The sequence below is a fragment of the Paenibacillus sp. TC-CSREp1 genome, from assembly GCF_050171015.1.
GTDB classification, from domain to species: domain Bacteria; phylum Bacillota; class Bacilli; order Paenibacillales; family Paenibacillaceae; genus Paenibacillus; species Paenibacillus silvae.
The window spans coordinates 1-115,343 of record NZ_JBNOKM010000001.1 but is presented as its reverse complement, the minus strand read 5'-3'; the positions used below and the strand labels follow the sequence as shown (position 1 = coordinate 115,343).

General features: G+C 46.5%; 109 protein-coding genes and 1 pseudogene (1 of these 110 running past the window's edge). 86 read left to right on the top strand and 24 right to left on the bottom strand.

All coding sequences use genetic code 11. The annotated features are described in order from the left end of the window. Nucleotides 1-135 carry the start of a DUF4879 domain-containing protein gene (locus ACQSGY_RS00550; RefSeq protein ID WP_427050281.1) on the bottom strand. Its footprint begins 423 nt before the window's first position, so 135 of the gene's 558 nt are visible here — the first part of the coding sequence; its start codon is at nucleotides 133-135; the stop codon falls past the left edge of the window. A 608-nt stretch (nucleotides 136-743) separates the two neighbouring features. Continuing rightward, complete coding sequence (locus ACQSGY_RS00545) at nucleotides 744-1,502, bottom strand: SDR family NAD(P)-dependent oxidoreductase (RefSeq protein WP_248064125.1); 759 nt, start codon at nucleotides 1,500-1,502, stop codon at nucleotides 744-746. A 214-nt stretch (nucleotides 1,503-1,716) separates the two neighbouring features. Between ACQSGY_RS00545 and ACQSGY_RS00540 the strand changes: the two genes are divergently transcribed. The 5 genes from ACQSGY_RS00540 to ACQSGY_RS00520 all read left to right on the top strand — a co-directional run bounded on the left by ACQSGY_RS00540 (nucleotide 1,717) and on the right by ACQSGY_RS00520 (nucleotide 7,426). Further along, nucleotides 1,717-2,604: an AraC family transcriptional regulator N-terminal domain-containing protein gene (locus tag ACQSGY_RS00540; RefSeq protein ID WP_427050280.1), complete on the top strand. Its 888-nt coding sequence runs from the start codon at nucleotides 1,717-1,719 to the stop codon at nucleotides 2,602-2,604. 190 nt (nucleotides 2,605-2,794) lie between these two features. Beyond that, entirely contained in the window at nucleotides 2,795-4,126 is a 1,332-nt protein-coding gene (locus tag ACQSGY_RS00535; protein ID WP_427050279.1) for a WXG100 family type VII secretion target, read from the top strand. Nucleotides 4,127-4,148: 22 nt separating this feature from the next. Continuing rightward, entirely contained in the window at nucleotides 4,149-4,523 is a 375-nt protein-coding gene (gene cdiI, locus ACQSGY_RS00530) for a ribonuclease toxin immunity protein CdiI (protein ID WP_427050278.1), read from the top strand. Between the two features lie 329 nt (nucleotides 4,524-4,852). Further along, nucleotides 4,853-5,317 carry a hypothetical protein gene (locus ACQSGY_RS00525; protein WP_427050277.1) on the top strand — a complete coding sequence of 155 codons (465 nt, stop codon included), beginning with the start codon at nucleotides 4,853-4,855 and terminating at the stop codon, nucleotides 5,315-5,317. Between the two features lie 198 nt (nucleotides 5,318-5,515). After that, nucleotides 5,516-7,426, top strand: a complete 1,911-nt coding sequence (locus ACQSGY_RS00520; RefSeq protein ID WP_427050276.1) for a hypothetical protein — start codon at nucleotides 5,516-5,518, stop codon at nucleotides 7,424-7,426. A gap of 201 nt (nucleotides 7,427-7,627) precedes the next feature. Here ACQSGY_RS00520 and ACQSGY_RS00515 read toward each other — a convergent pair whose 3' ends face one another. Together ACQSGY_RS00515 and ACQSGY_RS00510 are read right to left on the bottom strand one after the other, a co-directional pair. Further along, nucleotides 7,628-8,398, bottom strand: a complete 771-nt coding sequence (locus tag ACQSGY_RS00515; protein WP_427050275.1) for a hypothetical protein — start codon at nucleotides 8,396-8,398, stop codon at nucleotides 7,628-7,630. Between the two features lie 110 nt (nucleotides 8,399-8,508). Then, nucleotides 8,509-8,727 (bottom strand): helix-turn-helix domain-containing protein, encoded by a 219-nt coding sequence (locus tag ACQSGY_RS00510; RefSeq protein WP_427050274.1) that lies wholly within the window; start codon nucleotides 8,725-8,727, stop codon nucleotides 8,509-8,511. Nucleotides 8,728-8,839: 112 nt separating this feature from the next. On the opposite strand from ACQSGY_RS00510, the gene ACQSGY_RS00505 reads away from it, so the two are divergent. Beyond that, nucleotides 8,840-9,109: a DUF6809 family protein gene (locus ACQSGY_RS00505; protein WP_427050273.1), complete on the top strand. Its 270-nt coding sequence runs from the start codon at nucleotides 8,840-8,842 to the stop codon at nucleotides 9,107-9,109. Between the two features lie 139 nt (nucleotides 9,110-9,248). On the opposite strand, the gene ACQSGY_RS00500 is transcribed toward ACQSGY_RS00505, so the two are convergent. Next, entirely contained in the window at nucleotides 9,249-10,619 is a 1,371-nt protein-coding gene (locus tag ACQSGY_RS00500) for a right-handed parallel beta-helix repeat-containing protein (protein ID WP_427050272.1), read from the bottom strand. 594 nt (nucleotides 10,620-11,213) lie between these two features. Beyond that, a complete protein-coding gene (locus ACQSGY_RS00495; protein WP_427050271.1) occupies nucleotides 11,214-12,806 on the bottom strand; it encodes a catalase in 1,593 nt (530 codons plus the stop codon). 219 nt (nucleotides 12,807-13,025) lie between these two features. Here ACQSGY_RS00495 and ACQSGY_RS00490 point away from each other — a divergent pair, with 219 nt between their 5' ends. Continuing rightward, on the top strand, nucleotides 13,026-14,990 hold the full coding sequence (locus ACQSGY_RS00490) for an ATP-dependent DNA helicase (protein WP_427050270.1): 1,965 nt from the start codon (nucleotides 13,026-13,028) through the stop codon (nucleotides 14,988-14,990). Nucleotides 14,991-15,359: 369 nt separating this feature from the next. On the opposite strand, the gene cysK is transcribed toward ACQSGY_RS00490, so the two are convergent. From cysK to ACQSGY_RS00470, 4 genes are all read right to left on the bottom strand, one after another. After that, complete coding sequence (gene cysK, locus ACQSGY_RS00485) at nucleotides 15,360-16,328, bottom strand: cysteine synthase A (RefSeq protein WP_427050269.1); 969 nt, start codon at nucleotides 16,326-16,328, stop codon at nucleotides 15,360-15,362. A gap of 222 nt (nucleotides 16,329-16,550) precedes the next feature. Next, complete coding sequence (locus ACQSGY_RS00480; RefSeq protein ID WP_248064128.1) at nucleotides 16,551-16,934, bottom strand: hypothetical protein; 384 nt, start codon at nucleotides 16,932-16,934, stop codon at nucleotides 16,551-16,553. A gap of 655 nt (nucleotides 16,935-17,589) precedes the next feature. Further along, entirely contained in the window at nucleotides 17,590-17,823 is a 234-nt protein-coding gene (locus tag ACQSGY_RS00475) for a hypothetical protein (protein WP_111271582.1), read from the bottom strand. Beyond that, nucleotides 17,820-18,857, bottom strand: a complete 1,038-nt coding sequence (locus ACQSGY_RS00470) for a nucleotide-binding protein (protein ID WP_289371243.1) — start codon at nucleotides 18,855-18,857, stop codon at nucleotides 17,820-17,822. Before ACQSGY_RS00470 ends, ACQSGY_RS00475 begins: the two co-directional genes overlap by 4 nt. A 910-nt stretch (nucleotides 18,858-19,767) precedes the next feature. On the opposite strand from ACQSGY_RS00470, the gene ACQSGY_RS00465 reads away from it, so the two are divergent. Next, nucleotides 19,768-20,496 (top strand): YitT family protein, encoded by a 729-nt coding sequence (locus ACQSGY_RS00465; RefSeq protein WP_427050268.1) that lies wholly within the window; start codon nucleotides 19,768-19,770, stop codon nucleotides 20,494-20,496. Between the two features lie 220 nt (nucleotides 20,497-20,716). Here ACQSGY_RS00465 and ACQSGY_RS00460 read toward each other — a convergent pair whose 3' ends face one another. Continuing rightward, nucleotides 20,717-21,205 carry a DUF2188 domain-containing protein gene (locus ACQSGY_RS00460; protein ID WP_145403954.1) on the bottom strand — a complete coding sequence of 163 codons (489 nt, stop codon included), beginning with the start codon at nucleotides 21,203-21,205 and terminating at the stop codon, nucleotides 20,717-20,719. 853 nt (nucleotides 21,206-22,058) lie between these two features. Between ACQSGY_RS00460 and ACQSGY_RS00455 the strand changes: the two genes are divergently transcribed. Then, nucleotides 22,059-22,859 carry a lipid II flippase Amj family protein gene (locus tag ACQSGY_RS00455; protein WP_427050267.1) on the top strand — a complete coding sequence of 267 codons (801 nt, stop codon included), beginning with the start codon at nucleotides 22,059-22,061 and terminating at the stop codon, nucleotides 22,857-22,859. Between the two features lie 89 nt (nucleotides 22,860-22,948). Here the strand turns inward: ACQSGY_RS00455 and msrA are convergent, their stop codons facing one another. Continuing rightward, nucleotides 22,949-23,953 (bottom strand): peptide-methionine (S)-S-oxide reductase MsrA, encoded by a 1,005-nt coding sequence (gene msrA, locus ACQSGY_RS00450; RefSeq protein ID WP_427050266.1) that lies wholly within the window; start codon nucleotides 23,951-23,953, stop codon nucleotides 22,949-22,951. A 205-nt stretch (nucleotides 23,954-24,158) separates the two neighbouring features. After that, complete coding sequence (locus ACQSGY_RS00445) at nucleotides 24,159-24,770, bottom strand: TVP38/TMEM64 family protein (protein ID WP_427050265.1); 612 nt, start codon at nucleotides 24,768-24,770, stop codon at nucleotides 24,159-24,161. Nucleotides 24,771-25,015: 245 nt separating this feature from the next. Between ACQSGY_RS00445 and ACQSGY_RS00440 the strand changes: the two genes are divergently transcribed. Both ACQSGY_RS00440 and ACQSGY_RS00435 read left to right on the top strand, forming a co-directional pair. Next, the gene (locus ACQSGY_RS00440) at nucleotides 25,016-25,954 is read left to right on the top strand and encodes a Gfo/Idh/MocA family protein (RefSeq protein ID WP_427050264.1); all 939 of its coding nucleotides are present in this window, start codon (nucleotides 25,016-25,018) and stop codon (nucleotides 25,952-25,954) included. Between the two features lie 88 nt (nucleotides 25,955-26,042). After that, complete coding sequence (locus ACQSGY_RS00435) at nucleotides 26,043-26,357, top strand: hypothetical protein (RefSeq protein ID WP_111271574.1); 315 nt, start codon at nucleotides 26,043-26,045, stop codon at nucleotides 26,355-26,357. A 23-nt stretch (nucleotides 26,358-26,380) separates the two neighbouring features. Here the strand turns inward: ACQSGY_RS00435 and ACQSGY_RS00430 are convergent, their stop codons facing one another. After that, complete coding sequence (locus ACQSGY_RS00430) at nucleotides 26,381-27,199, bottom strand: AraC family transcriptional regulator (protein ID WP_427050263.1); 819 nt, start codon at nucleotides 27,197-27,199, stop codon at nucleotides 26,381-26,383. Between the two features lie 195 nt (nucleotides 27,200-27,394). Between ACQSGY_RS00430 and ACQSGY_RS00425 the strand changes: the two genes are divergently transcribed. The 6 genes from ACQSGY_RS00425 to ACQSGY_RS00400 all read left to right on the top strand — a co-directional run bounded on the left by ACQSGY_RS00425 (nucleotide 27,395) and on the right by ACQSGY_RS00400 (nucleotide 32,820). After that, nucleotides 27,395-28,501, top strand: coding sequence for a Gfo/Idh/MocA family protein (locus tag ACQSGY_RS00425; protein ID WP_427050262.1), 1,107 nt, complete (start codon nucleotides 27,395-27,397; stop codon nucleotides 28,499-28,501). 141 nt (nucleotides 28,502-28,642) lie between these two features. Then, complete coding sequence (locus tag ACQSGY_RS00420; RefSeq protein ID WP_111271571.1) at nucleotides 28,643-29,611, top strand: sugar phosphate isomerase/epimerase family protein; 969 nt, start codon at nucleotides 28,643-28,645, stop codon at nucleotides 29,609-29,611. A 24-nt stretch (nucleotides 29,612-29,635) separates the two neighbouring features. Next, nucleotides 29,636-30,364 carry a ThuA domain-containing protein gene (locus tag ACQSGY_RS00415; protein WP_111271570.1) on the top strand — a complete coding sequence of 243 codons (729 nt, stop codon included), beginning with the start codon at nucleotides 29,636-29,638 and terminating at the stop codon, nucleotides 30,362-30,364. A gap of 324 nt (nucleotides 30,365-30,688) precedes the next feature. Further along, nucleotides 30,689-30,985, top strand: a complete 297-nt coding sequence (locus tag ACQSGY_RS00410; RefSeq protein ID WP_373288427.1) for a winged helix-turn-helix transcriptional regulator — start codon at nucleotides 30,689-30,691, stop codon at nucleotides 30,983-30,985. A 189-nt stretch (nucleotides 30,986-31,174) separates the two neighbouring features. Further along, complete coding sequence (locus ACQSGY_RS00405; protein WP_427050261.1) at nucleotides 31,175-31,906, top strand: hypothetical protein; 732 nt, start codon at nucleotides 31,175-31,177, stop codon at nucleotides 31,904-31,906. A 197-nt stretch (nucleotides 31,907-32,103) separates the two neighbouring features. Then, the gene (locus tag ACQSGY_RS00400; RefSeq protein ID WP_427050260.1) at nucleotides 32,104-32,820 is read left to right on the top strand and encodes a hypothetical protein; all 717 of its coding nucleotides are present in this window, start codon (nucleotides 32,104-32,106) and stop codon (nucleotides 32,818-32,820) included. 143 nt (nucleotides 32,821-32,963) lie between these two features. On the opposite strand, the pseudogene ACQSGY_RS00395 reads toward ACQSGY_RS00400, so the two are convergent. Beyond that, nucleotides 32,964-33,679 (bottom strand): annotated as a pseudogene (locus ACQSGY_RS00395) (Crp/Fnr family transcriptional regulator). 440 nt (nucleotides 33,680-34,119) lie between these two features. Here ACQSGY_RS00395 and adhE point away from each other — a divergent pair. The 11 genes from adhE (at nucleotide 34,120) to ACQSGY_RS00340 (ending at nucleotide 50,527) form a co-directional block, all read left to right on the top strand. Continuing rightward, nucleotides 34,120-36,732 (top strand): bifunctional acetaldehyde-CoA/alcohol dehydrogenase, encoded by a 2,613-nt coding sequence (gene adhE / locus ACQSGY_RS00390; protein ID WP_216514878.1) that lies wholly within the window; start codon nucleotides 34,120-34,122, stop codon nucleotides 36,730-36,732. A gap of 812 nt (nucleotides 36,733-37,544) precedes the next feature. Beyond that, a complete protein-coding gene (pflB, locus tag ACQSGY_RS00385; RefSeq protein WP_427050259.1) occupies nucleotides 37,545-39,803 on the top strand; it encodes a formate C-acetyltransferase in 2,259 nt (752 codons plus the stop codon). 79 nt (nucleotides 39,804-39,882) lie between these two features. Then, nucleotides 39,883-40,650: a pyruvate formate-lyase-activating protein gene (gene pflA / locus ACQSGY_RS00380; RefSeq protein WP_427050258.1), complete on the top strand. Its 768-nt coding sequence runs from the start codon at nucleotides 39,883-39,885 to the stop codon at nucleotides 40,648-40,650. 263 nt (nucleotides 40,651-40,913) lie between these two features. Next, nucleotides 40,914-43,217 carry a stalk domain-containing protein gene (locus ACQSGY_RS00375; protein WP_427050257.1) on the top strand — a complete coding sequence of 768 codons (2,304 nt, stop codon included), beginning with the start codon at nucleotides 40,914-40,916 and terminating at the stop codon, nucleotides 43,215-43,217. A gap of 339 nt (nucleotides 43,218-43,556) precedes the next feature. Next, on the top strand, nucleotides 43,557-44,027 hold the full coding sequence (locus ACQSGY_RS00370; RefSeq protein ID WP_427050256.1) for a Fur family transcriptional regulator: 471 nt from the start codon (nucleotides 43,557-43,559) through the stop codon (nucleotides 44,025-44,027). A 2-nt stretch (nucleotides 44,028-44,029) separates the two neighbouring features. Beyond that, the gene (yidD, locus tag ACQSGY_RS00365) at nucleotides 44,030-44,284 is read left to right on the top strand and encodes a membrane protein insertion efficiency factor YidD (protein WP_111269677.1); all 255 of its coding nucleotides are present in this window, start codon (nucleotides 44,030-44,032) and stop codon (nucleotides 44,282-44,284) included. A gap of 375 nt (nucleotides 44,285-44,659) precedes the next feature. After that, nucleotides 44,660-46,726, top strand: a complete 2,067-nt coding sequence (gene metG, locus ACQSGY_RS00360) for a methionine--tRNA ligase (protein ID WP_427050255.1) — start codon at nucleotides 44,660-44,662, stop codon at nucleotides 46,724-46,726. Nucleotides 46,727-46,981: 255 nt separating this feature from the next. Beyond that, nucleotides 46,982-48,043: a metal ABC transporter solute-binding protein, Zn/Mn family gene (locus ACQSGY_RS00355; protein WP_427050254.1), complete on the top strand. Its 1,062-nt coding sequence runs from the start codon at nucleotides 46,982-46,984 to the stop codon at nucleotides 48,041-48,043. 111 nt (nucleotides 48,044-48,154) lie between these two features. After that, complete coding sequence (locus ACQSGY_RS00350; RefSeq protein WP_111269688.1) at nucleotides 48,155-48,913, top strand: metal ABC transporter ATP-binding protein; 759 nt, start codon at nucleotides 48,155-48,157, stop codon at nucleotides 48,911-48,913. A gap of 49 nt (nucleotides 48,914-48,962) precedes the next feature. Continuing rightward, a complete protein-coding gene (locus tag ACQSGY_RS00345; RefSeq protein WP_111269674.1) occupies nucleotides 48,963-49,766 on the top strand; it encodes a metal ABC transporter permease in 804 nt (267 codons plus the stop codon). 47 nt (nucleotides 49,767-49,813) lie between these two features. Further along, nucleotides 49,814-50,527 (top strand): cytochrome c biogenesis CcdA family protein, encoded by a 714-nt coding sequence (locus ACQSGY_RS00340; RefSeq protein WP_111269673.1) that lies wholly within the window; start codon nucleotides 49,814-49,816, stop codon nucleotides 50,525-50,527. A gap of 120 nt (nucleotides 50,528-50,647) precedes the next feature. Here ACQSGY_RS00340 and splB read toward each other — a convergent pair whose 3' ends face one another. Beyond that, nucleotides 50,648-51,718 carry a spore photoproduct lyase gene (gene splB / locus ACQSGY_RS00335; RefSeq protein WP_427050253.1) on the bottom strand — a complete coding sequence of 357 codons (1,071 nt, stop codon included), beginning with the start codon at nucleotides 51,716-51,718 and terminating at the stop codon, nucleotides 50,648-50,650. 185 nt (nucleotides 51,719-51,903) lie between these two features. Here splB and mntR point away from each other — a divergent pair, with 185 nt between their 5' ends. The 3 genes from mntR to ACQSGY_RS00320 all read left to right on the top strand — a co-directional run bounded on the left by mntR (nucleotide 51,904) and on the right by ACQSGY_RS00320 (nucleotide 55,257). Beyond that, nucleotides 51,904-52,332 (top strand): transcriptional regulator MntR, encoded by a 429-nt coding sequence (gene mntR / locus ACQSGY_RS00330; protein ID WP_110895316.1) that lies wholly within the window; start codon nucleotides 51,904-51,906, stop codon nucleotides 52,330-52,332. Between the two features lie 200 nt (nucleotides 52,333-52,532). Next, nucleotides 52,533-54,146, top strand: coding sequence for a family 10 glycosylhydrolase (locus tag ACQSGY_RS00325; RefSeq protein WP_427050252.1), 1,614 nt, complete (start codon nucleotides 52,533-52,535; stop codon nucleotides 54,144-54,146). A 109-nt stretch (nucleotides 54,147-54,255) separates the two neighbouring features. After that, nucleotides 54,256-55,257 (top strand): patatin-like phospholipase family protein, encoded by a 1,002-nt coding sequence (locus tag ACQSGY_RS00320; protein WP_427050251.1) that lies wholly within the window; start codon nucleotides 54,256-54,258, stop codon nucleotides 55,255-55,257. Nucleotides 55,258-55,384: 127 nt separating this feature from the next. Here ACQSGY_RS00320 and ACQSGY_RS00315 read toward each other — a convergent pair whose 3' ends face one another. Continuing rightward, entirely contained in the window at nucleotides 55,385-55,720 is a 336-nt protein-coding gene (locus ACQSGY_RS00315) for a hypothetical protein (protein ID WP_145403936.1), read from the bottom strand. 5 nt (nucleotides 55,721-55,725) lie between these two features. Continuing rightward, complete coding sequence (locus tag ACQSGY_RS00310) at nucleotides 55,726-56,718, bottom strand: DUF1385 domain-containing protein (RefSeq protein ID WP_111269668.1); 993 nt, start codon at nucleotides 56,716-56,718, stop codon at nucleotides 55,726-55,728. Nucleotides 56,719-57,036: 318 nt separating this feature from the next. On the opposite strand from ACQSGY_RS00310, the gene ACQSGY_RS00305 reads away from it, so the two are divergent. The 36 genes from ACQSGY_RS00305 to ACQSGY_RS00130 all read left to right on the top strand — a co-directional run bounded on the left by ACQSGY_RS00305 (nucleotide 57,037) and on the right by ACQSGY_RS00130 (nucleotide 91,881). Further along, a complete protein-coding gene (locus ACQSGY_RS00305) occupies nucleotides 57,037-57,543 on the top strand; it encodes a YqhR family membrane protein (RefSeq protein WP_427050550.1) in 507 nt (168 codons plus the stop codon). A 77-nt stretch (nucleotides 57,544-57,620) separates the two neighbouring features. Further along, nucleotides 57,621-58,064, top strand: a complete 444-nt coding sequence (aroQ, locus tag ACQSGY_RS00300; RefSeq protein WP_111269667.1) for a type II 3-dehydroquinate dehydratase — start codon at nucleotides 57,621-57,623, stop codon at nucleotides 58,062-58,064. A 39-nt stretch (nucleotides 58,065-58,103) separates the two neighbouring features. Further along, nucleotides 58,104-59,177 carry a M24 family metallopeptidase gene (locus tag ACQSGY_RS00295; RefSeq protein ID WP_427050250.1) on the top strand — a complete coding sequence of 358 codons (1,074 nt, stop codon included), beginning with the start codon at nucleotides 58,104-58,106 and terminating at the stop codon, nucleotides 59,175-59,177. A gap of 69 nt (nucleotides 59,178-59,246) precedes the next feature. Then, complete coding sequence (efp, locus tag ACQSGY_RS00290; protein WP_145403934.1) at nucleotides 59,247-59,804, top strand: elongation factor P; 558 nt, start codon at nucleotides 59,247-59,249, stop codon at nucleotides 59,802-59,804. Between the two features lie 193 nt (nucleotides 59,805-59,997). After that, the gene (locus ACQSGY_RS00285) at nucleotides 59,998-61,251 is read left to right on the top strand and encodes an aspartate kinase (RefSeq protein WP_427050249.1); all 1,254 of its coding nucleotides are present in this window, start codon (nucleotides 59,998-60,000) and stop codon (nucleotides 61,249-61,251) included. A gap of 266 nt (nucleotides 61,252-61,517) precedes the next feature. Then, on the top strand, nucleotides 61,518-62,567 hold the full coding sequence (locus ACQSGY_RS00280; protein WP_427050248.1) for a LacI family DNA-binding transcriptional regulator: 1,050 nt from the start codon (nucleotides 61,518-61,520) through the stop codon (nucleotides 62,565-62,567). A 252-nt stretch (nucleotides 62,568-62,819) separates the two neighbouring features. After that, nucleotides 62,820-63,737: a carbohydrate ABC transporter permease gene (locus ACQSGY_RS00275; RefSeq protein WP_427050247.1), complete on the top strand. Its 918-nt coding sequence runs from the start codon at nucleotides 62,820-62,822 to the stop codon at nucleotides 63,735-63,737. After that, nucleotides 63,734-64,567, top strand: a complete 834-nt coding sequence (locus ACQSGY_RS00270; protein ID WP_427050246.1) for a carbohydrate ABC transporter permease — start codon at nucleotides 63,734-63,736, stop codon at nucleotides 64,565-64,567. The genes ACQSGY_RS00275 and ACQSGY_RS00270 overlap by 4 nt, the downstream gene beginning before the upstream one ends. 49 nt (nucleotides 64,568-64,616) lie before the next feature. Further along, on the top strand, nucleotides 64,617-65,906 hold the full coding sequence (locus tag ACQSGY_RS00265; RefSeq protein ID WP_427050245.1) for an ABC transporter substrate-binding protein: 1,290 nt from the start codon (nucleotides 64,617-64,619) through the stop codon (nucleotides 65,904-65,906). Between the two features lie 45 nt (nucleotides 65,907-65,951). Next, nucleotides 65,952-68,486, top strand: coding sequence for a beta-mannosidase (locus ACQSGY_RS00260; protein WP_427050244.1), 2,535 nt, complete (start codon nucleotides 65,952-65,954; stop codon nucleotides 68,484-68,486). A gap of 238 nt (nucleotides 68,487-68,724) precedes the next feature. Beyond that, nucleotides 68,725-69,729, top strand: a complete 1,005-nt coding sequence (gene spoIIIAA, locus ACQSGY_RS00255; RefSeq protein WP_427050243.1) for a stage III sporulation protein AA — start codon at nucleotides 68,725-68,727, stop codon at nucleotides 69,727-69,729. Further along, nucleotides 69,722-70,240, top strand: coding sequence for a stage III sporulation protein SpoIIIAB (gene spoIIIAB / locus ACQSGY_RS00250; RefSeq protein ID WP_145403928.1), 519 nt, complete (start codon nucleotides 69,722-69,724; stop codon nucleotides 70,238-70,240). Before spoIIIAA ends, spoIIIAB begins: the two co-directional genes overlap by 8 nt. Nucleotides 70,241-70,269: 29 nt before the next feature. Beyond that, nucleotides 70,270-70,473, top strand: coding sequence for a stage III sporulation protein AC (gene spoIIIAC / locus ACQSGY_RS00245; RefSeq protein WP_017687585.1), 204 nt, complete (start codon nucleotides 70,270-70,272; stop codon nucleotides 70,471-70,473). A 31-nt stretch (nucleotides 70,474-70,504) separates the two neighbouring features. Further along, nucleotides 70,505-70,894, top strand: coding sequence for a stage III sporulation protein AD (gene spoIIIAD, locus ACQSGY_RS00240; RefSeq protein ID WP_145403927.1), 390 nt, complete (start codon nucleotides 70,505-70,507; stop codon nucleotides 70,892-70,894). A gap of 56 nt (nucleotides 70,895-70,950) precedes the next feature. Further along, a complete protein-coding gene (gene spoIIIAE, locus ACQSGY_RS00235) occupies nucleotides 70,951-72,105 on the top strand; it encodes a stage III sporulation protein AE (protein WP_373288426.1) in 1,155 nt (384 codons plus the stop codon). A 32-nt stretch (nucleotides 72,106-72,137) separates the two neighbouring features. After that, entirely contained in the window at nucleotides 72,138-72,935 is a 798-nt protein-coding gene (spoIIIAF, locus tag ACQSGY_RS00230; RefSeq protein ID WP_427050242.1) for a stage III sporulation protein AF, read from the top strand. A gap of 24 nt (nucleotides 72,936-72,959) precedes the next feature. After that, nucleotides 72,960-73,598, top strand: a complete 639-nt coding sequence (gene spoIIIAG, locus ACQSGY_RS00225) for a stage III sporulation protein AG (RefSeq protein WP_184187894.1) — start codon at nucleotides 72,960-72,962, stop codon at nucleotides 73,596-73,598. Between the two features lie 75 nt (nucleotides 73,599-73,673). Next, a complete protein-coding gene (locus ACQSGY_RS00220; RefSeq protein ID WP_427050241.1) occupies nucleotides 73,674-74,504 on the top strand; it encodes a SpoIIIAH-like family protein in 831 nt (276 codons plus the stop codon). 137 nt (nucleotides 74,505-74,641) lie between these two features. Then, complete coding sequence (gene accB, locus ACQSGY_RS00215; RefSeq protein WP_216514855.1) at nucleotides 74,642-75,112, top strand: acetyl-CoA carboxylase biotin carboxyl carrier protein; 471 nt, start codon at nucleotides 74,642-74,644, stop codon at nucleotides 75,110-75,112. A gap of 56 nt (nucleotides 75,113-75,168) precedes the next feature. Next, the gene (gene accC, locus ACQSGY_RS00210; RefSeq protein ID WP_111269652.1) at nucleotides 75,169-76,512 is read left to right on the top strand and encodes an acetyl-CoA carboxylase biotin carboxylase subunit; all 1,344 of its coding nucleotides are present in this window, start codon (nucleotides 75,169-75,171) and stop codon (nucleotides 76,510-76,512) included. Between the two features lie 215 nt (nucleotides 76,513-76,727). Continuing rightward, nucleotides 76,728-77,138 (top strand): Asp23/Gls24 family envelope stress response protein, encoded by a 411-nt coding sequence (locus ACQSGY_RS00205; protein WP_145403922.1) that lies wholly within the window; start codon nucleotides 76,728-76,730, stop codon nucleotides 77,136-77,138. A 146-nt stretch (nucleotides 77,139-77,284) separates the two neighbouring features. Next, on the top strand, nucleotides 77,285-77,824 hold the full coding sequence (gene amaP, locus ACQSGY_RS00200) for an alkaline shock response membrane anchor protein AmaP (RefSeq protein WP_111269650.1): 540 nt from the start codon (nucleotides 77,285-77,287) through the stop codon (nucleotides 77,822-77,824). Nucleotides 77,825-77,838: 14 nt separating this feature from the next. Then, nucleotides 77,839-78,072, top strand: coding sequence for a DUF2273 domain-containing protein (locus ACQSGY_RS00195; RefSeq protein WP_145403921.1), 234 nt, complete (start codon nucleotides 77,839-77,841; stop codon nucleotides 78,070-78,072). A 214-nt stretch (nucleotides 78,073-78,286) separates the two neighbouring features. Next, nucleotides 78,287-78,739: a transcription antitermination factor NusB gene (nusB, locus tag ACQSGY_RS00190; protein WP_145403920.1), complete on the top strand. Its 453-nt coding sequence runs from the start codon at nucleotides 78,287-78,289 to the stop codon at nucleotides 78,737-78,739. Between the two features lie 95 nt (nucleotides 78,740-78,834). Further along, entirely contained in the window at nucleotides 78,835-79,692 is an 858-nt protein-coding gene (folD, locus tag ACQSGY_RS00185; RefSeq protein ID WP_427050240.1) for a bifunctional methylenetetrahydrofolate dehydrogenase/methenyltetrahydrofolate cyclohydrolase FolD, read from the top strand. Between the two features lie 10 nt (nucleotides 79,693-79,702). Next, on the top strand, nucleotides 79,703-81,067 hold the full coding sequence (gene xseA / locus ACQSGY_RS00180; RefSeq protein WP_427050239.1) for an exodeoxyribonuclease VII large subunit: 1,365 nt from the start codon (nucleotides 79,703-79,705) through the stop codon (nucleotides 81,065-81,067). Next, nucleotides 81,057-81,314 (top strand): exodeoxyribonuclease VII small subunit, encoded by a 258-nt coding sequence (gene xseB / locus ACQSGY_RS00175; protein WP_111269645.1) that lies wholly within the window; start codon nucleotides 81,057-81,059, stop codon nucleotides 81,312-81,314. The genes xseA and xseB overlap by 11 nt, the downstream gene beginning before the upstream one ends. After that, nucleotides 81,307-82,212 carry a polyprenyl synthetase family protein gene (locus ACQSGY_RS00170; protein WP_427050238.1) on the top strand — a complete coding sequence of 302 codons (906 nt, stop codon included), beginning with the start codon at nucleotides 81,307-81,309 and terminating at the stop codon, nucleotides 82,210-82,212. The genes xseB and ACQSGY_RS00170 overlap by 8 nt, the downstream gene beginning before the upstream one ends. A gap of 293 nt (nucleotides 82,213-82,505) precedes the next feature. Further along, entirely contained in the window at nucleotides 82,506-84,413 is a 1,908-nt protein-coding gene (gene dxs / locus ACQSGY_RS00165; protein ID WP_427050237.1) for a 1-deoxy-D-xylulose-5-phosphate synthase, read from the top strand. Nucleotides 84,414-84,450: 37 nt separating this feature from the next. Further along, nucleotides 84,451-85,302, top strand: coding sequence for a TlyA family RNA methyltransferase (locus ACQSGY_RS00160; protein ID WP_145403917.1), 852 nt, complete (start codon nucleotides 84,451-84,453; stop codon nucleotides 85,300-85,302). Between the two features lie 85 nt (nucleotides 85,303-85,387). Next, nucleotides 85,388-85,873: a hypothetical protein gene (locus tag ACQSGY_RS00155; protein ID WP_427050236.1), complete on the top strand. Its 486-nt coding sequence runs from the start codon at nucleotides 85,388-85,390 to the stop codon at nucleotides 85,871-85,873. A 100-nt stretch (nucleotides 85,874-85,973) separates the two neighbouring features. Beyond that, nucleotides 85,974-86,423, top strand: a complete 450-nt coding sequence (ahrC, locus tag ACQSGY_RS00150) for a transcriptional regulator AhrC/ArgR (RefSeq protein ID WP_111269641.1) — start codon at nucleotides 85,974-85,976, stop codon at nucleotides 86,421-86,423. 23 nt (nucleotides 86,424-86,446) lie between these two features. Next, nucleotides 86,447-88,165, top strand: coding sequence for a DNA repair protein RecN (gene recN / locus ACQSGY_RS00145; protein WP_184187873.1), 1,719 nt, complete (start codon nucleotides 86,447-86,449; stop codon nucleotides 88,163-88,165). A gap of 120 nt (nucleotides 88,166-88,285) precedes the next feature. Further along, nucleotides 88,286-89,614 (top strand): SpoIVB peptidase, encoded by a 1,329-nt coding sequence (gene spoIVB / locus ACQSGY_RS00140; RefSeq protein ID WP_427050235.1) that lies wholly within the window; start codon nucleotides 88,286-88,288, stop codon nucleotides 89,612-89,614. Between the two features lie 195 nt (nucleotides 89,615-89,809). Continuing rightward, nucleotides 89,810-90,631, top strand: coding sequence for a sporulation transcription factor Spo0A (gene spo0A / locus ACQSGY_RS00135; RefSeq protein WP_111269638.1), 822 nt, complete (start codon nucleotides 89,810-89,812; stop codon nucleotides 90,629-90,631). A gap of 290 nt (nucleotides 90,632-90,921) precedes the next feature. Further along, on the top strand, nucleotides 90,922-91,881 hold the full coding sequence (locus tag ACQSGY_RS00130) for a GGDEF domain-containing protein (RefSeq protein ID WP_427050234.1): 960 nt from the start codon (nucleotides 90,922-90,924) through the stop codon (nucleotides 91,879-91,881). Between the two features lie 78 nt (nucleotides 91,882-91,959). Here ACQSGY_RS00130 and ACQSGY_RS00125 read toward each other — a convergent pair whose 3' ends face one another. After that, nucleotides 91,960-92,259, bottom strand: coding sequence for a hypothetical protein (locus tag ACQSGY_RS00125; RefSeq protein WP_427050232.1), 300 nt, complete (start codon nucleotides 92,257-92,259; stop codon nucleotides 91,960-91,962). 343 nt (nucleotides 92,260-92,602) lie between these two features. Here ACQSGY_RS00125 and ACQSGY_RS00120 point away from each other — a divergent pair, with 343 nt between their 5' ends. From ACQSGY_RS00120 to ACQSGY_RS00100, 5 genes are all read left to right on the top strand, one after another. Beyond that, nucleotides 92,603-94,555: an AraC family transcriptional regulator gene (locus tag ACQSGY_RS00120; protein ID WP_427050231.1), complete on the top strand. Its 1,953-nt coding sequence runs from the start codon at nucleotides 92,603-92,605 to the stop codon at nucleotides 94,553-94,555. A gap of 183 nt (nucleotides 94,556-94,738) precedes the next feature. Continuing rightward, on the top strand, nucleotides 94,739-96,712 hold the full coding sequence (locus ACQSGY_RS00115; RefSeq protein WP_427050230.1) for an AraC family transcriptional regulator: 1,974 nt from the start codon (nucleotides 94,739-94,741) through the stop codon (nucleotides 96,710-96,712). 147 nt (nucleotides 96,713-96,859) lie between these two features. Beyond that, on the top strand, nucleotides 96,860-97,897 hold the full coding sequence (locus ACQSGY_RS00110) for an NAD(P)/FAD-dependent oxidoreductase (RefSeq protein ID WP_427050229.1): 1,038 nt from the start codon (nucleotides 96,860-96,862) through the stop codon (nucleotides 97,895-97,897). A 230-nt stretch (nucleotides 97,898-98,127) separates the two neighbouring features. Beyond that, nucleotides 98,128-98,778 carry a hypothetical protein gene (locus ACQSGY_RS00105; protein WP_427050228.1) on the top strand — a complete coding sequence of 217 codons (651 nt, stop codon included), beginning with the start codon at nucleotides 98,128-98,130 and terminating at the stop codon, nucleotides 98,776-98,778. A gap of 541 nt (nucleotides 98,779-99,319) precedes the next feature. After that, nucleotides 99,320-99,796 (top strand): hypothetical protein, encoded by a 477-nt coding sequence (locus ACQSGY_RS00100; protein ID WP_110895246.1) that lies wholly within the window; start codon nucleotides 99,320-99,322, stop codon nucleotides 99,794-99,796. Nucleotides 99,797-99,932: 136 nt separating this feature from the next. Here ACQSGY_RS00100 and ACQSGY_RS00095 read toward each other — a convergent pair whose 3' ends face one another. Beyond that, complete coding sequence (locus tag ACQSGY_RS00095; RefSeq protein ID WP_110895245.1) at nucleotides 99,933-100,532, bottom strand: thymidine kinase; 600 nt, start codon at nucleotides 100,530-100,532, stop codon at nucleotides 99,933-99,935. A gap of 177 nt (nucleotides 100,533-100,709) precedes the next feature. Here ACQSGY_RS00095 and ACQSGY_RS00090 point away from each other — a divergent pair, with 177 nt between their 5' ends. Next, complete coding sequence (locus tag ACQSGY_RS00090) at nucleotides 100,710-100,922, top strand: hypothetical protein (protein WP_427050227.1); 213 nt, start codon at nucleotides 100,710-100,712, stop codon at nucleotides 100,920-100,922. A 36-nt stretch (nucleotides 100,923-100,958) separates the two neighbouring features. Here the strand turns inward: ACQSGY_RS00090 and ACQSGY_RS00085 are convergent, their stop codons facing one another. Both ACQSGY_RS00085 and ACQSGY_RS00080 read right to left on the bottom strand, forming a co-directional pair. Beyond that, the gene (locus ACQSGY_RS00085) at nucleotides 100,959-101,306 is read right to left on the bottom strand and encodes a potassium channel family protein (protein WP_188591095.1); all 348 of its coding nucleotides are present in this window, start codon (nucleotides 101,304-101,306) and stop codon (nucleotides 100,959-100,961) included. A 52-nt stretch (nucleotides 101,307-101,358) separates the two neighbouring features. Further along, nucleotides 101,359-101,676 carry a DUF2627 domain-containing protein gene (locus tag ACQSGY_RS00080; protein WP_427050226.1) on the bottom strand — a complete coding sequence of 106 codons (318 nt, stop codon included), beginning with the start codon at nucleotides 101,674-101,676 and terminating at the stop codon, nucleotides 101,359-101,361. Nucleotides 101,677-101,929: 253 nt separating this feature from the next. On the opposite strand from ACQSGY_RS00080, the gene lpdA reads away from it, so the two are divergent. From lpdA to lipB, 5 genes are all read left to right on the top strand, one after another. Further along, the gene (gene lpdA, locus ACQSGY_RS00075; RefSeq protein WP_427050225.1) at nucleotides 101,930-103,354 is read left to right on the top strand and encodes a dihydrolipoyl dehydrogenase; all 1,425 of its coding nucleotides are present in this window, start codon (nucleotides 101,930-101,932) and stop codon (nucleotides 103,352-103,354) included. Nucleotides 103,355-103,492: 138 nt separating this feature from the next. Continuing rightward, entirely contained in the window at nucleotides 103,493-104,521 is a 1,029-nt protein-coding gene (locus ACQSGY_RS00070; RefSeq protein ID WP_427050224.1) for a thiamine pyrophosphate-dependent dehydrogenase E1 component subunit alpha, read from the top strand. Between the two features lie 2 nt (nucleotides 104,522-104,523). Continuing rightward, nucleotides 104,524-105,510, top strand: a complete 987-nt coding sequence (locus tag ACQSGY_RS00065; protein WP_111269626.1) for an alpha-ketoacid dehydrogenase subunit beta — start codon at nucleotides 104,524-104,526, stop codon at nucleotides 105,508-105,510. 79 nt (nucleotides 105,511-105,589) lie between these two features. Next, nucleotides 105,590-107,071 carry a dihydrolipoamide acetyltransferase family protein gene (locus tag ACQSGY_RS00060; RefSeq protein ID WP_427050222.1) on the top strand — a complete coding sequence of 494 codons (1,482 nt, stop codon included), beginning with the start codon at nucleotides 105,590-105,592 and terminating at the stop codon, nucleotides 107,069-107,071. A 117-nt stretch (nucleotides 107,072-107,188) separates the two neighbouring features. Continuing rightward, nucleotides 107,189-107,896 (top strand): lipoyl(octanoyl) transferase LipB, encoded by a 708-nt coding sequence (gene lipB, locus ACQSGY_RS00055; RefSeq protein ID WP_427050549.1) that lies wholly within the window; start codon nucleotides 107,189-107,191, stop codon nucleotides 107,894-107,896. Between the two features lie 31 nt (nucleotides 107,897-107,927). Here lipB and prli42 read toward each other — a convergent pair whose 3' ends face one another. After that, nucleotides 107,928-108,029, bottom strand: a complete 102-nt coding sequence (prli42, locus tag ACQSGY_RS00050) for a stressosome-associated protein Prli42 (RefSeq protein ID WP_188591092.1) — start codon at nucleotides 108,027-108,029, stop codon at nucleotides 107,928-107,930. An 80-nt stretch (nucleotides 108,030-108,109) separates the two neighbouring features. Between prli42 and ACQSGY_RS00045 the strand changes: the two genes are divergently transcribed. Then, complete coding sequence (locus tag ACQSGY_RS00045; protein WP_427050221.1) at nucleotides 108,110-109,240, top strand: M20/M25/M40 family metallo-hydrolase; 1,131 nt, start codon at nucleotides 108,110-108,112, stop codon at nucleotides 109,238-109,240. A gap of 116 nt (nucleotides 109,241-109,356) precedes the next feature. On the opposite strand, the gene ACQSGY_RS00040 is transcribed toward ACQSGY_RS00045, so the two are convergent. Next, nucleotides 109,357-109,494: a Z-ring formation inhibitor MciZ gene (locus ACQSGY_RS00040; RefSeq protein ID WP_216514833.1), complete on the bottom strand. Its 138-nt coding sequence runs from the start codon at nucleotides 109,492-109,494 to the stop codon at nucleotides 109,357-109,359. 149 nt (nucleotides 109,495-109,643) lie between these two features. Here ACQSGY_RS00040 and ACQSGY_RS00035 point away from each other — a divergent pair, with 149 nt between their 5' ends. The 7 genes from ACQSGY_RS00035 (at nucleotide 109,644) to ACQSGY_RS00005 (ending at nucleotide 115,200) form a co-directional block, all read left to right on the top strand. Beyond that, nucleotides 109,644-110,237, top strand: coding sequence for an NUDIX domain-containing protein (locus ACQSGY_RS00035; protein ID WP_427050220.1), 594 nt, complete (start codon nucleotides 109,644-109,646; stop codon nucleotides 110,235-110,237). A 2-nt stretch (nucleotides 110,238-110,239) separates the two neighbouring features. Further along, nucleotides 110,240-111,457, top strand: coding sequence for an endonuclease Q family protein (locus ACQSGY_RS00030; RefSeq protein ID WP_427050219.1), 1,218 nt, complete (start codon nucleotides 110,240-110,242; stop codon nucleotides 111,455-111,457). Between the two features lie 122 nt (nucleotides 111,458-111,579). Then, the gene (gene spoIIM / locus ACQSGY_RS00025; RefSeq protein WP_216514830.1) at nucleotides 111,580-112,209 is read left to right on the top strand and encodes a stage II sporulation protein M; all 630 of its coding nucleotides are present in this window, start codon (nucleotides 111,580-111,582) and stop codon (nucleotides 112,207-112,209) included. Nucleotides 112,210-112,317: 108 nt separating this feature from the next. After that, nucleotides 112,318-112,785, top strand: coding sequence for a Fur family transcriptional regulator (locus ACQSGY_RS00020; protein ID WP_090922447.1), 468 nt, complete (start codon nucleotides 112,318-112,320; stop codon nucleotides 112,783-112,785). Nucleotides 112,786-112,945: 160 nt separating this feature from the next. Continuing rightward, nucleotides 112,946-113,188, top strand: a complete 243-nt coding sequence (locus ACQSGY_RS00015; RefSeq protein ID WP_184187827.1) for a DUF4227 family protein — start codon at nucleotides 112,946-112,948, stop codon at nucleotides 113,186-113,188. A gap of 100 nt (nucleotides 113,189-113,288) precedes the next feature. Further along, nucleotides 113,289-114,179: a tyrosine recombinase gene (locus tag ACQSGY_RS00010; protein WP_216514829.1), complete on the top strand. Its 891-nt coding sequence runs from the start codon at nucleotides 113,289-113,291 to the stop codon at nucleotides 114,177-114,179. Nucleotides 114,180-114,375: 196 nt separating this feature from the next. Continuing rightward, complete coding sequence (locus ACQSGY_RS00005) at nucleotides 114,376-115,200, top strand: purine-nucleoside phosphorylase (RefSeq protein ID WP_188591086.1); 825 nt, start codon at nucleotides 114,376-114,378, stop codon at nucleotides 115,198-115,200. Nucleotides 115,201-115,343 lie beyond the last annotated feature (143 nt).

Here is a 115,343-nt window from a genome sequence, read left to right as displayed (position 1 = left end):
GCGGAACTCTTTTGAATTTACCACTTCTTCTTTCGTTAAAGGTTTGGGTTGAGCAGTCTGAGCTTCTGCAAAGACAGCTGCATTAAACGAGAAAACTAAAACAAGAATAAGAGCCAAGCTAAACAACTTTTTCATAGAGATCAATTCCACCTTTCTTGTAATGGATGAGCTGGCAGATAAAGATACACATGCTTACGTAACAAAGATGAACTTGCAGATGGAAACCTACGTATCCTCCTTTCGTTGTGAGAATGATCCTTCCCATATTTTCTGGTTCTGTTTCTATTGATAGTACGAAGAGGGAAGAAAGCTGCAGGCTGGAGCGCTCTGGCAGGTTCAGAATGATATATTAGGTAAAGCCTGATAATTGATTGTAGATTAGAGATTTATGTATTTTAAAAAGATGATCTGAGGAAGATATGCTTCGAAATGCTATGGGACACAGCATACCCTTAATTATTGTTAAAATTGAAATATATTCCATTTATATAACCATATATTACTTCTTGTTTCTGAATAAAGTCAAGTGTATTCATAAACAACATTATGCCAACAGGATATGCATATACTGGGGAACATAGAGTTTTTCAGACATTAGTGCGTTTATGAGTAAATCTGCAAGTGCAGATCAACAGAAGAAGGTTATATTGAAAAGCCATTGGCTAATCCATATCTGGTTAGGGGTCAGTGCTCAGCATCTGGCATTTCTTCAAGCTACCGACCCCCATATTGTACTCACAAGCTTAGAGCAAATGTCCGCCAGACACTTCGATGTCTTGGGCTGTAACCCAGCCGAAATCATCGGACAATACGTTCACAATGACCTTCGCAAGATCTTCAGGTTGGCCTATTCTGCCAAATACAGATTGCTCAGCCAGTGGCTTGATGAATTCGGGATGTTTATCGAATACTCCATCGCCGAAATTGCTATGCGTAGGGCCGGGAGAAACGGCGTTGACCCGAATGTTGCGAGGTGCAAGTTCTTTGGCGATATAACGAGTCCATGTGGAGAAGGCTGCTTTTAACGAGCCGTAGGCAGAGTACCCTGGGAATGATTGGTTCTTGGATGAACTCGTAGTATTAACGATGGCTCCATGATCATCCATAAATCGCACAAGGTGTTGTGTTAAAAAAACGGGTCCTTTAAAGTTCGTATTGAGAATGTTGTCGAAGTATTCTTCGGTCATCTCATTGAACATCATAGGTCCGCCAATACCACCATTATTAACTAAGTAATCAAAAGTCGTTCTGTCCCAGATATCGTTGAGGTACTGTTTGACTTCTAAGGCGAAACCTTCGAATGTTGATATTTGGGTCAGATTTAACTTCAGTGCTACAGCCCGAACTCCTGTATTTTTCTCCACTTCCTTAACGACCGCTTCTGCTCTGTCCTTATAGGAATTGTATGTGAGAATCACGCTAATTCCGCGCTTGCCTAGCTCCAGAGCCGTCGCTTTTCCAATGCCATTACTTCCACCCGTTACGATTGCAATTTTCATCATATCCACCCTTTCTTGTGATCGATCTGGACTTTATTTTAGTCTTCTCTGCGGAAATAATATAGATCTAATCACACCTTTAAATTGCCTAAAACCACCACGTTTAATTTTAATGAGCAGAGAATATCGTTATTTTATAACATCAGAAGAGCCTAAAAGTGCTGATTCATTTCAGAGTTATGTTGAGGGATGCAGATCCATCTGATAAAATAGGTGCATGAAAAAAATTATGGATGAAATTATCGAATTAATGAAATGTGCAGGCACTCGACCGATTGAAACCGAAGTTCCAGGGCTGAGCATGATTAAGGGAGATATTCCTGCTCATCAGCTTGCAGCGCTCTACGAGCCGATGATTGGTTTTACGGTTCAAGGAACTAAGATGCTTTCAATCGGGGAGCGCAGAACTACCTTGGGGGGACCCTCGTATTATGTTCTGCCGGTACATGTTCCCGCAACGGCGAGGGTATATCCAGACCCTAATGGCGGTCCTTACATGTCCCTTGGTCTTGCGATAAATCAGAATGTACTCCAACGCTTATTAAGAGATCTGCCTGAAAATCTAATCCCAACTTCTTCTGCGCAGTTCGCAGCTTGTGAGATGGAGATTGAATTCATGGAGGCATGGCTACGCTTATTGCGATTAACCAAGTCAACCAGAGATATTCCGGCTCTTGCACCGGCTTATGAACGTGAAATCCTTTATCGCGTTCTGATGGGACCGCAAGGATGGTATTTGAAACAACTGGGTATGAGGGAAAGTAACTTTGCCAAGATTTCTCATATTGTAAAATGGTTTCGCGATAATTTTATGAGGCCCATAGACATCGGTGAGATGGCATCAAAATCGGGTATGGCTGTAAATACCTTTCATCGTCAGTTTAAAAGTGCAACGGGATTAAGTCCTATTCAATTTCAAAAGCAATTAAGGCTTTTGGAGGCTAGGAATCTCATTGCATTTGAGGGTTATGCAGTAGCCAGTGCCGCATATCAGGTTGGCTATCAGAGTGCCTCGCAGTTTAATCGCGAATATTCCCGCTTCTTCGGTTTATCTCCAGCTCGAGATACGGAGAAACTAAGACGAATCGAACATGCCAGGGACTAGACAAGCCGGGGATCATTAGCATTAATCTGGACGGAAACAAAGCCCCCATTAAACTGTAGGACCAGAGTATGGAAGCTCAAAATCGAAAGAGTGGATTCATGAATTGAAATCAGGAGGTTAGCCGGATGAAATTTCCATTAAACTTCTGCTAACATAGTTTTATCCCATATTAAATAAGCGGTGAAAACGGATGAGTACAATCAAAGTAACACCTGAACAGTTATATCACGTATCAAGTCAGGTGGATCAGGCGAGGCAGCAATTGGAGCATATCCAAGATAATCTCTCCAGGCAGATGATGTTCCTTCAAGCCATGTGGATGGGTGTGACACAGGAGCGTTTTTATGATGATTTTGAGCGGTCGCGTCCCGTACTACAGAAAGCACTGGAGAGCATGGTGTATACTTCGAAAGAGTTGAAGGATATTGCGACACGGTTTGAAAATGCAGATGCGGAGAAAGGGAGTCTGGGCGGTGTTATTGGTGCTATTGGTGCGGCAGCAATGATGAAGAGCTCAGCAAGTGATGCGGGTTCGGAGGACAAAGGCTACCGGATGGCACAAGTCAATATCTATGGTAGGCTGATGTGGATGCCAGTAAACGAGAATGGCGTTCCCGATCAGGCGTCTCTACAGGCATATCAGAAGGATCAGGGGCATTTGGATATTAACCGAATGCAAGCAGGTCATGCGGAAGAGCCGGGGGAAGATATTAATGCGTTACAGATTAAAGCTTTTGAAAATCGAATCCATCCCTTCACGGGCGAGCCTGTATCCGATAAGTATGCTCAGATGATGCTGACTTCCCTGAAGTTCAGCCAGATCGTTATGGCTTTTCAGATGGTTCGCGGAAGTATGCCGGGTCGCAAAGGGCCATTTCGCTTGCCTGCTTCTGATCCGGCTGTGGCGAAGATTAAAAAGAATGTGGAAGCGGGTGAAGCGAAAAGAGGAAATGGGCTAAAGAAGGAGCCTGAGGGAAAAAAAGAAGTCGCTAAGACTGTAATAAGTGAAGAAGTAAGTGATACGGAGAAATTGCAAAGACCTTACGATCATTTGGTAAACGTAGATGGTTTTAAAAGAGGTAGCAGACCAGGAGTGTCGGGTGGTCATAATATAGAGAAATTTAATGAAGTTTTACAAGAAGACGCAAATAAATACGGGCTGAGTGTTAAAAAGGATTATTTTATCGGTGAGCCTAAGAAGCACAATATTAAGGGGATTTACGAAATAGAGTATCAATTACCATCTTTGAAACGAAGTGAATCAGATAAAAGTGTTTTTGAGCCGATAAGAGAAGAAAATGGCAATGTGATTGGGAAAAGAGTGAATGACCCTAAAACAGTATACGATCCTAATATAATTTCTAATGAAAAGATGTATAATTGGGGAAAAGCAGCATTGGAACCACAGATTCAGGCTGGGAATGTGAAAAATGGGATAGTTAAAGGTGAATTAAATGGACTTAAATTTGTAGGGTTTGTAGATGATAAAGGGAACATAAAGAACTTTTATCCTGCGTTTTAATTAATAATGAAGGAGAGATATGATGTACAAGATACTGAAAGCAAAAGCTGAAATAGATCAAATAGTCGAATCTTATTTCTGGATTATTGATTTTCCAAGAGCTTTAACATACTTCGGAGATCAAGAAAGACATGGGTATGGTTCAGGTCCACTGGAGGTACAATTTTCATCCTATCATTCGCCAGAAGAAGAAGAGTACATTGGTGATCAGAAAGTATGTTTTATCGGAGAGCCCCCAGCATACGATGAAGATGTAATGGCAGTCATGGAGTATGATGAATTTTATAATTATTTGTTGATTTACAGTGAGAAGTACTTGGAGGAGCATCCAGAAGATAAACAGGAGATATTTAATTTATTAGATGTGGTAAAAAAAAGATTGGGTTTACATTCTTAACTTAGTAATTGTGAATCTAAAACCATTTGTAATCCAGAGCGAATATTCGTTTTATCTTATACGTCATAGTATTGTAGTCTAAGTATCGGTGTGAATTTTGTAAGAGTCGAAAGCAATCGAAACGTTACTGTTAGCCCCGGTAGGTGTATATAAAAATCAGAGAGCTCTTCCCACTTGAGATATTGTGAGGAATGAGCTTTATTTGCGTATAGGATGTAAATAAAGAAGGTGAGAGGCTAGCACGTAAGGGGCTGGATAAATATTGCGGGCTATACTTATATGATTACATCTGTCTATCCGTTGTATTAAGAAGAATGGAGATATTGAACATGATAAAATATAGGTACACTATTGAATATAAAGAGGATTTCAACGAAGTTATTCTGGACTTAGGCATTGATTCATCTTTAAAAAATGGTTATCTAATTACGAATTCTTTGGGATCGGATATATTTGGAGATTTCGCCACGATCCAGAAAGAGGTCGGAAACTTAATTGAACTACTGAAAGGGGAAATAACGTTATACGAAGGTGGAGGGAATGTCAATTTAATAAGATCAGACAAGTCTTTTACAACTTTTGAGGATATCTTTGCTGAAGAAGAGGAAGAAGACAGTACATGCAAAATTGAGACGTTAGAATATGTAAAGATCCTATTGTTATGGGCAAAAGAGAACTTTCAATATAAAAGCAAGCGAGATGTTATTTTGAAAGAAGAAGCAGAATTAGCAGTAGATTGGATCAATAAAAAATCTATTGAGGTTTGTGAGCTTGAGAGTCAACAAGTTAAGTAGGTAGAACTTATATCATGGAGTTGGTAGTGCTAACTTCTATTTACTGTTGAAAAATGCTGATTTTAAACATTTGCCATATAACTTGAACCGTAATAGTGGAAAATGTTTTAAATTCCTAATAATATACTTTATAGAGAATGTTTATTATTATAAACAATCAAGTGCAAATAGTAGAATGGATGTAAGGAGGGTGTATTGTTGAAAGGCATAAATGAAGTCAAAACTTCCGATTTAAGTATGAACTGGGCTTTTGACATAAAAACAAATAGGAAAATATCTGCAAGAGAAATTCATAATAATAAGCTATTAAAAGTGTCCAACCGATATGTATGTATAGGATGCAAAGAACTTTCGAAACATTTGATCTTGGATAATGAAAAAGATAAAAGACAAACAGTTCTCGAACATGTTTCTCATGATGAACACCCTTTTTTCAGAAAAGGAAAGCTTCAACAGCATTACAAACGTTGTCGTTTCCGAAGTCCGGATTCTAATGTTATTTCATTGGCAAGTATGAATGGCATAAATGTTGATGAACGAATGAAAGTGCTGAGAATTTTGACGAGCGCGAAACTGGTTAGAAAAATTGGAAATTTATCAGGAAATTCGAGACAAGCCTACAGCAAGTTCTTTACTTATCCTGCTCATCAGAAGTTTTACTATTTTCTTTCAACTCTTCTCAAAGAATATGAGATTAGTACATTTAAAAAGAATATTTCTGCGTTCACTGTTGAAACAGAGACCGAAGATAGAGTTAAATTTGCTGATATGTTTGGATTACAAGACGACATTGTTAAGCAAGTCGATAAGAATTTAAAAAAATCTACAATTAGCTTAGCCATAATTATCGGAACAGTGGGTAAAATTACAAACAAAGGTCACTTATTAATTGATTTCACAACCAGCCGAGACATAAATAACGGAAATACAAAACCGTTTCGGCTGTTTGTTCATCAAGATTACGTTAGTAAAGTGGGGAATATCTACTTATTAGAAAATCAAAAAATTGCTTGTTACGGATTTCCAGATAAAAAGTCTTTATCATATGGAAGTGTATATCAAATGGAGTTATTTTCAATTGAGCATCAAATATTTTTCTTCGAAACGCCCCCTTCCCTAGATTGTATTGAAGCAATTAATAATCACAATGATCCTCTTGGGTATACTTTACAGGAATCTGAGAGCTTTATAACAAGACTCTGGGGTGCCGAGAGACTGAACGATCAGGAGATAAAAGAAATAATATCCTCATATTCACAAATTGGGCTTAATGATTACAAAACTGAGCTTGATAGGGACAGAGTCAAAGAAGAGAAGTATAGGGATTTCATTAAAGACAGGGAAAATCTTATTTTGGAGACTGAAAGTTTAAAACAGCAAAATAAACAGTTGCAATTGGAAATGCAAAATGTGGCTAAAAACCATAAGGCTTTATCAGCAAGGTTTTTTTCCAAACTTGGTTTTAACCTCAAATCACTGAGAGCGATTGAGATTGATATGCAACAGATCCAAATGCGGGTTTATGAACTCGAGAAACTATTAAATAAAAAAGAAAAAGAAATTGAACAAAATAATGGTATAAAAAGACAATGGGAAGAATGGTATCAAGCTTTTCAAGAAAGAAGTCAAAAAGTTACTAGACTGCAACAATATGCAGAAAAAGAGATCGGATACAAACAAATGTTAGCTGATTGTCAGTCCACTATCTTTCGAATTCCGTTAAAAAATCCAAGATGGAACCTATTTCTCGGATTGCGTACGAACGTTATTAATGAAAATTTGTTTGCGGTAAAAGGTGTAATTCAACTATATAAGTATCAAAATCAAGCTTGGTTCCCGTCGAACCATAAATCACAGGATCAGATTATTGAATATCAAGTTAGTATAAGTCAATTAAATTTGTCACCTAGAAATGCTATAAAAGGATTTTATTCAAAACTTGGAAAAGCCATAATTGAAAGAATTGTTCTCATGGGTTGGCCTAAAGCAAATTGTCAGTGTGTTAAAGGTCACGGTTTGATGAAGTTGCAATTTAAAAGTGGACAGTATTGGTTTGAATGCTGGGATAAGAACTGTGGAGAGAAATATACATTAATATGGGGAAACTAACCCTAAAAACTTATTATTGATATCTATATTTACAAAGTCCTTGCTCCTTGGCAAGACACTGTGTTTGTTCAGGAGAGGACATATTATTTAATTGTCCTCTCGAGTTAATGAAACACTCACTTTGGTGTAGTCTAAAACTGAGATAAACTTATTAAATTATTAATTAGATGGGAATATATACATTCTTATTTAGAATAATTTTTATACAGATAGAGAGTTATTTCTTTTTCTTTTAGAGTAGTAGTCTAAGGGGCTCATGAAATCAAGAGTGGTTTCTAAATAATTTTTTGGCATAATACTATCAATGAAAGTGTTGAAAAACTGATAAAAAAGCCTATCTATTTCAAATAAAATATCAATCCATTCTTCAATATCAAAAATATTTCTCTGAATCATATTGAAATGGTTTCCATTAATTGTTCCAAACATCACTGGCCTCTGTTCACCTAAGCCAGGAGTATAGTATCCCCCCCTATGTTTCATGTAATTGTATTCAGATCTTATTTTACGAACGGTCTTATTAGAATAGAATTCGTGCAGTAGTTCCATTATTTTCTTTTTGTTTCCTAGTCTTAACTTTAAAATCAACACATCATAGGTACAGGCTTTACTATAGTCTGTGTATTCTTTTTCAGAGTCAATAAAACCGTAGTAATCATCTGGAGAGCAATAAAACCATGCAACCTGCCATGATAGATCGATGCAATAATTATAAGTAGCTAATGAACTCTGAAGAAATGTACTTTTAGTGTACTTAACTGATAGATCATCATTAGCTGTTAAGTCTCCCAAATTGCTAACCTCAGAACTATATAGTAATGTTCTAGCATTACAAAAAGTGTTATACGTTTCAAAAATCTTAAAGCCTGTTGTAATTACATTAGGATTAAATTTTGCGTAGTGACCTTCATGAGGGTTGTATTTCAACCAGCCATGAACATCATACTTTTCATAAAGTTCAAGTGTTTTCATTATTTCACCTCGATAATTGTATATTTTTTAGAGTCAAATTATAAATTTATGTTAGATTCCGATAATTTGGCCGGTTACAGTAGCAGTTCATATGAGAATGAATTCTGAGGTTAAGTTTGAGAATAAGGTTTTCTTACATCTGTCCGATTTAAAAGATAATCTGTGCTAGTTTGATGATAATCAGCCAGCTTTATTAATATAGCTGTGGGAATGTCCAATTCACCACGTTCATAGTTGCTATAAACACGTTGACTACAGCCGAGATAGGCGGCCATTTGTGTTTGGGATAAGTCTTTGTCTTCACGCAAATTGCGTATACGAGCGTACATGATCATCACCTCACTAATATCATATCTTAGCGCGCTATCCGCTATTGATTTTTAGCGTAAAATCCGCTAAAGTATAATTAGAATAGTTGTGAAAAGACTAGGTGGGGATAATATGTCAAACCTGATCGAAGATTTGTTTCACGGAAACCTACGGTTGGACGAGTCGATTCATCCAGAACATGCCGAGTATTACGAAATTAACAGCCAAATATCGGACATCATGCAAAGCTACAAAACAAAGCTCCCAGATACAGAATACGATGCCTTGGAGCAATTGATCGACTTGATCGGACAGTCCACATCCATGTACGTGGAAGCGGCGTTTGAGCAGGGTTTTCGTACAGGCGGGAGACTCATTATTGAGGTTTTAGGCAAAACGTGAGCGTAGTATCTTTTAACCTAGAAACCAGCAGACAATACAAAGCAATTCAAAAATCCCCTTCTCCATTACCACCGATCAGGCTGGCATGGGGGAGGGGACTTTGCTTTATGAATTATTCTTTTATCTTACCAGCCTATACCTACCGCGCACCAATATTCTTACCCGCTGGCGTACCTGACCCAATCAGATCACTGCCACCTGCAAGCTTCAGGAAATTACCCAATACAGGGGTGCCGTCTGCGGCACGGGTTACCGAAGGCACAAGGGAGACAAAGTCGGCTGCGCTGGCGAGCAGGCCTTTGTCGTTGACGCTTTTTTTGTTTTTCCACCAGACGTTGGTGCTGCTGACATCGGTTCCGCTGGTTTTGTCGCTGGCTCCGCCTTGGAAGGACAGGTTGTTGGTGAAGATGTGGGTACCTTTGTCAAAAGCAAAGTTGCTTTGTCCATTATTCCATGAGGTGTTGTTGGTCATCTGAATTGAACCTGGATTGCTGTTATAGGTAAAGCCGTGCTTTTTGTTATTAAACGCGATATTGTTCTCGACAATATGATTCACGGCAATTTTCTCGCCGCCCAGCTTAAAGCCGTTACCATCGCTGTTTGAAGTTGACGTTCCGTCTGCGGTGGCACCGTTTCCGTAAGCAATACTGTTGCGGATCGTGACGGCACCGATGGCACCTGTATCTGTTTTGCTATACAGATCCCAGCCATCGTCCACGTTATAGGCCGCAATACAACCGTCGAAGACATTACCCGGGCCTACCGTCAATTTCGCGGCAAAACCGTCTGCATCCTCGCCGTCATCCGGGTCATAGTTGTTGTGAGAGTAGGAACGAATGACTTCGTTATACGAAGGCCATTCACTTTTGGCAGCCGTTGAAGCATAACGCCCCATCTGAATACCTGTATCGCGGTTATGGTGGGCTTCGATCTGCTCCAGACGGTTGTAGCTGCCGCCGATGAAGATACCGTTATCTCCGGCACCTTTGACTTCAAGTCCTTTCACGAACCAGTAGTCTCCAAACATCTGTAATCCCCGATTCGTGGAAGCGAAGGCTTGAGCCGAGAAGTCGAATACAGGTTTTTCCGATCCGTACGCGACCAGATTTTTGCGCTGTGAGGCGGTGCCGCTGTTGCCGCGTTCAATGGTAATCGTCTGCGAGAAGCTGTAGGTTCCGCCGCGCAGATAGATCGTTTTACCTGGGGCGATCTGAGTCAGAGCGTTAGCGAGTGACGTAGGACTATTGATCGTTCCTGGATTGCTGGCGGAGCCGTTAGGGGATACGTATAAATCACCCGCAGCCAGCGTTAGATTGGAACTATTCACCACTGACTCTGAATCTGAGGTATGAGGCAATCCGCCTTCCAGCAGTTCTGCGGCACCCACGGAACCACCGCTTAACAGTAGTAGAGGGAAGGCGGCACTAAGACAGATGCTGGTCATTTTGGATTTCAGGGAACGCTGGGATCGTGCAGATGCATGAGTAGATGTGGAAGGAAATAATTTCATGATGCAAGCCTCCTTGGTTAATTGGAATAAAATATCGAGCTGGCGGGGAACCGTGTATGGACTGAACAAAGCAGAACAGAGCAGAACAGAGTAGAGTAGAGTAGAGTAGAGTAGAGCGTACCTTTAATGAGAGCAGAACATACTGCGTCACGTGCTTCGTCCTACCGTCCAGCTAACTAAAAGGTATCCACCAGAACACAGCTTCATGGTAAATGTTGTAAACGTTATCATCAATAATCATTTGATCAGATTGCGTTTAAGACTGGCAGGACAGGCATAAGCGCTCCGAATCCCATCCCATCCACAATGGAAATGTAATCCGATCATTGGTTGATCGCCTTTTTTGAACGAACCATCGTCCGAAATGAACGTGAATATGCCTGTTTTTCCCGAGCTGATCACATGAAACTTATCCCGAGTCTACCGCTTTGAACTTCATTTTCTCCAAAATCAACGACTGCACGTAACAAAAAGCCCCATAAGCGGCTGCCAACATTGGCACCCAGACTCATGGGGCGGTACTTTCATCTAACTTTTTATGCGAAAATACTCATCCAGTTATGGACAATACTCATCCGACTCGTCTAACGCCAATTAGTATCCGTCCGTCTCCCGACTACGCTTCTCAGCTTGCTCAACCCCCGGATCATGCTTCGGCTGTACTGTTTCACTATCGTCTGTGGATACAGCAGCCAGTCCTTCTGCCACACGTCGCCCATAATCCGCATCCGCCTGGGTAAAATAAGAGATCATGCGCTCCCGGATATCCGGTTTGCATTGGGCCAACGCGCCGACCATGTTGTTGATCAGCTCATCTCGCTCCCAGTCCTCGAACGCCCGGTAGGTATCCCCGGCTTGTCCAAAATCATTCGTACGCTGAATCTTTTTCCGCACCAGATGGCCTTCCACCAGAGGTTCATGCTCCTTGCCGTGCGGCTGAGCTTCCGTCAACCCACCGAGCGAAGAAGGCTCGTAATTCACATGTGGATTTTGACCCGGTGCCCGGTCCACTTTATATTGCATTTGCCCGCCGCTTTGATTGGTAGCTACCCGGTTCTTCGGCGCATTCACAGGTAATTGCAGATAGTTCGCACCCACCCGGTGACGCTGGGTATCCGAATAGGAGAAGGTACGTCCTTGCAGCAGCTTGTCATCCGAGAAATCAAGCCCGTCCACCAGTACACCCGTCCCGAATGCAGCTTGTTCCACTTCATTAAAATAATCCTCGGGATTGCGGTTCAACGTCATTTTACCTACAGGCAGAAACGGAAAATGATCCTGCGGCCACAGCTTGGTCGGGTCCAGCGGGTCAAAATCCAGCTCGGGATGCTCGCCATCCTCCATCACCTGAACGCACAGCTCCCATTCGGGATAGTCACCTTGTTCAATGGCATGATACAGATCCAGTGTAGCGTGGTTGAAGTTCTGACCCTGAATTTCACTGGCGTCCTTTTGCAGCAGGTTGCGTATGCCTTGTTTCAAAGGTTCCCAATGGTATTTGATGAGTACACCTTTGCCGTCCTGGTTCACCCATTTGTATGTATTTACGCCTGACCCCTGCATCTGCCGATAATTCGCCGGAATGCCCCATGGAGAGAAGAGAAAGGTCACCATATGTGTTGCTTCAGGACTAAGGGAGACAAAATCGAAAAACCGCTCCATATCCTGTGCGTTGGTCAGCGGGTCGGGCTTGAAGGCATGTACCATATCCGGGAATTTGAGTGGGTCGCGGATGAAAAAAATTTTCAGATTGTTGCCGACCAGATCCCAGTTGCCGTCTTCGGTATAAAATTTAACGGCAAATCCGCGCGGGTCCCGCAGCGTCTCCGGGGAGTGCCCGCCATGAATGACGGTAGAGAAGCGTACGAATACGGGCGTTTGTTTGCCTTTTTCCTGAAAGAGACGCGCTCTTGTGTACTTCGATACGGGTTCATTTCCCGCCGTTCCATATGCTTCAAATACGCCATGAGCTCCAGCCCCGCGGGCATGCACGACCCGTTCCGGGATACGCTCGCGGTCGAAGTGTGTAATTTTTTCGAGAAAGTGATAGTTCTCAAGTGTGGTTGGTCCACGGCTGCCTACGGTTCGTACGTTCTGATTGTCGGTAATCGGATGGCCCTGCCGATCCGTCAATGTCTCGTTTAACGGGTCTGAGGAATGCCCGGATGGTGAAGAATGTTTATCCATGGAGCGGTATACCACCTTTCCTAAAGTTGGATTCCTGTATATATTTTCCCTGAGGTGAAGATCTATACATAGCCTTATCCAGGCTTCGCTGTTAACCAAGTGAAAAAAAGCTTGTCTCCTGACCCATCACGTGAGATAATTAACTTTTGCCCAGCGGCCTTTTTTGAACGGAAAATAGAAATCGGACCGCTTTGTCTAAGAATGGAGGCTGACCCAGGATTGTCTACACAACGTTACCCTTTTGCGTATGATCCGGCTGAACCTTTTGTATCCCGTCTGGGAGAGTGGGTTGCCGATGTATTTTATGATATTTTGCCAGAGTCCGGCTTCGAGGTACGGGACGAACAGATTTTTATGGCGTACCAGCTCGAACGGGCCTATGGAGATAAAAAGACGATTATGGCCGAGGCCGGCGTAGGAACAGGTAAAACACTCGTTTATCTGCTCTACGCGGTTTGTTATGCACGTTATACGGGCAAACCGGCGGTGATCGCCTGTGCCGATGAGTCTTTGATTGAACAGCTGGTGAAGCCGGGCGGAGATATTGCGAAGCTCGCTGAACATCTGGATTTGCAAGTGGACGCGCGTTTGGGCAAGTCGCCAGATCAGTACGTCTGTCTGAACAAGCTGAGTGCCGTCCGATTTGCCGATGAGGATGCGCCAGTGATTGAAGAGGTGTACGAGAGCCTGCCGGAATTCGTGAATACGCCGGGAACACTTCAGGCTTTTCATCCGTATGGTGACCGCAAGCAGTATCCGCATCTGAACGACCGTCAGTGGAACAAGATCAACTGGGACCCGTTTCAGGATTGTTTCGTGTGTCCAAAAAGACAACGCTGCGGCCTGACGCTGTCGCGTGATCATTACCGTCGTTCCAAAGACATCATCATCTGTTCCCATGATTACTACATGGAGCATGTGTGGACTTATGAAGCGCGCAAACGTGAAGGACAACTGCCTTTGTTGCCAGATCACAGCTCAGTTGTATTTGATGAAGGCCATTTGCTGGAAGAAGCGGCGCTGAACGCCCTGAGTTACAAGCTGAAGCACCGCATTTTCGAGGAACTGGTCACACGTCTGCTTGAAGGCGAAATTCGTGAATCCCTTGCGGAGCGAGTAGATGAGGCGATTGAAAGCAGTGAGCGTTTGTTCCGTCTGCTCGATACGTATACGGTGGCTATTCCCGGCTCGGAAAGGAAGGAAGTGCGGGTAGAAGCACCGTTGCTGCGTGAGATTGAACGATTAAATGGTGTACTGGATGCGATCGGAGAAGAGCTGGTATTCGAGAGTGGATTATTCTCGCTGGACGGGTATCAGATGCGTGTCGTGGAAGAGCATTTGGATATGATCCAGACGGCTTTGTCCCTGTTCCGCAAAGAGGATGGTTACATCTGTTGGGCGGAAGAGAGCGAGGATGAGACGACATTGTCAATCATGCCGCGTACCGTAAAAGAAATCCTCAATGAACGTGTGTTCAACACCGGTATTCCGATTGTCTTTTCATCGGCTACGCTATCCGTGGACAATTCTTTCCGTTATGTGGCGGATAGTCTGGGGATTGACGATTTTGTATCGTTCTCCGTTGCTTCTCCTTATGATTACGCAGATAAAATGCAGATGAAAATAGCCGAACAAGCTGTACCCGGTCATGCAGAGAACGAGAAACGTTTGCGTGATGCGGCGGCTTTGCTCCAAGAGAGCGGCGGTCGGGCATTGATCCTGTTCCGTACGATGGAGGAACTGCTTGCGTTCAAGCAGGATATCGTGCATGTACCAGAGGCGCAGGGGCTGCGCTTTATGTATGAAGGGGATCGGGAGATCAGTGATCTGATTGCGGCATTCCAGCAGGATGAGGAGAGTGTGCTCTGCTCCGTCAATCTGTGGGAGGGACTCGACGTTCCGGGACCTTCGCTGTCCAATGTCATGATCTGGTCGCTTCCATATCCACCGCAGGACCCGGTATTTAATGCCAAACGCAATGCATCGGCTTCGCCATATGAAGAGATCGATCTGCCGTATATGCTGTTACGGGTGAAGCAGGGTCTTGGACGTTTGATTCGCACAAGCAGTGACTCCGGTTCGGCGGCGATTCTGGATGAGTCGATCTATACCCAAAAGGAAGCCAAAGACCGTATTGCGGCTCTGCTCCCGGAAGGTGTAGAATGGACAACCTTGACACATTAATCCGTAACCACCGTTTCTAAGCGTTAAACGAACATGCAGGCACAGGATGGATGTAGCACGACAAGATGGGTTCATGTTTTGCGATTGAACTTTGTGATTGATAATTGTCATTCATATTCTGTGATTCATGTTTCCGCTGTATGCCTCATGTCTCATGTCTGATTCCTGCGCTCTGAGTGATTACTTTTGTGTTGCGAAAATAAAAATAAGCTCCTGTTCACGTGGATACATGATCCGAGGTGAGCAGGGGCTTATTTATTTTGATTATCTATTCGGTTATTCATTTGGTTCTCGATTTTGTTATGCGCTATGAACGTAGAGCTTGTTGTGTAGAGATTGTCTGGTTAGGAATCTTTGCCTTTGGCCTTGTTAAAAAATACCCATGCTCAAATACCGTTCCCCGGTATCCGGCGCAATGCAGAGCACCCGGTGCCCCGGCCCCAGTTCCTTCGCGATGCGAAGGGCGGCCCACACCGAAGCGCCAGAGGAAGGGCCGAGCAGCAGCCCTTCCCGGGCAGCAAGCTGCCGCATCGTATCCAGTGCGTCCTCATCGGACACCTGGATGATGGCATCCCATACGTCGGTATTCAAGATGTCCGGGATGAAGCCCGGACTTGTACCGACGAGCTTGTGCGGTCCGGGCTTGCCACCGGACAGCACCGGGGAACCTTGCGGCTCCACTGCATAGATGCGGAGGTCGGGAAGCTGCTTGCGCAGCTCTTCGCCCGTTCCGGTGATCGTGCCGCCGGTTCCCGCTGTAGCGATGAAGGCATCTAGTCTGCCATCCATCTGCTCCAAAATCTCGGGCGCCGTCGTGATCCGGTGGATATCCGGATTCGCCTGATTCTCAAACTGCTGCGGAATGAAGCTGCCCGGCAGCTCGGCCTGAAGCTCCTTCGCCTTGCGAATGGCTCCAGGCATCCGCTCAGCGGCAGGAGTAAGTACAACTTCTGCACCGTAAGCCTTCAGGATGTTGATGCGCTCCTTGGACATGTTGTCCGGCATGATAAGGATGGCTTTGTATCCTTTGGCCGCTGCATTCATCGCTAGGCCAATCCCGGTATTGCCGCTGGTCGGTTCAATAATGGTTGCTCCAGGCTGCAGCAATCCGTCTCGTTCAGCCTGTGCGATCAGGTTGTAGGCAGCACGATCCTTGACGCTGCCGCTTGGATTGAAATACTCCAGCTTGACGAACACGTCAGCGGAGTCACGGCCTGTAAGCCGGCTGAGACGAACCGCAGGGGTCTGGCCGATCAGTTCGGTCACATTCGCGGCAACGAGTGGATGTGATGGTGTATTATTTTTTGAACTATAAAGAGAATTCGAATTCGATTCCATGATGTGCAGCTCCTTGATTAGACTGACATTTTGTGAATATCCTTTCCCACATCGGGAAGGTTGGATATGTCTTCTCCATCTTAATGACAGAGCACGCAATGGTCAACCTGTTCAGCAGCACTTGCCTGGAATGTTGAGGCGCGGCAGAGCCTTGCTTATTACACCTGCTGTCTTGGAAACAGATTGTACCAAATACAAAGTGAGGCAAAATACCAATCGTACTCAGGTTTGTGCCAGGTCCATCTGCAGATGTCGACTTAGCTCTTTTTTAACCTCATTGCGCGCAAAGGTCCAAAGCATATAGAACTGTTGCATATATCCCCTGCACAGATAGACAGTTTCGATGCCATCCTTTCGCCGCGTTTCCTCCAGAACTTTCACGCCGCGAATTCTCATTTGTTTGCGCAGTTCCAGCATCTCCTTGAGTACATCATTCTGAATACGGGTGAGTGACAGAATATAGACCTCGGGCATTTTCAGAAGCAAGGTATCCAGGGTGCGAATATCCCGTTCCAGTACATCGAGCAAAAGCGTGCGTACAACCATACCTTTGATCAGACGATGATCTTCATCCGCAGGGGATGGGGCGGAAGTAGGGGATGTCATACATTCACTTCCTTAACCTATAATTGGAATTTATTGTTTACAGAACATGTGTTCTTATATTATAATCAATATATGCAATAGGCATACGTTATACAACCGATAAATAATGGAAATGGATTTCAGCATGAGGTCTGGATGTCGACGGAAATAAAGTTATAGGGGCAATAAAATGAGGAAATAACAGCTGTCAATTGTGGCTGACCACCCTTGTCATGGAGCAGGGCACTGCGTGCTGGGAGCTGCACGCAGTGCGAAGTGGTTCAGCAGAAAAGGACAAGCCAGCTCCAAAATTTAGGTATAATTTATGGGTTTTGCAGGAAACCTAAGGTCAGAAGCAGCAGATGAGTTGGTCAAAATACATCTTTTAACTCTAACGTTTTATGTATGTCATATGACATTGATCAGCTTACGTGCAAGCCATTTTTAGAATGAATCAAGCAACAGGAGCGCAATATACAGGCTTTATCATGAATCAAGCAAAGTAGCAAAAGAACAAAAAAAGCCCAGCCATGGGCGGCGGGCCTGGTAAACATGTTGCCGTTGCAGCGGCAAGATAAATGGAATGTGTGAACATCAACTTTAGACATCAAGTAAAAAAATTTGATGAAACGATAGTCTTCTGATGAAGCTATATCTCAGTGAAGTTGTTTCCAAACTAAGCGAGATATTGAGGTTTCTCGTAATACGCTTCTTTTTCTAAAATGACCTTGTATGGCCGCTCCTTGCCCTTCAGTGATGGGCCGATTGTAACGAGCGGTACGGCCGGTTTGTGGAAACGATCCTTTTCCTTGGGTTCCGGAACCGGTCGTGATGAATCAGGCGCAGAACTAAGGCGAACTTTCTTCTCGCTGCCCCAGCGCTTGCTTATTTTTTTCATTTCCGGTCTCATTCCGGTTCGCCTCCTAACAGATCGTTGATGGCGTTAAACAGTTGACGATTTTGCAAGTCAATGTGTTGAAATACCGCCTCATCCGCTTCAATATGACCAATAATATGAACGGTAATGACATACCTCTTGGCTACAGGATAGCATAGCAGATACTCTTTCTCAAGGTAATCGTCATACAGATTTACTTTGATTTTGTTTTCCCGATATGAATCGACAACAAGAATGCGTTTGGGATCATCCGGTGGTTTGTCATCATTCGCGGACAAGTCGTACTTTCTGCCCGGTTCTCCAACATTACCACATAATTGCTCAATATAACCATTACCATCTGTACGATAGATCGCGGTACCACGGACGGTAAATGGCGGGTGTGACACAAAGGCACTCCGCAATGCATCACTCATGCGTTCGAGCATCTGGGCATCTGCTTTGCGTGTGCGCAGCAATTCTCTAAAGAAGCGCAGCAGCTTGAATAACTGCAGACGTGCCTGATCTTCGGAGCGTTTGTGTTTCTCGATGATACGCTCGGCTTCGGGATCACTCCAGCGTCCTTGCTCTTCAATGCTGTCTGCAATTTTAGAGCAGGCAACAGATACAGCTGGTGCCCATTTTCCGTCAGAACGAATCTCATATACAAGCGGATTCAATCCGAGCAGATCGGTGGGCATCCGCAGTCCTTCGACTTTGGTGGCATCTTTAATATCCGTAATATCCTCCGGAAGAATGAAAAAAATACGCTTCCGTCCCAGACGGCCCATAAATAGACCCATTTCAAGCATTGTATTATCCCGAACCGATGCGTAGTACTTCCCGCGAATTTTGGATATGTCATCCGGATGGAAGATAAAAATGGCAAAGTCCGTTGTGCGCACCTCGGCTTCCAGATCGTCCATGGTGTAACTGCTTGGATTAAATACCCCCGAGTACCAAGGGGTGACTTCGGCTGAAAAACGCAAGTTTTCGTGTACAGCGGCTGCAATCGGCTTCGCTTCCAGCGAGCAGCCAATAAAGACTCTTGGCTTTAACGTTTTCATTCATCCGCCTCGCTTAAACGGTATTGGGATTCAATTGTTATATTATACCATAAACAGCAGAGTAAGTCTGGAAACGTTTGATTTCGATTTATCAATACCGTTTGCTATAGTGTATGTGCATCAGGGAAAGGATTCCTTTGCAAACGACCAGAAAATAAAAAAAGGCCCGTAATTGTCACAGTTGGGTGACTGCACTGTTATATTTGAAGACTTCGGTCATAGAATAAAGGAGCAGGTAGCACCATTAGCAAGCATTGCTTATCCTGGTGTGCCTGTATGACGTCTGGAGCAGTCCAGAGACTGCTTTATGCGTGTTTTTGCTGGGTTGCTTGTTTAGACCCGGTCACATTGGTGTTATATAATAGAAGTACAAGCAAGTTAGCTTTGGTGTTTAAGCAGAATTGAAAGATTACACGAATGGATTCATGTTTGAACTTATATTCACACAGGAACGGAGAGTGCAGAACCCATCTGCAGAAGCGGAGCGTTCGCGTTTATCACAGGATTTTTCCTTTTGAAAAAGGAATCAAAAAAATCCGGGGATAACAGCGATCGAAAGAGGGTACTGCAATCGGAGTGGTTAGGTGTGAAACAAGGTGTTCAATGTTGAATCTCTGTAATTTTCCCATTCGTTTAACCAAGCACAGCTAACCACAACACACAGAAAGGATCAGGATACCATGAGTCCCCGAAGGACAATCTCCCCAAGGACAATCTGGAAACGTTACGATCTCTCATACACTTAGCGCCCCTTGTAGAGTAAACCAACCGTATTTCAACAACGGCTGACTCTGCGAAAGAGGGGATTGGGATGAATATTCGAAGGACGTACACGATGATTTCTTCCAGGCTTACCTTTTGCAGGGTACGGTCGGTTTAAAACCAACCTACAAACTGCGAGGGAACCTGTATGAAGAGAACATCGTTAACCGTACAACACGTGAAGACAGAAGCGATCAAGTTTGCAATTATGCTGCTTGGTACATTTATTTTGGCATTTGCTTATTATCACATTAACTTTCAGAATCATTTATCGGAGGGCGGATTTGTCGGTCTGGCCCTGCTCGGAAAATATGCAACAGGTTTATCGCCGGCGATCGGCATGCTGCTGCTCGACATTCCTGTCATGATTCTGGCCTGGTTCATTAAGGGCTGGAGATTTATGATCCAAGCGCTGCTTGGTGTGGGTGCATTTTCTCTGTTCTACGACGGCTTTGAGCGTTACTCCACACTGGTGATGAATTTTAACGGAAACCTGTGGATTCCGGCAGTGCTGTCCGGTGTGTTGACCGGGATTGGCGCGGGAATCGTGCTGCGCTTCGGCGGAGCGACTGGCGGAGATGATATTCTCGCTGTGCTCGTCAGCCGCTGGAAGGGCTGGAAGCTGGGAACCGTGTTCTTTGTCAGTGATGCGTTCGTTTTGGGATTGTCACTTTTCTTTCTTCCGGTAAAAGAAACTTTATATACAATTCTGGCGGTATGGATTGCCAGCAAAATGATTACGTTTGTGGTCAGTGTACCGGCTCGTGGTCCAGTGGTTACAACTTCGGCTGTAAAATTGCCGATTCCGTCGGTTGCGGCCAAAGCGGTTAATGCTGCGGCATCGCGTACTTCTGTGGCACGAGGCGTAACACATTGAGCACGCGGTTCAGCGTGATCCATAGCTCAGATGGCATGAAAAGTATTCGGTTGTTATCAAGCTTTAATCAGCTTGACATAAGCTTTGATTTAGAGAGGAATCCCTTTTGCCTGCAAACTTCGCAGCAAGAGGGATTTTTTGTTATGCTGAATGCATCTTACATAAGAGAGAGACGGGCAACGAAAGAACCCATAAATTATGAAACGAAAGAACTCATAAATCATGATTTGATAGAACGGGCGATCTGCCCATCCTGATTATGAATGATAGCTCGAATATGCTGCTTGCTGCTCATTTCTCTTGCGGCATCGACAGCCTCTGCTTTGGTGTCGTAAGAAGAGTAATAGTCCGATTCACCTTCCTGTTTGATGGCCCAGCCGGAATCCGTAGGCACAACATGAATATTATGATGGCTTTTGGATGAAGAGACAGGTTCGGAGTGACGCCGATCCCGAGAGGAGGATTCCAAAGAGGGCGACTCTTTATGTTTATCTGAAGATGATTTATGAGAAGGCGAATCAGAGCCTGACGCCTTATGATCAGGATGGTTCTCATCCCATTCCTCGGCCTTGGCTGTGGCAATAGCAATCGCCCGACCTTCCTCATATCCGTCCTCCAGCAGAGCATTGGCAATTTCAATGGCTTTGTGCCGGATACGTGGTTTTAGATTTTTCATCGATACGGGGTAATCCTGTTTGTTCCATGGCATATGTTATCCCTCCAACATCGTATGGGTTACTAGTATATTACCCTCTGCATGAGCAGATAAACGAAACGTTTTCTCAGGAGCATTGCAATGATCACAGGGTTTAGAAGTAATCGAACCAGTTCAACACATGTCCAATCACAGTCACACTATTTGAAACTAGCCTTAATCCTTCCGTAGTAGATAAGACATGAAGGATGAAAACAAACCCGTCACGGCCAGGGATGATCCACCTACAAATCCTCATTTTCCAGCCTGGAAAAATTCTAACGATTCGTAGAAACCTTATATGGAATGTTTTCTCTACTTTAAATTTTTAACGATCTCAGGAAACCTTATTTCAATGAATTCGCATGAAAACAGGGCAGTTTCTTTGATTTTAGGTGGAATAAGCCCCCTGGGAATCGTTAGAATTCCAGAACGTTCAAACCCCGACAAATAAGGTCATCTGAGATCGTTAAACTTACACTCACACTCAAATTATACCTGGGGGTAACCAGCATTTGCATGACTGTGGCTGTGTCAAAGAATATGTTCTCACCAACACCTGCATAACTGTCACATCATGCCTGCAATATGTGTGTATCATTCTTACGGTCTGATTGGTTCTACCAGGCCGCCATAGAGCCATCTGTCCGTCTCTCTGTATCTCCGCAACTTGGAATACAAACGCTGCAGCAGCAGAAAGACAAAGGCAGCTGGGCTTGATTCGTGAATAGTCAAAGGGACCGGGACATCGGTTAGATGATTACAGTCTTGTTCTATACTTTTAGGAGTGCAAGGGGTATAATACGTCAAGTCAAAGATTCATAGGATATATCTATCAACAGATCCAAAATAAAGGAGTACATACACAATGTTGAGTATAAGTCTTGCTCTCCCCATGCTGTTTACGATGCTGATTCATGCCGCCGACAGTTTGTCATATGCGCTCCGTCTTGGGGGCCTGCGTACTCGCAGAATCGCTCTGGCGATATCACTCGCAGGCATTTTGCTTCTGGTATCCCGCACTTCGAATATGGCGCAGGGCCCTATGATTGGCAGTCTGGTGGATACGGCGGCTTCCGGAGCTAATCCGCACTTTGCCGCGCAGCTTCATTGGTTAATGGGGGCGGCGACCATCGGAACAGCAATCGCCATATTTTGTTTTCCAACCATGGTCAAGCTCTCTTCCAGAATGGTTGTACATTTCGAAGCCGCTGGTTCTATTCCCGCCATGGTACGAAATCTGCTGAAGCGCAGCAAGATTCGCAATGCCGCATATTATATCACGCCACCTTCCTGGCAGATGGCTAAACGTTTGGTACAGCACGGGATGCCAAGACGTTTAATGCTGCTCAATGTAGCGGTGACGGCCATCTACACCACGGGTGTGTTATCCAGCCTGTATGCTGCGTATCTGTATCCAGCGCAGGCTGTAGCTGCCTCCCAATCGACCGGACTGATTAACGGCATGGCCACTATATTGCTCACCATCCTTATTGATCCGCGAATTTCGTTGCTCAGTGACAGGTCACTTCGAGGGGAGATTCGGCTGGATCGCATGAACCAGATTTATGGCTGTATGCTGATTTCACGCCTTTTTGGCACAATGGTGGCTCAGGTTCTTCTCATTCCTCTGGCCTACTGGATTGGTTGGATTGTCAGTATGATGTAAAGTTTATATCATCACAGCTAGTCGTCAGGATTAAATCAAAAAAAGAGCAGCGGAATCATTCCGCTGCTCTTCAGCATTACTGCATAGATTTATTCAAACAGAACACGATACTCGCCATAACCTTCTTTTTGCAAATCTTCTTTCGGTACAAAACGAAGCGCCGCGGAATTAATGCAATAACGCAACCCGCCTGCTTCCGTAGGGCCATCCGGAAATACGTGTCCGAGGTGGGAATCGCCTTCACGGCTGCGGACTTCAGTACGGATCATAAAGTGGCTGAGATCCGTTTTTTCCTTCACATTATAATCCCGGAGCGGACGTGTGAAACTTGGCCAGCCGCATCCTGAATCGTATTTATCCGTGGAACTGAACAGCGGCTCTCCCGATACGATATCGACATAGATGCCATCCCCGTGGTGATCCCAGAATTCGTTATGAAATGCGGGTTCAGTCGCGTTGTTCTGAGTCACTTCGAATTGCAGCGGTGTCAGGCGCTCCTTCAGACCGCTTTTATCCACTTTGCCCGACCAGTTACGCTCAATAAAGTCCTGACGGCCTGAGCCTTTGCTGTAACGTTTGTAATGGGCTGGATTTTTACGGTGATAGTTCTGGTGATGCTCCTCTGCTTCGTAGAACGTTTTGGCGGGCAGAATCGGTGTGAAGATGGGCTTGTCAAAACGTCCGCTCTGCTCCAGTGCAGCTTTGGAAGCTTCAGCGATCTTGCGCTGTTCCTCACTGTGATAGAAGATGGCCGTCTGATAGGATGATCCGCGGTCATGGAACTGGCCGCCTGCATCTGTCGGATCAATCTGCTGCCAAAAGAGCTCAACCAGTTTTTCATATGGGAAAATGGCAGGGTCAAACGTGATCTGTACCGCCTCCACATGACCCGTCGTCTCCGAGCACACCTCTTCATAAGTCGGATTCTCGGTATGTCCACCTGTATAGCCCGAAACGATCTTATGAATACCGGGCAGCTCCTCAAAAGGGGATACCATACACCAGAAGCATCCGCCTGCAAATGTTGCTTTTTCTAATGATTGTTGTTCCACGCTATACTCACTCCATTTCTGACGAAGATGCGGTGCTTTCATTTGAACGGTTGCTCTGCTTCATGGCATGCGTTTGTCCCCAAAACATTCGCTCCAGTTCAAAGACGGCCTCCAGCAATCATCGTTATATTTAAATTTTTAAATATGAATATTTGGCTTACTCTTCTATTATATCCCGAATGGTCAAGTCAACCAAGCGGCATCGCCCAAGTAAGGGTGAATCAGATTAGAAAAGTTTAGCAGATCCTCAAGCCTTTTTGCGTGACCGATAACGGAATAACAGGAAGATCATAGCCATAACGATCATATATCCCGCCAGTATCCCCAAACTCAGCCAGATTGATGAACCGGCCTGTGCACCTGCGTAGGCGAAAACAAAAATAGCAGGCATTTTGCCAATAGCGGTCGCCGCCATGAACACCCAGAAGGGCGTAAAGGTGATGCCTGCATAGATGTTAACAGCCATTTGTGGTACGACAGGCAGCAGCCGCATCGACATCACTCCCATGAAGGGGTGCGCCTCCATCCAGGCTGTAAAACGATTTAAACCGCGAATGCGCTCCAGATAACCCCGGGCCTGCTGCCTGAACACAGTTCTTGCGCCTGCGTAGACCAGCATTGCTGCCAATGTCGTACCAAGCCAGCAAATCCACGCGGCCATGGTCATGCCGTAGCTGTATCCAAAAGCAATAATAATGACTTTGTACGGAATCACAGGCACGAGAGCAAACAAGGTTGCCAAGGCTAATAAAAGCGGAATGGACTGATGAACCTCTGTCCACGCCAGCAGTTCATATCTGTAAATAAACGTGACTCCGGCAAGTAAAACATACAGGAGGAGCCATAACCATTTTCGCAAAAGCCAAACGCTCCTTTCTGTTCAGACTAATGGAAGAGATAAAGCAGCGTCCAGTCTGCTGTATAACTTAGTTTACCATGCCGAGACGTTTCATGAACAATGTCGTCCTCTCTGAAAAGCAGCGAGGTGGCTTGTTGGCAAGAAGGATACAGAAAGGTTACACTATAGAACATGGATCGTTACTCGCTGGACTTGTGAATGAGGAAGGCTGACGAGCGAATTAAGCTGAAGGTGGAATGCTCATCATGGAAACAATCAAGCGTACCCGAATTGCCATCATCGGACTCGGAGGAATCGCACGTAAAGTATATTTGCCGCTGCTCACCGCTCATCCTGGTGTTGAGGTTGTAGGCATCATGAATCGCTCATCGGAGCCGGTAAAGGAAGTGCAGCGAACGTACCGGATTGAGCAGGGAACAACCGATCTGAAAGAGCTGTTATCCTGGGATCTGGATGCGGTGTTTGTACATACAGCAACGGAAGCGCATTTCGAGATTGTGATGTCGTGTCTGGAACGGGGGCTGGCGGTATACGTAGACAAGCCGCTATCCTATACCATTAGAGAATCGGAAGAGATGACCGCATTTGCAGAGGCACAGGGATTGCTGCTCGCCGTTGGATTCAACCGCAGGTTTGCACCCATGTATCAGAAGGCAAAAGAGTGGATGCAAGGGGGAGCCGGTGTTGAAACACTAACCCTGACAAAACATCGCACGGGGGTACAGGATCGTCCTGCCGCCGAGACCATCTATGATGATCTCATTCACCTGCTGGACTTGATGTTATGGTACACCGATAATGATGCGGAGCTCTTGCACAAGCGGCTTCGTGTGGATGAGCAGGGCAGACTGCTGCACGCGGCTGGAACAGCCAAGCAAGGGAAAACTGCGCTCGCACACTTTGATATGATTCGCGCAGCAGGTGCTGATCTGGAGAAGGTAGAGCTGCATGGCGGCGGAAGATCGGTGGAAGTGATCAATATGGATTCAGCTCATTATGCCGAGCAGGGTGGACGGGAATCCAGAGAAACGTTTGGCAGCTGGGATTCGGTGCTGGTGCGCAGAGGTTTTGCAGGTGCAGTTGATCATTTTCTTGCCTGTCTGGACACACCGGATGATTGTCTCATCAGTGCAAGTTATGTGATGGACAGCCATGAGCTGGCTGAGAGGCTGATCAAGGAATAACATAAAGCGTATTCGGACTACGAATAAGATGCTTAAGAATTTTTTTCGATAAAGTAAATGGAGTTTAAGCGAAGGAGTGCAATACAGCATGGATGAATATCAAAAGGAACGCAGTAAACAGATCGAAGAAGCTGTGATCGAGAGCTACAAACAGGAAGAAGAGATGATGATTCTGGTCTTTGCCCAGTGGTGTGTGAATAACGGACTGGACCCGGAAGAGATGTATCGCCAGGCCTACCCGGAGCAACAGAGCAACGAGCGTTTGCAGCAGGTGCAGAAGCTGATTGTATCCAAAGAAGAGGCTGGAGATATTCCAGATGATACCGTGCTGGGTGTGCTATCCATGTTTGGCAACGATGACCTCGCCATGGTGGTGTCCGAGGCCATCGCCGCGCGAAAATAAGCTGCATTACCCCATACAGATCGCTACATCTGTTCCCGGTGAATCAGCCGGAACTCCTTCGGTGCCATGCCGAACCGGGAACGGAATACGCGGTGGAAGTATGTATAGTTGTTGAAGCCGGAGGATTCAGCGACCTGTTCGAGGGTCATAGGGCTGAAAATAATTCGTTCTCTCGCCATATTCAGCCGCACATCCAGCGTATACTGCATAATGCTTTTGCCAAACGTTTCTTTGAAAATGTGCACACCTCGCGACACGCTGATTCCCAGATGGGTTGCTACATCGTTCAGCTTGAACAGCGAAGAAGCGTTCTCCTCGATATAATTTTTGATTTCATAGGCTACATGATTGGTCTTGGTATTGGTCGGATGCTCCGAGAGCAAGCGGTCCACTTCAAGACACAAAATCCGCATATAATAGCTCGAAATCTCGGGATAAGGATTGGACAGGCGGCGCTGCTCCAGAATTAGCTGTCTGAACAGGGTTAGCAGGCTCTCGGACAATTCAACCTTGATTCGGGTTGGCCGTTTATGGCGTTTCCACCACTCATCCACCCAGGAACCATTGAAGAAGATATGATAGTCCCCACTCTCCACAAGTCGTTCCCCCATCGGGTTATACTCGTTATCTATTCGCAGCTCATAAGGCTCATCCGGGTCAAAAAGAAGCAGGTCTCCCGCGTCCACCATGGATATGGAGCCGTCAATACGAGCACGGCAGCGTCCATCCGTTTGCAGACGCATCAAATAATTTTTCACACCGTCCAGCTGCACCATGCTGTAGGGCTTGCGATGAAATGAAAAGCCAGCTGTAAGTACCTGGCAGGAAAAGTCTGTTGGCATAAGTCTACTCCTTGTGTGATTGCAAAAATTATGACCAGATAGTTCATGTTTCAATCATATTATTCATTTTAATTGAAGCGCAAACAGAATACCATAGATATAGAGTTGAGCAGCAATAATGATCCACAGTGCCAACAAGCATTTCAAACAGCTGAACATGCATTCTCACATGTGCGTAAGGAGATGAACATCGTTGTGGAGAAAATGAAAGCAGGCATCATCGGGTGTGGCAACATCAGTGCCATCTACCTGGAGAATCTCAAAACAAACCCATATATCGAGGTTGTGGCGGTCGCTGACCTGATTCGTGAGCGTGCTCAGGAGCGGGCAGATGAATTTAATATCGCAAACGTTTACAATGTAGATGAGTTGTTACAAAATAATGAGATTGAACTTGTGCTGAACCTTACGGTTCCTGGCAGTCATGCCATGACGGATCTGGCTGCACTGGAAGCAGGCAAACATGTGTATGCCGAGAAACCACTGGCCATTTCGCTGGAGGATGGACGCAAAGTGATTGAGCTTGCCGAGGAAAAGGGATTATATGTTGGCTCTGCGCCGGATACGTTCCTAGGCTCTGGCATTCAAACCGCTCGTAAAGCGATAGAAGAAGGTCTGATTGGCAAGCCGATTGCCGCAACTTCCTTCTTTATGGGCGGAGGGCCGGAGGCCTGGCATCCTGATCCCGAGTTTTTCTATGTGGCAGGAGGCGGGCCGATGTTTGACATGGGACCGTATTATTTGACGGCTCTCATCACTTTGCTAGGTCCGATTCGCCGGATCAGTGCATCAGCAGGCATTCAGATTGCGGATCGCAAAATCGGTTCAGGTCCGAAGGAAGGAACCGCGCTTCGTGTAGAAACACCGACCCATCTGGCTGGAACGATTGATTTTGCCGATGGAGCCATCGTGACGATGATTACGAGCTTTGATATCCGCGGGGCTTCTGATCTGCCGCGTATCGAAATTTACGGTACCGAGGGCACGCTTAGTGTGCCGGACCCTAACTTCTTTAATGGCGAAGTAAAGATTCGCCGTTATGGTCAAGACGTCTGGGAAACGGTGAAACCGGCATTCGAGAGCGGGCATAACGAGCGCGGCATCGGCGTGACCGAGATGGTACAGTCGATCCGGGCGGGACGCGAGCACAAGGCAAGCGGCAAGCTGGCGTATCATGTGCTTGAGGCCATGCATGCCTTCCAGCGTTCTTCTCTTGAAGGCAAGCACGTTCATCTGGAGAGCACCTATGACAGCGTTGTAACAACCGACCCTTCCGAAAATAAAACGGTAGAATCACATTAAATTTTCGGATAGAATCCTGCTTGTTTTTCCACAATAACTAAACAAGCAGGAGAACGGAACGAGTAAAACACAGCAAGTCAAACATACGTAACAAGCAAAACACAGCAAACATAAATTATCTAATTCTGGGAGGAATCGCACTTGAAACTCGGCGTATTTTTGGTACTTTTCGGTGGACGTAAATTAGAGGATGCACTTGATTTTGTAGCTTCAAAAGGACTCAAAGCAGTAGAGATCGGAACAGGCGGACACCCAGGGAATGCTCACTGTAAGCCTGATGAACTGCTGAGCAACCCGCAAGCTCTGAAAAACTTCAAAAATGCGGTAGAATCCCGCGGCCTGACCATCAGCGCGCTCAGCTGCCATGGTAACCCGCTGCATCCGCAGAAGGACATTGCCAAAGGTTTTCACGATGACTTTGTAAAATCGGTGGAGCTGGCTGAGAAGCTGGAAGTGCCTGTTGTTAATACATTCTCCGGCTGCCCTGGTGACCATGAAGATGCGAAATATCCGAACTGGCCTGTTGCGCCTTGGCCGAATGATTTCCAGGAAGTGCTGAAATGGCAGTGGGAAAACAAAGTTATTCCTTACTGGACCGAGTGGGGTAAATTCGCTGCGGATCGCAACGTAAAAGTAGGTCTGGAGCTGCATGGTGGCTTCTCGGTGCATACACCAGCGACGTTGTTAAGATTGCGTGAAGCAGCAGGTGAAGTCATTGGTGCCAACCTTGACCCAAGCCATATGTGGTGGCAAGGCATTGATCCCGTGCAGGCGATTCACATTCTGGGGCGTGAAAATGCAATCCATCACTTCCATGCCAAGGATACAACGATTGATCCGGTGAACGTGAACAAACACGGCGTAACGGATATGCAGGACTACACCAACATGCTGGATCGTGCGTGGCAGTTCCGCTCCGTGGGTTACGGACATGATAACAAAACGTGGGCTGATATTATGAGTGCCCTGCGTCTGGTTGGTTATGATTATGTTGTAAGTATTGAACATGAAGACGGTCTGATGTCAGTGGAAGAAGGCTTCTCTAAAGCCGTACAAAATCTCCAGCAAGTATTGATCGAAGAGCCGCTGGGCGATATGTGGTGGGTTTAGAGCTATATTAGGGGGAAATTAAATATGATTAACGTCACCATTTGGAATGAATTTGTCCATGAGAAAATCCATGATGAAGTTAAAGAAGTTTATCCGGACGGTCTGCACCGTGCACTTGCTGACGGACTTGGCGGTGAAGGATTTGCGATACGAACAGCTACACTGGATCAGCCTGAACACGGTCTGAGTGATGAAGTGCTGGATTCCACAGATGTGTTGATATGGTGGGGACATATGGCACATGATCGCGTGAGTGATGAGATTGTACAGAAGGTTACACAGCGCGTATTGAACGGCATGGGCATGATCGTGCTGCATTCCGGGCATTTTTCCAAGCCCTTCAAGGCGCTAATGGGAACAAGCTGTGATCTCAAGTGGCGTGTAGCAGATGAGCAGGAGATTGTATGGTGTGTTAATCCGTCCCACCCGATTGCTGAAGGCATCGAGGGCAAGATTGTTCTGGAAAAAGAAGAAATGTACGGTGAGTTCTTCGATATTCCCGTGCCGGATGAGCTGATATTTGTCAGCAACTTTCAAGGTGGAGAGGTGTTCCGAAGCGGATGCACATTCCGCCGCGGTGAAGGTAAAATCTTTTATTTCCGTCCAGGCCACGAGACATACCCGACCTATTACCATCCGGAGATTTTAAAAGTGATCAGCAACGCTGTAAAGTGGGCTTATCCGGCCCGCAGCTTCAAGCCGCAATATGGCAAGAGTGAACCTGCAAGACCAATTGGTGGCGTGCTGGTCTAAGCCGCAGCAGTTTTATCCATGGACGATTTTCATAAAATGACTGAAATAGCTCAAGAGCCCTTCTCCCGGTTGCAGAACTGTGGCAGAAGGGCTTTTTTTGGGTATTATAATCATAATGGTTGTTAAACGATTTTTTCCATGGTTACCTGACGCTACGTGTTGTATACTGTAGGTGTTAGTTCGAAGTCTCGCTTCTAAAATTTGAAGTTTTTTGAGGCAGGCGTTTTCTTTACAGTCTAAATATGTTATTATGAAATATACTAACAAAATGTAAGCAGATTGATCTCTAAAGAGGTGATGAAAGTGGAAGATCAAGATTTGCGGATGTGTCCGCGTTTTGAAACGGCGTTTTCTTTTTTGGGCAAACGCTGGAACGGTTTGATTATCCAGACATTAATGAGTGGTTCAAAGCGATTTAAGGACATCTCTAATCTGATTCCGTCCATGAGTGACAAGATGTTGTCTGAACGGATGAAAGACCTAGAGAGCGAAGGTATTCTGGTACGCCATGTGTATCCTGAAACACCTGTAAGAATTGAATATGAGCTGACCGAGAAGGGCAAAGCCTTGCAGCCTGTAATGAATCAGATTCAAGACTGGGCAGAGCATTGGGTTGAGTAAACCCGAGGTGTGCGGCCTGAAGCAAGCCAAAACAAAAACTCCTTGATTTCTTGGAATCAGGAGTTTTTTGTCTTCTGAAACCGGTTGGAACGTGCTTTTTCTTGCGCCCCTGTGCACATGTTGTCATGAGATGTAGTATAATCTATAGAAAATGGCCGCAGGCGGCCGGAGCGAAGGAGGCCACTTGTCATGAGAGAAGAAAGCTTATCCCGTGAAATACGCTACGGCAAACAAGATATTGCGGAACTTGAGAGCGCATCCATTCAGGTTCATCTCATTTATCAGAAAACGGCGGAACTGTTCAGGCGCACAGCCAATTCACATGAGGACCAGGATAACCCCGCTCAAGCCGAAGATCATATGATCGACTTTACTGGCTTGGTGTCGTCTCCGGCAGTGCTGCAAAAGTGGATTCAGGCGCCTGGCGGCTGGAAATGTATCGGTTGTGAGCTGAGGGTACCGGATGGGAAGGACGCTCATGAACAACAACAACTCATTAGCGATCGGCTCTGTATGAAGGCAGCAAATGGTAAACGGGTGCAGATCGAGATGCTGATTCAGGCAGTCGTCTGGTCACAATATGAAAAAATTCGAATGCTGGCCCCATGGCTGGGTGACGAGCCATTCTATACAGCGGAGGAACTGGATGTTATCGCACGTTATATCGTGCCCACCTATTTCTCGGATCGCCCGTTTAATGAGCAGGGGAAGCTGTTCAAAATTCATCAGCCCTACGGATATATTCCGCTTTATCAGGAATACGTAGATGCCCCTTCCTGCTGTGTGCAGGTTGATGGTGAGCTTCTGGAAGGCCGTTTGTTAACAGGTGTATTTGTATCCGATACTCAAACTTTTGGACTCAATCCTTATCTGAAGGATGGGGACGGAGGCCGAACCTATATGCAACCTTTTGTACAATAGTCAGTCTGGTCCAAAAGCAGGACAAACGCTGGTATAGAGGCCCCTTCTTCTTGGGGCCATTTTTTGATTTGTGTGTTACAGCAGAAGACTGCCTGACAAAAGTAACGGCTTTGATACTGTTTTTTATTGAGGAATGTGCCATAATAGAGGTTATGGACAACAGGGTGAATGATTTTACGCAGGGTGGTGTTACCTACATGATGAAGACAATTCCCGGTTACATAGGACTATGTTTGCTTATACTCGCCGTTCTAACGGGCTGTACCCGAGAGCCGAAGCCTGCAGAGCAGCCGGTTGTCTCGGAAAAGGATTCGGCCAATACAATTACAGTTTCGATTGATGGCAGTACATTTTTACCTGATGCGACCAAGTCCATCAAACGTGATTTCAGTGAAGGTCTGACGCTCAAAAAAGCACTGCTGAACAGCGGACTGGTTGATTTTACGGCAGACGGCAAACGGATCCAATCCGTTGGTGAGGTTTCGCTGGATTCTTCCTTGAGCTGGGCCGTGAAGCTGAATGGCAAGGACATTCAACAGGAAAACTGGGATATCGAGCTTCATGCCAAAGATGAAGTCACTATATATGTCAAAGCTGCTGATAGTAGTGGGGAAGGTGTCGTGTATCAGACAACCCTGCTGAAAGTGAGTGGCGGCAGCATCAAGCCGAATCTGAAACGGCAATATGCCGGCATTTATGTACAGGAGTGTACGGTTCGTGACGTATTGAAATCGAGTGGTGTTGTACGTATGTCGGAGAACAACAAATATGTTGTTGCCGTAGAAAATGTTATCCCTGGTATGAATGAGCGCTGGGTTATTATGGTGAATGACAAGGAGCTAATGGAGAACGGGTTGGATATGAAATTAAGTCCACGGGATGCGATAAAGCTCGAACTGGCCAAAGTTTCCTGAACGAGTCTGACATATAGAGCAAGCATTAAAAGCCCAACGGTGTTTAACCAGGTTGGGCTTTTACTTGTGTAATTAAGCATTGAGCATGACAGTCAATTTGCCGAAACGATTCGGTGAATTGCTTGAATACTTGATTTTTCGCATCAGATGCGGCAAATTTCATTCGGACACAGTTCGCAATGACAGATGCCCTGCAGCATTTTCAAGTCTTTAATGACAATCATGCCGTTGTCATATTCGAGCGCGTCTTTTTTACGAAGATCGCTGAGCATGCGGTTTACACTTTCACGGGTAGCGCCAATCATATTGGACAGGTCCGTGTGCGTAATTTTTTTATGAATAATCACATGATCTCCATGGGCTTCTCCATAGGAATTCGACAGCCGGATCAGCGTAGAGCAGAGGGCCCCGGGTTTACCGTATAACATCAGATCACGGAATTTGGTTTGTGTCAGACGGTGGTGAATGCCCATCCATTTCATAAAATCAATGGCAAAGTCACAGTGCTGGCAGATCAGCATTTCCAGGTCCTTGTGCTCCAGCACACCAATCTCGCTGTCCTCCAGCACTTCTGCCGAAAAGCTGTGTCTGGAACCAAAGAAGGGATCAGCCTGCCCGATCATATCACCAGTCTGATTATGTACATGATCAGTTCCTTGCCTTCGTCGGTGGATTTGGTAATCTGGGCACGCCCCCGTTTCATATAATAAAGCTTGTCGGAGACGTCACCTTCCCAGTAGAGGTGTGTTCCTTCCGGGTAAGTACGGTCCTTCATTGTGACGAGCAGATGATTAAAATTGACTTCCGAGAAACAGCTGGTGTTACCGCGTTTTTCCAGTACGTTTGTTAAATCTCCCATACGTTGCTCTCCCCTTTGTATCCATCGGACGGCTATCCTTTAATAAAAAAACAGCCCCGTGGTTTGCCGCAAGCTGTGCCATCCTGATCTGGTCATCTCGGCCGTGTGGAGGTACGGTACAAATTGCGGTGGTTCAATTTTTAAGTTCAGTATATACCTAATCTTGGGGTTTGAGGGGCATGGAAAGCCTGTAAAAATGGCGAAATTTCAAACATTGTGATTAAATTCACTTTCGAAAGGGAAGTATGAGCCTGACAGCACTATATTTAAAATAGGAAGCAAAATTGCAGGGGAAGAGGGCTTGCCGAAGGCTGTTAAAAACTTAAATTAAATTTGTTATACTTTGTGAAAAAAATCACATATTTATTCTTTTACGCATGGTACGATGGGCATGTAAAGAAGAGAGACAAACAATACGAACCTTTAGGAGGATGAGGGAGATGGCTGTGAAGAATGAGGTCGCCCCAGTAAAAGAACCGACAGCAGGTCAGTATATTCAAACGTTAATTGACAAAGCAAACAAAGCACATGCAGCATTCATGTCCATGGATCAGGAACAAATTGACCGGATTGTGCAGGCGATGGCGCTTGCGGGACTGGATAAACATATGCTGCTCGCCAAAATGGCCGTTGAAGAAACAGGACGCGGTGTTTATGAAGATAAAATCACTAAAAATATTTTTGCAACTGAATACATCTATAATAGCATCAAATACGAAAAAACAGTAGGTGTCATTGAAGATAACGAGTACGACAGCTTCCAGAAAATTGCGGAACCCGTCGGCATCATTATGGGGATTACACCGGTAACCAATCCAACGTCAACAACGATGTTCAAAGCATTGATTGCGATCAAAACACGTAACCCGATCATCTTTGGTTTCCACCCATCCGCACAGAATTGCAGCCGCGAGGCAGCAAAAATCTTGCTCGAAGCTGCTGTGAAGCACGGTGCTCCAGCTGACTGTATCCAGTGGATCGACGATCCATCCATGGACCGCACCAACGCACTCATGAATCACAATGATGTAGCGCTCATCCTGGCAACAGGTGGATCAGGAATGGTTCGAGCGGCGTACAGCTGTGGTAAACCGGCACTCGGCGTAGGACCTGGTAACGTACCATGCTTTATTGAGAAAAGTGCGGATATCAATCAGGCAGTAACGGATTTGATTTTGTCGAAATCTTTTGATAACGGCATGATCTGTGCATCTGAACAAGCGGTAATCATTGAAGAGCCGATCTTTGATCAAGTGAAAAAGAAAATGATTGCGAACGGCTGTTACTTCGTCAACAAAGATGAAGCTGCCAAATTGACAGCAGGTGCAATCAACGCAGAGAAATGTGCGGTTAATCCGGCAATTGTAGGTCAGTCCGCTGTGAACATTGCAAAAATGTGCGGAATTGAAGTACCGGCAGGTACTAAAATTCTGGTAGCCGAGATTGAAGGCGTTGGTACAAAATTCCCGTTATCTGCAGAAAAATTAAGTCCGGTACTCGCTTGTTACAAAGTAAAAACAGCAAAAGACGGCATCGAGCGTGCAGCAGAAGTGGTAGCGTTTGGCGGTATGGGTCACTCCTCCGTTATTCACTCGAACAATGAAGAAGTGATCAACCAATTTGCAGATCGCCTGCAAACAGGACGGATTATCGTGAACTCCCCATCCACACACGGCGCGATCGGTGACATCTACAATACCAATATGCCATCATTGACTCTTGGATGCGGCTCGTATGGACGTAACTCAACTTCTTCGAACGTTACAGCTGTGAACTTAATCAACGTGAAAAGGGTGGCTCGCCGTACCGTGAATATGCAATGGTTCAAAGTACCGAACAAAGTTTACTTCGAAAAAGGAGCAACACAATATCTTGCCAAAATGCCGGATATTACTCGCGTAGCAATCATTACCGATGCCATGATGGTCAAACTTGGTTATGTGGAGAAAGTTGAGCACTATCTGCGTCAGCGTCAAACACCGGTTGCCATCGAAGTATTCTCTGAAGTTGAGCCAGATCCATCCACAACAACAGTAGATCGTGGTAAAGCGATGATGGATCGCTTCCAGCCTGACTGCATTATCGCACTCGGCGGCGGATCACCAATGGATGCTGCCAAAGCCATGTGGCTGTTCTATGAATACCCGGATACAGACTTCAACAACCTGAAACAAAAATTTATGGATATCCGCAAACGGATCTACAAATATCCTAAACTCGGCATCAAAGCAAAATTTGTTGCGATCCCGACCACATCTGGTACAGGTTCTGAAGTTACATCGTTCGCAGTAATCACAGATAAAGAGCAAGGTAATACCAAATATCCGCTGGCTGACTATGAGCTGACACCGGACGTAGCGATTGTGGACCCGGAATTCGTATACAGCCTGCCAAAAACAGCAGTAGCAGATACAGGGATGGACGTCCTGACTCACGCCATCGAAGCTTATGTATCCGTAATGGCGAATGATTACACAGACGGCCTGGCCATCAAAGCAATTCAACTGGTGTTCCAATATCTGGAGCAATCGGCACTGCAAGGGGATAAACTGGCTCGCGAAAAAATGCATAATGCTTCGACCATTGCAGGTATGGCCTTTGCCAACGCATTCCTGGGAATTAACCACAGCTTGGCGCACAAATGGGGCGGTCAGTACCACACTGCACACGGTCGCACAAATGCAATCCTGATGCCACACGTGATTCGCTACAATGCGAAAAAACCGACGAAGTTTGCATCGTTCCCGAAATATTCGCACTTCGTAGCTGATGAGCGTTACGCTGAAATCGCACGTATTCTCGGATTGCCGGCTCGCACAACGGAAGAGGGCGTAAACAGCCTGATCAAAGCGATTCGTGATCTGAACAAAAAACTGGGCATTGAGGAATCATTCCAGGAAATCGGATTTGACGCCAAAGACTTCGAAGCACATGTTGACTATCTGGCAGATCGTGCATTCGAAGACCAGTGTACAACAGCGAATCCAAAATTGCCGCTGGTGACTGAGCTGGCTGATGTATACCGCAACGCATTCTACGGCAAGTTTGAATAACAAGCAGCATAAATAACATCAACCACTAGGGTTGAGGCAATAGTACAGGGTTCCCCGAGCTGGGGAGCCCCGATTGCCGTATCGTCGCCAAAGGATTAGAGGAGCAGGAAAGGAGGTGGGAAAAGGAGGAGGTGACCCCCACAAAAAATGGGCAGAAAAACGAAGAAGCAAAGCGTTTTTTTTCAGGAGCGTTCAGTCGCAGGCCCGCACGAAGACAGCACACGCAGCGTACCAAGGAAAGCAACCCACAAGAGATGGGCAGAAAAACGGAAAGGCAAAGCATCCGTTTTTCAGGAATCTCCGAAAGGTCAGTGGTTGCCCCAAGCATGGCGGAGCAATGGTTCCTAAAAACAGGTAGGAACGGAAGGGGGAGGTGGCTGTTTGCACAATAGAGGTTCACACGTTAACGGAGCGGGCAGGACAAACGGAAGAAGCGGAGCGTTCGCCTTTATCCCCGGATTTTCACTTTGGAAAAAGTGAATCAAAAAAATCCGGGGATAACAGCGATCTGAAGTTGTTCTGCCCGCGGAGAGGCCTAGTGTGAACACTTTCCTCTGTACAATAAGACAACGCCCAACCAGAGTGAGAAAGGTCGCAAAGTTTGTGACAAAAATCACAGATGGTGAAAGCGCCAAGACGTATACTGAAAATGTAAGAAAAACATTCATTCCGCGGTTCCGGTTCCCAACTAGAGAGAACGTGTTCCGGCTCATGTGAAACAATTCACATCAATCGCGGATCTGGACATCTGATGATACGTGTACTGCAGCAATGTGATGTGTCCAGAAATCCAAAAAAGCGGAGGGATTAAGATGTCGGTGATCGAAAAGGATGTCAAACAACAAACAGGCTGGAGAAACTTTACTAAAGGAACTTGGACCAAGACCGTAGATGTGAATGATTTTCTGGTGCACAACCTGTCTCCTTATTACGGGGATGAGTCTTTCCTCGCAGGAGCTACCCAGAATACCAAAGAATTATGGGATATCGTATCCGATTTAACCAAAAAAGAACGGGACAATGGCGGAGTGCTTGATGTGGATGTGAATACCCCTTCAACCATCACTTCTCATCAACCGGGTTATCTGGATCAGTCCAAAGAGCAGATTGTCGGTGTGCAAACAGACGCACCATTCAAACGTTCCATTCAGCCATTCGGCGGAATTCGTATGATGATTGACGCGTGTGAAGCATATGGTTTTGAAATGCCTCAAGCTGTCATTGATATATTTACAAACATTCGCAAAACCCATAACCAGGGTGTATTCGACGCTTACACTTCAGAGATGCGTGCAGCACGTAAAGCAGGCATCATTACAGGTCTGCCAGATGCATACGGCCGCGGCCGGATTATCGGTGACTATCGCCGGGTTGCTTTGTACGGGGTAGATTTCCTGATTCGTCACAAAAAAGGCGAGCTCAACGCACTTGAAGTAGATGTTATTGATGAAGATGTGATTCGCCTTCGCGAAGAATTGTCTGAACAGATTCGCGCATTGCAAGAACTGAAACAACTGGGCGAAATGCACGGCTTCGATATTTCCTTGCCAGCAACAACAGCAAAAGAAGCATTCCAATGGTTGTACTTCGGTTACCTCGCAGCCATCAAAGAACAGAACGGTGCGGCGATGTCCCTTGGACGTGTGTCTTCTTTCCTGGATATCTACATTGAACGTGATCTGCAAGAAGGTGTGCTGACAGAAGAACAGGCTCAAGAGCTGGTGGACCACTTTGTTATGAAATTGCGGATTGTCAAATTCCTGCGTACACCGGATTACAACGAATTGTTCAGTGGTGACCCGACATGGGTAACCGAGTCCATCGGGGGAATGTCCGTTAATGGTGAAACACGCGTAACCAAAAACAGCTTCCGCTTCCTGCACACACTGCACAATCTGGGCCCTGCACCAGAGCCGAACCTGACCGTACTGTGGTCTACCAAACTGCCTGAAGCCTTCAAAGATTACTGCAGTAAAGTATCCATTGAAACCAGCTCCATTCAGTATGAGAATGACGATCTGATGCGTCCGATCTACGGTGACGATTATGGTATTGCATGCTGTGTATCCGCGATGAAGATCGGTAAACAAATGCAGTTCTTCGGTGCACGTGCCAACTTGGCCAAAGCTTTGCTGTACGCAATCAACGGTGGACGTGATGAAAAATCAGGAGCACAGGTTGGTCCGGAGTACCCTGCCATTACAAGTGAAGTTCTGGATTACAACGAAGTGATGAAACGCTTCAAACCGATGATGGAGTGGCTGGCTAAACTGTACATGAACACACTGAACGTGATCCACTACATGCATGATAAATACAGCTACGAGCGGATCGAGATGGCACTCCATGACCGTGACATTTTGCGCACGATGGCTTGCGGCATTGCCGGACTCTCGGTTGCGGCTGACTCACTCAGTGCAATCAAATATGCCAAAGTTAAACCGATCCGCAACGAACAAGGCATTGCGGTTGACTTTGAAATTGAAGGTGAATTCCCTTGCTACGGTAACAACGATGACAGTGTAGACAGCATTGCTGTTGAGTTGGTGGAAAGCTTCATGGGTATGATTCGCAAACATAAAGCCTATCGTAATGCAATGCCAACACAATCCGTACTGACCATTACTTCCAATGTGGTATACGGTAAGAAAACAGGAACAACACCAGATGGACGTAAAGCAGGCGAACCGTTTGCACCAGGGGCAAACCCGATGCATGGTCGGGACAAAAAAGGTGCACTGGCATCTCTTGGTTCTGTAGCGAAACTGCCTTATGAACACAGCCTGGACGGTATTTCCAACACCTTCTCCATCGTGCCAAAAGCACTGGGTAAAGAAGATGCAGTACGTAAATCCAATTTGACAGCAATGATGGATGGGTACTTCGGTCAAAATGCGCATCACCTCAACGTAAACGTGTTTGATCGTCAGCAGTTGATTGATGCAATGGATCATCCGGAAAATTATCCGCAACTGACCGTACGGGTATCCGGTTACGCAGTTAACTTCATTAAACTGACACGCGAGCAACAGCTCGATGTTATTAATCGTACATTCCACGGCTCGATGTAAGCCGACACAGTATATAGAGGTATTTTTTCTTTAAAATAAAAACGCATGGCGGATGCGGGTACAGAAAGGAAGAGGCAGCATGGTTAAAGGACATATTCATTCACTCGAAACTTTCGGGACGGTTGACGGCCCTGGCATCCGCTTTGTGCTTTTTATGCAAGGATGCCTGCTCAAATGCCAGTATTGTCATAATCCTGACACATGGGCACTGGATGGCGGGAAAGAGATGAGCTTGGAGGAGGTACTGGCTGAGATTGAGCCGTATCTGACCTATTACCGCAGCTCGGGCGGGGGACTTACCGTTTCTGGCGGTGAACCAACTCTCCAGGCACACTTTGTTGCAGATGTGTTCAAAGAGGTTAAACGTCGCTGGGGACTTCATACTACGCTGGACAGCAACGGCTTCAATGAACCGGATCGAATCCATGAGCTGCTGGATAACACAGACCTTGTATTGCTGGACTTGAAACATATTGATGATGAGAAACATATCAAGCTGACGGGTAAATCGAATGAACGTACATTAAATACAGCAAGATGGTTATCTGAACATGGCCGGAAAATGTGGATCAGACATGTATATGTACCTGGCATTCATGATCAGGAGCAGGACCTGCTGAACCTGGGACGTTTTATTGGTACACTGAATGGCGTGGAGAAATTCGAAATTCTCCCTTATCATCAGATGGGAATATACAAATGGGAAGCACTGGGCAAGGTCTATCCGCTGGATGGCGTGCCTTCCCCTACGGAAGAAGAAGTGGAACGGGCATACCGCTTGATTGAGCAAGGTCGTGCGGAAACAGCAGGTATAACTTGCTCGGGCAACGAAAGCAGAAATTTTTAACATTTATGGCTTGAACACATGCTACCAAGCAGTCTTTACGAACATCGCTTCGTGAGGGCTGCTTTTATTTGTGTACTTATTTATATCGTAGATGGGAGCTTGTCCATTTTAACAGATAACTATTTTCATAGTTTTCACTGCTTTATAAAATTTACAATTGTAATTTAATCTTTTTAGCAACTTTTCCCGTTTCTGAGCGTCTAATCATATGACTTTTAGAGGGGATATTAATAAATGGGAGCAGAAGGAGCCAAAGACAAAGAATGAATTTGAAGAAGAAATTGTCCATACTTACCGCTTTTGCTGTTTTTCAGGCCTTTGCAGTAATTCCTGCAAATGCACAAGCGGCTGAATCAAATGAAACGACACCAGTGAATACCGCTAAAGTAAAATCCGTCGAGGTTGTAAAAAAAGAACAGCCGATTGCCGAATCCGAAGTGAAATCTGGCACAGCATCTGAACAGACAACCAATCCTTCGGCAAATGCAACAAGCAACACACAACCTGCTGACAATGAAAGCACTATAGAAACAGAAACAAAACCGGAAACATCGGTTCCTTCTGCAACAGAAGTTACGCCTGTGACACCTGAAACCGAAGCTGGCGAAGAGCAGGGAACAACCGAAGAAAATGGTTCACCTGTGCCTGCTGAAGTGGAGCAGCCAACGACAGGAACAACATCTGCAGCTGCAAGCTCGGGTGGAGACCTGACTTTGTACATGAACAGCAATAAAATGGTTCAGGATGGCAAGACTTATCTGGCTGGACAGCCAATGGCCGTGAAAAATGGTGTATCATATGTAGCCATTCGCGCACTGGTAGATCGGGTAGGTTATGATGTGAAGTATGATAATAAAACCAAAGAAACCATTATTATAAGTGGTACAGATGAACTTCGCTTCAAAACGAACAGTAATGTGTACACCGTCAACGGTCAATCCAGAACGATGAAAGGTCCTGCGTATCAGGAAAAAAACACGTTCATGATTCCACTGACGTCAATCACTCAAGCATTGAATATCACGTATACCGTTAATCAGTCGGCCAAAACGGTTGTGTTGAAGCTCAACACCAAGCCGGTTGCCAGCTTTACGGTTCAGAATGAGATTTTTGCAGGGGATCAGGTGATCTATACAACGAAAAGCAGCTCCCCGAGCGGCCTGCCTATTGTCAATGAGCAGTGGACAGGACGTCAAGATTCCTTTGATCAGCCTGGAGTATACACGGTAACTTACACAGTGCAGGATTCCAGCGGTCAGTGGAGTAACCCGTTCACGCTTACGATCAAAGTCGAGCGTCCTAACCTTCCGCCAGTTGCCATGTTTACAACGGATAAGGAAGAATACAAAATGGGTGAAAAAATCACCTATATTGACCAAAGTACGGATGATGAGAATGCCATCGAAAAAAGAGCATGGGATAACAACTCACTTGCCTTTTTCATTCCGGGCCCTAAGACAGTATCTCTTACTGTTACAGACAAACACGGCCTGAGTGATACCTACACTAAAACGATCATGATTACAGGTGAAACGCTCTACACGCTGTCTGATTTCAATCAGTTGTTCACACCGGTAGGCGACAAATTCACCTTTAATGGCGGCGAAGTGCCAGCAATGGAAAAAGTACCATTTACGTACACGGATGAGCCAAGCCTGCTTATTCGCAGCAACAGCCCTGAAACCGTTAATCAGGAAGGTATCGTCTACAAGGAATCCTCCTTTGGACAGACACGTTTCATGATTCACCATGTCAACAATACAGGGAAAAGAGTAAAAATGTATGTTATTGCAACAAATAACAATCCGTATACAGCAGTATTCGAACAACAAAATATGGGCTTTGCCGGACCAACACCTTTCGCTACAGTAGCAGGTAAATTGTCCATTGATAAATGGTTCAAGTCCATGCAAACAGGTGCAGATCAGAAGAAAATCTACCTCCAGCCAGGTGAGAGCAAATTGATCCTGACCGAACTGAGCGCTACTCCGATGAAAGAAGGGCAGGTCATCTCCCTGTATTCGGACACGTTCAGTGACTACACACTTGATTACAACATCGTGATGATTGAAGAAAACAAGGACCCGATGGCTGTATTGTCATCCTTGCCTGTTCTGGATCGCGACGGCGTTCATAACCGTGGAACGTACCCGAATGCAACACGGATCATTACGTATGATCAGGAGGTAGGCTCGAAGCCGGCGCGACTTCCATTAGGAGATAATGCAAGTGATCCAAACCTTGACGGCACAGATCCGATGGCCTTCACTATCGCTTCTAACGCCGGTAACTTCGGTGTGCTTTACAAAATCACGCTGAACAACGTTGCTCCGCGTACGCTGATTTCGTTTAATCCACGTGGAGGCAAGTATTATGGCTCTGCACTGGTCAACGGACAACTGGTACAGCTGTCGAACGACAGCCGCTCCCTGAGTGCTCCAAACGAGCAAGGTGTACTGTATCGCACAGGTTCTTATGGTGAGAGTGTGACGATTATTTTCTCCGCTGCGCCAGGAAGTAACTTGCCGGTCAACCTTTTGTTCACGCCACTGCCGGCTGAAAAATAATGTACGTCTGAGCTAATATACGACAAGCAATTATGTACGGTTTGGAGTGAAACCTTATATTAGATGTACCCGTTCACCCCAAAAGTCGCCAAAACGATTAAATGAACCATCTTCTGAACCGTCAAGAGAGGACCCCATGAGAATGGGGTTCTTTCTTTATTAAACGAATCCGAGCATGCCGGAGAACTGTACGCCCTAATTGTACACCTTCGTTGACTATAGACTTCATTTCATGCATTATTAGAGGTATACAATCAGGGTAGAGGCAGCAGCTTTTGCCAGATACTGTCGCATGATGAAGAATGCAAAATGTTTGTATGACAGGAGGTGCTTTAAATCATGCTGTCGACAGAACAGATTATAACCACCATGTCCTCACAGGGACTTCGCATAACCGATCAGCGTAAGACACTCGCACGGTTATTTGCCGAATCTCCGGGGTATCTTACACCCAAGGACGTCTATGAATATATGGGCAAGACCTACAGTGGATTAAGCTTTGATACGGTGTACCGTAACCTGCGTGTAATGCAGGAGCTTGGTGTACTGGAGCAAGTGATTTTTGAGGATGGTGTGAAATTCAAAGCTCATTGCAGCGAAGACCACCATCATCATCACATGATTTGTCTGAAGTGTCAGAAGACATATCCCATCGTATTTTGCCCCATGCAGCTTGCCGATGCTCCGGATCAATTCCAGATCGTGGATCACAAGTTTGAAGTGTTCGGATACTGTAAGGATTGTGCGGAGCATGCTCCGGTGAAGAAAGCTTCTGAGCATCAGCATGCGCACAGTCACGGGAAGAATTAACGATGAAACTTTCACGTAGAATCATGCAGGCCCCGATACGGGTGTATCGCAGCTATATTTCTCCTTTAAAGCCGCCGACGTGCCGTTTTTACCCGACATGTTCGGCGTATGCGATGGAGGCGATTGAAGTGCATGGCGCATTCAAGGGTTCACTACTCGCTGCGAAGCGAATTGCGAAATGCCATCCGTTCCACCCCGGCGGTGTAGATCTGGTACCGCCCAAAGCGGAGAAAAAAATCGCAGCTTCAGAGCAGTAATGTCTGCCTGGCAGCCAGAGCCCTTGACAATCAGGGCGGCAATTCAGTATATTTTTTGTATATGAATTTCCAGTGAAGGGATAAGTACAGACACACCCCCAGTGCAGAGAGTCGGATTAGCTGAGAACCGGTCTGGGAGGAGGATGGAAGATGGTCCCGGAGGAACCTCTTTCGAGCGTGCAATCAGCGTATGCTGTTGTCGTAAGGCTGAGGCGTGATCCAGCGTTAATGGGCGGTCGAAGGACCGGCAGAGCCTGTGTTTTGTGAGAAATGCGGGGAATTTGGGTGGTAACACGTGAGAGATACTCTCGTCCCATAGGGGCGGGAGTTTTTTTGTGTTCATTTACAGGCTGAGAGATTTTTACAAGTTGGTACATGCAACACCTCTCAGGACATTTGAAGGAGGAGAAGTCATTCATGAAGAACCAAAAAACATTTTATTTGACAACACCGATTTATTATCCAAGCGATAAGCTGCATATCGGGCATGCGTATACAACAGTAGCCGGTGATGCGATGTCCCGCTACAAACGTCTGCGCGGTTATGAAGTGCGTTACTTGACCGGAACAGATGAGCATGGACAGAAGATCGAACGCAAGGCTCAAGAGAAAGGGCTATCACCGCAGGCTTTTATCGATGAGATCGTGGCAGGCATCAAGGAGCTGTGGAACAAGCTGGATATTTCCAATGATGACTTTATTCGTACAACTGAAGAGCGTCACAAAACAGTAGTTCAGGATATCTTTGACCGTTTGCTGAAGCAGGGAGATATCTACAAAGGTGAGTACGAGGGCTGGTATAGCATCCCGGATGAGACGTATTATACGGAAACACAGCTGGTGGATGTGGAGAAAAATGAAAAGGGCGAAATTATCTCAGCCAAAAGTCCGGACAGCGGACACCCGGTTGAACTCGTCAAAGAAGAATCTTACTTCTTCCGCATGAGCAAATATGCAGACCGTCTACTGCAATATTATGAAGAGAACCCGGGCTTTATTCAGCCGGAGTCCCGTAAAAACGAGATGATCAACAACTTTATCAAGCCGGGTCTGGAGGACCTTGCGGTTTCCCGTACTACATTTGAGTGGGGCGTCAAAGTTAAAGGTGATCCCAAACACGTCGTTTACGTCTGGATTGACGCTTTGTCCAACTACATTACAGCACTTGGCTACGGTTCTTCCGATCCGTCGCTGTATGACAAGTTCTGGCCTGCTGACGTTCATCTGGTGGGTAAAGAGATCGTTCGTTTCCATACGATCTATTGGCCGATCATGCTGATGGCACTGGACCTGCCCTTGCCGAAAAAAGTATTTGCGCATGGCTGGCTTTTGATGAAGGATGGCAAAATGTCCAAATCCAAAGGCAACGTTGTTGATCCGGTGACTCTGATTGACCGTTACGGCCTCGATGCACTGCGTTATTATCTGCTTCGGGAAGTTCCGTTTGGTTCAGATGGTACGTTCACACCGGAAAGCTTTGTAGAGCGTGTGAATTCCGACCTGGCGAATGACCTGGGGAACCTGCTGAATCGTACGGTGGCTATGGTGGATAAATACTTTGAAGGTAAAGCTCCTGCGTTTGCCTCCAACGTCACTGCATTTGATGCATCATTGGAAGAAGCGGGCCATGCAACTGTGGAAAAAGTAGAGCAGGCGATGGAGAACCTGCAGTTCTCCGTGGCGCTTACGGCAATCAGTCAATTTGTAAGCCGCAGCAACAAATATATTGACGAGACACAACCGTGGGCTCTCGCTCGTGATGAAGCCAAACGTGATGAGCTCGCATCCGTTATGTCTCATTTGATTGAAAGCTTGCGTATTGCCTCCATTTTGCTGCAGCCGTTCCTGACTCGTGCACCGCGTAAAATCTGGGAGCAGCTGGGCATTCAGGAAGGGGAACTCACTTCTTGGGATTCAGCGAAGCAGTGGGGCATCATTCCTGCCGGAAATGCGCTGCATAAAGGTGACCCGATCTTCCCGCGTCTGGATGCAGAACAGGAGATTGCCTACATCTCTGAGGCGATGACAGGTGGACAAAAGTCTGCACAAGCCGACGGAAGTCAAGCAGAAGCTGCTGCAGATGCTCCAGCTGAACTTGTCGCTGCACCAGAGGGTAAGGAAGAGATCGGCATTGACGATTTTGCCAAAGTGGAGCTGCGTGTAGCCCAGGTGATTGCATGTGAACCCGTCAAAAAGGCAGATAAGCTGCTGAAGCTGCAGCTCGACCTTGGTTATGAGAAGCGTCAGGTTGTATCGGGTATTGCGAAGTTTTATTCGCCTGAAGAGATGGTTGGCCGTAAAGTCATCTGTGTGACCAACCTTAAACCGGTGAAGCTGCGTGGAGAGCTGTCTCAAGGCATGATTTTGGCAGCATCACACGGGGATCAACTGACACTTGCTACCGTACCAGACAGCATGCCTAACGGCGCGCAGGTGAAATAATAAAGTCACACCCCACGTACCTTGCACAATCGTACGAAGATTGTCACAAGTTCGCTGGAAGAGTGGTCCGAAGAGATTCGGGCCACTTTTTTTATGATCCAAAACAGAGATAAGAGGTAGAGAACAAGCATATATTGTTTATGAACTCTGTTCATCGGGAAAGAATGATAGGATACGAGCCTTGACAAGTATGGGCGTCTTCCCTATAATTCTTTCAGTAATGTTTACGATTAAGTGATGCGGAGTGAATTATACATGACAGTTATGCAAAAGAAAACACAGGTTCGACTGGATCGCTCCAGCCGACTCGGTAAACGGAGCACATTGAAGCTGCTGTGGAGCGGTTTGCTCATTCTCAGTTTACTGGTATTGTCCGCGTGTGGACAGAATAGTGAAAGCACAGCCAAAATTGTTGAGGGCAAAGTTAATGTTGTGACAACCTTTTACCCGGTATATGCGTTTACTGCAGCGATTGGCGGAGAGGATGCCAATGTTATCAATCTGCTGCCTACAGGAGTAGAGCCGCATGACTGGACACCCAAAAGTCAGGATATTGTAAATACGTCCAAGGCACAGCTGTTCCTCTATAATGGAGCAGGACTGGAAGGCTGGGTTCCGAATTTTCTGAAATCGCTGAATAATGACACCAAGGTGAAGGCAGTTGCAGTTAGCGAGGGAGTTAAACTGCTTACAGCTGAAGGGGATGACGGGCATGGACACGGTGAAGAGCATGAGGAAGAGCATTCTGAAGATCATGCAGACGAGAGCAGTAATGAACAGCAGGCTGCCGATCATCACATCGACCCTCATACCTGGGTGAGCCCCAAATCAGCAATGATTATGGCGGAAAATATTAAAAAAAGTCTGGTGGAGGTTGATCCTGCACACAAGGATGGTTACGAGCAGCGCTACAACGAGCTTCGTACCAAGCTTGAAGCACTTGATCAGCGTTTCACCAATGAACTGTCGTCTGTGCCAAACAAAGAGATTGTCGTATCACACCAGGCCTTTGGATATCTTGCCCGTGATTACGGCTTGACGCAGCATGCAATTATGGGACTTTCCCCGGATGCCGAACCGACAGGGCAGGACATTGTGAAGCTGGCTAAGCTGGTTAAGGATGAAGGCATCAAATATATTTTCTTTGAAGAGCTGGTATCCGACAAATTGGCGAAAACACTTGCCAGCGAAGCAGGCGTGCAAACGATGGTGTTAAATCCGGTAGAAGGTCTGACTCAGGAACAAGTAAACAATAAAGATGATTATTTCACCCTGATGCAGAAAAATTTGCAAAATCTGCTGATCGCATTACAATAAGAAGAATAAGAGTATGCGTCCAGAAGTCTTTGCCGTTTGACCGGCGAAGACTTCTGGAGTGTTAAGCAACAGGTTAACGAGTTTTTATTTATTATGAAGGGCGGCTTTGCCATGCAGCAAATCATGCCACTATGTCATGATCCCATTATCGAGATTGAAAATCTATCGTTTTCCTATGGGGACCAGCGTGTGATTCAAGATCTCAACTTTATGGTCCAGCAGCGGGATTTTGTAGGAATTATCGGTTCGAATGGTGCAGGGAAAACAACGTTGCTGCGTATGCTGGTCGGACTCCTACCTCCTGCACAGGGAGATATCAAGCTGTTCGGACAGTCGATCCGCAAATTTAAGGATTGGAAACGGATCGGGTATGTTCCGCAAAAAAATGCGTTTAATCCACTGTTCCCGGCAACGGTTCGAGAAGTGGTTATGTCCGGGCTGTACAACAACAAAAACATGTTTCGCCGTATAACACGTCAGGGACAGCAGCAGTGTGCTGATGCCATGCAGGTGATGCGGATTGAGGATATTGCGAACAAACGCATTGGACAGCTGTCCGGTGGACAGCAGCAGCGTGTTTTTCTGGCTCGTGCACTAATTAATCACCCGGATCTGTTGATCCTTGATGAACCTACCGTGGGAATTGATGCCGAATCACAAGCCAGTTTTTTTGAACTCATTACGCATATGCATGAGCATCATCGGATGACTTTCCTGATGGTGTCTCATGATATGGACCGCATGGAGAGTTATCTGGGCTCCGAAGCTGCCCTCACGAATGGCAAGATTCATTTCCATGTTCGTCATTCGCATGAGGTAGAGGATTGTGCAGAGACTAACCTGCAGCATACTACCGCACAGGTTCGCTAGTGATGTCTGTGGGCCATTAGATAGCCAGGCCGAAGGAGTCGAGTTTGTTTTGGAGATATTATTAAGTGATTTTTTTCAGCGTGCGCTTGCAGGCGGTTTGCTTATTGGCATCACCGCTCCACTGATCGGACTGTTTCTTGTATTGCGGAGACTATCGATGATTGGAGATACCCTGTCTCATGTAACGATTGCAGGGGTGGCGCTAGGTTTCTTGATTGAGGTGTACCCGATTGGTGTAGGTTTAATCTTTGCCGTGCTCGCCTCATTTGCCATTGAGAAGCTGCGTAAGGCGTACAAAAGTTATGCGGAGTTATCCATTGCCATCATCATGTCAGGAGGCGTAGCGCTCGCTTCTCTGTTCTTTACCTTGGGCAAAGGGTATAACGCAGACGTCATGAGTTATTTGTTTGGCAGCATATACACGCTGGATGCAACAGATTTGAAGCTGGTTGGAGTGGTAACTTTAATTGTTGTGGTCGTGGTGGCCTTCTTACATAAGGAGTTTTTCCTGCTCAGCTTTGAAGAGGATGCAGCCGCAGTTACGGGATTACCCGTCAGAATGCTGAATATGTTAATTACAGTGATGACAGCACTTGTGATCAGTACAGCGATTAAAATTGTCGGGGCATTGCTCGTATCGGCCCTGCTTACCATTCCTGTAGCTGTCAGTCTATTGATGGCACGAAGCTTCAAATCAGCCATCATTCTGTCAGTAGTGATTGGAGAAATTGCCGTAGTGATTGGTCTGGTCGTCGCAGGAATCTGGAATCTTGCGCCGGGAGCAACGATTGTATTGCTGCTCATTATGATGCTGATTTTAACGATGATCGGAAAAAAAGGGTTCCGGGCCTGACGTCATGCCTATGAGCAAGCGAGCCGGAGGAAGGGAGACATTGCTTCATGCCTGATGTTAATGTATGGCTGGCTTTTCTTGCTGGCCTCGCTTCTTTTATTTCACCGTGCTGTCTTCCGCTGTATCCATCATACCTTTCATACATTACAGGAATGACCGTGCAGCAGTTGAAGGATGATCGAAATCAGCGTGAGGTACGGTTTAAAACGTTGACCCACACATTGGCGTTTATTTTCGGTTTCTCAGCTGTATTTTATTCGCTTGGACTCGGGGCTGGTTTGTTCGGAGAATTTTTCAATGAGAATCGCAATCTCATCCGTCAATTGTCAGCGATTTTAATTATGCTGATGGGACTTTTTCTGTTAGGTATTTTCAAACCCCATTTTTTGATGAAAGAGCGCAAGCTTGATATGAAGTGGAAACCAGCGGGATATCTAGGCTCGTTTATTTTTGGAATTGGATTTTCGGCAGGGTGGTCCCCTTGTATCGGACCGATTCTGACAGCTATAATTGCGATGGCGGCAAGTGAGCCCTCCACGTGGTTTACGTTAATTACCGGATATACCGTTGGGTTTGCTCTTCCATTTTTTGTGCTTGCCTTCTTCATTGGCTCCACACGCTGGATTCTGAGATATTCCAACATGATGATGAAGATCGGCGGAGCATTAATGCTTTTGATGGGCGTATTGCTGTTCACCGATCAGATGACAAAAATAACCATTTGGCTGCAGCAGATCACACCTCAGTGGATGATTATCTGATCTGAGGATACAACGAATTCGTGGAAACAAATGACGGATAAAAAAGCAGATAAAGCAGGCTGCATTGAGCCAGAAGTGTTCTGGTTTCATGCGACCTGCTTTTTAATCTGGAGAATAAGTTTAGGTGAAATAATCAATGTTGGCTAACGGAAAGTGCTCAAAGATTCGTTCGGTAATGAACTCGCGCAGTGCATCCTGCTGGTCGTCCTTATACACATATTTATATTGACCCCAGCGGCCCCATTTCATTTTGCGTTTTTCAATATCCATTTCAAGTTTGGTTTTGGGATAACGCTTCTCGATCGTGGCTTTCGCCGTTTTGGTAAAACGGTGCTGGATCATTTCGAACGTCAGATCTTTTGTGGCTTCTTCAGGAAGTGTATCGGCCAGCTTCTGCAACAATTCAGCATATCCTTCCTGCCAGCCGTCGTACCAGATAATTGGAGCAATAATGAATCCGAGCGGATATCCGGCATGTGCAATTTTTCCTGCAGCTTCAATCCGTTCCTCAAAGCGTGAGGTTGCAGGTTCGAAATTTTTGATAACATAATCGGCGTTAACACTGAAGCGAATACGGGTATGACCGTTGTGCTTCAGTTTTAACAGCGGATCAACATGATGATATTTTGTTACAAAACGCAAACGTCCATATTCTTCATCAGCCATAAAGCGAATCAGATCGCTCAAGTTTTCTGTAATATGCTCAAGACCGACAGGATCGGATGTACAAGCGGCTTCGAAACGTGTAATTTCAGGCTTGCGTTCCTCGATATAGCCTTTAGCGGCCTCGATAATTTCTTCGGTGTTGACATACACGCGAACGTAAGGTTTCGCACCTAACGTGGTTTGAAGATAACAATAATGACAGTGGCCCATGCAGCCGGTTGAGATGGGAATTGCATATTCAGCAGAAGGCTTGGACTGGTCAAATTTGAGCGTTTTGCGCACGCCGACGACTAATGTACGCTTGGCCATCCGATACTTCTCCTGCTCTGTCTCACCAGGCAGATTGGTGATCCGGTTATGAGAGGTTGTCATCTGATAAGGGATGTTTTGAGACGTTACCCATTCCTTGATGCGTTTGCCTTTCTCATATTCCAGAGCGCCGGGTTCAAAATATACCAAATCGGGAATAAAGGGTTTAGTGCCTTTTGCTTTTCGAGCAGGGGGCCGGGCAATTGTAGTGCTCACAGAAACACTCCTTTCATGTGAAACTGGAGTTAGTTTGCCTCGAATGGAGTAAAGTCACGCCTGCCAAATCCTTGTGTGCATCCGGACTGAAGGGTGTAGGACTTGCCAATGCGTATTGATAACATGTATCATTAGAAGATAGGGACCTGGACGTAATGCCGGTCAGAGAGAAGAGAGGGAAGCAGATGCCAACGCCCAGTATGGAAGACTATTTGGAGCGTATTTACAAATTAATTGATGAAAAGGGCTATGCTCGTGTGTCTGATATAGCTGAAGGACTGGAAGTACATCCTTCATCCGTGACAAAGATGATCCAAAAGCTGGACAAGGACGAGTACCTGATCTATGAGAAGTACCGCGGGCTGGTACTGACGCCAAAAGGAAAAAAGATGGGCAAACGGTTGATGGAGCGCCATCATCTGCTGGAGCAGTTTTTGACTACCATCGGTGTACAGGAAGAAAACATTTACAACGATGTGGAGGGTATTGAGCATCATCTGAGCTGGGACTCTATTACTTGTATCGAGTCATTGGTGGAATATTTCCGTCAGGATGAGAGCCGCTTGCGTGACCTCAAAAATATCCAGGAAATTATGAGTAACACGGAATCCTGAGTCATGAATGAAGTTATATCCTAAACAAAGAGATGCTTCTTGCCATCGATATGGTGAGAAGCATTTTTGTTATGTTGATCTGAATCTGATCCTAGATCATTCGCCAACATTTGGTCAATTTCGCAACTAAATCGCTCTGCCAAGCGTCTATTAAACTAGTAGATTTTACCGCAAATTTAATGATGTTGGAGGATTGGTTGATGAAATTGCGTAAAGGATTATTGCTTCTGCTTATTTTTGTACTCGGTTTGCAGACAGCAGGATTGACTGCCCAGGCAGCTGCTCAGAAGGAAATTTCGATCTTTCTGGATGGTCAGCGTCTGGAGTCGGATGTGTCCCCTTATATTTTACCCAAGGTAAATGTAACGATGGTACCGCTGCGGGTGATCAGCGAAGGGTTGGGGGCTTCGGTTTTATGGTCTCAGGCAACTCGTACGGTAACGATTCAGAAATCCGATTCGGTCATTACGATGACCAGCGGACGTCAGCAGGCGACAGTGGACAACGCGATTGTAAATCTGGATGCATCTGTGCAATTAAAGCAGGGGCGTGTGATGGTTCCGATTCGCTTTGTAAGTGAAAATCTCGGCATTCAGGTAAACTGGAATCAGGCGGCTCAGACCATTGATCTGTACACAGGTAATGAAACAGCACCAACACCTGAGCCAGAACCTACACCAGCCGTTCCGGCAGAGCCAGGCGGTGCGGTAACCCCGGCTTCAGATGAAATGCGCGGAGCATGGATTTCGACCGTTAACGGGGATTGGCCGTCTTCTGGAGCCAAAGGCAATGCAGACAAGCAGAAGCAAGAGTATACGAGCCAGCTTGATCAATTGAAGGCTATGGGCATCAACGCTGTATTTGTACAAGTGAGAGCAAATGCTGATGCAATCTATCCTTCGAATTTGGTGCCTTGGAACAGTGTGCTGACGGGAACACAAGGGAAAGACCCTGGTTACGATCCGCTTGCCTTTATGATTGAGGAAGCACACAAGCGTGGACTGGAATTCCATGCCTGGTTTAATCCATTCCGGGCGACGAATTCCGCAGCAACATCCAATCTGGCAGCAAACCATATTTCCAAGCTTCATCCAGATTGGATTGTAAATGCGGCTGGCAAGCTATATATTAACCCGGGAATCCCGGAAGCAAGACAGCATATTATGGATACCATTATGGAAGTGGTAAACAACTACAACATTGATGGCGTGCATCTGGACGATTACTTCTATCCATCCAATGTAACGTTTAACGATGATGCTGCATTCAAAACGTATAATGCGTTAAACACAACAGATCGTGCCGCTTGGCGCCGTGACAATATTAATCAGTTTGTGCAGCAGCTTGGACAGAATATTCATCGTGTCAAAGCTAACGTGGAATACGGGATCAGCCCGTTCGGTGTATGGCGTAACAAGGCCACTGATCTGACCGGATCGGATACCAAAGCAGGTGTGACGGCTTATGACAGCATGAATGCGGATGTACGGACGTGGATCAAACAGGGCTGGATCGATTATGTGGCACCACAAGTGTACTGGAGCATGACTCTCAGCGCTGCAAGGTACGACAAGGTCGTGGATTGGTGGGTTAATGAGGTAGCCAATACCAAGGTGAAACTGTATATTGGTCATTCCCCGTACAAACTGGGAACGCCCGAAATTGGATGGCAAACCTCACAGGAGATCATTGATCAACTAATCTATAACGAGAAGTATCCGTCCATTGGTGGAGACATTTATTTCAGTTCGCAATATTTGACGAAGAACCCGCTGGGTATCATTGAACGTTTGAAAGCCTATTACGGTCTGTAGCACATCTAAAATGATCTAATTCATCTATATAACAGTTATATGACCAACCCCTGTTCTCATACAGTGGCAGTAGAAGCATGGCTGCCTGGAGAACGGGGGTTTTTGGTTTATGTTAATTAATGGAGTGTTTGAGGGCGGAGGCGTGAAAGGCATTTCGCTGGCAGGTGCGGTACAGGGAGCACAGGACTGCGGAGTTCAATTTAATCGGGTAGCTGGAACATCGTCCGGCTCGATTGTAGCAGCTTTGCTTGCGGCAGGTTATCGGGCTGAGGAAATGAAGGTTATTATAGAAAGTACACCGTTTGCTTCGCTGCTGCAGCGTTCACCTGTATTTAACGCACGCTGGATTGGACCTGCGGCAAGACTGTTTTTGAAAAAGGGACTTTACTCTGGAGAAGCGCTTGAGTCATGGATACGCAAGATGCTGCTGCAGAAGGGGATACGTACATTTGCGGATTTACCGCCGGGCAAACTGCTCATTACTGCATCAGATATATCTAATGGTAGCATTCTTGTATTGCCGGATGACATTCGTCGGTTCGGTATTGAACCGTCTAAACTGGAAGTGGCCAAAGCGGTACGGATGAGCTGCAGCATACCTTACTTTTTCGATCCGGTGGTCATACGCAAATCACCCGTCATGTCCAAAGGGCTTCCTTTTCAGGATCAGTTTGTATATGTGGTGGATGGAGGATTGTTAAGTAATTTTCCGCTATGGCTGTTTGACGGAGAGCGCTCAGTAGAGGATGGAGATATTATTCCGGTCGTTGGCTTTAAGATGGTGGGCAAAAACGAAGTGCAGCCCGCACGGATCAAAGGACCGCTTACCATGCTGCAGGCTCTTGTTGAGACCATGCTCACTGCACATGATGAGCGATACATTGAGCAGATTAACCGCTTCCGAACCGTCAAAATTCCTACGTTAGGCATTAAGCCTACACAGTTTAATTTGTCAGTTCAGGACAGCACGAATTTATTTCGTTCCGGCCTCGTTGCAGGAAGAGAGTTTTTTAATGCATGGAACATGAAAATATACAACGAACAATTAGAGAAGCAGCGCAAAGAACAGCGGAAGAAAAAAGCAGATGCTTCACCTCTGGTTCCCGTATGAATATTGTGCAAAGGTTAGGATTGTACTCTATTTATGTGCCAAGTCAGATCCGGTCAATATCGTAAATGAAGGAGAGCTATTCAAAAAAAAAAGCAATTCTCACCTTAGTGGGAATTGCTTTTTGACATTAGTGATACTTCGGAATATCCTCTTCACTCTTGCCTTTTTGTCCTTGAATGACCTGGAAAGGATAATCCTTGCGTTTTCTGGACGAGCTGCTTTTGCGGGCTGAAGCATTGTTCTGTGCATTCACTTTCGCCATCGTTTTTGCCGAAGGTTTGATCTTGGGTGTTTTGGCTTTCCGAGACCAGCGGGCAGGCGGGTATTTGTATAGCAGGAACACAACCCCGAACACAATCAGAGGGATGAGAATACTGGACAATGAGGCTTTAGTCAAAAAACTGATAATTCCAAAAGCAGCCAGTACCATGACCACCCAGAATACAATTGCCTGCTTGTTCATTTCATTCACCCTTTCACAGGATCAAATGTGGCTACAGGAACTTCAGCTGCCGTAGAGACGTTCGCAAGCTTGGCATCCAGCTCACGCATGCGGTTAAACGATGCGATGGATACCTCCACTTGTGCATTCGTTGGTTCTTTGGTAGTCAGGAGTTGCAGCCAGAGCCCCGGATACCCGAGATAACGAAGTACAGGAATGTCACGCACTGAATTCGTAATTTTGAGAAGTTCAAATGAAACGCCTAATACTACTGGTAGCAGCAACAGACGCTGACCCATACGTTCCCAAAGGTTATCATAGGTAAATACGGAATACAGGAATATACCGATAATCACCGTTAGCATGATAAAGCTGCTTCCGCAGCGATAATGCAGTCTGCTGTACTTTTGAACATTTTCCGGTGTCAGTTCTTCCCCGGCTTCATAAGCACTGATTACCTTATGTTCTGCTCCATGATATTGGAACAAACGTTTAATCATCGGTGTCTGTGAGATTAACCATAGATAGGCGAGCAGCAGAATCAGCTTGATAACACCTTCCAATACATTATGCAAAAATTGATTGTTGAATGCATTTTTAAATAAGAAGTCCTCGATCACCACAGGAAGCAGCGTCAGCACAATTTTGCCGAAAAGGAAGGAAAGAATGGCTACAGCCGTCACACCAATGATCATACTAAGGCTCCAGCCGGAACCTTGCTTCTCTTGTTGTTTGGCTTTTTCTTCCGGCTCCAGTTCATCGTCAGCATAAGCGTCAGCGGAGTAATTCAGATGTTTGCTGCCTTTGACACTTGAATCTATAATGCTGACAATTCCTCGCAATAACGGAATCCGCCGCAATTTCATGACCCAGGTCTTGTCTTGCTTGGGAACTTCCAGATACGTAATTTCGCCGTCTTTTCTACGAACAGCTGTAACGTTGACGTGTTTGCCGCCAAACATTACACCTTCAATGACAGCTTGCCCCCCGTAGCTGACAGGCTTGGATTGTTGAGGCAAATCATTCACCTTCCTATTCTGTTCTACGCCTTTACATTGAAAGGCAGTTTAATATCCTTATTGTATCGAATTTTGTGAGCAATTTCTAGTTTACGCGGTAATCTGCAGGTGAAGCTGTTAAGATTGTCCTGTTTTGAACATACTACGCCCTAGAACTGTGAGAAAATGTCTAGCATACAGCATAAGCATCTTACGAAGAAGGGGATGTTAAGCATGACGGATTATAACGATAAGGGAATGCCAATTCGTGATCAGCACAATGAAAAATCAGACCCGCATTCCCAGCGGCAGCGTCCACGCAAAAGGGATGACAAGGTGATGGGACGGCGTTCCATACCCAAGCAGGGTGATGCACATTATTATACAAATCCATTCTCCTTTGCACTGGAGCTTGGCTTCTTCGCCGGTTTGATCTGGGGAGGTATTCATTGGCTGTTCCATCTGCTGCATTTTACGATAGTACCTGTCGGTTTTATTGCAGAACCTTTTTTTAAACATGAGTACATTTATACTTCGGCTGGGCATTTGACAGGATGGCTGTGTTTCATTGTGTTTTCTATTTTGGCTTCCCTGCTATACACCTTTACCATTCGAAAATTAAAAGGGCCTATTCCAGGTATGGTCTACGGCATCGTTTGGTGGGTGATTCTCTTTGTTTTGCTAGGTCCCAAGCTTGGTATGATGAAGCCGCTGAACAGGTTAACATGGGATTCTATCTTTACGGAAATCTGTTTCTTCCTGCTCTGGGGCTTGTTTATCGGTTACACCGTAGCAATGGAGTATACGGACGAACGAAAAAGGGAACCGGAACAAGCCGGAGCCTAGACGCAAAAAAGCTTCTCAATCCGGCAATGGCTGTGTTAAAATAGCAGATGGTTATTTGCAGAGAGGGTGGAGCAGCAATGAAACGAATTATTGTGATCAATGGCCCGAACCTGAACATGCTTGGTGTTCGTGAACCAGGCATATATGGCACGATGAGTCTGAAGGATATTGAAGACAATATTCGCAGACAGGCCGAGCAATTGGGTGTCTCCATCGCTTTTTATCAATCCAACCATGAAGGGGATATCATTGACCGCATTCATGCCGCTATGGGTGAGGCAGACGGGATCATACTCAATGCCGGGGCATTTACCCATTACAGCTATGCTATACGTGATGCAATCAATGCCGTGAAGGTTCCTACCGTGGAGGTTCATCTATCCAACATTCATGCACGTGAAGCGTTCAGACATCATTCAGTGCTTGCAGCAGAAACGATCGGGCAGATTGCCGGATTTGGCGAAGTAAGCTATGAACTGGGATTGCTGGCTCTCGTGCGTCATCTGGACAAACAAACCTGAGCCGGGAACCCGGGAATGTGAGAGAAAGAAGGGTTACCGATGGAAAACAAACGAGTACACAAGTTACGCGAGGCCATGGCTGAGCGTGAACTACAAGCCATGCTGATTACGAATCCGATCAACCGTCGTTATATGACGGGCTTTACAGGCTCGGCAGGCTATGTGCTTATTACGGAAAACGAAGCATATTTGTTGACTGATTTCCGTTATATGTCGCAGGCAACCTTGCAAGCCAAAGGTTTTAATGTGCTGGAGCATGGCGTTAAACCGATGGATTCCGTAAGGGATTTGCTTGCAGCTGCTAACCTCAAGGAAGTAGGCTTTGAACAGGATTCAGTCACATTTGGTACACATGCTGCTTATGCAGAATCACTGCAATCGGTTAAACTGAAAGCTGTATCCGGCATAGTTGAGCAGCTTCGCATGTTTAAGGATGCGGACGAAATCGCGGTTATGCAGCGGGCTGCTGACTTGGCCGATGCCACGTTCAGCCACGTTTTGCAATTTGCCAAACCGGGCATGACTGAACGTGAAGTGGATCTGGAGATGGAGTTTTTCATGCGCAAGCATGGAGCGACGAGTTCTTCCTTTGATACCATTGTCGCTTCGGGTGAACGCTCCGCGATGCCTCACGGCGTGGCAAGCAGCAAGGTGATTGGACAGGACGAGCTGATTACATTTGACTTTGGTGCGCTGCTGGACGGATACTGCTCCGACCTGACACGTACAATTGCTACAGGCAACCCTGTTCCCGAGCTGCGCAAGATTTATGATATTGTACTGGAAGCACAGTTACATACGCTGGAGAACCTGAAACCAGGTATGACCGGACGGGAAGCAGATGCACTTGCACGGGATATCATTGCAGGCTACGGATACGGAGAGCAGTTTGGACACAGCACAGGCCACGGTCTGGGCATGGAAGTTCATGAAGCTCCACGTTTGTCCAAGCTCAGCGATGATGTGTTGAAACCGGGCATGGTGGTTACTGTTGAACCGGGGATTTACATCGATGGATTTGGCGGTGTGCGGATTGAGGATGATGTGGTTATGACCGAAACAGGTATCCATATCCTTACGAAATCGGATAAGAAGTTCACCGTTATTGCATAACCTGCCAGCTACTTGAGATATGAATCATTCATATCACTGACTTTTTACTTATACCAGGAGGGATTTTTTGTGATTTCAGTAAACGATTTTAAAACAGGCTTGACCGTAGAAGTAGACGGAGACATCTTCACTGTACTTGATTTTCAACACGTAAAACCGGGTAAAGGCGCTGCCTTTGTACGTTCCAAATTGAAAAACCTGCGTAACGGAAACACGGTTGAGCGCACGTTCCGTGCAGGTGAAACAATTGGCCGTGCAATCATCGAAAACCGCGGTGTATCTTATCTGTATGCAAGTGGTTCAGAGCACACGTTTATGGACAACGAAACTTACGATCAATTCACATTGACAAGTGACCAGCTTGAATGGGAATTGAACTTCCTCAAAGAAAACATGAACGTGAAAATCATTAGCTACCAAGGTGAAATCCTGGGTATCGACCTGCCTACCAGCGTTGAGCTGAAAGTTATTGAAACAGAGCCAAGCGTTAAAGGTAACACAGCACAAGGTGCTACGAAAAACGCAAAAGTGGAAACAGGACTGAACGTACAAGTACCTTTGTTCATTAACGAAGGCGACGTGCTTTTGATTGATACACGTGAGGGTAAATACTCCTCCCGTGCGTAACTTTCATACGCTGTAAGCTTGAAAGCGTGAATGAGAAACCCTTTGCCAACTCATTGGCAGAGGGTTTTTTTGAAAAAAGATTAGCCTATCAGGCGCTTTCGTAATATACTGGGTTAAAGTCATTTCTCGGAGAGAATAATGACGAAAGACATCAATTTATGCATAACTGCACAAGGTAGGGAGTGGATTTGCGTTGTCATTGTACGTCATGAAATTTGGGGGCAGCTCGGTCGGAGATACAGAGCGCATGAAGCGTGTAGCCGGTCGTGTTGTGGAAAAAGCAGATGAAGGGCATCAATGTGTTGTCGTGGTCTCGGCCATGGGGGACACAACCGATGATTTGATTGATCAGGCAAAGCTGCTGAACAGTGAGCTGCCTGCTCGTGAAATGGATATGCTGCTCACAACAGGAGAGCAGATTTCGATCTCGTTATTGTCTATGGCTATACAGGCACTTGGACGCAAGGCGGTATCCTTCACAGGATGGCAGGCCGGTTTCCGGACTGAGCCGGTACATGGCAAAGCTCGCATTCAGGATATCCGTCCTGAACGCGTCAATGCAGCTCTGGCGGATGGCAATATTGTTATTGTTGCCGGTTTCCAAGGCATGACGGAAGATGGTGAGATCACCACGCTGGGCCGTGGCGGCTCGGATACGACAGCTGTTGCACTGGCAGCAGCCATTCAGGCAGACGCCTGCGAGATCTATACGGATGTGGACGGAATCTATTCCACTGATCCAAGGATCGTCAAAGTCGCACGCAAGCTGAAGGAAATTTCCTATGACGAAATGCTGGAGCTTGCGAATCTGGGAGCAGCGGTATTGCATCCTCGTGCGGTAGAGTACGCGAAGCATTCCGGTGTGCCTTTGATTGTAAGATCAAGCTTTAACCATAATGAAGGAACGGTTGTTAAGGAGGAAGCAGCAATGGAACAAGGCGTAGTGGTAAGTGGGATTGCATACGATAAAAATGTAGCACGCATCAGCATTTTGGGAGTACCGGACGTGCCGGGTGTACTGGCTGAAGTATTTGGCGCACTTGCAGCTGAGCAGCTCGATGTAGATATCATTGTACAGAGCGGTGTTATGGACGGCAAAGCGGACTTCTCGTTCTCGGTTGCGCTATCGGATCGCGAGAAAGCGCTGCATGTCATTGAAGGCTTGCACAGCCGCCTGCCATATCGTGAAGTAACCTCTGAAGAGAATCTGGTTAAAATTTCGATTGTAGGCGCAGGTATGGTAAGTCATCCGGGTGTGGCTGCCAAAATGTTCAAAGTGATCTCCGGCGAAGGTGTAAGCATCAAAATGGTAAGCACATCGGAAATTAAAGTTTCCTGTGTTATCGATGGAGAGAAGCTGCATGATGTAATTAAAGCATTGCACACAGCATATGATCTGGATACAGAAGAGCAAGCTGTGATCGGTGGTCCGCAAGTCCGCAGATAATTGAATAAACTGTACTGTCTAAAAGTCTCGTAAGTATTAACGAAGACCTATAGGCATAAGAAAGGCTAATCGATGTTAATCTCGGTTAGTTTTTTTTGTTTCGTTTACAGGTTATACGTTACTCACCTGGTGTTGATTAGCGAGAAGCTGTACGAAGGAGTACAGCTCCTGTACAGCATGCATCTCTTTTGTTATGATGTAACGGATTAATTTGGTTTACAAAAATACTTTGTAAACCTCTTTAGAAGAGACGGGGTGGAGCAGCATTGGACAAGAAGAAAAAAGTAACGATGCAGGAAATTGCGGACCGGGTTGGTGTATCCAAATACGCAGTATCAAAGGCGTTATCCGGCAAGGCGGGCATCAGTGCGGCAACTCGTGAACGAATTTTCGAGGTGGCCTCGAATCTGGGGTATTTGGATCAACAGCTAACAAAACGCACGATGGCCCCCAAGACGCAGACAGAGGAAGAAGAACGCATGATCGGAATACTCTTTCCGGATATCCGTAGTCAGAATCGTGACTCCTTTTATTGGGGGCGTGTGCTTGAAGGGGTGTTTCGTGGTCTGGAAGGACATGGGATCTCATCGGTACTGATTACAGACGACAGTCCTCAAAACTTTAACAAGCTCATGCGACCAGAGGCATTACTGGGTATAATCGGAATCGGGTTGATTGAGACAGCCATGCTGGTTGAGTTGCGTTCACTTGGTATTCCTTTTGTGATCATAGATCACGAGGATGAACTGGTCGCTTCAGATACGGTGTTCATGAACAATTACGATATCTATCGTAAGCTGACGAAATTTCTGATAGGTAAGGGCCATCGACATATTCAGTTTGTAGGAGACTGGGCATATGCTCGTAGTTTTGCCGATCGTTGGAGTGGATTTAAGGCGATACTTGATGAAAACGGCATACCGTATATGCCGCACAAAGAACTGTTACAGATCCGACCGTCGCATCATGAGGACAATCTGGAGCTGATTCGCATAGCGATGCAACAGTTGATTGAGAATTCTTCCACTACCGCGATTATATGCGCTAACGACAAGGTGGCTTCTTTATGCATGAATGAATTGGAGAAGAAAGGTAAACGAATTCCTGCCGACATCTCGGTGGTCGCTTTTGACAATGATCCTGAAGTTCATGCGCAATACCCGGAATTATGTACTGTAAACGCAGAGACAGAGGTGCTTGGGATTCAGGCGGTTGAAATTATGCAATGGAGGCTGAAGCATATCTCCATGCCTTATGAGAAGCGTCTCATTCAAGGTGAATTAATCATCAAAGGCAGCATTGGCAGTCTGGTCTAAAAAAACAACCATTATGAGGTTATCCATTACATGGTGAATGTAAAGGATAGCCTATTTGGTATGGGGTGAATGTCTATCACATAAGAGATATGCATTTTATTTATCTATGTAAACGCTTAAAGTAAACCAATATAAATTTAGTAAACATAATAATATTAACAAATTAGTTGACAGTATACTTATGAAATGACTATGATGGACTCAGATACAGCGTTTCACGCTGACAGACTACAATGGAAACGGGGTAATGCTATGTTCGGCAAAAAGCGGGGAATCGGCTGGATCTACCATCAGAATGTGGCTGGGTATGTATTTATCTCGCCTTGGCTGATTGGTTTTCTGTTATTAACGCTGTGGCCGATTCTGCAATCGTTCTATCTCTCGTTCACAGACTATTCTCTTTTGGATTCGCCAACATGGGTAGGCCCGCGCAACTATAGCGAAATTTTACAATCTGACAAATTATTTTTGAAATCGCTTACAGTTACGTTTGCATTTGTGCTATTAGCGGTACCGATTAAGCTTTTCTTCTCGCTTATGGTTGCGATTTTGCTGAACAAGGATATCAAGGGTATGAATGTTTACCGCACAGCCATCTACTTTCCGTCCTTAATTGGGGGGAGCATTGCGGTGTCCGCTTTATGGCGGAACATGTTCGGCATGGATGGTTACATTAACCACGTGCTTGGCTGGTTCGGTATTACGGGAATCGGTTGGATATCCAATCCGAATACAGCACTGGGAACTCTGATTTTGCTGAATGCCTGGCAATTTGGATCAACTATGGTCATTTTTCTAGCTGGATTGAAGCAAATCCCTAAAGATCTATATGAATCGGCCTCTGTGGATGGAGCCAGCAGTATTCGGAAGTTTTTCTCGATTACGATTCCGATGCTCTCTCCGGTGATGTTCTTTAATCTTGTACTAGGCATCATTAACTCATTCCAGATGTTCACGTCGGCTTTTGTCATTACCGCTGGAGGTCCGGCGAATTCCACGTACATGTATGTGTTGTTCCTCTACGACAAGGCGTTCAAGCAGTTTCAGATGGGTTATGCTTCAGCGCTGGCATGGATTCTGCTTGTCATTATCGGTGTCTTTACAGCACTGAATTTCATTGTATCGAAATACTGGGTGTTCTATGAATCCGAAGGAGGTAAATCAAAATGATAACTAGCAATCGGAAGACCTGGAAGGCACATTTTATTCTGATTCCATTTTCCCTGCTTATGATTTACCCGGTGTTATGGTGGATTGGAGCCTCCTTCAAAAGCACGATGGAACTTTCCTCACCGTCATTATGGCCAACGACCTGGTTATGGGAGAACTATAGCAATGGCTGGAGCTTTACGTCTGACTTTACGTTTGCCCGTTTTTTTGCCAATACACTAATGATGGAGTTTTGGAATGTATTGGGTGGTGTTGTAACAGCGGCTCTCGTGGGTTATGGGTTCGGGCGATTGAATTTCCGGTTTCGTAACTTCTGGTTCTCGGTGCTGCTTCTCACGATGATGCTGCCTTCACAAGTAACCGTTGTGCCTCAATATATTTTGTTTAACAAACTTGGTTTGGTTGATAGTTATGTTCCGCTTATATTGCCCCATTATTTCGGGGGCGGCGCATTCTTCATATTTCTGATTGTGCAGTTCATTCGTGGCATTCCACGTGAACTGGATGAAGCGGCGCAGATTGATGGCGCCTCCGTTTACGGTATTTTCTTCCGTATTATTGCTCCGCTAATCAAGCCCGCACTCGTGACCGTAGCGATTTTCACCTTTTTATGGAGCTGGGACGACTTTTTCTCGCAGCTGCTATACCTCAATTCGGTAGAAAAGTTTACGGTAGGGCTTGGACTTCGGATGTTCATTGATCAGTTTGAGGTGCAGTGGGGTCAATTGCTCGCGATGTCATTACTGTCCGTTATTCCTTCGGCAATCGTCTTTTTTGTAGCTCAAAAGCATTTCGTGGAAGGCATTGCGACAACAGGGATCAAAGGTTGATTTTTGATGACAGGTAACACATAACTTCACATACAAGGGAGGTCATTCAATGATGATCAAAGGTAAACGTTGGCTGAAAACGTTGACGATGGGTGTGCTGGCTGCAGTAATGGTGACCGGCTGTGCAGGAGGTTCCAATTCGGGCGCAAGTGAAGGCCAGGGCTCCGGCACACTCAAAATGATGTGGTGGGGCTCGGATGCTCGGCATGAAGCGACCAAAAAAGCAATCGAACTGTACACATCGAAACATACGGATGTCAAACTCACAACGGAATTTACATCTTGGGATGGATATTGGCAGAAGCTTCCCACCCTTGCCGCCTCGTCCTCACTCCCGGATATTTTGCAGATGGATGCGGCATATATTCATGGTTATGCCAAGAGGGGGCAACTGGCAGATTTGTCCGATCTGGACTTGAGTGGCATTGTGGATGAGAAGGTGCTGGAGAACATCAAGATTGATGGCAAGCTGTATGGAGTGCCTTTGAGCTACAATGGTGCGGGTTTGGTCTATGACAAAGTGACACTTGAGCAATACGGGATCAAATTACCTTTTAACAACTGGACGTGGGATGATTTTTTTGCTTATGCCAAAGAAGCACGAAGCAAGCTGCCAAAGGATAAATATCCAATCGACGACCTGCGCAACATTTGGGAATTCTATCAATTTTATCAGACTGCCAAAGGCAAAGGACCCATTTTTCAGGATGGAAAATTCAATCTGGATCAAGACACCTTTTTCGAATTTAACAACACCTATGCCGAATTTCAAAAAGAAGGCGTTGTACCGCCAGCAGATCAACAGCTAGCTTTTAAAGAAAATGACCCGCAACTCGATTCCCTGGGTTCTGGCAAAGTCATGCTTCGTACAGCATCGGTTGGCTCGGCGAGTGCGATTGAAGCACTTAAACCAGGTCAACTGGCAGTGAACAGCAATCCAATCGGCGAAAGCGGAGGTGGCTGGGCCCAGTCAACGATTTTCTTCTCTATAAGCGCGAATTCCAAAAATGTGGAGCAGGCGAAGGAATTTATCAAATGGTTCATATCTGACCCGGAAGCAGGCAAAATTTTGGGGATGACACGTGGTATTCCGATTAATGATGAAGTGTACGCGTCCCTTGAGACAAATCTTACGGATGGAGAACGTTTCGGGAAAGAATTGCTGGATGTGGCCAAACCGAAGGCTTTACCTTTCTATCCTGCGCCTCCTGGTGCTGAAGATTTTACGGCTACGTATAAGTCCGAGATGGAGAGTGTTATGTTTGGTAAAGTGACCTTGGATGCAGCTTATGATGTGTTGGTGGAGAAAGGTAAACAGGCTGAGGCCAAAATGAAATAAATCTTATTATATAGACATTAAATGATATAAATGGAGGCAGAAACCATGCTATTAAGTGATCATTGGAGAATTCAGCAATATGAGGTGGGCGAGAAACCGCCGCTAACCATTGCTGATGCAGATTTGGATGATCGTTTCTGGATCAGCGCGAGTGTGCCTGGAGATGTACATTCGACTCTGATTGAACGCAAGCTGATAGATCATCCGTATTATGGGCATAACGATATCCATTCGCGCTGGGTAGAGCAGAAGGAGTGGTGGTACCGCACACGCTTTCAGATGGATGCCGATCCAGCAAAACAAGAGCGCTGGGAATTAATTTTCGAAGGGTTAGATACACATGCTACGGTTTATGTGAACGGTCTTGAGATGGGTACAGCCAGCAATATGCACCGAACATATGTGTATGATGTTTCCCGTGTTATACATCAAGGCCAAAATACAATTGCTGTCCGATTTGATCCACTCTATCTTCATCACAGGGATAAAGCACTGATGCAGTGGTCGTCATACACGAAGGAGCGCCCATGGATTCGAAAGGCAGCGATGAATTACGGTTGGGACTGGGGGCCGCGCATTGTAACCGTTGGAATCTGGGGCAAGGTGAGACTGGAGCGTCATGTGCAAGCCAAGTTCGAGGGCGTATATGCGTATACGAAGCACTGTGACGACCAGCAGGCCAATATTAACGTTGAGCTTGAAGCGAAAAAGTATCGCGGGTGTGGTCATCTGACCTATCTTGCTTGTTTACTTGATGCGGATCAGCAGGTTGTGGCTGAAGCGGAAGGTGAACTGCAAGGTGGAAAGGCCGGATTCAATCTGCAAGTATCACAGCCACAATTATGGTGGACGCATGATCTGGGCAAGCCTTACCTCTATCAACTGGAAACCGTACTGCTTGCAGACGGAGTGGAGGTAGATCGGAGAGAGCAGCGAATTGGAATCCGAACGGTAGAGCTGGTACTGGAAGATGAGCAGGGAGAGCCTGCATTTGCTTTTCATATTAACGGTGTGAAGCTGTTCGCCAAAGGTTCAAACTGGATTCCGGTCGATAATCTGATTGGAGCCGCTCCTGACTCCCGATATAAACATCTGATCATGTTGGGCGTAGAAGCTAATATGAACATGCTGCGAATCTGGGCAGGAGGCATTTATGAAAAAGACGTCTTCTACGATCTTTGTGATGAGCTCGGTTTACTGGTGTGGCAGGACTTTGCGTTTGCCAATGCGCTTTTCCCTGATTATAATGCTGATTTTGTGGAAAATGTTCGGCAGGAAGCCATCTGCAATATTCAAAGATTGCGTAATCATGCTTCGCTCGCGTTATGGTGCGGCAATAACGAAATTGACTGGCTGTACGATATGAAATCGTCATCTGGCGAAATCACGACACCATTTTACGGTGAAACGATTTATCATGAGATTCTACCAGAGTTGTTGGAACAGCTTGACCCTGCACGTCCATACTGGCCTTCGTCTCCTTATGGCGGGAATGATGCGAATGATCCGAATCATGGAGATCGTCACAACTGGCAAGTGTGGCATGGTTCCGTCTATCCACGTAAATTTGGCGAGGTGCCTTTGCTAGATTATAGTGTGGAGGGTGTCACGTTCAAAAACTATAAAAAAGATTTCACATTATTCAGCAGTGAATTTGGTATGCATGCCTCTGCTACGAAATATACGTTGGAGCGAAACATTCCAGAGGATCAATTCTATTGGGGAAGCGTAGAGATGGCTTATCGCAACAAGGATACGAACCATCAGAAGGGCATCTTACTTATGGAAGGGTTCACAGGAGTACCTCAGGATCTGGATGAGTATATCCAGTTTTCGATGCTTACTCAGGCTGAGGGATTGAAGTATGGAATTGAGCACTATCGGCGCAACAAAACGCGTACAAGTGGCTCCTTAATCTGGCAGCACGGCGACAGTTGGCCTGGAACCAGTTGGTCATTAATCGATTATGAGCTGCTACCAAAAGCATCCTATTATTATGCACGTAAATTTTATCATCCATTACTATTAAGTTTAAACCATGAACCTGATGAGTTATTAGAGGTGTGGGTGATTAATGATCAATTAACTTCGCTGAGTGGTCAGGTCATCATGGAGGTTTTTGATATGCAGGGTCATTCCATTCATCGTATGGAGCTGCACACCGAGGTAGAGGCCAATGGTGTAGTGAAGCTGGGAGAATGGGACGAAAAGCAGGTGTTGCAAGGTTTGCCTCCAGAACAAGCGGTGTTGAAGTTATCTGCGCCTGCCTGGGACTGCCCGGATAACGTATATTATTTACGTGATGCAAAGGATGTACAGCTTAGTCCAAGCATCATTCGAGCTTCATATAATGAAGAAACTGGGCAATTGCTTGTGCAAGCAACTGAAGCGGTAGCCCGAATGGTTCAGATTTCGATCCCGCAAGGTAATGTGCGCATGAGTGATAACTGCTTTGATCTGCTTGCAGGGGAGCAGCGAACTGTTGATATACGTCAAGCGGACGGGGAAGCGCTAGATTACCAACATATTATCGTAGCCGCATTAAATGCGGAAAAGGTCGCCGTTACAGTGACAAGATGATTAAGATGTAACTTATATTTATGTAAGTTAAGACATATAGCCAAAGCCGGAAGCATGAACGATGCTTTCCTGTTTTGGCTTTTTGGCATGGAGAAGAAGTGACGTCTCTTAATTTTACAGTCCAAAAGAAATGATAGATTTCAGCGTCATAAAATGAATGTACAGGCATAAACTTGAGATATGAACAAACGTCAGAGATGAAAAATAAGATGAATGACAAAGTTGGAGGAGCCGACACATGAAAGTGAAATGGAGGGACCTTTTTCCGGAACCGATCCGAACCATCTTAGGCAGAATGCCACCTGCCCAATTGGACAAAGTGGAAGAAGTCCGCATCCGGGAAGGCAGACCCCTGGAGATTAATGCGGGAAACACCTACCATTTTCTTACCGCAGAAGGTGCGATGACGGGTAAACCGGAAGAGGCGTATATTCCCCAGAAGGAAGTAACTCATAAACTGCTTGATCTCATAAGTAATCATTCCCTGTATACCTTGGAAGAAGAGCTGCGAAAAGGCTTCATCACGATTCCCGGCGGGCATCGAATTGGACTTGCCGGTCGAACGGTGCTGAGTGGAGGGCGTGTGGAATATTTACGGGATATTAACGGATTCAACGTTCGGGTAGCCCGAGAAGTCGAAGGCATCGCTGACCCGATTCTTCCTTATCTGGTGGATTTGAATAGCGGACAAGTGCTGCATACGTTGATCTTGTCTCCACCTCAGCAGGGAAAGACAACATTGCTTCGTGATCTGGCAAGACAGATCAGCAGCGGTACAAAGCTGACGTCCGGTAATGAACTGAGACAAGGGATACGCCCGAGACTAAAGGTCTGCATCGTGGATGAACGCTCTGAAATCGCAGGGAGTTACAAGGGAGTCCCCGGATTTGATGTCGGACCGCGGACAGATGTCATGGATGGATGCCCGAAGGCAGAAGGCATGATGATGATGCTTCGCTCAATGTCGCCGGATGTTCTCATTGTGGACGAGATTGGCCGGCCGGAGGATGCCGAAGCTGTGATGGAGGCTCTGCATGCAGGTGTTTCCGTCATCGCAACTGCACACGGCCGGGATCTGGCAGAACTGTCGGCCAGACCTGCACTGAGAACGTTGATATCCGAGCAGATGTTTCAGCGGTATGTGCTGCTGCAACGGACGAGCCGGGGCATGAGCTTCAAGCTGGCTGACGGCAAGATGCGGGGGCTGCAGCATGCCGGAGCAGGAGGTGAAGCCTTTGGTTAACATGTTTGGTGCAGTGCTGATTATGATCGCCAGCTCGCTTGCAGGCTTTTATAAGGCCAGACAATATGCATTGCGCCCAAGGCAGCTTCGAGAATTGATAGCCGCACTCCAGCGTTTGATGACAGAAATTAATTATGGCCTAACGCCGCTTCCAGACGCGATGAGCAAGATGGGTGCGCAGACGAAAGAACCGGTGAAGACTCTGTTTATGCACGCCGCTTCACAGATGGAACCTCCGCTCGGGCTCACGGCCAGAGAGAGCCTTCAAGCTGGTGTGGAGCAGGCGTGGGGAAGATCGGCTATGAAGTCAGACGAGCGTGAAGTCATGATGCAATTGAGCTTCAGCCTTGGCACCAGTGATCGTCAGGATCAGACCAAACACATTTCATTAGCTATACAGCAACTTATGCATGAGGAATCCCGCGCACAGGCCGATCAAGTGAAATACGAACGGATGAGCCGCAGCCTGGGGATGCTTGTCGGAGCGTTAATCGTCATTCTGATCTTCTGAAATAGCCGGGATAGCGAGGTGCCAAGGTCATGAATTTAGAAGTGAACGCAATCTTTCAAATTGCGGGCATTGGAATCATTATCGCGATGATTCATACGGTGCTGAAACAAATGGGAAAGGAAGATATGGCTCACTGGGTGACCGTCATCGGATTTGTCGTTGTATTATTTATGGTCGTCCGTATGCTGGACAGCCTGCTGCAAGAGATTAAATCCATATTTCTTTTTCAATGAGAACGGTCATGAAGCCGAATGGTGGTGACCCGTGGAGATTATTCAAGTTGTTGGTCTGGCACTCATTGCAACCGTACTGATTCTTGTCATCAAGGAACAAAAGCCGATGTTTGCCTTTCTGATTGCGGCGGCAGCCGGTGTGGTCATTTTCATGCTGCTGATTGGCAAGATTGGAGCCGTTATCGAAGTGCTCAAGCGTCTAGCCGAAAATTCGGGCATGGAGAGCATCTATCTCAAAACGGTTCTGAAAATTATAGGCATTGCTTACATTGCTGAATTTGGCGCCCAGATTGTCAGGGACGCGGGTCAGGAAAGCATTGCATCCAAAATTGAGCTGGCTGGCAAGGTGTTGATTCTCGTACTGGCGATTCCAATCATCAGCATTATTATTGAAACCGTCATGAAACTGATGCCGGTGTAGAAAGGGCGTGCGAGCAACCGATGAAATCTCTGCATGACAAGCCGCGCTGGCACCTCATGATGGTGATGATGATTTGTTTGATGTTTGGCATGATCGGGCAGATCACAGCCAGTGCACCTTCGAACGAGTGGATGCAGCAGCAGGCCGATCAGCTTCCGAAGGATCAGGTGGAGAAATACTGGGATCAGCTTATGAAGCAATACGGCGGTTTTTTTCCAGAAGGCAAGACCCCATCTTTCATGGACATGCTGATACCCGGGAATGAGGGATTCAGTCTAAAAGCGGTATTTTCTGCGATTGGAAAATTTATGCTTCATGAAGTTTTATATAACGGCAAACTTTTGGTCACGATTGTCATGTTAACGGTGCTTAGCATGATTCTGGAGACGCTGCAGACGGCCTTTGAGAAAAATAATATTAGCAAAATCGCTTATGCGATCTGTTATATGGTCATTATTATCATTGCGATCAACAGCTTCAGCGTTGCGATCGGTTATGCCAAAGAAGCCATATCCAGCATGATCAACTTTATGATGGCCATGGTCCCGCTTTTATTCACACTATTGGCCTCTATGGGAAATGTCGTTACTGTATCCGTAACCCACCCGCTGATCATATTTATGATCCATATGGTAAGCACGCTCATTCACTTGCTGGTTTTCCCGCTTCTCTTTTTCTCAGCCGTGCTGCATCTGGTGAGCTCAATCTCAGACAAGTACAAGCTGACACAGATGGCGGATCTGCTGCGCAACATCAGCGTAGCCCTGCTGGGTATTCTGCTTACGATGTTTCTTGGTGTGATTTCAGTACAAGGAGCATCGGGGTCTGTTGCAGATGGCGTCAGCTTAAAGGCGGCCAAATACATTGCTGGAAACTTCGTGCCTGTGGTCGGCAGAACCTTTGCAGATGCAACAGATACGGTCATAACGGCATCATTGCTGGTCAAAAATGCGATTGGGCTGACAGGTGTCATTATTATTTTGTTTCTGTGTGCTTTTCCGGCAATCAAAATACTGGCGCTGGCCTTAATCTACAACGTGACCGGAGCCATTATGCAGCCGCTTGGAGATACACCCATTGTGGAGTGCCTGCAAGCCATTGGCAAAAGCATGATCTACGTCTTCGCCGCACTGGCGGCGGTTGGAATGATGTTTTTTCTCGCAATTACCATTTTACTGACCGCAGGTAATCTGACCGTCATGATGCGATAAATGATTGCAGACAGAGAAAGGAGCTGGTGAGGATGGGGTGGCTGAGCAGCTGGCTGCAGGACCTGATCATGATCGTTTTGTTAGCGACATTTGTAGACATGCTGCTTCCAAATCGTTCCATGGAGCGTTACGTCAAGCTTGTGCTGAGCCTCCTTATTCTGCTAACCCTGCTGTCACCGATTACCAAATTGCTGCGGAGTGATCCGATAGGCGAGCTGAAACGAGCGATGTCTGCAATGGATGCACCGTCAGATGGTCAGGCAACACTGGAGCAGATTCTGGCGAAGGGAAGACAGATGCAGGCAAACGAGCAGCAGCAGTCTCTGCAATGGACGGCAAAGGAGCTGGCTAACGTTATGAAAGGACAGATTGAGAATACAACCGGGGCGAAGGTGCAGTCTGTCGAGGTGCAGCTGACGATGAAAAAACAAAGTACCGACGCGGAAATCGCTTCTTCGGTTGATCTGCCTGTCATTCAGCGTATCGTAGTACAGATGGCGGGGGTGGAGAAGAAGGAATCAGGCGAGACTGCACAGGTGGATCAGCCGATCCAGATTCAGCCGATAGAAATTTCCAAGGTGCAGGTGGAGTCACAAGATCAGTCTTCAAACAGTAACCCTACATCTACTCATCAAAGGTCGGAGTCAGCCACCAATCAAACGTCAGAGCCGGCTGCTGCACGCAACTCGGATGAAAGCAATGATACACAGTCAACCAGCGCTTCACGCTCTGAACATGCTGTCCAGATTATTACGCTGCTAACCGAGCAATGGAAGATTGATGCGAGTCAAGTGCAGGTGACGGAGGCCAAACATGCTGAAGTGCTGTAACAGCGCGGAGAAGGAGGGGAATCGATGAAACGGTGGTTCAAAAAGCTGGAAACCTGGATGGGCGGCGGGGAAAATGGAGCAAAGCGAAGCCAGACCTTCCGCTGGCTGATCATTCTTGGGCTGATCGGAGTAGGGATCATGCTGTTTAATTCTTTTGTCAACGTTAAAAAAATTGATTCCGAGAATATCGGCCGTGAGCCGCCTGAGCAGGCAACTTCAATGTCGACTATGCAGAATGATCTGCTGGAAGAGAATCCTTTTCAGGCCATCGAGATTGCTTTTGAAGACAAAATGAAAGGTATTCTGGAAAATATCGTTGGTGTAGGCACGGTTGATGTCATGGTTACCGTCGATTCCACGGAAGAACTGGTCGTTCAGCGAAACGTTAAAGATTCACAGCAGCTTACCGAGGAGACGGATGCCAATGGTGGGAAGCGCCATATGACGCAGTACACCCGGGACGGGGAGATTATTACGTATGAAATATCAGGGGATCAGACGCCGATCGTGACTAAAAAGCTGAAACCGCAAATACGTGGTGTGCTGGTGGTCGCTAGAGGTGCAGAGAACAAGGTGGTCAAGGATTTGATCACAGATGCTGTTGAAAAAGGTTTGAATGTTGCGGCCTACCGGATTTCGGTTGTTCCGCGCAAACAGGATTGAAATCATTCATCTATGAGTTGCAAGACAGAAGCTCGATCCGCCAGAATCAACCCTATTTTGAGGAGGATGTTCTAAATGAATAACAAACGTCAAACAATATGGCTTGTCTCCATGCTGAGTCTGATGGTTATTTTGTCCGCATACTATCTCTTTACTGAAGATTCAGGGCCTGTAAATCCACCCGTGGCTGACAGCCAGCAAGTGGATGGCATGAAGCAAGGGGAAGCGAAAGAGACAGCTGGAATTATGGACCCTACAGAAGGACTTGTCATCAACGAGGTTGTGAATGGCGGACAGGTTACTGATGATGCTGGGGCAGCAGATCCGGCTGATAACGCGGCGAGTGCAGAGGGAAAGGAATCAGGGAATACGGAGAAAGCACCAGCAGGAGAGCAGGGGGCTGCTGAAGGGGAGAGCGGCAAAAAATCGGAAGCAACTGAGGAAAAAGGCACGACTGCGACACCTGAAACAGAAGGTAAAACTGAGGGCAACGCGGCCAAGACGGATGAGGAAGTACTCAAAGAGATGGAACAGCAAAATACGGCAGTATCGGCCAGCAGTCAATTCCAGAATTATCAGTGGCAGCGTGAGGAAAGCAACAATCGCAAGTATGAGGAACTGGCGACGGTGGCGGGTGATTTAAGCAAAACACCAGAGGAAAATGCAAAAGCAACAGAGCAAATTCGGGCACTTGAAGATAAGCAGGCCAAAATTACAGGTATCGAGGAAACCTTGTCCCAGCAGTATGCCAATGCCATCGTGCAGGAGGAGGCTGACAAGTACAAAGTGGTCGTGTTAAGTGACAAGCTGGACGTAAAACAAGCGGTTTCGATCGTTGATCTGGTCATGAAAGAACTGTCTGTATCGCAAAATAAAATCAGTGTGCAATATGTCACGGAACAATAATCAGTAATGTGATAAGGGCACCGGGAGCTCGTTCGACTCTCGGGCTCTTTCCATTTTTAATGATTATGATATAATACATAAAGCCATATGACCGTCCTCGTGAGACTGGCATGATGCCGAAGGAGTGAATAATGGAAATGTTTAAATTGAGCGAAATTAAAGAATTGATTAAATTGGTGGATGAAAGTTCCGTTCAGGAATTGGAAATTGAAAATGAAGGATCACGTCTGTCGATCCGTAAGCCAGGCAAAACGGAGGTTGTGCAAGCTGCTGCAATCCAGCCGCAAGTGATCGCTGCTCCGCAGCAACAGGTACAGCCTGCAGCAGTTGTGAGCGAGGCTGCTCCGCAAGTTGATACAACAAGTCATTTACATAAAATTGTATCTCCGATGGTGGGTACGTTTTACAGAGCCTCTTCACCGGAAGCAGGTCCTTTTGTAAGCGTGGGTGATAAAGTTGTTGAGAAAACAACGGTATGCATCATCGAGGCGATGAAGCTGATGAACGAGCTTGATGCTGACATCAAGGGACAAATCGTTGAAGTGCTGGTTGAGAATGGACAGCTTGTCGAATATGGACAACCTCTGTTCCTGGTAAAACCGGAATAACCTGTTATAACAGGCGAACAGCAGCCGCATGAGCTTCGAAGGAGGACAATAACCAAATGAAATTTCATAAAATATTGATTGCCAATCGCGGAGAGATTGCTGTACGAATTATTCGTGCGTGCCGCGAACTCGGTATATCGACAGTAGCTGTCTACTCGGAAGCAGATAAGGATTCCCTGCATGTCCGTCTGGCAGATGAGGCTTACTGTATCGGACCAACGCTGTCCAAGGACAGTTATCTTAATTTCACAAACCTGATGAGTGTAGCTACGTTAACGGAATGTGATGCCATCCATCCGGGTTACGGCTTTTTGGCAGAGAATGCTGACTTTGCAGAAATCTGTGGTTCCTGCAACATTACATTTATCGGTCCATCACCGGAAGCGATCACAAAGATGGGGGACAAGGCGGTTGCGAAGCAGACGATGAAGGATGCAGGCGTACCTGTTATCCCTGGTTCGGATGGTCTCGTTGAAACAACGGAAGAAGCAATTATGATCGGCCGTGATATCGGTTATCCTGTTATTATCAAAGCTACCGCAGGTGGCGGAGGTAAAGGCATTCGTATTGCTGAAGACGAGGAAGAACTGGTGAAACAGATCACGGCTGCTCAGCAGGAAGCTCAGAAGGCATTCGGCAATGCCGGTGTATATCTGGAGAAATTCCTGACAGGCATGAAACACGTCGAGATTCAAATCATGGCCGACAAACATGGCAATGCCGTGCATCTTGGCGAACGTGACTGCTCGGTTCAGCGCCGTCGTCAGAAGCTCGTGGAAGAAGCGCCATGCCCTGTGCTGAATGAGGAAGTGCGTACACTGATGGGAGAAGCAGCTGTCCGTGCGGCGCTTGCTGTGAATTATTCCGGAGCGGGTACGCTGGAATTCCTGCTCAGTCCAACTGGAGAGTTCTACTTCATGGAGATGAATACACGTATTCAGGTGGAACACCCTGTAACCGAGATGGTAACGGGCGTTGACCTGATCCGTGAAATGATCTCTGTGGCAGAAGGCAATCCGCTTTCTTTCCGTCAGGAAGACGTTGTTATCAATGGCTGGTCGATTGAGTGCCGGGTTAATGCGGAGGATCCTGAGCGTAATTTCATGCCTTCACCTGGTAAAATCGGATTCTATCTTGCGCCAGGCGGTCCTGGTGTTCGTGTGGATAGTGCGGCATATCCAGGGTATACGATCTCGCCTTTCTATGACTCCATGATTGCGAAGCTGATCGTATGGGGAGCAACCAGAGAAGAGGCTATTGCCAAGATGAAGCGTGCACTGGCAGAGTTTGCGATCGAAGGCATCTCCACCACGATTCCGTTCCATCAAAAACTGCTGGATCATCCAACGTTTATTCGCGGAGATTTCGATATTAAATTTCTTGAGGAAAACGAGATTTAACAGTCATATTGGGCTTGTTTGTCATAAACCAGCTCAAATGATATAGTATGTAATAATAAGAGCGCATGTCTCCTGCACAGGATAAGCCCGCATTCGCGGAAGGCTGCAGGAGTTCCGGTAAAGCCGGACCGGAAGGGTTCTGGAACTGATGAATATGAACCGGCGCCCTGACGGATGGCCGCAAACTTATCTCGCGAAAGGTGTGTTAAACATTTATGAGTACACTACCGACTGAATTTGAACGTACGGATATCGGTGAAATCCAGATCGCACCTGAAGTTATTGAAGTGATCGCTGGACTCGCAACAGTGGAAGTGAAAGGTGTTGCAGGCATGAGCGGTGGATTCGCTGGCGGATTCGCGGAGCTGCTGGGCCGTAAAAACCTGTCCAAAGGGGTTAAGGTTGAAGTAGGTCAACGCGAAGCCGCAGTCGATGTTTCCGTAATTATCGAATATGGATATCGTCTGCCGCAGGTTGCAACTGAAATTCAACAAAACGTGAAGCGCTCCATTGAAAATATGACGGGTCTTAACGTGAATGAAGTGAATGTACATATTCATGACGTTCAGTTCAAGAACCCTGAAAAAGTGGAAGAAGTTGACCTGAACCCGCAGCGTGTAAAATAAAAAGAGACAGATTCCCCCGGCACCCTTGCCGGGGGTTATCCCGTCTTGGACAGGTCTTGGATTCTGCTTTGGCTGGACAAGGCTATGCTTGTCATACCCTTTAGCAGGTTTAGCAATGTGAGTGAGCAAGGGAGGCTGTGCAGTTCGTGGCTAAAATACTGGATCGGCTTCTGTTGTTTATATACAGCATAAGCGTAGGAGCAATATCGGCAGCGGTCATTTTACTGATTAGCGGTGTGCTGCCATACGAATTGAATTATCAGCAGGAACAAAACGTGATTGTGGCCTCGATTGTCGCAGCAGCGATTTTGTTTGTCCTGAGTTTGCGCTTTTTCTACATCTCGATTCGGCGTGAGCGTGGCTCGCTGCCGTCTGTGGATCAGCGTACCGAGTTCGGGGATGTGCAAATTTCGATGGAGACGATTGAGAACCTCTGTTTAAAGGCAACTACCCGTTTCCGTGGCGTACGTGACGTCAAAGCGCGTATTCGCGTGGTGGAGTCAGGACTGGAGATCAAGATTCGGGCCGTTGTGGATGGTGAGACACCTATTCCAGCGCTGACAACGGATCTGCAAAAGGCGATACACGATCATGTGCAAGAGATTACGGGCATTCCGGTTTCTTTTGTCACCGTGTATATTGCTAATGTAACCCAGTCGCCTAACTACAAGAGTCGCGTGGAATGAGGTGAGTTTCACTGATGTTGTGGAAAGAGATTTGGGATAATTACAAGGGCCGCATTCTTGGCGTTGCTTTTGGTATTTTGTTAGGATTCCTTTATGTTTGGATCGGTTTTTGGGATATGTTGTTCTTTGCACTCTTGGTGTTCATCGGTTATACGTTTGGCAGACGAAGCGATGCGAAGCTGGGCTCGTTTATTCCCTGGGGGGAATTGCGGCAATGGCTTGGGGATCGCTGGCGTCCGTTCAAATAACCTGTCTGAGCCCTGCAATATGTTTCTTCCGAAAATAGAACTTTAGTTTGAGTTGCCCGATTTTCGGTGGAAACGTTTTGCAGGTTTTTTTGTGAGAAAAGAACGCAAGTAGAAGCGAAGTACCATGGGTATCCTTTGAATAGGTAGCTAATGGTGCCTTGTATTTAAAATAAGCATGATGACGCTCTGAGAGGAGCGCTGCAGGAGGCAGGACATGAAAAGACGTTTGGCTAGGGAAATCGCAGTACAAAGTCTGTACCAGATGGAAATGAATGAAGTGAGTGCAGCTGAAGCGGTGAATATGCTCATCAATGAAGCGGCTGAAGAGAATGAAACGGAAGTTGTTATTCGTGATGAAGATGTGATGCGCAGTTACGTTACCGAGATGGTACAGGGCACATGGAGTCACAAGGAAGCCATTGACGGTTTGCTGGTTGATTATTTGAAAGGCTGGCAGCTCAGCCGTTTGTCGCGTGTAGATCGTCAAATTTTGCGTTTGTCTGCATACGAGATGGTATTCCGTGATGACGTTCCAGCGAAAGTTTCCGTCAACGAGGCGATTGAACTGTCCAAGTATTTTGGTACGGACGAGTCAGGCAAGTTTGTTAATGGTGTGCTGGGCCGTATGATTCAGGAAGTAGACAGCATCAAGCAAAAATTATCCTGACCAGCGTTCGGAACAGAACAGGCAGGCCAGCTTTCTTTTGAGATTACATCCAGATCGTTTTATCTAATATATGTTCATATAGGGGAGAGAGTACAATGACAGCATCTATTATTAACGGCAAAGAAGTATCCCAAGAGCTCCGCGCAAGCATGACGGCAGAAGTGAAACGGCTTAGCGAACAGGGGGTAGTACCTGGTCTGGCCGTTGTGCTCGTTGGTGAAGATCCGGCATCTCAGGTGTATGTTCGTAACAAGGAAAAAGCATGTCATGACCTCGGTTTTTATTCCGAAGTGCATCGTTTGGATGCGAGCACGTCTCAAGCGGAGTTGCTTGCTCTGGTGGACAAGCTTAACAAACAGCAATCCATTAATGGGATTCTGGTGCAGCTCCCGCTCCCGGGACACATTGAGGAAAAGGCAGTCATTGATGCGATCGCTGTAGAGAAAGATGTAGACGGCTTCCACCCTGTTAATGTTGGTAATCTGGTCATCGGTGATGACAGCTTGTTGCCATGCACTCCGGCTGGTGTGATCGAACTGATCAAACGCACTGGAATTGAAATGTCTGGTAAACATGCGGTCGTAATCGGTCGCAGCAACATTGTCGGCAAGCCGGTATCTCTGCTCCTGCAGCGTGAAAATGCGACGGTAACGATGTGTCATTCCCGTACAGCCAACATGAAAGAGATTACACGTCAGGCAGACATTCTTGTTGTCGCTATCGGTCGTGCGAACTTTGTTGACGCAGAATACGTTAAACCGGGTGCAGTAGTCATTGATGTCGGTATGAATCGGTTGGATAATGGAAAACTCGCAGGTGATGTAGACTTTGAAAGTGTTAAAGAGGTCTCTGGCCCAATTACACCTGTCCCTGGCGGCGTTGGCCCAATGACGATTACGATGCTGATGCAGAACACGCTGATCGCGGCCAAACGCGCTCACGGACTGGCTTAGGTATTTGTCTGTGGCAGAGCAGAAAATCTATTCAATTAAGGACCTGAACCGTTATATTCGAATGAAGCTGGAATCGGATCAGGTTCTGTCGGACGTCTGGCTGCGCGGAGAGATCTCCAATTTCACGCATCACTCCAGCGGCCACATGTATTTTACGTTGAAGGATAAGGAAAGCCGAATCAAATCGATTATGTTTGCTTCTCATAATCAGCGATTGCCCTTTGTACCGAAGGAGGGTGCAAGGGTTATTGCTCGTGGTAATGTTTCGGTATATGAACGGGATGGTCAGTACCAGTTCTACGCCACACATATGCAGCCGGATGGCATAGGCAGTCTGTATCTGGCTTATGAGCAGCTGAAAAAAAAGCTGGATGAGGAAGGGCTTTTTTCTGCCGCTCGTAAAAGACCTATTCCGCGCTACCCGCAAACGATCGGTGTTGTCACTTCGCCTACAGGTGCGGCTGTACGTGATATCATGATTACACTCCAGCGGAGATACCCGTCTGCCAGAGTGGTGTTATACCCCGTGCTTGTTCAAGGAAAGGGCGCCGCACCTTCCATTGTCAAAGCGATTCAGAACTTAAACTTTATGAAGGAAGCAGATGTGCTGATTGTAGGGCGGGGAGGCGGATCACTGGAGGAGCTGTGGGCATTCAACGAAGAGATGGTTGCTCGCGCCATCGCTGCTTCTGCCATTCCGGTCATCTCGGCAGTCGGGCATGAAACGGACTTCACCATTGCAGACTTTGCCGCGGATTTACGCGCTGCGACACCAACGGCGGCAGCGGAGCTCGCTGTACCGAATCGGGCAGAACTGCTGGAACAGATCGCTCAGAGACAGCGGCAACTGCAAAATAGTCTAAAGCAGCGTGCTGTATATCATAGGGAACGGCTGACTCGCTTGCAGCGCTCTCCAGTGCTGGTGCATCCGCGCAGGACGTTAATGCAGCACACAGAGCGTCTCGATATGCTGCAGCAGCGCTTGCAGCGCAGTGTGGATACACGCATGAGGTGGACCGTGGAGAAGCAGGAACGCCTGCGTGCAGCGCTACAGCGTTTTAATCCTCGGGAACAGGTGAATTCAGCGCGTCGTGATCATGCGGCAGCTCGCAAACAGCTTGAACTGGCGATGAGATCGATCACACGCAGCAAGCAGCAGCAATGGAAATCATCCGTTCGGCATCTTGATGCACTTAGCCCTTTAAAAGTAATGTCTCGCGGTTATAGTCTTGTGTATGACGAGCATGAGCAGCGATTGATCAAATCTTTAAAAGATGTGCAGCCGGGAGATTCGGTTAAGATTAAATTAGCGGACGGGCAGCTCGACTGTCAGGTTTGGGGAATGAAGGAGGACGACAACATCCATGGCAAATGAACCGGAACTGAATTTTGAAGAGGCAATGGCAGCGTTGGAAGACATCGTGGGTCAGTTGGAGCATGGGGATGTTCCTCTTGAGCAGGCAATTGATCTGTTTCAGCGTGGGATGAAACTGTCCCAGTTGTGTGGTCTGAAGCTCGAACAAGTGGAACGCAAGATCGAGATGATCGTAGAAGAAGATGGGGAGCTTCGCAAGAAGCCTTTTGGTACGGCGGATGATGAGAGCGGTGAGCTTCATGAGTAACCGTGTTTCATTCGATGAATATCTTAAGGAGATTACTGGTGAGGTTACCGAGGCGCTACAGCATATTGTTCCCGAGCACTGGGATGTGCCGCGTTCGCTGACGGAAGCGATGCAGTATTCTTTGATGGCCGGAGGCAAACGCCTTCGTCCTCTTCTGGTCGTTGCTGCGGCGGAAGCCTTCGGTGCGGAGCGTAAAGCTGCGATGCCGGCAGCCTGCGCCGTGGAGATGGTTCATACGTATTCCTTGATCCACGATGACCTGCCTGCTATGGATAATGATGACTATCGCAGGGGAAAATTAACGAATCACAAAGTTTTTGGTGAGGCAACAGCTATTCTTGCAGGAGATGCTCTGTTGACGCATGCTTTTTACAGTATTGTTCAGGCGGGGCGTCAAAGCGGAGTGAGAGCAGATGCTTTATTGTCCATTGTAGAGGACCTGGCAGAGCTTGCGGGAGCCAGAGGTATGGTCGGTGGTCAGGTGGCCGATATGGAAGGCGAGCAGGGCATGACCGATTTGTCGCAGCTCCAGTACATTCATTTGCATAAAACAGGAGACCTGATTGTCTTTTCACTCCTTGCAGGCGCACGGATCGGCGGGGCAACAGAAGGTCAGCTTGAAGCGCTGCGAGTGTTTGGACGTGACCTCGGCCTGGCATTCCAGATTCAGGATGATATTCTTGATCTGACGGGTGATGAGCAGAAGATGGGCAAAAAAACACAAAGTGACGTGAATCAGCAGAAGGTTACCTACCCGTACTTTATTGGCATGGAAGCCTCTATTGCAGAAGTGAAGTCGCTCACACAATCAGCCAAGGATGCTCTTGAACGTGCGGAACTGCCTGATGCTTCAAGGTTAATGGAGATTGCTGATTACTTGATGAGTCGTGATCATTAATTCGTGACAATAGCATGAATGTTACTGATTCAATGAGAAATGCTTGGTGTAATGAATGTAATGGCCTTTTCATGCCAGCCAGTAAAAGCCTCTTTTCTCATAGTTCAAGGATACATAATTCAGAGCTTCGCATATGAATCGGTAGCGGGTAGCTCCTGATCGGACGCAAGGCCGTAAATTATGATTCTTGTTTTTTTATGGTATAATGATTGAATGTTATTGAAAATTTAATTACGTTATATCGCTGAAATACAACAAATAAACAAACATTCTAGGAAAGCGGGGAGATTCTCGTGCTGCTTCCACAAATTAAACAACCCAGTGATCTAAAGGCAATGTCCCATGATGATCTTGCCCTTTTGTCGGCAGAGATTCGACAGTTTCTCATTGAGAAGCTGTCAGTTACAGGCGGGCATCTTGCACCAAATTTAGGAGTGGTTGAGCTCACGGTGGCCCTGCACTACTGCTATAATAGTCCGAAGGACAAAATGATTTTTGACGTAGGGCATCAGGCTTATGTGCATAAGGTGTTAACGGGTCGGATGGATCGCTTTGACACGCTTCGCCAGCACAATGGATTATGCGGATTTGTCAAACGGAACGAAAGTGAGCATGACGTATGGGAAGCTGGTCACAGCAGCACTTCATTGTCTGCCGCTATGGGCATGGCTCTTGCTCGTGATCTGAAGGGTGAAGATAATCAGGTTATTCCCATTATTGGTGACGGTGCACTGACCGGGGGCATGGCGTTTGAAGCGCTTAATCATATCGGTCATGAGCAGCGTAAACTGATGGTTGTGTTGAATGATAACGAAATGTCCATTGCGCCGAACGTAGGTGCAATGCATAAATACTTGAGTAAAATTCGTTCCGATCGTCATTATTTGAAGGCCAAAGATGATGTTGAGGGCATGCTCAAAAAAATTCCTGCCATTGGCGATCGTCTGGCCAAGTCGGCAAGCTGGATCAAAGATAGCGTCAAATATATGATGGTTCCCGGTGTGCTTTTTGAAGAACTGGGGTTCAAATATTTGGGACCGATTGACGGACATGACATTCCTCAATTAATTGAGGCGTTCAAACAGGCCGATAATGTGGACGGTCCAGTGCTGGTGCATGTGCTAACGACCAAAGGGAAAGGTTATCAGCCTGCCGAGGCAGATTCCCATAAGTGGCATGGCATATCGCCTTACAAAATTGAATCGGGTCAAGTGCTGAAAGCGGTTGGCAAGCCTATGTATACCGAGATATTCGGGCAAACGCTGATTGAGCTTGCCAAAGAGGATCAACGGATTGTTGCAGTTACACCTGCAATGCCTACAGGCTCGGGTCTTATTCCATTCAGCAAAGCTTACCCGGATCGAATGATTGATGTTGGTATTGCCGAGCAGCATGCAGCAACGATGTGTGCGGCGCTCGCGATGGAAGGCTTGAAGCCGGTCTATGCGGTATACTCCACATTTATGCAGCGGGCGTATGACCAGATTGTGCACGACATCTGCCGTCATAATGCCAATGTTATATTTGCCATCGACCGTGCCGGCTTTGTTGGACCGGATGGTGAGACACATCAGGGGGTATACGATGTTGCGTTCATGCGCCACATTCCGAATATCGTACTGATGATGCCAAAAGATGAGAATGAATTGCGCCATATGATGAAAACAGCGCTTGATTATAATGAAGGTCCGATTGCTTACCGCTATCCACGTAACAATGTGGTTGGTGTACCAATGGACGAGGTGCTTGTGCCTATTCCGATTGGTACGTGGGAACAGCTGCGTCCTGCTGAAGGTTACGCCATCATTGCTTCAGGCTCAATGGTGCAGCTCGCCGAGGAAGCAGCGGAAGTAATTAAACGTGAAGGCATCAACGCTGGTGTAGTCAACGCACGCTTCCTGAAACCGCTGGATGAGCAGATGCTCCGTGATCTCGCTGTGCGGGGCACAAAGTTAATTGTGCTTGAGGAAACTTCCCAAGCGGGCAGTATGGGCAGTGCGGTATTGGAATTCTATGCGGAGCAAGGAATACATGATGTGCAGGTGCATCTGATGGGCATTCCGGATCGATTTATCGAGCATGGAAGCATCAAGGAGCAGCGTGAGGAAGTTGGACTTACCGTCGAGAATGTGTGTAATGAGCTTCGGAAAATGGTCGTACAATCATCGTACGGAATGTCCAAAACACGCTTTCCATCTTGATTGCAGTTTAAAATGAAAAGAATGATAGGAGAAATACATGTCACTCCCGAAAGAACGAATAGATGTGCTGCTGGTGGAGCAGGGCTATTACGAAAGCCGTGAGAAGGCAAAAGCTGCAATTATGGCGGGTCTTGTATATGCCAATAACGAGCCGATTGAAAAAGCGGGTATGAAAATTCCAAGGGATGCAGAGCTGAAAGTCAAAGGCTCGGTGCATCCTTATGTAGGCCGTGGCGGTCTAAAGCTCGAAAAAGCGATCCGTCACTTCGGTCTGGATATGAATCAGCTCGTGATGCTGGATATCGGCTCCTCCACTGGCGGTTTTACAGATTGTGCTCTTCAGCATGGTGCATCCCACGTTTATGCTATTGATGTCGGGTACAATCAGCTGGACTGGTCCTTACGAAACGACGAGCGGGTCACGGTGATGGAACGGACGAACTTCCGTTACGTTACCCCTGAGGATTTGCTTGGACCTGTGCCAAACTTTGCCAGCATTGATGTATCCTTCATTTCCTTGCGGATTATTCTCCCGCCGCTGTTAGCACTGCTGGAGAAACCGGCAGATATTGTGGCATTAATCAAACCGCAATTCGAAGCTGGGAGAGACAAGGTAGGGAAATCCGGGGTTGTTCGTGATTGGAAGGTGCACAAGGATGTATTGCAAACGATGCTTCATTTTGCCAGTCAGCTCGGTTTAACCCTGAAAGGGCTCACGTTCTCTCCCATTACAGGCGGTGAGGGTAACATTGAATTTCTCGCACATTGGCGACTGGAAGCACCAGAGGCCGCACAACCAGAGAACGACAAGGCTTCACTTGAACTTGATGCACTTGCGGAGCAGGTAGCCAAGGAAGCGGCACATACTTTCACGGGAAACTCATCATAGGATGAGTTTCTTTTCGCTGGAAAGATGTTTCAGGATAAAGGAAAATTGCGGTTTGATCTCGAATATGTTTTCGAGGTGAGCGGTGATGAACGGGCAATACGACACAATTGTAATTGGTGTATTTGCTGTCTGTTTGATCGTATGGTTAGTTTTTGGACTGCGCAGCTGGGTGAATCGTCCCATTCCGGTAAGTTTGGCGGAGCTGCAGCTGAATGAACATATTCAGCCTTCTCCTGCACTGGAACTGCTTGAAGAGAATGGGTATGACGTCATTGGTGGCAAAATGAAGGTTCCTTTAGCTTTTGAAGCGGATGAGTCCGTATTATACAGCAGGCTGTTCATTGATTATGTTGCAGAGCGTGAGGATGCCAGATATTTAGTAAAAACATCTCGCCGCAGACTTCCGCTTGAACTTAGCGGACCTTCGGTTAGGGACCGTTTCCTTTCTTATCTGCTCTTATATCCTGGATGTGAAGGTTTACTGTACGTGGACCTTGAAAATTCCGATATTATTGTTATCAGGCTTATGGATTATCAGGAAGACGTGTATGATGGAGAAGATATGGATTAATATATAATAAGCTTGAAAATAGGATGCTCGAAATATGACATAGGACAGCTTGCGGTGATGGAATGCCGCTTGATTGCAATACATTTTACTGGAGGCATGTATGAAAGGACAACGACATATCAAAATTCGTGAGATTATTAGTCAAAATGAAATAGAAACCCAGGATGATCTGGTTGAAGCGCTGCGTCAATCGGGTTTTCAGGTTACACAGGCGACGGTATCAAGGGATATTAAGGAACTGCTGTTGATCAAAATCCCGATGGATGACGGACGATACAAATACTCATTACCGACGGATCAGCGTTATAATCCAATTCAAAAGCTCAAGCGTGCACTGGTGGATAATTTCCTGCATATTGATCACACGAACAATCTTGTGGTGATGAAATGTTTGCCGGGAACCGCGAACTCGATTGCTGCACTGCTGGATAATATTGAGTGGACTGAAGTGATGGGCACAATCTGTGGTGATGATACCATTCTGATCATCTGCCGTACAGAGGAGAACAGCGTCACGGTCATTGAACGGATCATGGGATATATTGCTTAATTCAGCCGGAGGTGTTTTTGCAGATGTTAGTTACGTTATCCATTCGCAATCTTGCCGTGGTGGAGGAAGTGGATGTTGTCTTTCATCCGGGATTTCATGTGTTGTCCGGGGAAACCGGTGCAGGTAAATCCATTATTATAGATGCTTTGGGGTTAATCGCGGGGGGACGAAGTTCGGCCGATCTGATTCGGTACGGATGTGATAAAGCAGAGATGGAAGCGCTGTTTGAGATGGAGCCTACACATCCAGTGTGGAGCACGCTGGAGCAGCTTGGCATTCATTGTGAGCCAGAGGAGCATCTCGTCATTCGACGCGAATTAAATACGCAGGGCAAGAGCACGTCACGCATTAATGGACAGCTGGTGAATCTGACGATGCTGCGGGAAGTGGGCGAGAAGCTGATCAACATTCATGGACAGCATGAGCATCAGAGCTTGCTGCGTGCAGAAAGCCACCTCGGGTTACTGGATACCTATGGCTCCGAGGTGATTGGTCCGGTCAAGGCGAAGTATCAGGAGCGCTACAGCAAATTTATCGCCGCAGAGAAGGAACTGCGGGCACTTCAAGAATCCAGCCAGCGGGCATATCAGCTACTGGATATGTACCGTTTTCAGCTTGAAGAGATTGCCGCCGCCAGCCTTACCCGCGGAGAAGATGAATTACTCGGTGAAGAACGGGTCAAACTATCCCATAGCGAGAAAATGATGGACAGTGTTGTTGGTGCTTATGAACTGCTTAGTGGACAGAAGGGTTTGGAAGCAGTCAGTCTCGCTTTATCGCGTATTGAGGATATTTCAGGCTACGACAGTAAAGGTCTGCAACCGATTGTGGAGCAGTTGCAATCTGCTTTTTATCAACTGGAAGATGTGACGTTCCAGCTTCGGGACTATAGGGAACGAATCGAATTTAATCCGGGCAGGCTGGAGGAAGTGGAGCAGCGCTTGAACCTGATCTCTGGCCTGAGACGTAAATATGGCGATAGTGTTGAACTGATTTTGAACTATTATGAACAGATCAGCCATGAAACAGACCAGCTTGAAAACAAAGATGAACGTTTAGAGAAGCTGCGGTCCGAGCGGGATAAGCTGCTGGTGCTTGTGATGGAGTCTGCAGAAGAGCTCAGCAAGGTGCGCAAGCAATGTGCCGAGGAACTGGCTGCTCAAGTCGAGAGCGAACTCAAGGACTTGCAGATGGAGCGGACGTCACTGCGTGTTCAGATTGTACCGGCAGAGGATCCGAAAGGCATTGAATGGAATGGTCGCCGCATACGCTTTAGCCGCCAAGGTGCTGACAGTGCCGAGTTTCTGATCTCGCCCAACCCGGGTGAGCCTCTAAGACCTCTTGGCAAGATTGCTTCGGGCGGAGAGTTATCCAGAATTATGCTGGCTATGAAGAGCATTTTCGCTCGTCATGACCGGATTCCGGTCTTGATTTTTGATGAGGTGGATACAGGAGTCAGTGGACGGGCGGCTCAATCCATTGCGGAGAAGCTGCATCGTCTGTCCTCTACCTGTCAGGTGTTCTCCATCACACACTTGCCACAGGTGGCATGTATGGCGGATCATCAATATTTGATTGAAAAACATGTGTACGATGGCCGTACGATGACCCAAGTGGAATCGTTGTCGCAAGAAGGTCGAGTGAAGGAATTGGCACGTATGCTCGGTGGCGTGGAAATCACAGAAAAAACACTGCATCATGCACAGGAAATGCTGAATCTGGCGGAAGCCAAAAAAGGGTGAAACGGACGACTGGCGTAATGATTGACAGTAATAAAAGCCTGGGGGCAGGGTTATCTTATAGGTACGCAATTGGCGACCACCTTTCGTCAAGCGAAAGAAGCAAAGGGAGTGTGACTGCCATTGAATTCCCCCCTCAGGAAAAAATTGCTAGGTCTTTTATTTGCCTTCTTTCTATGTGTACTCAGCCAGGCTGTACAGCCGATGCAAAGTTATGCTTCCCTGCCTGATGAAGTGCAGGTGTTCGCAGGCAGGCAGGCAGACGTCAGGCTGGCAGTACCTGCAGCATCAAGCGCAGTTGTGGATCGGCCGGATATCGTAGGCCTGGATCAACAGTCTGCATTAAAGGTAACGAGGCAAATGCCTCTGCATCTCCATCCTCAACAAACGGGGCATGCCAAATTAACACTTAAGCTATGGGGTACAATTCCTGTCAAAACCGTTAATGTCAAGGTTATTCCTGATCTGCGTGTCGTTCCCGGGGGTCAAACGATTGGCGTAAAAGTGAAATCCGCCGGCATTCTGGTTGTCGGACATCATCTGGTGCGTTCCAGTGCTGATGAGCGAAAATCTCCAGGCGAAGCTGCGGGTATCAAATTAGGTGACTTGATTACTCACATGGATGGGAAACGTCTGGATGGTGTGTCGGGTGTAGCTGAAGCTGTGGAGCTTGCAGGCAAGCAGAGCAAAGGCATTGATGTCGTTCTCAAGCGCGGCGATGAAACCATCAAGACCAAATTGACTCCTGCCTATGATGCAGAAGATAAGGCGTGGAGGCTGGGGCTGTACATTCGAGATTCAGCAGCAGGTGTGGGTACTTTGACTTTTTATGCACCTGATCAAGGTGTATACGGCGCACTGGGCCATGTAATTACAGATATGAATACACAAACGTCTATCGTTGTAGGGAGTGGTCAGATCGTTCAATCGAATGTGACCTCTATTGCGAAGAGTGAGACAGGTGATCCAGGAGAAAAGCGTGCTCATTTTCTTAAAGAAAGCAAAATATTAGGCAATATTGAAAGAAATACGGCATTTGGCATCTTCGGTAAAATGTCTCAAAATCCAGAGCACAGCTTATATAAGCAGGGAATTCCTGTTGCGTTTTCACATGAGGTAAAGGAAGGACCAGCTGAAATTTTAACGGTTGTAGAAGGACAACAGGTCGAGCGCTTTGCCATTGATATCGTACATGTAGCGGATCAATCAGAGCCAGCTACAAAAGGGCTTGTGCTGCGAATCACCGATCCAAAGCTGATCGACAAAACGGGGGGCATCGTTCAAGGCATGAGCGGCAGCCCAATCGTGCAGAATGGCAAGCTAATCGGGGCAGTGACACATGTATTTGTGAATGATCCGAAGTCCGGGTATGGATGCTTTATTGAGTGGATGCTTCAGGATGCGGGTGTGATGATGAAAAAGGAACAATCCAAAAACCTTAAGGCTGGATAGACAGCCCTAAGGTTTTTTTGTCGAAAGTAAACATATTATATCGGATGCTGAAATAAAATATTTATTATAAAGGAATACGAAAAAAAAATAAAGAAAAATAATTTTCGACAGAAGGAATTTCATTGTACGTGTCGAAAATTTAACCTGTAAGGAAATGTACGATACTGATGTTTCAAATAAAAGGAGGATACCGTTTTGCAAAAAATTGAGGTATTGCTGGCCGATGATAACCGTGAATTTACAAATTTGCTTGCCGAATATATATCCGAGCAGGAAGATATGGAAGTGACTGGCATTGCGTACAATGGTGAAGAAGTGCTGCAATTGCTGGAACAAACGCGTGATGTGCCGGATGTATTGATTCTGGATATTATTATGCCTCATCTGGATGGACTCGGTGTACTGGAGCGCCTGCGCAGTCTGAATCTCTCCCCGCAGCCTAAAGTGATTATGCTCACCGCATTCGGCCAGGAAAACATCACACAGCGTGCTGTGCAACTCGGAGCTTCCTATTACATTCTGAAGCCATTTGACATGGAAGTGCTTGCGAATCGGGTACGTCAGCTGGTAGGTACGCAAACAACGATGTCATCCAGCAGCAGCTCATCATCTTCATCCTCCATGTTTATGAACAAATCTAACGTTGTGCCAATGGGCAAACACAAAAATCTGGATGCCAGCATCACGTCAATCATACATGAAATCGGAGTTCCTGCGCATATTAAAGGATATCAGTATTTGCGGGAAGCCATTACGATGGTGTACAACAATATCGAAATTTTGGGCGCCATCACCAAAACGCTGTATCCTGCCATTGCCGAGAAATTCAAAACGACGCCATCCCGCGTCGAACGTGCGATCCGTCACGCAATTGAAGTGGCATGGACACGCGGCAATATCGACAGCATCAGCCATCTGTTTGGCTACACGATCAACATCAGCAAGTCCAAGCCGACAAATAGCGAATTCATCGCGATGGTCGCAGATAAGCTCAGAATTGAGCATAAAGTGAGCTGAAAGGATCGGGATTAAGAAACAATAAAGATTAGTTAACAATAATAATCAATAACATTCATGATTAGCACCTCTCTGATTATTCGCTTTGAGCGTTTATTGGAGGGGTGTTTAGTTTTCTGAACAGCATTATGACTTTTTACCTAATTTAATGTAATTTCAGGCGTAAACTTGGTGTATTTTCGAAAAAATTTACCTGTAGTTAACGCTTTTTTAGGTAAAAAGTGGTACGATGTGACCACTGATAGATCAAAAGTGACATGGTTGCTACTACGGTAAGGGAGCTGATAAGTTTGTTTACTCAAATAGGTGAAATTGCTGAACCGATTCCAGTAGTACTGCCAGATACCAAGTGTGATGCCCTTTATCAACTTTTTAAATCCAATCCGAATCTGGAAGGTGTAGCGGTGACAGCGAAAAACGGCATATCCTTAATGATGAGAACACGGTTCTTTCAGCAGATCGGAACACAGTATGGCTACAATTTATACATGGGGCGTCCTGTGAAGCTGTTGATGAACGTGAATGCACTGGTCGTGGATTATGCAGAACAGATCACGGATGTCAGTGTCGCTGCAATGGAACGTGATGAAGCGGATCTCTATGATCTGGTTCTGGTAACATCTGGGGATCGATTCCATGGTGCGGTAAGCATTCGGCGTTTGCTGCTCGCGGTGGCAGATGTAAGAGCTGAGATGGCTATATTTATGAATCCCTTGACAGGCCTTCCCGGCAATCGGATTATAGATGATCGATTAGTTCAAATGCTTCCACAGGACCAATTCAGTGTACTGTATATTGACCTTGATCAATTCAAATCGTATAACGACAGTTATGGTTTTAAAATGGGAGACGAGCTTATACAGGCAACGGCCAGTTTGTTGCGCGAGCATTTTGGTGGACCGGAGGCGTTCCTTGGTCATATCGGTGGGGATGATTTTATTGCCATTCTTGGCCATCATGAGTATAAGAGGGTGTGTGAAGAGGTGATTTCACGTTTTGAGAAAATGAAACGCAGCTTCTATAACGACCAGGACTGGCGTAATCAGTATGTGATGGGAGAAGGCCGTTCTGGGCTGAATCGACCTATTCCTTTAGTATCTGTGTCTATTGCGGTAGTCACCAACTTGAATCAACGCTACGAGGATATTAATCAAATTATCAATGAAGCTACTCGCGTGAAGAAAAGCTGTAAAACCATCATTGGCAGCATTATCTGCGCAAATGACATGAACGTGGAGAAAGTCACCTGATTTTCATTAAGCCTCAGTACCATAAACCGCTAACTTTCAGTTAGCGGCATGGATGAGATATGTATACATATAAGAGGATTATATCTGAATATCTATAGAAGATGAAGAATTACCTGTTTCTTTCGCTTGGGTTTTAATCGTATTAGAATCTGAGTGATCATCTTTTACACGCTCTTCTTTAACTTCTACTCTGTTTTTATCCTCACTTGGATTATTTCCCTTGAATTGAGGCTTTTTCGAAGCAATTGAGGTAGCTTCATTAATTTCTTTCGTTAATTCTCCAATTTTTTGATCTACTTTGTTCAGTTGAGCATGTATCTCTTGTACCATCTCCCTTTTCATTTTGAATACGGTCGCTTCAGCATTTTCTAACATCATGGACTTCCCAGGATCGTTCCCCTATCGTTATCCAATACAATTCGATCAAACCTTGTCTCGCCTTCTAAGGTATGAATTGAGCCTTGCATTCGGTCACGTAAGCCTACCATCTTCCCTAAATGATTATAAGTTTGACTGTGTTTAATAATAGGTTCCATCGCAGATTGTTCGATATCGTTACTTAATTGTGATTCTTGTTTTTTATGTGATTAGCGATTCGTGAGCCATAATTGCCAGGCCATAAGTTACATCGATTTGTATTGCGAACCTTAACATAATAACTGATAATGGTTATCAATAAAGAGTAACACCTTAATCTATTAAAAGGAGAAGAATTATCATCATGTGGAATGAATATTACACACTCTGGAATTATGCTGCGGTGAATATAGCTGATATCCGTTATATGGAATGTGGAGCATTTGAAGAGATGAAATATAAGTTTCCGTCACATACCTTTATTCTCACCTTTCAGGGTGATGCTGGTGTGACAATTGACAACGCAACATACGATGTCAGTCGTTTTTATGTTCTTCATGGAGGAAAGGGGAGTAAGCTGGTTATTCAAGCCGGAGAATCCGGGTTACGCTTATATTACTTGATGTATAAGGCCGAACTGCCTAGAGGAGGGAGAAACTATCTGGAAAAGTTAATGGAGCGTTCCAATCCGTTTCAGATGAATTTTGGTTTTTCCCCGGATAGGCCAACCATGTTATATGAGCATTTGAAACAGATGCACTTTTTGTGGGATTCCCAAAAACCCGTTCACCATTTTCAGGCCAAGAGTTTGTTCTATTTCTTTGTGCAGCAGATCGCCTCACAGATTTCTCTTGTATCCAATCATGATCTGAGTACTAAAGCACAGGTTGATAAAATCATCAAAATTATAGAATCTTCCTACGCGCAGCCACTTACGCTTCATACTTTGGCTGAAATGATAAACACCAGTCCGAGAAGCTTGTCACGTAAGTTTAAGCAGTCGGTTGGCAGCAGTCCCATCGATTATCTTATTCAGTTTCGTTTGTTCAAAGCCAAAGAGATGCTGTTGCAAACCGACGCCACACTCGATGAGATTGCAGCAGGCATTGGTTACCCTGATGGATATTATTTAGGACGTATGTTCAAGAAACATACGGGTCTTTCTCCTTTGCAATTCAAAGAAAAAACCTCAGCTCCCTTACATTGGCCTGATTTGACATCGGATGTGGCGCGAAGTGATATTTCCAGAGATCGAGGCAGGAAGTATGTTTATAGTAATGATGATAATCATTATCACTATAAACATGGAGGGTTAATTCATATGAACAGACAGACTAGAACGGGAATGATGCTTAGCATTCTGCTCAGCCTCACATTGCTGCTAAGTGCCTGCTCGGCAAGTGTAACCAGTAGTACAGGCGGGGATAAATCTGGAAGCAATAGTTCCACGAACAGCGTAACAGCGGAAAATCAAAACCAGCCATCGAAAGTGCGTACAATCTCGACGATGAAGGGAAGTATTACAATTCCGGATGAACCCAAACGGATCGTGGTTGATTTGTATTTGGGAAGCCTCATCGCCCTGGGAATCAAGCCAGTGGGTACACCCGAGTTGAACCTCAAGAATCCTTATTTTATTGACTCGCTGGAAGGCGTTCAAAATATTGGGGAATATGAAACGATCTCTCTTGAGAAAGTGTTAGAACTTGAACCGGATTTGATTGTGACAGGTAATCCTGATCTATACGACTCATTTAGCAAAATAGCGCCTACCCTTGTTATTCCATATGGTGAATTTAAAGACACTCATGAAGAGGTTGCCTACTTCGGTGAAGTGCTGAATAAAGAAAAAGAATCCAAAGCCTGGTTAGCCGATTATGATGCAAGAATTGCAGATGCCAAAAAGCGCGTTGGTGAAGCGCTTGATGCATCCGCCGAGGTGTCGGTTATGCAGTTCGATGAGAAAGCACCAATGGCTTTTGGTGATAATTTTGGTCGTGGAGGTCAGGCAGTTTATAGTGCGCTTGGTTTGAATCCACCTGCAGATAAAAAAGAGATTTTAATGAAAGACCAACTGGTTGAAGTTTCATCTGAAGCAATTCCGGAATTCGTCGGAGACTATATTATTCTAACAGCAGATAATCTGACCCTTGAAGACTTGAAAACCAAAGCAGTCTGGAGTTCACTGGATGCAGTTAAAAATGATCGGGTCTTCATATGGAGCAAGGATCGTTCATGGTACTTTGACCCTATTGCTACATTAGATCAAACAGAGGAACTGGCTGCGTGGTTTACGAAGATCTCTAGAAAAAAATAAACGGAAAGATTACTTGCTGAGAAGCAATCCAAATCCATCTTAAATTTTAGTTGATAATGAAAATTATTATCATTTATAATTGACAGACTATAGTGCACCTCTGCGGGCATATGTCTTATCGATTTTTGGCAGAATGATGACCATTAAAGGTCTTTAGGTGAGGCTGGGATTGGAGAGTATTTGATGCAATTAGACGAACAGATGAAATGCTGGAATCAAGCCGCAGTTAAGGTTCTGGATATCCGCCGAATCGTTATGGAGACAGGAGCACAACTGAGTTCCTATTCACTTCCGGCAAATGGATTTATATATACGATTCGGGGATCTGCTCAACTTCAATTGGATGGACAAGAACACCAGGCGGAGCGATTTTACATGCTTCATGGAGCGAAAGGAGCTTCACTGGATATCCAAGCCAATGCAGATTTTGAATATATTCTGCTTTATTACAGGGCCTTCCTTGCTTTTCCTCGTTTTCGAAATAAAATGTTATTGGCACAGCCTCAGGCTGCACCGTTCTCCTTGCAGTATGGGTTTACACCGAGTAGTCCACTGGGACTGTTACGATATCTTAGTGAGATGGAGAAAGCATGGGCGCAGTCAACCCAATTAGATCTGCTTCATACTAAAAGTTTGTTTTATCAGTTCATTCATGAGTTGATGGTTCAACTGTATGCACAGGAGGTTCAAACAGAACTTGCGGACCCGGTAAAACAAACCATTCGTTACATCCAGAATCATTACAGAGAACAGGTTACACTTGATTTGCTAGCAGAGCAATTTAATTATAGCTCTCGTCATTTATCGATGCGATTCAAAAGAAAGACGGGGTATAGTCCCATCGATTACTTAATACAGACACGAATTGGCAAGGCTCGGGATTTACTTGTGCGCTCTGATGCAACGCTCGGCGATATCGCAGCAGAGGTTGGTTATTCGGACGTGTACTACTTCAGCCGTATCTTCAAGAAAAATGTAGGCATGTCTCCAAGCCTTTATCAAAAGAAGATGAGGAAAGAAGCACGAACTGAAGATCGTCCATTGCATTTATCCGAATCGTCCATTGGCTGGACATTGAAGTCGGGATATATTGATTATGATAATCATTATCAATATAAAGACGGAGGGTCTACACCAATGAAAAGTAAAAAAACCAGCGCCAGCATGATCATGATTGCGTTGTTGAGTTTAACGATGCTCCTTGCGGCCTGTTCTTCGGGGACAGCTGCTACTCGATCTGCCGGTGAAAGCACAGGTGCGAATTCCAACAGCGGCAATCAGGCAGTAACCTCAGATACGAGAAGTCAAGTAAACAAAGATAATGAAACACGCACGGTCTCGACAATAAAAGGTGATGTTATTGTTCCAGCTAATCCAAAACGGGTTGTTGTGCTGTATCTTCAGGGTGATGTGATTGCACTTGGAGTTAAGCCAATCGCAACATCAGATGTATACGACGGGGCTGCTTACAAGAGTGAGCTCGAAGGTGTGAATTCACTGGGTACCTGGTTCGAACCGAACCCTGAAGCGGTCATTGACCTTAATCCAGACCTGATTATTGTCCCGTCGGAAGAAACATATAACATTTTGAAAAACATCGCACCTACGGTGTATATTCCATATGAAATAATGACAACAGAAGAACGGCTCCACAGCATAGCCAGCATCTTTGGTAAAGAAAAGGAAGCTGAAGTCTTGATTAATGATCTTAACAGCAAAGTGGAGGAGAGCAAGAAAACACTTGCAGATGCAGGGATATTGGACAAGACCATTTCCATTATTGAAGGCGGTCTGAAAGGTATGGTCGTTGTGGAGAGCAAGCAATTTGGTCGGGGTTCTCAGGCAGTCTATGAGTATCTGGAAATGAAAGCTCCTAAAGTAGTACAAGACAAAATCGATGTAGCATCAGAAGCTGCTGGTTCTACAATCTCGATGGAAGTTCTTCCGGAATACGTAGGTGACTATGTGTTTCGCTCTGTGTATGATGGGGCAGACAATCTAACAGATAACCCTGTATGGAACAGCATTCCGGCAATAAAAGAAGGTCGTCTGATCGAGATTGATTTTGATTTCTTTTATTATTCGGACATCTATTCCATCAATAAACAACTCGATTTTGTCGTAGATAAACTTTTGTCTGCTCCAAGAGCGCGTTAAATTAAGAGGAAATCGTATACGTAAGGTTATTCAGGAGGCAAAAATCATATAACCATTGTAATTTCAACAGATTTCCATTAAACTTAAACGATAATGAGAATCAATATCATAATCGATGATAGTCGAATGGATGGAGGTCCTATAAAGATGAATCAGGATTTGGAGCTTTATGATGTAACCATCATCGGAGGCGGCCCGGCGGGCATGTACTCTGCTTTTTATAGCGGTATGCGTGATATGAAGACCAAGCTGATTGAGGCGAGAGACAGACTTGGGGGACGTATGCTTTTTTACCCGGAAAAGATGATTTGGGACGTTGGCGGAGTAACCCCGATCCTGTGTGAGGATTTAATCAAGCAGCTCGAACAGCAGGCCCGGACCTTCGATCCAACTTTGGTATTTGAACAACAGATTGAAGGCTTTGAGCGGTTGCATGACGGTACGATTCTTCTCACAGCGGCAAGCGGGGAACAACATTGGACACGCACGGTTATTCTAGCAATTGGCTATGGCATTTATAAAATGGCGAAGCTGGAGCTTGAAGGAGCAGATCGCTACGAGGTATCGAACTTACATTATACTGTACAGGAGCTGGAGCCTTTCCGCGGTAAACGGGTGCTCATCTCTGGCGGGGGAGATTCAGCTGTGGATTGGGCTAATGAGCTGGAGAGCCTTGCCGAGCAAGTAACGGTGGTACATCGGCGTGATCATTTTGGCGGGCTGGAACGCAATGTGCTGCGTATGAAAGAATCGTCAGTAGACGTGCGGACACCTTACTCGATTGAGAAGCTGCACAGCTTGAGCGGGGAAATGATCGAACATGTAACCATCACCCATATGGAAAATGGACAGACAGAGATGCTTGAAGTTGATGCAGTTATCGTTAATCATGGCATGAAGAGTGATTTTGGTCCGATTCGTGATTGGGGATTGGATTTGGGCGAATGGCATGTCAGAACAACCGAGAGACTGCAAACGAATATCCCGGGTGTTTTTGCAGCAGGAGATTTCGTAGATTATGGCAGTAAATTATATCTGATTGCGGGTACGTTTACGGATGCAGCTCTGGCAGTAAACAGCGCGAAACTGTACTTGGACCCGACTGCGGAGAAGGTTGCTTACGTCTCTTCGCATAACAGCCGGTTTAAAGAGAAAAACAAAGCACTCGGTGTGGTAGAGGAATGATTTATCACTTTCACTGAGAAATGGACTTCGTACTACGGATAACCTCGGGAATTTCCCGAGGTTATTTTTTGTCTGCTGCGGGTATGAAGAAAATAAGACTGCACAAAATAGAAGGGGGCTTGATCCATTTGAAGAACAGCTCCAAACAAACTATAATCAAAATCGATAAAACAATAAAATAAGGATTCAAAAACAGGTTTTCACGAACCGACAAGAGCGGAGTGCAGCATATGAAAAAAAATTTACCTTCAACGCGTAATGTCACGTTCATTCAGCGCATGCTTAATCGAATAAACAAGAAACGAATCAAGTGGTCCGAAATCTATCTTGCCGCAGCTGGAGCCCTTCACCGTTTATTGGTAGAGGGGCGCCGTAAACGGGCAGCCGCGAGAAGACAACAGCAGGACCTGCCTCTTAGTGTATTAACTTCAATGAAGCTTGAGCCGGGGGACATCGTATATACTCCAAGCTCAGAGTCAACCTATTATGCCGGTCATATGGGTATTATTGGTCTGGATGGGAAGGTGTATCATGTGCATCCTTATGGACCTGTTTTTGCCGATACACTGGACTGGTACCTCACCCGTTTCTATGAAGGAGACCGTTTTATCGTATTTCGCTCCAGGCTTCGTCAAGTTGGAGATCGGGCAGCGGAATGGGTCGAGGATCATTATCAGCAGGTAAAGTATTATCGTTTGCAAACGGATCTTCTGAGCATTGAACGAAACTATTGCTCTAAATTTATATACCAGGCGTATAAGTTCACGTCGGGGTTGGATCTGTGGGGGCGCAAATTTTCCAAAATCAAGCAGGGTTTCATCTATCCTTTTCGGATTGAGCGTTCGGCAGATCTGGACGTGCTGGGCACATTTTATAAATAAAAAAACAAGCAAAAAATCGACTAGTCACCTATTTCTCTTTTGTGAAAGAGAGAGGTAGCTGTCGTTTTTTTTTAATATGTACTGAGATTAAAACAGGAAAAACAGCAAAAACGTCGAATAAATTATGAGATAGACACGCACAACTTGGAATCGTATACATAATAGGTGGCGCGATTTACAGGCCAAGGATTGAGAAGCGACTACAAGGCTGGCGAACAGAAAAGAGTGAGGCGAATATGCATTGGCGGAGCTTCTTACGAAGGTTTAAACGGCAGCAAAACGTAGTGAAGCTATCGGACCACATTCCAAAAAAGGAAAGGAGGTACTACTGTTCCATTTGCAAGAAACATGTGAATCACATATTGCATTACGCTGCTCCGCAGGGAAATGTTACAGGTGTATGCAGTTCCTGTAAGTCTTTGGCGGATGAAAGGGGCATGTTCCCCATTTAATAAGAAGAAATGCGCTCAGGAAACAATATTATTTTGATTTATGCGCGTTTTTGTAGTACATTAGCAAATGTATTCGAAGGAGGATTCTAATGTACTCAGGAAGACAAGACGATACTTTATACATCATGACCTACACTTTAAACAGCGGTATCAAGGGTACGGTTCCACTGTCTAACAAGCAGATTATTGAATGGCTCGATTGTTATAGAAATGAGAAGCGCTTCGTGACGGAGATCGGTAAAGAGTTTTTTGGATTAAACGCAGGACTGGTTGCAGACTTCAAAGTTCAAAATCATCTTTCCGATTATCAGCAGACGATTATGCCTACGCAGCAGCAGGATAACCTGGATCGTTTGTCCAGTGCTTATAAATCAACCGAGATATTGATGAAGATTGATTGTAAATGTGGCACGGCTTACGTGACGGAATCCCCTTATAAGCGTACAAAATGGTATTGCACAAAATGCAAAGAAATTGTATTTCTGGATGCCAAAAAAGGAATGGTTGAAACGTCGCGCGGAGACGCTTATTACATGACGAACAAGTATTTTGTTTCCCGGGATTAGCGGGAATTGATTTTGGAGCATCGCCTATGCGATGCTTTTTTTATTCGTGCTGCTGGATGCTTCGTACTGATGTTTTTAAAAAATAGTATCTCATAATGCACATTTTCAGTGTAAACAAAAAAGCCCAGCAGGGCTTTTAAGAAGGACACTCGACTTTGTGAGGAGGAATAAAGCAGCAGCGACAGCGGGGCTCATAGGCTTCTGAATCGCCAATCATGACAACTGGACCCAATGTGACAGGTTCTCCGTTGACAATACGCTGTGTGAACGCTGCATCCGGGCTGCCGCAAACAGCACAGAACGCCGATAATTTTTCAATATCATCGGCCATGGCCAGCAGACCGCCGATATATCCGAATTCTTTGCCGCGGTAATCCATATTCAGTCCATCCACAATAACATGTTTGCCGCAGTAGGCCAGTTCGGAGACAAGCTCCATAATTGCACTGCTGAAAAATTGTACCTCATCAAAGGCAACCACATCGGCATCTATGGTTTGCTTCAGAATCGTCTCTATGGATTCCGGCGTCAGCTGCCGGGGAATGGAATGGGCGGGCAGTCTGTAGCCAATCCGGCTTACGATCTCGTCCTGAGCGAAACGATCATCCTCGGCTGGTTTGTAGGCAACGACCTTTTTACGGCCAAATTGAATAAGCTTCTGACAACGGCGAATAAGTTCACCGGATTTTTCACTGAACATGGGTCCAGTAATAACGGTTATACGTCCAGTTTGCACGGTGCTGCTACCCCTCTCGCATACGGAATTCAAAAAAAGCGACCATTACAGATTACCACATCTGCTTTGGAAAGAGCCAGAACTAAAATGGAGCAGTTTGTGTTACGATATGGTTTGTTGCGATATTGGTCACGGCAGATGCAGAGTTATACAGTTTTTTGAAAAGAGGTGTTACCCATGAACGAAGTTTTGAATTCGCTGAAGCAGCGTTACAAGGAGCTGCAGGAACAAGGCAAGCTGGATGAGTCTGCACAGACTCTGTTTGCTGAGTTGATGGCAGAGGCAGAGAAATTGCAGGCAAGCAACTTGACGCTGCGCAGAACCATTCTGAAATCCTCCTCCAAGGAGTCACGCATGTCTACCAAACTCCGGGATGCTTTATACGAGTAAGGGATACAGTTCAGTTAATGCAAGAGAGTGAGTAGTCTACTCTTCATCCTGTTCTGATTTCATTCTGCGAGGGAATAAAATACCGGCTGTAATTCTGGCAATCATGGCAAAGGTGAGACCGATGCCGGCAAACATATAAATGACAGTAAAGGCTTTGCCCAATCCCGTGGAAGGCACGAAACTTGGATGACCCACGGTGGTTAATGTAACGGCACAAAAGTAAAGAGCGTCAATCCAGTGAAGTCCTTCCACACGTGTGTAGAACAGGGTGCCTGATAACAAAGTTGCCGCCGTTAAAACGAACAAAGCCAGAAATTTGGGGTCTTTGAATGCATAGAATATGCCTTTAAGCAGGCGTTTTAATGTCAATACAAAAGAAACCATAATCAACCTTCCGATCTATATGTAAAATGAGAAGAAACAAAAAAGCCCGGAATCAGGTAGTGCTTCCGGGTGTTTCGACCTGTTCAGGCTGCTTTTTCGAGCGAAAACGAGGGCCTACATAATTGCGTTTACGGTCGCGAAACAAAATCCAGCCGCCGAGAAAACTCATGCCTGCTGCAAACAGGGCGAGTCCACCGAAGAAAGAGAGCCACTGGAAGCCGGGAGAGATCAAGTCATTCCCATGCTCCGCGTAATACAGAAACAGGGCATCTTTCATCATGAGGAAACCTTTCATGGCCATCAAGCCAGGGATGACGAGTACAATAATAGCGAGAAAGCGCGCAAAGACTAATTTTGTATTCATGAGCATTATACCCTTTCTGCCAGAGTAGACATAATATAAAGGTTACGCTTACAGAGAATTCCTGTTTATATCATAGCTTGGAATGCACAAGCTGTCCATGCGAGATTGCACAAACTTTGAGTTGACTGCGCAAGGAGAGTACAATGAGATAGAGGGCATGCCATTGTTTGGGATGCAAGCACACCTATTTATTATTTTATAAGAACCCCATTTATTATTTATGAAACCCAAAAATGAATGTATAGAGGAGAACGTAGAGATGCCAATACCATGTGATGTTGCTGTACTGGGCGGAGGAACCGGAGGATATGTGGCCGCAATCCGTGCCGCACAGCTGGGAAAGAAGGTTGTTATTATCGAGAAGGACAAGCTGGGTGGAACATGCCTGCATCGTGGCTGCATTCCGAGCAAGGCTTTGCTGAAAAGTGCGGAGATGTACGTCGAGATTCAGGACAGCCAGAGCTACGGAATTGAGACGACGGGAGCAACGCTGGTATTTCCCAAAGTGCAGGCACGCAAGGATGCCATTGTTGAGCAGCTGCACAAGGGTGTGCAGTATTTGATGAAAAAAAATAAAATCGAGGTTGTACATGCCAAGGGGCGTGTCATCGGACCTTCGATCTTCTCGCCGCAGAGCGGTGCAGTAGCGGTGGAGTTCGAGGATGGCGAGATGGATACAGTCGTTCCAACCAATCTGATCATTGCTACGGGATCACGTCCGCGCATACTGCCCGGGCTTGAGCCGGATGGAAGATATATTATGAGCAGTGATGAGGCGCTTCGCATGGACGAGCTGCCTGCTTCAATCATTATTGTAGGTGGCGGAGTGATCGGGCTGGAATGGGCGTCGATGCTAAATGATTTTGGCGTGAGTGTGACCGTGGTTGAGGCGGCTGAGCATGTGCTTCCGGCAGAGGATGAGGATGTAGCGAGAGAAATGCAGCGTTTGCTGGGCAAACGGGGTGTTCGTTTTCTTACGGGTGCGAAATTACTGGCAGACAGTTATCGTGCAGAGAATCAGAGCGTGCATGTGGATGTGCAGCTTGCAGGAAATGACCTGGAGACACTGACTGCTGAAAAAATGCTGGTGTCCATTGGACGTCAGGCAAACGTTGAAAATATTGGACTGGAGAATACAGATATCAAAGTAGAGCGCGGCTACATTGCAGTGAATCAGCATCTGCAGACGGGGGAAGGTCACATCTATGCGATTGGTGATTGTATCGGCGGATTACAGCTGGCGCATGCAGCAAGCCATGAGGGCATACTCGCGGTTAATCATCTTGCTGGTGAGCCTGTGCATGCGGTTGAGGCTCATCGGATTCCGCGCTGTGTGTACACAAGGCCGGAAGCGGCAAGCATTGGTTTTACGGAGAAGGAAGCCAAGGCACGCGGCCATGAGATCAAAACGGGCAAGTTTCCTTTTCAGGCGATCGGCAAATCACTAATACATGGAAGCCGTGACGGCTTTGTGAAGGTCATTGCAGACGCTGAAACGAATGATATATTGGGCGTACATATGGTTGGCACCCATGTAACAGAGCTGATTGCAGAAGCCTCACTGGCGCAGATGCTGGATGCTACTCCGTGGGAGGTCGGGCAGACCATTCACCCGCATCCTTCGCTCTCTGAAATTATGGGCGAGGCCATGCTGGCCGTGGATGGAAAAGCGATTGGCATGTAAGCCGGACAGGCTTATGAGAAAGGTTCTTTCCTTTTTTGGGCAAAAGGGATTATAATAAGGTTAAGCCAAGTCTTAGTACCAGGTTATAAGATCGGGTAGTAAGGCTGAACAGGCTCTGACTAAAAGGAGGTACCTCATATGAGTTCACAAGGTACTGCAGATGCGGTCCACCGCCATGAACAGCTTGGACTTAGCGATGGTGAAGTATTGGATATGTACAAATACATGCTGCTTGCACGCAAGTTTGACGAGCGATGCTTGCTTTTGCAGCGGGCCGGCAAAATTAACTTTCACGTATCCGGTGTAGGTCAGGAGGCTGCGCAGGTTGGCGCGGCATTTGGTCTGGACCGGGATCACGATTACTTTTTACCTTATTACCGTGACTATGGCTTCGTTCTGGCTGTAGGCATGACGCCGCGTGAGCTGATGCTGTCTGCATTTGCGAAGGCGGAAGATCCGAACAGTGGCGGACGGCAGATGCCAGGTCACTTCGGACACAAAAAGCTGCGGATCGTTACGGGCTCCAGCCCGGTTACAACGCAGGTTCCTCATGCTGTTGGATTTGCTCTGGCTGCCAAAATGCAGAAGAAAGAATTTGTATCCTTTGTTACCTTTGGTGAAGGCTCAAGCAACCAGGGGGATTTTCACGAAGGGGCCAACTTTGCAGGTGTACACAAGCTGCCTGTAATCATCATGTGTGAGAACAATCAATATGCGATCTCCGTTCCGCTGCATAAACAGCTCAGCGGCAAGGTGTCGGACCGTGCACTCGGTTACGGCTTCCCTGGCCTGCGGGTAGATGGCAACGATGCTCTTGAGGTGTACGCGGCCGTGAAGGAAGCACGTCAGCGTGCCATTGCGGGCGAAGGACCAACTCTCATTGAAGCAATGATGTATCGCCTGTCTCCTCACTCCACTTCGGACAATGATCTGGCTTACCGGACCAAGGAAGAGGTTGAGGAGAACTGGAAGAAGGACGGCGTGCTGCGCATGAAAAATTATTTGATTGAATGCGGCATCTGGGATGAAGCCCGGGATGCGGATCTGGCTTCACAGCTTGCGCTGGAAATGAAGGAAGCAACTGAATATGCAGACAATGCGCCATATCCGAAACCTGAGGACACGCTGACGCATGTCTATGCGGACAGCGAAGAAGGGGGACGGTAATCATGGCTATGATGGAATATATTGATGCAATTCGTCTCGCAATGAAGGAAGAGATGGAACGCGACGAGAATGTGTTTGTGCTTGGTGAGGATGTCGGGGTAAAGGGCGGCGTGTTCACGACGACGAAAGGGCTGCAGGAACAATTTGGCGAGATGCGTGTCATGGATACACCGCTGTCTGAATCAGCCATTGCGGGTGTTGCGATCGGTGCAGCGATGTATGGCATGAAACCTATTGCCGAGATGCAATATTCAGACTTTATGCTGCCTGCAACAAACCAGATTATTAGTGAAGCGGCCAAAATTCGTTACCGCTCCAACAACGACTGGAGCTGTCCAATCGTGATTCGGGCACCGATCGGCGGCGGCATCTTCGGCGGGCTGTATCATTCGCAATGTCCGGAATCCATCTTTTTCGGTACGCCGGGTCTGAAGATTATTGCTCCATATTCGGCGTATGACGCCAAAGGACTGCTGAAAGCGGCTGTCCGCGACCCGGACCCTGTGCTCTTTTTTGAAAATAAAAAATGTTACAAGCTCATCAAGGAAGATGTTCCTGAGGATGATTACATCGTTCCGATCGGTAAAGCCAACGTGCTTCGTGAAGGTGCAGATATTACGGTCATTGGTTACAGTCAACCACTGCACTTTGTCATGCAGGCTGCCGAAGAGCTTGAGCGTGAAGAGGGCATTACCTCTCATGTACTTGATCTGCGCACGCTGCAGCCGCTTGACCGTGAAGCGATTATTGCTTCTGCCCGATTGACAGGCAAGGTGCTGATCGTACATGAGGATAACAAAACCGGCGGTGTAGGTGCAGAGGTTGCAGCTATTATCAGCGAGGAATGTCTGTTTGATCTGGATGCGCCTATTCAGCGTCTGTGTGGTCCGGATGTACCGGCCATGCCAATCAGCCCGACGATGGAGAAGTTTTACATGCTGAGCAAGGATAAAGCCAAAGCAGCCATGCGTGAACTTGCCGAATACTGATTAGAGAAGATATCTTAATAGCCTGAAATGGTATATAATTCCATTAAAGGTTAAAAGTAAAGTTTGGAGTGATAAATCAATGGCTGAACGTATGAAATGGATCGACGTCATCATGCCGCAGCTGGCAGAATCACTGGTCTCGGCAACCATAGCCAAATGGTTGAAAAAACCGGGTGAACCTGTGGAACAGTATGAGCCGATCTGTGAAGTCATTACCGATAAAGTAAATGCCGAGATTCCATCTACAGTAGACGGAATCATGGGTGATCTGTTGGTAGAAGAAGGAACGACGATTGCTGTAGGTGAAGCGATCTGCCGTATGCAGGTGGCTGCTTCCGATGAAGAGGCAGCACAGCAGGCAGTACCTGCCGCATCTCAAGAGGAGCCGGTACAACAAGTGCAGATGCAGCGTAATTCGGTTCAGGCTCCTGCCGCTGGTACGAACGCTCCTACTTATGATCCGAATCAGCCGATGCGCAATCGTTATTCACCTGCAGTGCAGTCTCTGGCGGCAGAGCATGGGTTGAACCTGCAGCATATTCAGGGAACAGGTGCAGGTGGACGGATTACACGCAAGGACGTGCTGGCATTTGTTGCACAAGGCGGTCAAGCAAGTGCGGCATCAGGGTCTGTGCAAAGCGCTGCCTCGGTTAATTCATCACAGTCAGCGCCAGCATCTCCTTTTAGCGGGATTAGTCGCGATTCCGGCTTGAGTACTGGCTCTGCAGCTGGTTCTGCGAATCAAGATGCACGTCAGACGCTTCCTGCATCCGATGCTGGCATTCCGGTGCGTCATTCCGGCATTCATCTGACAGAAAGTCCTAAAATTCCGCAGATTGAAGTGGAAGGCGGCGGACAAGGAAGATCGGAATATTTCATTGATGTTACCCCTGTGCGCAACGCGATTGCTCGCAATATGCGTCAAAGTGTATCCGAAATTCCTCATGCCTGGACGATGATTGAAGTGGATGTAACGAACCTGGTCATGCTGCGCAACAAGCTGAAGGATGAGTTCAAACGGAAAGAGGGTATTAACCTGACCTATCTTTCGTTTATGATGAAGGGTGTCGTCAATGCAATTAAAGATTACCCGATCATGAACTCGGTGTGGGCGGTTGACAAAATTATTGTGAAGCGCGATATTAACCTGTCGATGGCTGTGGGTACAGAGGACTCTGTACTTACACCGGTAATCAAACATGCGGATCAGCGCAACATTGCAGGACTTGCTCGCGAGATTGATGATCTGGCTCGCAAGACCCGTGAAGGCACGCTCAAGCTGGATCATATGCAGGGCGGGACGTTTACGGTGAACAATACAGGTTCATTCGGTTCGATTCTTTCCCAGCCCATTATCAACTATCCGCAGGCGGCAATCCTTACTTTTGAATCCATTGTGAAAAAACCGGTAGTTATCAACGATATGATTGCTGTACGCTCGATGGCTAACCTGTGTCTTTCTCTGGATCACCGTATTCTGGATGGGGTAATCTGTGGCCGGTTCTTGCAGCGTGTCAAGGAGAACCTGGAAGGCTACAACATGGAGACGAAAGTTTACTAAGTGTATAATATAAATGACGGGAAAGTGTATGTGCCTCAGGCCGTGCACTTTTCTGACTGTCTACAGACGGGTTTATCTTCATATATTAATCAATGAGGCAGAAGGATGTGGGGAATGATGGGCAAATTGCTAAATGTGGCATACATACCGATGCTGGATTATGAAGAGGCATGGAATCTTCAGAAATCTATCGTGCAGCAGCTGGACGCAGGCGACGGCCCTGAACAGCTGCTGCTGTTGCAGCATCCGCCAACCTATACAATCGGTTCACAGAACCATCCCGAGCATCTGCTGTGGAGCGAAGAGGAGCTGAAGGCTCAAGGGATCTCCTTGTTTCAAATTGATCGGGGCGGGGATATTACTTATCATGGGCCCGGGCAGCTGGTAGGATATCCTCTATTGGTGCTAGGCAGGGATGAGGATCTGGATTTGCACGGTTATCTGCGCAAGCTGGAGCAGGTCATGATCGATTATCTTGCGGATCAGGGTGTTGAATCTGGCCGTAAAGAGGGGTATACGGGTGTATGGATCGGTGATTTGAAGATTGCTGCCATCGGCATCAAGTTTAATCGGTGTAAGCATCGACGCGGGTTTGTGACGAGTCACGGGTTTGCTTTTAACATTACCTCAGGCATCCAGCATGCCGGGTTTCAAGGAATTATTCCATGCGGGATCGAACAGTATGGTGTTACCTCACTGGAGGATATTACGGGCAAGACCTATGCGGTGGAGCAGGTGGCGAGGGATATTATTCCTTATTTTCAGCGTATATTTCCGTATGAGATGGCTTGGAGCACACAAGAAGAAGCCCTCCAGCGTCTGTAGACAGAACGTTTGAAGGGCTTCAGGTCAGTGATTATCCAAACAGCAGCGGTTCCAGCGCGATAAACAGGGTGGAGCCAATCATAGCGGCCAGCATGAGATAGATCACTATTTTGAACCATTTCTTATTTTGCATGAAGAGAGAACTCCTTTCAGACCTTTTAAACAAGCATAGTAACTTTATTGTACCGTATCTACGATAGGGAGGAAAGTCTAATGATTAATGAGCAACGTGTTATTCAGCAGTTTATGGCGCTGGTGCAGATTGATAGCGAAACAAAAAATGAACAGAACATATCCAAGGTGTTGAAAGAACAATTTGAGGGTCTGGGCCTTCACGTCTATGAGGACGATACGATGAACCAGACGGGTCACGGTGCGGGCAATCTTGTCGTTACACTGGAAGCTTCAGGTGTGGAAAATGTGGAGCCGATGCTCTTCACGTGTCATATGGACACGGTAACTCCTGGACAAGGAATTAAACCGGAGCTTGGCGAGGACGGATGGATTCGCAGTGATGGCACAACGATTCTGGGTGCGGATGATAAGGCGGGCATTGCAGCTCTGTTTGAAGCGATTCGTGTCATTCAGGAAAATAACATTCCGCATGGCAAAATCCAGTTCGTGATTACAGTCGGGGAAGAATCTGGCCTTATCGGTGCTCGTGCGATGAATCCGAAGGACATTGATGCTGCTTTTGGTTATGCACTGGACTCCAACGGAGCGGTGGGTACGATCTGTGTGGCTGCTCCAGCAAGAGCGGAAATTCAGATGAACATCTATGGCAAGTCAGCACATGCCGGTGTGAATCCCGAAGATGGAATCAGTGCGATCCAGGTTGCGGCCAAAGCGATTGCAGCGATGAAGCTTGGACGCATTGATGATGAAACGACGGCAAATATTGGTAAATTCCAAGGTGGCTCTGCGCTGAACGTGGTCTGTGATTTTGTGCAGATCGATGCGGAAGCGCGCAGCATTGTGCAGGAAAAAATCGAACAACAGATTGCCGAAATGCGTGAAGCCCTGGAGACCACATGCCGTAAATTCGGTGCAACAGCAGAATTCCGCAGTGAGATTAAATACCCTGCATTTGGCTTCCATGACGATCATGAGGTGGTACAACTTGCACAGCGGGCAATTCGAAGCCTTGGTCTGGAAACAAGCACATTTGCTTCTGGCGGCGGCAGTGATGCGAACATTTTTAACGGATTCGGCATTCCGACAGTGAACCTTGCGGTAGGGTATGAAGATATTCATACAACCAAAGAGCGCATTCGAGCGGCGGATATTGTGAAGCTGTCCCAAGTCGTTATCGCGATTGTGCAGGAAACGGCAAAAGGAAAGTAAGCGATCGGGTAAATGATTGATATTTGACGATGTAACCGTAGCTTGATTGAAAAAAAAGAAATGAAAGTCCGAATTCGGTGTAGGCCGGGTTCGGACTTTTTGAACAACAATTATGATTAAGACTTGCGCCCGGCAAGCATCTCGCTTAATTTGGTGTCAGGGCCCCATTCGCGTACCCACTGCCTGAGTATGAGCTGTACTTGTCTGGCTTGTCCAACAACATGCGCCGACTGAGGTGTAAGATAACTTTTCATCAAAATCGTCCCCCTTGTGACTAACCATTCGTTTGCTTTTAGAAAAGCACGGTTAGTTTCCTATAGGCTCACCATATGCCCAAAAACAATGTTTTATACATCTTAGTTCATTTGAACTCATCACTAATAGAAACGGAGCTGAAGTACGCATGAAATCCAGAACATCTGCTGAAACAATCTATGCCAAGCAGCCGGCGAATCCGAAGCTTGATGAAGTGACTATTTCAACACAGCCGATCTTTGAGGGAAAGGTGATTTCACTACAAGTCGATACGGTCAAGCTGCCCAATGGGCAGACAGCAACCCGGGAGATCATCAAACACCCGGGAGCGGTAGCGGTGCTGGCACTGAAGGGTGACCAGATGCTGGTTGTGGATCAATACCGTCAGGCGATGGGACGTACCGAGGTTGAGATTCCTGCAGGCAAGCTGGACCCTGGAGAGCAGCCAGAGATTGCAGCCGCTCGTGAGCTGAAGGAAGAGACGGGATATACCGCCCGGTCGCTGCGCCATTTGCGTTCTTTTTACACCTCACCGGGCTTTGCAGACGAGATTATTCATCTGTACATCGCCGAAGAGCTGGAAGCCGGAGACATGGCACTGGACGAGGACGAGTTTCTTGAAGTATCGGAGATTACGCTGGAGGAAGCCTACAAGCTGATGGATGAAAACCGGATTAGTGACGCCAAGACGATGATGGCCGTGTATGCGTGGGATATTTACAGAACGACAGGACGGTTTTGAGAATGGAAAAGGACACGGGAACAACGGCGCTGTGGCAGCCCTGTTATGCAGACCTGCACATCCACATCGGGCGTACTTCCCGCGGTGAAGCAGTTAAAATTAGCGGCAGCCGTGATCTGACCTTCGAGAACATTGCCCGGGAGGCAGCACATCGCAAAGGCATTCAATTGCTGGGTGTCATTGATTGTCATTCACCTGTGGTGCAGCGAGATATTGAAGAGCTATTGGAGAATGGAACGATGTCCGAGATTGAGGGCGGGGGCATCGCTTATCAGGATACAACGATTCTGCTTGGTACAGAGATTGAGCTGCGCGAGCCTGAAATGCGTGAATTTCATATGCTGGCCTACTTTCGTGATCTGAGCACAATGAAGTCCTTTACCGCATGGATGACACGATATATGAAAAATGTAAACCTCAGCTCCCAGCGGGTCTACGTGCCTGCCCTGGAGATGCAAGCGGAGATCAAGGCACGCGGCGGCCTTATTGTACCCGCTCATGTGTTCACACCGCACAAAGGCATATACGGCAGCACAGCTCCTCGTATGGAAGAAGTGCTGGATACCCGCCTTGTGGATGCGATTGAGCTGGGACTCAGCTCGGATTCGTCCATGGCCAGTTACATTCGGGAACTGGATCAGGTTCCATTTCTGACCAATTCGGATGCCCACTCACTGGGTAAAATCGGACGTGAATATAATGAACTCCAGCTTGCGAATGCTTCCTTTGATGAATTTGCTAAGGCACTGCAAGGAAAAGAAGGAAGACGGATTGCTGCCAATTACGGCTTGAATCCGAGGCTTGGGAAGTATCATCGGACATATTGTGCAGCATGTGGCAGCGTTATGAACGAGAAAGATCTATCAGCAGAACGGTGTCCGCTGTGCGGCAGCCAGAAGCTGGTTCAAGGAGTGCTTGACCGGATACTGGCTATTGCAGACCGGGAGCAGCCGGAGCTTCCCGCAGGAAGACCACCTTATCACTACCAGGTTCCACTGGAGTTCATTCCGGGGCTTGGAAAAGCCAAGCTGCGTCAGCTGCTGGATCGTTTTGGCACAGAGATGGCAGTATTGCATCGTACGGACGAAGCACAGCTGGCTGAGGCGGTTGGTCCGGTGCTCGCAGAGCTGATTGTTGCTGCGCGTGAAGGGAAGTTAGTGCTTTCCTCCGGAGGCGGCGGTACGTATGGCAAAGTTGCAACAAATGTACAGAAGGATTAGAGCATTATCACACGGACAAGATGTCATACAGGCGAGTCCCGGTTCATAAGCTGAACTATAAGGATGATGGGATCGTAGCGAATCCTTGCAGCAGCAATATCGGAAAGGGGACTCGTACCTGAATGCGTTCTTCCTATTTTACGTTTAAAGGACAAACCTCGTTATATGTATTCGTCGCTGTATTGTTTCTGGTCGGTGTTATCTTTGGCGCATTGATGGTCAACGCTCTGTCCCTGGAGCAGCGGCAGGATCTTGAAGGATATTTGGGCAACTTCTTCATGACTGTGCAGCATAGCTCCCAAGGCGTGGATACCGGAACCTACTGGGATATCGCCATGCTTCATCTGAAATGGGTCGGGCTGATCTTTATTCTTGGCTTGTCCGTTGTCGGCTTACCGGGCATACTGGTGCTCGATTTTTTGAAAGGGGTGCTGATCGGTTTTACGGTAGGTTACCTCGTGGGGCAGTATTCATGGAAAGGGCTGTTATTCGCACTTGTGTCGGTGGCACCGCATAATCTGTTTGTCATTCCGATTCTGCTTATCTGCAGTGTGGCTGCCATGACGTTCTCGTTATATATCATTCGTAATCGGGTATTAATGCATCGTGCACCAAGTCGCCAAAGGCCGTTTGCTTCCTACGTTATTTTGACAGTGGTCATGGCGTTGCTGCTGCTTGGCGTTGCGTCTTTTGAAACGTGGGTTACGCCTGCAATGATGCGCTGGGTGACTCCGATGCTGCTTCCCGTTTAGGTTGTTCTGCAATGGTCTAAAATGTTGACTTTAATATTGAACTCCCCCTATAATGAAAAGAGTGGGTTAAGTTGCAGTGTGCAGTGATTTCCTAGGGGGAGGGAGAAAATGGAAGCACGGATCGATAAAATTAAGCAGCAACTACAGTCCCAAGGTTATAAATTAACGCCCCAGCGGGAAGCCACCGTCAGAGTCCTTTTGGAGAATGAAGAAGATCATCTGAGCGCAGAGGACGTATTCATGCTCGTTAAAGAAAAGGCTCCCGAAATCGGTCTGGCAACCGTGTACCGTACCCTCGAACTGCTGAGTGAGCTGCATGTTGTAGAGAAAATCAACTTCGGCGACGGTGTAGCGCGTTATGATCTGCGCGGAGATACATCCAAGCATCACCATCATCACTTAATCTGCGTGCAATGCGGAAGTATGGATGAAATACGTGAGGACTGGCTTGGACCGCTTGAAGAACGACTGGAGCGGGAATTTAACTTTTCGGTTGTAGATCACCGACTGGACTTTCATGGAATTTGTTATCGTTGCAAAGCTAAAAATGAACAAAAGCCCAAAGATGAAGAATAACATAGCCTATCTTCGAGCTCTCACCGGCGGTTTTGACGGGGGAGCTTTTTTGGTCCCGTACCTCGTGTGAGGTTCTTCTCACCCAGGTATAATCCTCTGTGTAAGGACATACCCTGTTTCAAGGGCCATACTGGACTTGAACACGGAAGGGGACAGTTCGATGATTATATCTGTACGGAGAGGGCTCCGTTTTATACGTTTTATTATATTTTTCGTAGCGCTTGTATATTTGTTCTATCACGTGCTTGATCTGTTTAACGGCTGGATCTCACCTGTGGATCAGTATCAGATTCCAACCGGCAACGCGGTCAAGGTATTTCAGGAAACGGATTGGTCAGGCATTGGAGAAGCACGTCCTACGATGGCCGAGCGGCTCCGACTCTTCTATTGGTACGGGGAATAGCTGTCAGTCAGCATATGAAGAGCTGTGCGGCAGCCAGGGATGCAAATACGGAAGCAGCAGTCAACCTGTTGGCATTGCTGTCAGATGAGGAGTGTTGAACATGAATCAGACCATACACGCCTATGCGTTATACCTGGAAGAAGATAAGGGGATGTCCAGCAGCACGCTGGAATCGTATCTCCGAGATGTGGACAAGTTCGTGGAATTTGTGAGAAAGGAATACAGCATCCGTGAAGCCAGCGAGGTAAGACGTACACATGTTGTTTTGTTTGTCGGCCAGCTCAAGCAGGATGGCCGTGCAAATGCAACGATTGCCCGCAGCATCGTATCGCTGCGGTCGTACTTTCATTTTTTGATGCGGCGTGGAGAGATTATTCAAGACCCTACGTTTGATGTCGAGGCACCCAAGGCTGACAAAACGCCACCTCAAGTGCTGACCGTGGAAGAGATCGAATTACTGCTTGCCGCTCCTGACGTCAATTCGCCGCATGGGGTACGAGATCGGGCGATGCTGGAGCTGTTATATGCCACAGGTATACGGGTGTCAGAGCTCATTGCGCTTGATGTTCGAGATGTTCAGCCCGGGATGCGTTTCATAAGGTGCGGCGGGGCGGGGAAAGAACGTATTCTTCCGATCGGTGCTCCTGCTGCTCACTGGGCCAGTGTGTATATCAATCAGTATCGGGAGCAAATGCTCAAGGGCGGATTGGACGAGCAGGCGCTGTTTGTAAACGTGTCCGGCAGACGATTAACCCGCCAAGGATTCTGGAAGCTGCTGAAAAAAGCAGCAGTGGATGCGGGCATTTCGGGTGAGATTACGCCGCATACGCTGCGCCATTCCTTTGCAGCTCATTTGATCGCAAGCGGAGCAGACACGCGTGCAGTGCAGGACATGCTGGGGCATGTCGAGCAGCCCGGACAGCAATACAGCCAGCATGGGCGCAAAACGATGAAGGAAATTTATGAAACCCACCATCCGCGGGCAAAATAGCTTTTGCCGTATATTCTTCACAATTGGACAGCGGAGTGATGGAACATTTTAGGGTAAAATAAATTCGAACCCAACCAAACGCCGTTATACATAGGCAGCTGCATGTTATGAATACTGGACTGCCCAAGACCGGGTACAGGTGATGCAGCCGCTGCTCATAAACGGATCGTTTTTACTCAAGGAGGAACTACATCTTATGACAGCTTTAAACCAACAGATGATTACAGAAGCGGCAACTTATATTCAAAGTAAAAGCTCGATCAAGCCGGAAGTTGGCTTGATTCTCGGATCAGGTCTCGGCGTGCTTGCCGAGCTGATTGAAGATGGTGTGAGCATTGCTTACCAGGACATTCCGCATTTCCCGGTGTCTACTGTAGAAGGACATGAAGGCGAGCTGCTGATTGGCACGATTCAGGGCCGTCCCGTTGTAATGATGAAAGGCCGTTTTCATATGTACGAAGGATATGGCCCGGAGCTGACAGCTTTCCCGGTTCGTGTCATGAAAGCGCTGGGTGTAAGCAGCCTGCTGGTAACTAATGCGGCTGGCGGTGTTAATACATCCTATGAAGCGGGAGATTTGATGCTGATCTCGGATCACCTGAACCTGACGGGCAGAAACCCGTTAATCGGACCGAATGATGCTGCGCTTGGCGTACGCTTCCCTGACTTGTCTGAAGCCTACAGCCGCCGCTTGCGTGCGCTTGCGAAGGATACGGCAGCTGCGCAGGGCTTTAAGGTGCAGGAGGGTGTATATGCAGGTATGCTCGGACCAAACTATGAAACACCAGCTGAGATCAAAATGCTTCGTACGCTGGGTGCAGATGCGGTAGGCATGTCTACTGTTTCCGAGGTCATTGTAGCTCGTCATGCGGGTCTCGAAGTGCTGGGCATTTCCTGTATCAGCAACATGGCCGCCGGCATACTGGATCAGCCACTGTCACATGACGAAGTGATGGAAACAACGGAACGTGTTCGCGAAGCTTTCCTTGCGCTTGTGCTGGCTGTTATTCCGAAGATGTAATAGTGAGAGTGGACCTATGTCAAGAAAGTAGACACTTACGCTACGGATTTGTCCGTAAATTTCTTTGCAAAACGAGCAGGGGAAAGATAACCTAGCGCACCATGCATTCGCTTGCGGTTGTAATAGAACTCAATGTACTGGTA

Coding starts and splice junctions, on each gene's coding strand:
- ACQSGY_RS00540 (WP_427050280.1), top strand. CDS start 1,717: ATGAAAAAAATTATGGATGAAATTATCGAATTAATGAAATGTGCAGGC.
- ACQSGY_RS00005 (WP_188591086.1), top strand. CDS start 114,376: ATGACAGCTTTAAACCAACAGATGATTACAGAAGCGGCAACTTATATT.
- ACQSGY_RS00430 (WP_427050263.1), bottom strand. CDS start 27,199: ATGCCAACAGACTTTTCCTGCCAGGTACTTACAGCTGGCTTTTCATTT.
- ACQSGY_RS00295 (WP_427050250.1), top strand. CDS start 58,104: ATGGAAAACAAACGAGTACACAAGTTACGCGAGGCCATGGCTGAGCGT.
- ACQSGY_RS00205 (WP_145403922.1), top strand. CDS start 76,728: ATGAGTACACTACCGACTGAATTTGAACGTACGGATATCGGTGAAATC.
- msrA (WP_427050266.1), bottom strand. CDS start 23,953: ATGAAAGCACCGCATCTTCGTCAGAAATGGAGTGAGTATAGCGTGGAA.
- yidD (WP_111269677.1), top strand. CDS start 44,030: ATGAAACTTTCACGTAGAATCATGCAGGCCCCGATACGGGTGTATCGC.
- folD (WP_427050240.1), top strand. CDS start 78,835: ATGACAGCATCTATTATTAACGGCAAAGAAGTATCCCAAGAGCTCCGC.
- ACQSGY_RS00115 (WP_427050230.1), top strand. CDS start 94,739: ATGCAATTAGACGAACAGATGAAATGCTGGAATCAAGCCGCAGTTAAG.
- ACQSGY_RS00525 (WP_427050277.1), top strand. CDS start 4,853: ATGATAAAATATAGGTACACTATTGAATATAAAGAGGATTTCAACGAA.
- nusB (WP_145403920.1), top strand. CDS start 78,287: ATGAAAAGACGTTTGGCTAGGGAAATCGCAGTACAAAGTCTGTACCAG.
- ACQSGY_RS00410 (WP_373288427.1), top strand. CDS start 30,689: ATGTGTCCGCGTTTTGAAACGGCGTTTTCTTTTTTGGGCAAACGCTGG.
- ACQSGY_RS00040 (WP_216514833.1), bottom strand. CDS start 109,494: ATGAAAAGTTATCTTACACCTCAGTCGGCGCATGTTGTTGGACAAGCC.
- ACQSGY_RS00515 (WP_427050275.1), bottom strand. CDS start 8,398: ATGAAAACACTTGAACTTTATGAAAAGTATGATGTTCATGGCTGGTTG.
- ACQSGY_RS00460 (WP_145403954.1), bottom strand. CDS start 21,205: ATGCCATGGAACAAACAGGATTACCCCGTATCGATGAAAAATCTAAAA.
- ACQSGY_RS00085 (WP_188591095.1), bottom strand. CDS start 101,306: ATGGTTTCTTTTGTATTGACATTAAAACGCCTGCTTAAAGGCATATTC.
- pflA (WP_427050258.1), top strand. CDS start 39,883: ATGGTTAAAGGACATATTCATTCACTCGAAACTTTCGGGACGGTTGAC.
- ACQSGY_RS00170 (WP_427050238.1), top strand. CDS start 81,307: ATGAGTAACCGTGTTTCATTCGATGAATATCTTAAGGAGATTACTGGT.
- ACQSGY_RS00480 (WP_248064128.1), bottom strand. CDS start 16,934: ATGACATCCCCTACTTCCGCCCCATCCCCTGCGGATGAAGATCATCGT.
- ACQSGY_RS00270 (WP_427050246.1), top strand. CDS start 63,734: ATGATAACTAGCAATCGGAAGACCTGGAAGGCACATTTTATTCTGATT.
- spoIIIAA (WP_427050243.1), top strand. CDS start 68,725: ATGAAAGTGAAATGGAGGGACCTTTTTCCGGAACCGATCCGAACCATC.
- ACQSGY_RS00125 (WP_427050232.1), bottom strand. CDS start 92,259: ATGATGTTAGAAAATGCTGAAGCGACCGTATTCAAAATGAAAAGGGAG.
- ACQSGY_RS00535 (WP_427050279.1), top strand. CDS start 2,795: ATGAGTACAATCAAAGTAACACCTGAACAGTTATATCACGTATCAAGT.
- ACQSGY_RS00405 (WP_427050261.1), top strand. CDS start 31,175: ATGAGAGAAGAAAGCTTATCCCGTGAAATACGCTACGGCAAACAAGAT.
- ACQSGY_RS00010 (WP_216514829.1), top strand. CDS start 113,289: ATGAATCAGACCATACACGCCTATGCGTTATACCTGGAAGAAGATAAG.
- ACQSGY_RS00105 (WP_427050228.1), top strand. CDS start 98,128: ATGAAAAAAAATTTACCTTCAACGCGTAATGTCACGTTCATTCAGCGC.
- xseB (WP_111269645.1), top strand. CDS start 81,057: ATGGCAAATGAACCGGAACTGAATTTTGAAGAGGCAATGGCAGCGTTG.
- ACQSGY_RS00035 (WP_427050220.1), top strand. CDS start 109,644: ATGAAATCCAGAACATCTGCTGAAACAATCTATGCCAAGCAGCCGGCG.
- ACQSGY_RS00220 (WP_427050241.1), top strand. CDS start 73,674: ATGAATAACAAACGTCAAACAATATGGCTTGTCTCCATGCTGAGTCTG.
- ACQSGY_RS00465 (WP_427050268.1), top strand. CDS start 19,768: ATGAAGAGAACATCGTTAACCGTACAACACGTGAAGACAGAAGCGATC.
- lpdA (WP_427050225.1), top strand. CDS start 101,930: ATGCCAATACCATGTGATGTTGCTGTACTGGGCGGAGGAACCGGAGGA.
- ACQSGY_RS00505 (WP_427050273.1), top strand. CDS start 8,840: ATGTCAAACCTGATCGAAGATTTGTTTCACGGAAACCTACGGTTGGAC.
- ACQSGY_RS00545 (WP_248064125.1), bottom strand. CDS start 1,502: ATGATGAAAATTGCAATCGTAACGGGTGGAAGTAATGGCATTGGAAAA.
- ACQSGY_RS00160 (WP_145403917.1), top strand. CDS start 84,451: ATGTCACTCCCGAAAGAACGAATAGATGTGCTGCTGGTGGAGCAGGGC.
- ACQSGY_RS00355 (WP_427050254.1), top strand. CDS start 46,982: ATGACAGTTATGCAAAAGAAAACACAGGTTCGACTGGATCGCTCCAGC.
- spoIIIAC (WP_017687585.1), top strand. CDS start 70,270: ATGAATTTAGAAGTGAACGCAATCTTTCAAATTGCGGGCATTGGAATC.
- ACQSGY_RS00090 (WP_427050227.1), top strand. CDS start 100,710: ATGAACGAAGTTTTGAATTCGCTGAAGCAGCGTTACAAGGAGCTGCAG.
- ACQSGY_RS00340 (WP_111269673.1), top strand. CDS start 49,814: ATGCCTGATGTTAATGTATGGCTGGCTTTTCTTGCTGGCCTCGCTTCT.
- ACQSGY_RS00400 (WP_427050260.1), top strand. CDS start 32,104: ATGATGAAGACAATTCCCGGTTACATAGGACTATGTTTGCTTATACTC.
- ACQSGY_RS00350 (WP_111269688.1), top strand. CDS start 48,155: ATGCAGCAAATCATGCCACTATGTCATGATCCCATTATCGAGATTGAA.
- spoIIIAE (WP_373288426.1), top strand. CDS start 70,951: ATGATGGTGATGATGATTTGTTTGATGTTTGGCATGATCGGGCAGATC.
- ACQSGY_RS00470 (WP_289371243.1), bottom strand. CDS start 18,857: ATGAAAACGTTAAAGCCAAGAGTCTTTATTGGCTGCTCGCTGGAAGCG.
- spoIIIAF (WP_427050242.1), top strand. CDS start 72,138: ATGGGGTGGCTGAGCAGCTGGCTGCAGGACCTGATCATGATCGTTTTG.
- ACQSGY_RS00120 (WP_427050231.1), top strand. CDS start 92,603: ATGTGGAATGAATATTACACACTCTGGAATTATGCTGCGGTGAATATA.
- ACQSGY_RS00260 (WP_427050244.1), top strand. CDS start 65,952: ATGCTATTAAGTGATCATTGGAGAATTCAGCAATATGAGGTGGGCGAG.
- ACQSGY_RS00315 (WP_145403936.1), bottom strand. CDS start 55,720: ATGAACAAGCAGGCAATTGTATTCTGGGTGGTCATGGTACTGGCTGCT.
- spoIIM (WP_216514830.1), top strand. CDS start 111,580: ATGCGTTCTTCCTATTTTACGTTTAAAGGACAAACCTCGTTATATGTA.
- ACQSGY_RS00155 (WP_427050236.1), top strand. CDS start 85,388: ATGAACGGGCAATACGACACAATTGTAATTGGTGTATTTGCTGTCTGT.
- ACQSGY_RS00015 (WP_184187827.1), top strand. CDS start 112,946: ATGATTATATCTGTACGGAGAGGGCTCCGTTTTATACGTTTTATTATA.
- ACQSGY_RS00030 (WP_427050219.1), top strand. CDS start 110,240: ATGGAAAAGGACACGGGAACAACGGCGCTGTGGCAGCCCTGTTATGCA.
- ACQSGY_RS00500 (WP_427050272.1), bottom strand. CDS start 10,619: ATGAAATTATTTCCTTCCACATCTACTCATGCATCTGCACGATCCCAG.
- ACQSGY_RS00080 (WP_427050226.1), bottom strand. CDS start 101,676: ATGCTCATGAATACAAAATTAGTCTTTGCGCGCTTTCTCGCTATTATT.
- spoIIIAG (WP_184187894.1), top strand. CDS start 72,960: ATGAAACGGTGGTTCAAAAAGCTGGAAACCTGGATGGGCGGCGGGGAA.
- ACQSGY_RS00110 (WP_427050229.1), top strand. CDS start 96,860: ATGAATCAGGATTTGGAGCTTTATGATGTAACCATCATCGGAGGCGGC.
- accB (WP_216514855.1), top strand. CDS start 74,642: ATGTTTAAATTGAGCGAAATTAAAGAATTGATTAAATTGGTGGATGAA.
- ACQSGY_RS00275 (WP_427050247.1), top strand. CDS start 62,820: ATGTTCGGCAAAAAGCGGGGAATCGGCTGGATCTACCATCAGAATGTG.
- ACQSGY_RS00060 (WP_427050222.1), top strand. CDS start 105,590: ATGGCTGAACGTATGAAATGGATCGACGTCATCATGCCGCAGCTGGCA.
- accC (WP_111269652.1), top strand. CDS start 75,169: ATGAAATTTCATAAAATATTGATTGCCAATCGCGGAGAGATTGCTGTA.
- ACQSGY_RS00435 (WP_111271574.1), top strand. CDS start 26,043: ATGGATGAATATCAAAAGGAACGCAGTAAACAGATCGAAGAAGCTGTG.
- prli42 (WP_188591092.1), bottom strand. CDS start 108,029: ATGCAAAATAAGAAATGGTTCAAAATAGTGATCTATCTCATGCTGGCC.
- ACQSGY_RS00195 (WP_145403921.1), top strand. CDS start 77,839: ATGTTGTGGAAAGAGATTTGGGATAATTACAAGGGCCGCATTCTTGGC.
- aroQ (WP_111269667.1), top strand. CDS start 57,621: ATGAAACGAATTATTGTGATCAATGGCCCGAACCTGAACATGCTTGGT.
- ACQSGY_RS00370 (WP_427050256.1), top strand. CDS start 43,557: ATGCTGTCGACAGAACAGATTATAACCACCATGTCCTCACAGGGACTT.
- metG (WP_427050255.1), top strand. CDS start 44,660: ATGCAACACCTCTCAGGACATTTGAAGGAGGAGAAGTCATTCATGAAG.
- mntR (WP_110895316.1), top strand. CDS start 51,904: ATGCCAACGCCCAGTATGGAAGACTATTTGGAGCGTATTTACAAATTA.
- ACQSGY_RS00065 (WP_111269626.1), top strand. CDS start 104,524: ATGGCTATGATGGAATATATTGATGCAATTCGTCTCGCAATGAAGGAA.
- ACQSGY_RS00455 (WP_427050267.1), top strand. CDS start 22,059: ATGTTGAGTATAAGTCTTGCTCTCCCCATGCTGTTTACGATGCTGATT.
- ACQSGY_RS00020 (WP_090922447.1), top strand. CDS start 112,318: ATGGAAGCACGGATCGATAAAATTAAGCAGCAACTACAGTCCCAAGGT.
- ACQSGY_RS00440 (WP_427050264.1), top strand. CDS start 25,016: ATGGAAACAATCAAGCGTACCCGAATTGCCATCATCGGACTCGGAGGA.
- ACQSGY_RS00510 (WP_427050274.1), bottom strand. CDS start 8,727: ATGTACGCTCGTATACGCAATTTGCGTGAAGACAAAGACTTATCCCAA.
- cysK (WP_427050269.1), bottom strand. CDS start 16,328: ATGGAATCGAATTCGAATTCTCTTTATAGTTCAAAAAATAATACACCA.
- ACQSGY_RS00070 (WP_427050224.1), top strand. CDS start 103,493: ATGAGTTCACAAGGTACTGCAGATGCGGTCCACCGCCATGAACAGCTT.
- ACQSGY_RS00305 (WP_427050550.1), top strand. CDS start 57,037: ATGGGACGGCGTTCCATACCCAAGCAGGGTGATGCACATTATTATACA.
- ACQSGY_RS00265 (WP_427050245.1), top strand. CDS start 64,617: ATGATGATCAAAGGTAAACGTTGGCTGAAAACGTTGACGATGGGTGTG.
- lipB (WP_427050549.1), top strand. CDS start 107,189: ATGGGCAAATTGCTAAATGTGGCATACATACCGATGCTGGATTATGAA.
- ACQSGY_RS00375 (WP_427050257.1), top strand. CDS start 40,914: ATGAATTTGAAGAAGAAATTGTCCATACTTACCGCTTTTGCTGTTTTT.
- ACQSGY_RS00475 (WP_111271582.1), bottom strand. CDS start 17,823: ATGAGACCGGAAATGAAAAAAATAAGCAAGCGCTGGGGCAGCGAGAAG.
- cdiI (WP_427050278.1), top strand. CDS start 4,149: ATGTACAAGATACTGAAAGCAAAAGCTGAAATAGATCAAATAGTCGAA.
- adhE (WP_216514878.1), top strand. CDS start 34,120: ATGGCTGTGAAGAATGAGGTCGCCCCAGTAAAAGAACCGACAGCAGGT.
- ACQSGY_RS00100 (WP_110895246.1), top strand. CDS start 99,320: ATGTACTCAGGAAGACAAGACGATACTTTATACATCATGACCTACACT.
- ACQSGY_RS00495 (WP_427050271.1), bottom strand. CDS start 12,806: ATGGATAAACATTCTTCACCATCCGGGCATTCCTCAGACCCGTTAAAC.
- ACQSGY_RS00325 (WP_427050252.1), top strand. CDS start 52,533: ATGAAATTGCGTAAAGGATTATTGCTTCTGCTTATTTTTGTACTCGGT.
- pflB (WP_427050259.1), top strand. CDS start 37,545: ATGTCGGTGATCGAAAAGGATGTCAAACAACAAACAGGCTGGAGAAAC.
- ACQSGY_RS00320 (WP_427050251.1), top strand. CDS start 54,256: ATGTTAATTAATGGAGTGTTTGAGGGCGGAGGCGTGAAAGGCATTTCG.
- recN (WP_184187873.1), top strand. CDS start 86,447: ATGTTAGTTACGTTATCCATTCGCAATCTTGCCGTGGTGGAGGAAGTG.
- ACQSGY_RS00415 (WP_111271570.1), top strand. CDS start 29,636: ATGATTAACGTCACCATTTGGAATGAATTTGTCCATGAGAAAATCCAT.
- ACQSGY_RS00045 (WP_427050221.1), top strand. CDS start 108,110: ATGATTAATGAGCAACGTGTTATTCAGCAGTTTATGGCGCTGGTGCAG.
- ahrC (WP_111269641.1), top strand. CDS start 85,974: ATGAAAGGACAACGACATATCAAAATTCGTGAGATTATTAGTCAAAAT.